General features: G+C 35.9%; 99 protein-coding genes and 4 tRNA genes (2 of these 103 running past the window's edge). 51 read left to right on the forward strand and 52 right to left on the reverse strand.

The genetic code is table 11. The features are described 5' to 3' along the window. The 13 genes from AC57AW_RS02320 to AC57AW_RS02380 all read left to right on the forward strand — a co-directional run. On the forward strand, positions 1 to 1,340 hold the 3' portion of the coding sequence (locus AC57AW_RS02320) for a GLPGLI family protein (protein ID WP_496350692.1). The gene continues 328 nt to the left of window position 1, outside the view; the window shows 1,340 of its 1,668 coding nt (coding positions 329–1,668); the start codon falls outside the window, past its left edge; the stop codon is at positions 1,338 to 1,340. Between the two features lie 318 nt (positions 1,341 to 1,658). Continuing rightward, on the forward strand, positions 1,659 to 3,326 hold the full coding sequence (gene asnB / locus AC57AW_RS02325) for an asparagine synthase B (protein WP_496350693.1): 1,668 nt from the start codon (positions 1,659 to 1,661) through the stop codon (positions 3,324 to 3,326). A gap of 341 nt (positions 3,327 to 3,667) precedes the next feature. Next, entirely contained in the window at positions 3,668 to 4,480 is an 813-nt protein-coding gene (locus AC57AW_RS02330) for a hypothetical protein (RefSeq protein ID WP_318848994.1), read from the forward strand. A gap of 141 nt (positions 4,481 to 4,621) precedes the next feature. Continuing rightward, on the forward strand, positions 4,622 to 6,025 hold the full coding sequence (locus tag AC57AW_RS02335; protein ID WP_496350694.1) for an MFS transporter: 1,404 nt from the start codon (positions 4,622 to 4,624) through the stop codon (positions 6,023 to 6,025). Between the two features lie 133 nt (positions 6,026 to 6,158). Then, entirely contained in the window at positions 6,159 to 7,034 is an 876-nt protein-coding gene (locus AC57AW_RS02340) for a pirin family protein (protein ID WP_496350695.1), read from the forward strand. A gap of 155 nt (positions 7,035 to 7,189) precedes the next feature. Then, the gene (locus AC57AW_RS02345; protein WP_149388378.1) at positions 7,190 to 7,501 is read left to right on the forward strand and encodes a GNAT family N-acetyltransferase; all 312 of its coding nucleotides are present in this window, start codon (positions 7,190 to 7,192) and stop codon (positions 7,499 to 7,501) included. 58 nt (positions 7,502 to 7,559) lie between these two features. Further along, positions 7,560 to 8,459 (forward strand): pirin family protein, encoded by a 900-nt coding sequence (locus tag AC57AW_RS02350; RefSeq protein ID WP_496350696.1) that lies wholly within the window; start codon positions 7,560 to 7,562, stop codon positions 8,457 to 8,459. Positions 8,460 to 8,473: 14 nt separating this feature from the next. After that, entirely contained in the window at positions 8,474 to 9,013 is a 540-nt protein-coding gene (locus AC57AW_RS02355; protein WP_496350697.1) for an NADPH-dependent FMN reductase, read from the forward strand. Beyond that, the gene (locus tag AC57AW_RS02360; protein ID WP_496350698.1) at positions 9,006 to 9,584 is read left to right on the forward strand and encodes a TMEM175 family protein; all 579 of its coding nucleotides are present in this window, start codon (positions 9,006 to 9,008) and stop codon (positions 9,582 to 9,584) included. The genes AC57AW_RS02355 and AC57AW_RS02360 overlap by 8 nt, the downstream gene beginning before the upstream one ends. Position 9,585: 1 nt before the next feature. Further along, entirely contained in the window at positions 9,586 to 9,804 is a 219-nt protein-coding gene (locus AC57AW_RS02365) for a (4Fe-4S)-binding protein (protein WP_047373661.1), read from the forward strand. Further along, the gene (locus tag AC57AW_RS02370; protein WP_306844012.1) at positions 9,804 to 10,199 is read left to right on the forward strand and encodes an OsmC family protein; all 396 of its coding nucleotides are present in this window, start codon (positions 9,804 to 9,806) and stop codon (positions 10,197 to 10,199) included. Before AC57AW_RS02365 ends, AC57AW_RS02370 begins: the two co-directional genes overlap by 1 nt. A 1-nt stretch (position 10,200) precedes the next feature. Continuing rightward, on the forward strand, positions 10,201 to 10,488 hold the full coding sequence (locus tag AC57AW_RS02375) for a GNAT family N-acetyltransferase (RefSeq protein ID WP_318848988.1): 288 nt from the start codon (positions 10,201 to 10,203) through the stop codon (positions 10,486 to 10,488). 185 nt (positions 10,489 to 10,673) lie between these two features. Beyond that, positions 10,674 to 12,233, forward strand: coding sequence for a sodium:solute symporter (locus AC57AW_RS02380; RefSeq protein WP_318848987.1), 1,560 nt, complete (start codon positions 10,674 to 10,676; stop codon positions 12,231 to 12,233). 69 nt (positions 12,234 to 12,302) lie between these two features. Here AC57AW_RS02380 and AC57AW_RS02385 read toward each other — a convergent pair whose 3' ends face one another. Next, positions 12,303 to 14,540: a reprolysin-like metallopeptidase gene (locus AC57AW_RS02385; RefSeq protein ID WP_496350699.1), complete on the reverse strand. Its 2,238-nt coding sequence runs from the start codon at positions 14,538 to 14,540 to the stop codon at positions 12,303 to 12,305. 327 nt (positions 14,541 to 14,867) lie between these two features. Here AC57AW_RS02385 and AC57AW_RS02390 point away from each other — a divergent pair, with 327 nt between their 5' ends. From AC57AW_RS02390 to AC57AW_RS02400, 3 genes are all read left to right on the forward strand, one after another. Continuing rightward, a complete protein-coding gene (locus tag AC57AW_RS02390) occupies positions 14,868 to 15,386 on the forward strand; it encodes a hypothetical protein (RefSeq protein WP_496350700.1) in 519 nt (172 codons plus the stop codon). Positions 15,387 to 15,493: 107 nt separating this feature from the next. Continuing rightward, positions 15,494 to 16,348, forward strand: coding sequence for a transketolase (locus tag AC57AW_RS02395; protein ID WP_496350865.1), 855 nt, complete (start codon positions 15,494 to 15,496; stop codon positions 16,346 to 16,348). Positions 16,349 to 16,448: 100 nt separating this feature from the next. Then, entirely contained in the window at positions 16,449 to 17,393 is a 945-nt protein-coding gene (locus AC57AW_RS02400; protein ID WP_034697001.1) for a transketolase family protein, read from the forward strand. Between the two features lie 198 nt (positions 17,394 to 17,591). On the opposite strand, the gene AC57AW_RS02405 is transcribed toward AC57AW_RS02400, so the two are convergent. The 3 genes from AC57AW_RS02405 to AC57AW_RS02415 all read right to left on the reverse strand — a co-directional run bounded on the left by AC57AW_RS02405 (position 17,592) and on the right by AC57AW_RS02415 (position 19,242). Next, positions 17,592 to 18,110, reverse strand: coding sequence for a hypothetical protein (locus tag AC57AW_RS02405; protein ID WP_496350701.1), 519 nt, complete (start codon positions 18,108 to 18,110; stop codon positions 17,592 to 17,594). Next, on the reverse strand, positions 18,088 to 18,567 hold the full coding sequence (locus tag AC57AW_RS02410; RefSeq protein ID WP_318848982.1) for a hypothetical protein: 480 nt from the start codon (positions 18,565 to 18,567) through the stop codon (positions 18,088 to 18,090). The genes AC57AW_RS02405 and AC57AW_RS02410 overlap by 23 nt, the downstream gene beginning before the upstream one ends. Before the next feature lie 141 nt (positions 18,568 to 18,708). Then, positions 18,709 to 19,242: a DUF4303 domain-containing protein gene (locus AC57AW_RS02415; RefSeq protein ID WP_496350702.1), complete on the reverse strand. Its 534-nt coding sequence runs from the start codon at positions 19,240 to 19,242 to the stop codon at positions 18,709 to 18,711. 668 nt (positions 19,243 to 19,910) lie between these two features. Between AC57AW_RS02415 and AC57AW_RS02420 the strand changes: the two genes are divergently transcribed. The 6 genes from AC57AW_RS02420 (at position 19,911) to gwsS (ending at position 24,184) form a co-directional block, all read left to right on the forward strand. Beyond that, positions 19,911 to 20,093 (forward strand): grasp-with-spasm system A modified peptide, encoded by a 183-nt coding sequence (locus AC57AW_RS02420; protein ID WP_318848980.1) that lies wholly within the window; start codon positions 19,911 to 19,913, stop codon positions 20,091 to 20,093. Positions 20,094 to 20,188: 95 nt separating this feature from the next. After that, complete coding sequence (locus AC57AW_RS02425) at positions 20,189 to 21,061, forward strand: hypothetical protein (RefSeq protein WP_496350703.1); 873 nt, start codon at positions 20,189 to 20,191, stop codon at positions 21,059 to 21,061. A gap of 1 nt (position 21,062) precedes the next feature. Continuing rightward, positions 21,063 to 21,968, forward strand: coding sequence for a grasp-with-spasm system ATP-grasp peptide maturase (gene gwsG, locus AC57AW_RS02430; protein ID WP_496350704.1), 906 nt, complete (start codon positions 21,063 to 21,065; stop codon positions 21,966 to 21,968). After that, on the forward strand, positions 21,965 to 22,144 hold the full coding sequence (locus tag AC57AW_RS02435) for a hypothetical protein (protein ID WP_496350705.1): 180 nt from the start codon (positions 21,965 to 21,967) through the stop codon (positions 22,142 to 22,144). Before gwsG ends, AC57AW_RS02435 begins: the two co-directional genes overlap by 4 nt. Further along, positions 22,141 to 23,067: a hypothetical protein gene (locus AC57AW_RS02440; protein ID WP_496350706.1), complete on the forward strand. Its 927-nt coding sequence runs from the start codon at positions 22,141 to 22,143 to the stop codon at positions 23,065 to 23,067. The genes AC57AW_RS02435 and AC57AW_RS02440 overlap by 4 nt, the downstream gene beginning before the upstream one ends. A gap of 46 nt (positions 23,068 to 23,113) precedes the next feature. Continuing rightward, a complete protein-coding gene (gene gwsS, locus AC57AW_RS02445) occupies positions 23,114 to 24,184 on the forward strand; it encodes a grasp-with-spasm system SPASM domain peptide maturase (RefSeq protein ID WP_496350707.1) in 1,071 nt (356 codons plus the stop codon). An 85-nt stretch (positions 24,185 to 24,269) separates the two neighbouring features. Here gwsS and AC57AW_RS02450 read toward each other — a convergent pair whose 3' ends face one another. From AC57AW_RS02450 to AC57AW_RS02460, 3 genes are all read right to left on the reverse strand, one after another. Further along, on the reverse strand, positions 24,270 to 24,647 hold the full coding sequence (locus AC57AW_RS02450; protein WP_318848975.1) for a hypothetical protein: 378 nt from the start codon (positions 24,645 to 24,647) through the stop codon (positions 24,270 to 24,272). A gap of 69 nt (positions 24,648 to 24,716) precedes the next feature. Beyond that, positions 24,717 to 25,187, reverse strand: a complete 471-nt coding sequence (locus AC57AW_RS02455; protein WP_318848974.1) for an Lrp/AsnC family transcriptional regulator — start codon at positions 25,185 to 25,187, stop codon at positions 24,717 to 24,719. 134 nt (positions 25,188 to 25,321) lie between these two features. Next, the gene (locus AC57AW_RS02460; protein ID WP_496350708.1) at positions 25,322 to 30,112 is read right to left on the reverse strand and encodes a translocation/assembly module TamB domain-containing protein; all 4,791 of its coding nucleotides are present in this window, start codon (positions 30,110 to 30,112) and stop codon (positions 25,322 to 25,324) included. 4 nt (positions 30,113 to 30,116) lie between these two features. Here AC57AW_RS02460 and tsaD point away from each other — a divergent pair, with 4 nt between their 5' ends. Genes tsaD through AC57AW_RS02475 form a run of 3 tightly spaced genes read left to right on the forward strand, consistent with a single transcriptional unit; the run spans position 30,117 to position 32,217 of the window. After that, on the forward strand, positions 30,117 to 31,133 hold the full coding sequence (gene tsaD / locus AC57AW_RS02465) for a tRNA (adenosine(37)-N6)-threonylcarbamoyltransferase complex transferase subunit TsaD (protein WP_318848972.1): 1,017 nt from the start codon (positions 30,117 to 30,119) through the stop codon (positions 31,131 to 31,133). Further along, the gene (locus AC57AW_RS02470; RefSeq protein WP_496350709.1) at positions 31,130 to 31,525 is read left to right on the forward strand and encodes a hypothetical protein; all 396 of its coding nucleotides are present in this window, start codon (positions 31,130 to 31,132) and stop codon (positions 31,523 to 31,525) included. The genes tsaD and AC57AW_RS02470 overlap by 4 nt, the downstream gene beginning before the upstream one ends. Beyond that, the gene (locus AC57AW_RS02475) at positions 31,522 to 32,217 is read left to right on the forward strand and encodes an RsmE family RNA methyltransferase (RefSeq protein ID WP_496350710.1); all 696 of its coding nucleotides are present in this window, start codon (positions 31,522 to 31,524) and stop codon (positions 32,215 to 32,217) included. Before AC57AW_RS02470 ends, AC57AW_RS02475 begins: the two co-directional genes overlap by 4 nt. A gap of 87 nt (positions 32,218 to 32,304) precedes the next feature. On the opposite strand, the gene AC57AW_RS02480 is transcribed toward AC57AW_RS02475, so the two are convergent. Continuing rightward, entirely contained in the window at positions 32,305 to 32,985 is a 681-nt protein-coding gene (locus AC57AW_RS02480) for a TrmH family RNA methyltransferase (protein WP_496350711.1), read from the reverse strand. A gap of 162 nt (positions 32,986 to 33,147) precedes the next feature. Between AC57AW_RS02480 and AC57AW_RS02485 the strand changes: the two genes are divergently transcribed. The 4 genes from AC57AW_RS02485 to AC57AW_RS02500 all read left to right on the forward strand — a co-directional run bounded on the left by AC57AW_RS02485 (position 33,148) and on the right by AC57AW_RS02500 (position 35,836). Then, the gene (locus AC57AW_RS02485; protein ID WP_496350712.1) at positions 33,148 to 34,164 is read left to right on the forward strand and encodes an asparaginase; all 1,017 of its coding nucleotides are present in this window, start codon (positions 33,148 to 33,150) and stop codon (positions 34,162 to 34,164) included. 55 nt (positions 34,165 to 34,219) lie between these two features. Further along, a tRNA-Ser gene (locus AC57AW_RS02490) sits at positions 34,220 to 34,306 on the forward strand. A 190-nt stretch (positions 34,307 to 34,496) separates the two neighbouring features. Continuing rightward, positions 34,497 to 34,913 carry a hypothetical protein gene (locus AC57AW_RS02495; RefSeq protein WP_496350713.1) on the forward strand — a complete coding sequence of 139 codons (417 nt, stop codon included), beginning with the start codon at positions 34,497 to 34,499 and terminating at the stop codon, positions 34,911 to 34,913. 188 nt (positions 34,914 to 35,101) lie between these two features. Next, on the forward strand, positions 35,102 to 35,836 hold the full coding sequence (locus AC57AW_RS02500) for a hypothetical protein (protein ID WP_496350714.1): 735 nt from the start codon (positions 35,102 to 35,104) through the stop codon (positions 35,834 to 35,836). Between the two features lie 69 nt (positions 35,837 to 35,905). Here AC57AW_RS02500 and AC57AW_RS02505 read toward each other — a convergent pair whose 3' ends face one another. After that, a complete protein-coding gene (locus AC57AW_RS02505; RefSeq protein ID WP_496350715.1) occupies positions 35,906 to 38,377 on the reverse strand; it encodes a TonB-dependent receptor domain-containing protein in 2,472 nt (823 codons plus the stop codon). A gap of 332 nt (positions 38,378 to 38,709) precedes the next feature. Between AC57AW_RS02505 and AC57AW_RS02510 the strand changes: the two genes are divergently transcribed. Next, positions 38,710 to 39,627, forward strand: coding sequence for a hypothetical protein (locus tag AC57AW_RS02510; protein WP_496350716.1), 918 nt, complete (start codon positions 38,710 to 38,712; stop codon positions 39,625 to 39,627). A 118-nt stretch (positions 39,628 to 39,745) separates the two neighbouring features. On the opposite strand, the gene AC57AW_RS02515 is transcribed toward AC57AW_RS02510, so the two are convergent. Together AC57AW_RS02515 and AC57AW_RS02520 are read right to left on the reverse strand one after the other, a co-directional pair. Next, positions 39,746 to 40,441, reverse strand: a complete 696-nt coding sequence (locus AC57AW_RS02515; protein ID WP_496350717.1) for a hypothetical protein — start codon at positions 40,439 to 40,441, stop codon at positions 39,746 to 39,748. A 320-nt stretch (positions 40,442 to 40,761) separates the two neighbouring features. Next, positions 40,762 to 42,294, reverse strand: a complete 1,533-nt coding sequence (locus AC57AW_RS02520; RefSeq protein ID WP_496350718.1) for a M20/M25/M40 family metallo-hydrolase — start codon at positions 42,292 to 42,294, stop codon at positions 40,762 to 40,764. Positions 42,295 to 42,488: 194 nt separating this feature from the next. Here AC57AW_RS02520 and AC57AW_RS02525 point away from each other — a divergent pair, with 194 nt between their 5' ends. After that, a complete protein-coding gene (locus tag AC57AW_RS02525; RefSeq protein ID WP_496350719.1) occupies positions 42,489 to 43,076 on the forward strand; it encodes an FMN-dependent NADH-azoreductase in 588 nt (195 codons plus the stop codon). A gap of 306 nt (positions 43,077 to 43,382) precedes the next feature. On the opposite strand, the gene map is transcribed toward AC57AW_RS02525, so the two are convergent. The 9 genes from map to AC57AW_RS02570 form a co-directional block, all read right to left on the reverse strand. Further along, the gene (map, locus tag AC57AW_RS02530) at positions 43,383 to 44,147 is read right to left on the reverse strand and encodes a type I methionyl aminopeptidase (protein ID WP_496350720.1); all 765 of its coding nucleotides are present in this window, start codon (positions 44,145 to 44,147) and stop codon (positions 43,383 to 43,385) included. Positions 44,148 to 44,652: 505 nt separating this feature from the next. Beyond that, a complete protein-coding gene (locus AC57AW_RS02535) occupies positions 44,653 to 45,333 on the reverse strand; it encodes a hypothetical protein (protein ID WP_496350721.1) in 681 nt (226 codons plus the stop codon). An 8-nt stretch (positions 45,334 to 45,341) separates the two neighbouring features. Next, a complete protein-coding gene (locus tag AC57AW_RS02540; RefSeq protein WP_496350722.1) occupies positions 45,342 to 48,920 on the reverse strand; it encodes a DUF6443 domain-containing protein in 3,579 nt (1,192 codons plus the stop codon). 5 nt (positions 48,921 to 48,925) lie between these two features. Beyond that, a complete protein-coding gene (locus tag AC57AW_RS02545; protein WP_496350723.1) occupies positions 48,926 to 52,024 on the reverse strand; it encodes an RHS repeat domain-containing protein in 3,099 nt (1,032 codons plus the stop codon). After that, complete coding sequence (locus AC57AW_RS02550; RefSeq protein ID WP_496350724.1) at positions 52,024 to 53,652, reverse strand: T9SS type A sorting domain-containing protein; 1,629 nt, start codon at positions 53,650 to 53,652, stop codon at positions 52,024 to 52,026. Before AC57AW_RS02550 ends, AC57AW_RS02545 begins: the two co-directional genes overlap by 1 nt. Positions 53,653 to 53,917: 265 nt before the next feature. Continuing rightward, entirely contained in the window at positions 53,918 to 55,375 is a 1,458-nt protein-coding gene (locus tag AC57AW_RS02555) for a TolC family protein (protein ID WP_496350725.1), read from the reverse strand. After that, complete coding sequence (locus AC57AW_RS02560; RefSeq protein ID WP_496350726.1) at positions 55,347 to 58,538, reverse strand: efflux RND transporter permease subunit; 3,192 nt, start codon at positions 58,536 to 58,538, stop codon at positions 55,347 to 55,349. The genes AC57AW_RS02555 and AC57AW_RS02560 overlap by 29 nt, the downstream gene beginning before the upstream one ends. A 21-nt stretch (positions 58,539 to 58,559) precedes the next feature. After that, on the reverse strand, positions 58,560 to 59,642 hold the full coding sequence (locus tag AC57AW_RS02565) for an efflux RND transporter periplasmic adaptor subunit (RefSeq protein WP_413228614.1): 1,083 nt from the start codon (positions 59,640 to 59,642) through the stop codon (positions 58,560 to 58,562). A gap of 147 nt (positions 59,643 to 59,789) precedes the next feature. After that, positions 59,790 to 60,176, reverse strand: coding sequence for a hypothetical protein (locus AC57AW_RS02570; protein WP_496350727.1), 387 nt, complete (start codon positions 60,174 to 60,176; stop codon positions 59,790 to 59,792). A gap of 637 nt (positions 60,177 to 60,813) precedes the next feature. Between AC57AW_RS02570 and AC57AW_RS02575 the strand changes: the two genes are divergently transcribed. Continuing rightward, positions 60,814 to 61,206, forward strand: coding sequence for a multicopper oxidase domain-containing protein (locus tag AC57AW_RS02575; RefSeq protein ID WP_047424214.1), 393 nt, complete (start codon positions 60,814 to 60,816; stop codon positions 61,204 to 61,206). Positions 61,207 to 61,242: 36 nt separating this feature from the next. Next, entirely contained in the window at positions 61,243 to 61,677 is a 435-nt protein-coding gene (locus tag AC57AW_RS02580; RefSeq protein WP_223601153.1) for an META domain-containing protein, read from the forward strand. 67 nt (positions 61,678 to 61,744) lie between these two features. On the opposite strand, the gene AC57AW_RS02585 is transcribed toward AC57AW_RS02580, so the two are convergent. The 9 genes from AC57AW_RS02585 to AC57AW_RS02625 all read right to left on the reverse strand — a co-directional run bounded on the left by AC57AW_RS02585 (position 61,745) and on the right by AC57AW_RS02625 (position 72,430). After that, positions 61,745 to 62,005: a SemiSWEET transporter gene (locus AC57AW_RS02585; RefSeq protein WP_496350728.1), complete on the reverse strand. Its 261-nt coding sequence runs from the start codon at positions 62,003 to 62,005 to the stop codon at positions 61,745 to 61,747. A 36-nt stretch (positions 62,006 to 62,041) separates the two neighbouring features. Then, entirely contained in the window at positions 62,042 to 63,076 is a 1,035-nt protein-coding gene (locus tag AC57AW_RS02590; protein ID WP_496350729.1) for an NAD(P)/FAD-dependent oxidoreductase, read from the reverse strand. A gap of 140 nt (positions 63,077 to 63,216) precedes the next feature. Continuing rightward, on the reverse strand, positions 63,217 to 64,155 hold the full coding sequence (gene porN / locus AC57AW_RS02595) for a type IX secretion system ring subunit PorN/GldN (RefSeq protein ID WP_318848707.1): 939 nt from the start codon (positions 64,153 to 64,155) through the stop codon (positions 63,217 to 63,219). Between the two features lie 22 nt (positions 64,156 to 64,177). Then, on the reverse strand, positions 64,178 to 65,767 hold the full coding sequence (gene porM / locus AC57AW_RS02600) for a type IX secretion system motor protein PorM/GldM (RefSeq protein ID WP_318848706.1): 1,590 nt from the start codon (positions 65,765 to 65,767) through the stop codon (positions 64,178 to 64,180). A 52-nt stretch (positions 65,768 to 65,819) separates the two neighbouring features. Continuing rightward, positions 65,820 to 66,518 carry a type IX secretion system motor protein PorL/GldL gene (porL, locus tag AC57AW_RS02605; RefSeq protein WP_047377858.1) on the reverse strand — a complete coding sequence of 233 codons (699 nt, stop codon included), beginning with the start codon at positions 66,516 to 66,518 and terminating at the stop codon, positions 65,820 to 65,822. A gap of 53 nt (positions 66,519 to 66,571) precedes the next feature. Further along, positions 66,572 to 67,996, reverse strand: a complete 1,425-nt coding sequence (gene porK, locus AC57AW_RS02610) for a T9SS ring complex lipoprotein PorK/GldK (protein ID WP_318848705.1) — start codon at positions 67,994 to 67,996, stop codon at positions 66,572 to 66,574. Between the two features lie 108 nt (positions 67,997 to 68,104). Then, the gene (glmS, locus tag AC57AW_RS02615) at positions 68,105 to 69,958 is read right to left on the reverse strand and encodes a glutamine--fructose-6-phosphate transaminase (isomerizing) (protein WP_318848704.1); all 1,854 of its coding nucleotides are present in this window, start codon (positions 69,956 to 69,958) and stop codon (positions 68,105 to 68,107) included. 38 nt (positions 69,959 to 69,996) lie between these two features. Further along, a complete protein-coding gene (locus AC57AW_RS02620; RefSeq protein WP_496350730.1) occupies positions 69,997 to 71,646 on the reverse strand; it encodes a DUF4270 family protein in 1,650 nt (549 codons plus the stop codon). A gap of 13 nt (positions 71,647 to 71,659) precedes the next feature. Next, on the reverse strand, positions 71,660 to 72,430 hold the full coding sequence (locus AC57AW_RS02625; protein ID WP_496350731.1) for a glycogen/starch synthase: 771 nt from the start codon (positions 72,428 to 72,430) through the stop codon (positions 71,660 to 71,662). Positions 72,431 to 72,601: 171 nt separating this feature from the next. On the opposite strand from AC57AW_RS02625, the gene panC reads away from it, so the two are divergent. After that, positions 72,602 to 73,450, forward strand: coding sequence for a pantoate--beta-alanine ligase (gene panC, locus AC57AW_RS02630; protein WP_496350732.1), 849 nt, complete (start codon positions 72,602 to 72,604; stop codon positions 73,448 to 73,450). A gap of 317 nt (positions 73,451 to 73,767) precedes the next feature. Here panC and AC57AW_RS02635 read toward each other — a convergent pair. The 3 genes from AC57AW_RS02635 to AC57AW_RS02645 all read right to left on the reverse strand — a co-directional run bounded on the left by AC57AW_RS02635 (position 73,768) and on the right by AC57AW_RS02645 (position 74,086). Further along, a tRNA-Lys gene (locus AC57AW_RS02635) sits at positions 73,768 to 73,840 on the reverse strand. 55 nt (positions 73,841 to 73,895) lie between these two features. Beyond that, a tRNA-Leu gene (locus AC57AW_RS02640) sits at positions 73,896 to 73,978 on the reverse strand. A gap of 35 nt (positions 73,979 to 74,013) precedes the next feature. After that, positions 74,014 to 74,086: transfer RNA gene (locus AC57AW_RS02645), tRNA-Lys, on the reverse strand. Between the two features lie 115 nt (positions 74,087 to 74,201). Between AC57AW_RS02645 and AC57AW_RS02650 the strand changes: the two genes are divergently transcribed. Further along, positions 74,202 to 74,717: a shikimate kinase gene (locus AC57AW_RS02650; RefSeq protein WP_318848700.1), complete on the forward strand. Its 516-nt coding sequence runs from the start codon at positions 74,202 to 74,204 to the stop codon at positions 74,715 to 74,717. Positions 74,718 to 74,729: 12 nt separating this feature from the next. Here AC57AW_RS02650 and AC57AW_RS02655 read toward each other — a convergent pair whose 3' ends face one another. Beyond that, on the reverse strand, positions 74,730 to 75,167 hold the full coding sequence (locus tag AC57AW_RS02655; RefSeq protein WP_496350733.1) for an RNA-binding S4 domain-containing protein: 438 nt from the start codon (positions 75,165 to 75,167) through the stop codon (positions 74,730 to 74,732). A gap of 55 nt (positions 75,168 to 75,222) precedes the next feature. Here AC57AW_RS02655 and AC57AW_RS02660 point away from each other — a divergent pair, with 55 nt between their 5' ends. Beyond that, entirely contained in the window at positions 75,223 to 75,993 is a 771-nt protein-coding gene (locus AC57AW_RS02660; RefSeq protein ID WP_496350734.1) for a hypothetical protein, read from the forward strand. Positions 75,994 to 76,078: 85 nt separating this feature from the next. On the opposite strand, the gene AC57AW_RS02665 is transcribed toward AC57AW_RS02660, so the two are convergent. The 5 genes from AC57AW_RS02665 to AC57AW_RS02685 form a co-directional block, all read right to left on the reverse strand. Further along, positions 76,079 to 77,596 carry an FMN-binding glutamate synthase family protein gene (locus AC57AW_RS02665; protein ID WP_318848697.1) on the reverse strand — a complete coding sequence of 506 codons (1,518 nt, stop codon included), beginning with the start codon at positions 77,594 to 77,596 and terminating at the stop codon, positions 76,079 to 76,081. Positions 77,597 to 77,649: 53 nt separating this feature from the next. Further along, entirely contained in the window at positions 77,650 to 78,996 is a 1,347-nt protein-coding gene (mtaB, locus tag AC57AW_RS02670) for a tRNA (N(6)-L-threonylcarbamoyladenosine(37)-C(2))-methylthiotransferase MtaB (RefSeq protein ID WP_318848696.1), read from the reverse strand. Between the two features lie 66 nt (positions 78,997 to 79,062). Next, complete coding sequence (locus AC57AW_RS02675; protein WP_496350735.1) at positions 79,063 to 79,653, reverse strand: DUF1572 family protein; 591 nt, start codon at positions 79,651 to 79,653, stop codon at positions 79,063 to 79,065. Between the two features lie 88 nt (positions 79,654 to 79,741). After that, entirely contained in the window at positions 79,742 to 81,844 is a 2,103-nt protein-coding gene (locus AC57AW_RS02680) for an FIDD domain-containing protein (protein ID WP_496350736.1), read from the reverse strand. A 205-nt stretch (positions 81,845 to 82,049) separates the two neighbouring features. Then, positions 82,050 to 82,847, reverse strand: coding sequence for a hypothetical protein (locus AC57AW_RS02685; RefSeq protein WP_318848693.1), 798 nt, complete (start codon positions 82,845 to 82,847; stop codon positions 82,050 to 82,052). 203 nt (positions 82,848 to 83,050) lie between these two features. Here AC57AW_RS02685 and glgP point away from each other — a divergent pair, with 203 nt between their 5' ends. Then, positions 83,051 to 84,715, forward strand: a complete 1,665-nt coding sequence (gene glgP / locus AC57AW_RS02690; RefSeq protein ID WP_496350737.1) for an alpha-glucan family phosphorylase — start codon at positions 83,051 to 83,053, stop codon at positions 84,713 to 84,715. 73 nt (positions 84,716 to 84,788) lie between these two features. Here the strand turns inward: glgP and AC57AW_RS02695 are convergent, their stop codons facing one another. Then, positions 84,789 to 84,977, reverse strand: coding sequence for a DUF6496 domain-containing protein (locus AC57AW_RS02695; protein WP_047382380.1), 189 nt, complete (start codon positions 84,975 to 84,977; stop codon positions 84,789 to 84,791). A gap of 10 nt (positions 84,978 to 84,987) precedes the next feature. Next, positions 84,988 to 85,461 carry a hypothetical protein gene (locus AC57AW_RS02700; protein ID WP_496350738.1) on the reverse strand — a complete coding sequence of 158 codons (474 nt, stop codon included), beginning with the start codon at positions 85,459 to 85,461 and terminating at the stop codon, positions 84,988 to 84,990. A gap of 123 nt (positions 85,462 to 85,584) precedes the next feature. Here AC57AW_RS02700 and AC57AW_RS02705 point away from each other — a divergent pair, with 123 nt between their 5' ends. Then, entirely contained in the window at positions 85,585 to 85,806 is a 222-nt protein-coding gene (locus AC57AW_RS02705; RefSeq protein ID WP_496350739.1) for a bacteriocin-like protein, read from the forward strand. 94 nt (positions 85,807 to 85,900) lie between these two features. Continuing rightward, positions 85,901 to 88,030 (forward strand): S9 family peptidase, encoded by a 2,130-nt coding sequence (locus tag AC57AW_RS02710; protein ID WP_496350740.1) that lies wholly within the window; start codon positions 85,901 to 85,903, stop codon positions 88,028 to 88,030. Between the two features lie 54 nt (positions 88,031 to 88,084). Here the strand turns inward: AC57AW_RS02710 and AC57AW_RS02715 are convergent, their stop codons facing one another. Genes AC57AW_RS02715 through AC57AW_RS02725 form a run of 3 tightly spaced genes read right to left on the reverse strand, consistent with a single transcriptional unit; the run spans position 88,085 to position 90,676 of the window. After that, entirely contained in the window at positions 88,085 to 88,909 is an 825-nt protein-coding gene (locus tag AC57AW_RS02715; protein WP_496350741.1) for a GLPGLI family protein, read from the reverse strand. Between the two features lie 9 nt (positions 88,910 to 88,918). After that, a complete protein-coding gene (locus AC57AW_RS02720; protein WP_496350742.1) occupies positions 88,919 to 90,427 on the reverse strand; it encodes a thioredoxin domain-containing protein in 1,509 nt (502 codons plus the stop codon). Positions 90,428 to 90,481: 54 nt separating this feature from the next. Next, on the reverse strand, positions 90,482 to 90,676 hold the full coding sequence (locus tag AC57AW_RS02725; protein ID WP_047382371.1) for a hypothetical protein: 195 nt from the start codon (positions 90,674 to 90,676) through the stop codon (positions 90,482 to 90,484). A 150-nt stretch (positions 90,677 to 90,826) separates the two neighbouring features. Between AC57AW_RS02725 and AC57AW_RS02730 the strand changes: the two genes are divergently transcribed. The 7 genes from AC57AW_RS02730 to recG all read left to right on the forward strand — a co-directional run bounded on the left by AC57AW_RS02730 (position 90,827) and on the right by recG (position 100,436). Beyond that, positions 90,827 to 91,201: a helix-turn-helix domain-containing protein gene (locus AC57AW_RS02730; RefSeq protein ID WP_496350743.1), complete on the forward strand. Its 375-nt coding sequence runs from the start codon at positions 90,827 to 90,829 to the stop codon at positions 91,199 to 91,201. 167 nt (positions 91,202 to 91,368) lie between these two features. Continuing rightward, entirely contained in the window at positions 91,369 to 93,024 is a 1,656-nt protein-coding gene (locus tag AC57AW_RS02735; protein ID WP_496350744.1) for a peptide MFS transporter, read from the forward strand. Between the two features lie 132 nt (positions 93,025 to 93,156). Then, complete coding sequence (locus AC57AW_RS02740) at positions 93,157 to 94,911, forward strand: peptide MFS transporter (RefSeq protein ID WP_318848687.1); 1,755 nt, start codon at positions 93,157 to 93,159, stop codon at positions 94,909 to 94,911. Positions 94,912 to 95,187: 276 nt separating this feature from the next. After that, the gene (locus tag AC57AW_RS02745; RefSeq protein ID WP_318848686.1) at positions 95,188 to 96,699 is read left to right on the forward strand and encodes a peptide MFS transporter; all 1,512 of its coding nucleotides are present in this window, start codon (positions 95,188 to 95,190) and stop codon (positions 96,697 to 96,699) included. Positions 96,700 to 96,740: 41 nt separating this feature from the next. After that, positions 96,741 to 97,274, forward strand: a complete 534-nt coding sequence (locus AC57AW_RS02750) for a thioredoxin family protein (protein ID WP_318848685.1) — start codon at positions 96,741 to 96,743, stop codon at positions 97,272 to 97,274. A gap of 342 nt (positions 97,275 to 97,616) precedes the next feature. Then, complete coding sequence (locus AC57AW_RS02755; protein ID WP_496350745.1) at positions 97,617 to 98,240, forward strand: hypothetical protein; 624 nt, start codon at positions 97,617 to 97,619, stop codon at positions 98,238 to 98,240. Positions 98,241 to 98,348: 108 nt separating this feature from the next. Then, positions 98,349 to 100,436: an ATP-dependent DNA helicase RecG gene (gene recG, locus AC57AW_RS02760; RefSeq protein WP_496350866.1), complete on the forward strand. Its 2,088-nt coding sequence runs from the start codon at positions 98,349 to 98,351 to the stop codon at positions 100,434 to 100,436. 614 nt (positions 100,437 to 101,050) lie between these two features. On the opposite strand, the gene AC57AW_RS02765 is transcribed toward recG, so the two are convergent. The 4 genes from AC57AW_RS02765 to dapA form a co-directional block, all read right to left on the reverse strand. Beyond that, entirely contained in the window at positions 101,051 to 101,497 is a 447-nt protein-coding gene (locus AC57AW_RS02765) for a response regulator (protein WP_496350746.1), read from the reverse strand. Beyond that, positions 101,490 to 102,071, reverse strand: a complete 582-nt coding sequence (locus tag AC57AW_RS02770; protein WP_047424159.1) for a helix-turn-helix domain-containing protein — start codon at positions 102,069 to 102,071, stop codon at positions 101,490 to 101,492. Before AC57AW_RS02770 ends, AC57AW_RS02765 begins: the two co-directional genes overlap by 8 nt. A 295-nt stretch (positions 102,072 to 102,366) precedes the next feature. After that, complete coding sequence (locus AC57AW_RS02775; protein WP_496350747.1) at positions 102,367 to 102,870, reverse strand: GNAT family N-acetyltransferase; 504 nt, start codon at positions 102,868 to 102,870, stop codon at positions 102,367 to 102,369. Between the two features lie 114 nt (positions 102,871 to 102,984). After that, positions 102,985 to 103,857: a 4-hydroxy-tetrahydrodipicolinate synthase gene (gene dapA / locus AC57AW_RS02780; protein ID WP_496350748.1), complete on the reverse strand. Its 873-nt coding sequence runs from the start codon at positions 103,855 to 103,857 to the stop codon at positions 102,985 to 102,987. Positions 103,858 to 103,964: 107 nt separating this feature from the next. Between dapA and AC57AW_RS02785 the strand changes: the two genes are divergently transcribed. The 4 genes from AC57AW_RS02785 to recO are packed head-to-tail and all read left to right on the forward strand — an operon-like array spanning position 103,965 to position 108,626. Then, positions 103,965 to 104,723, forward strand: coding sequence for a 5'-nucleotidase C-terminal domain-containing protein (locus tag AC57AW_RS02785; RefSeq protein WP_496350749.1), 759 nt, complete (start codon positions 103,965 to 103,967; stop codon positions 104,721 to 104,723). After that, positions 104,723 to 105,673, forward strand: coding sequence for a bifunctional metallophosphatase/5'-nucleotidase (locus tag AC57AW_RS02790; protein WP_496350750.1), 951 nt, complete (start codon positions 104,723 to 104,725; stop codon positions 105,671 to 105,673). The genes AC57AW_RS02785 and AC57AW_RS02790 overlap by 1 nt, the downstream gene beginning before the upstream one ends. Before the next feature lies 1 nt (position 105,674). After that, positions 105,675 to 107,936 (forward strand): type IX secretion system anionic LPS delivery protein PorZ, encoded by a 2,262-nt coding sequence (gene porZ, locus AC57AW_RS02795; protein ID WP_496350751.1) that lies wholly within the window; start codon positions 105,675 to 105,677, stop codon positions 107,934 to 107,936. Between the two features lie 3 nt (positions 107,937 to 107,939). Continuing rightward, the gene (gene recO / locus AC57AW_RS02800; RefSeq protein ID WP_496350752.1) at positions 107,940 to 108,626 is read left to right on the forward strand and encodes a DNA repair protein RecO; all 687 of its coding nucleotides are present in this window, start codon (positions 107,940 to 107,942) and stop codon (positions 108,624 to 108,626) included. Positions 108,627 to 108,653: 27 nt separating this feature from the next. Here recO and AC57AW_RS02805 read toward each other — a convergent pair whose 3' ends face one another. From AC57AW_RS02805 to AC57AW_RS02820, 4 genes are all read right to left on the reverse strand, one after another. After that, positions 108,654 to 111,323: an MGH1-like glycoside hydrolase domain-containing protein gene (locus AC57AW_RS02805; protein ID WP_496350753.1), complete on the reverse strand. Its 2,670-nt coding sequence runs from the start codon at positions 111,321 to 111,323 to the stop codon at positions 108,654 to 108,656. 104 nt (positions 111,324 to 111,427) lie between these two features. Beyond that, positions 111,428 to 112,237 carry a glucose 1-dehydrogenase gene (locus AC57AW_RS02810; RefSeq protein WP_496350754.1) on the reverse strand — a complete coding sequence of 270 codons (810 nt, stop codon included), beginning with the start codon at positions 112,235 to 112,237 and terminating at the stop codon, positions 111,428 to 111,430. A gap of 73 nt (positions 112,238 to 112,310) precedes the next feature. Further along, entirely contained in the window at positions 112,311 to 112,784 is a 474-nt protein-coding gene (locus tag AC57AW_RS02815; RefSeq protein ID WP_496350755.1) for a GNAT family N-acetyltransferase, read from the reverse strand. 4 nt (positions 112,785 to 112,788) lie between these two features. After that, complete coding sequence (locus tag AC57AW_RS02820; RefSeq protein WP_496350756.1) at positions 112,789 to 113,406, reverse strand: DUF1684 domain-containing protein; 618 nt, start codon at positions 113,404 to 113,406, stop codon at positions 112,789 to 112,791. A gap of 131 nt (positions 113,407 to 113,537) precedes the next feature. Here AC57AW_RS02820 and AC57AW_RS02825 point away from each other — a divergent pair, with 131 nt between their 5' ends. Next, positions 113,538 to 115,118 carry a GMC family oxidoreductase N-terminal domain-containing protein gene (locus tag AC57AW_RS02825; protein ID WP_496350757.1) on the forward strand — a complete coding sequence of 527 codons (1,581 nt, stop codon included), beginning with the start codon at positions 113,538 to 113,540 and terminating at the stop codon, positions 115,116 to 115,118. 2 nt (positions 115,119 to 115,120) lie between these two features. Here the strand turns inward: AC57AW_RS02825 and AC57AW_RS02830 are convergent, their stop codons facing one another. Next, a protein-coding gene (locus AC57AW_RS02830) for an AadS family aminoglycoside 6-adenylyltransferase (RefSeq protein WP_496350758.1) crosses the window boundary here: on the reverse strand, positions 115,121 to 115,343 show its 3' end. The gene runs 644 nt beyond the window's last position; 223 of the gene's 867 nt are visible here — the last part of the coding sequence; the start codon falls outside the window, past its right edge; it ends in the stop codon at positions 115,121 to 115,123.

The raw sequence follows: 115,343 nt of genomic DNA on the forward strand, positions 1-115,343 counted from the left end.
CTAAAAAGATTTTAGGATACAACTGTAAAAAAGCAGTTACCAAAGTCAATTCAAACACCATTGAAGTCTGGTATACGAATGATTTGAAACTGAAAGGCGGACCTTCTGTTTTAGGACAGAATTTAGGGCTGGTTCTGGAAGTTGAAAGAAATAAAAACTCCTTAATTACGGCAAGCTCGATCAAAAAAATCAAGAACCCAGGGATTGAAAGTATTGTAAAAGGAAACATCCAGACAACAGATCAATTAGGATATAAAGATTTACTTTGGAAAAGCAGATTTACCACGCTGAATGTTTTTGAAAACGAAACCATCAATTTTTCTGATGCTTCCAAATCAGATGATCAGATAAAAAGATATGCCAACGGTACCATCATTCTTAAAAAGATAAAATTCCCTGCTATTACAGAAGGGGAAAATATTTTTGTAGAACTGAAACAACAGTCGAACGGCGATGCCTATGACAGAACCGGAACCGTATTTTTCATTCCGCAGGATAAAGAAAAGTCTTTTTTTGATGGATTGGAAAAGGGAGCAAAAACACTTCCTGTCTACGAAAACGGAAACGGAAAGCAATATTATGGGATAACAACTACCGACAACTATAGTCCTGCTATGGAAATGATGAGATTCTTTACCGCTTTTGGAATCCAGAAGTTCAATCATATTCAGCTTAAAGGAAAAAACTGGCAGACCATCAGCCCTTACCGACAGGATATTACAGAATTGAAACCTGCATTATCTGGAAAAGAGCTTTGGGTAGGTACATTTATTGGCAACTATGATAAAGGAGGCCATAAAGTAAGCCTGGATATTACCATTCATAAAAGTGATCAGAATATTTATAAAAATAATACCGCGATACCATTATTCAATACTTTAAATATTATGGAAATGGCTGGACAGGACTACTCCACGATGTTCAATCAGGATAAAGGACTCCTTGTTAATTTCACTTTAAATAAAGATTTAAAAAACGCTCAGCTAAGGTATACCACCACCGGACACGGAGGCTGGGAAAACGGCGATGAATTTGTCCCTAAAGCCAATTCTATTTTTGTTGATGAAAATCCTGTATTTTCATTCGTTCCGTGGAGAACAGACTGTGGTTCGTACCGTTTGTACAATCCCGCATCAGGAAACTTCCAGGACGGCCTTTCATCATCAGACCTCAGCAGATCAAACTGGTGCCCGGGAACGGTTACCAATCCCAACTTCATTCCTCTGGGAGATTTGAAAGCAGGAAAGCATACAATTCAGGTGAAAATTCCTCAGGGAGCTTCCGAAGGCACAAGTTTCAGTGCATGGAATGTTTCGGGAACTTTACTCGGAGTACAATAAAAACAAAACCTTCTTGCATGAGAATTGCAAGAAGGTAAAAACACAAATGATGAAAAAAAATTATTTCGAGCCACAAAGTAAGGGTTAAAATTCATATAATTAATTACCATAGATTAATAAATATGTCATTTTTATTTTGTATAAGGATGTACAAATTTAGCCTGGCGAAAAAAATCAATCAAAAACATATAAAACTCAATAAATAGTTAATATTTTTAACTTTAAAATTCTAATTAATTAAAAATATTCCGTTTCAAATATTTTTTATTGCTATTTATAAACATCACCTTTACTTTTGTTTCATAAATAATAGAAATTATGTGTGGAATTGTATGTTTATTTGATGCCAAGCAAAAAACTGAAGGATTAAGATCCCAGGTTTTGGAAATGTCAAAAAAAATCCGTCACAGAGGACCGGATTGGAGCGGAGTTTTTCAGGATGAAAAAGTAATTTTCTCTCATGAAAGACTTGCCATAGTAGATCCTACTTCTGGAAAACAACCTTTATTTACAAAAGACGGAAAAGTAGTATTAGCTGTGAACGGTGAAATCTACAACCATAGAGAATTAAAAGAAGAATTTCCTGATTATGAGTTTCAGACTCAGTCTGACTGTGAGGTTATTCTGGCTCTTTACAAAAAATATGGGAAAAATTTTGTTGAAAAACTGAACGGAATTTTTGCCTTCGCATTATATGACACTGAAAATGAGGTCTATCTTATTGCCCGTGATCACATGGGAATCTGCCCTCTTTATCAAGGATGGGACAAAAACGGAAACTATTATGTAGCTTCTGAATTAAAAGCTCTTGAAGGTGTATGTAAAAAAATTGAAACATTTTTACCGGGACATTTCGTTTACAGTCCTGACGGCACTGAGCTTCAGCAGTGGTATTCAAGAGACTGGGACAGCTTTGATCATGTGAAAGAAAACGAAACAGATATCGCAAAATTAAGAAAAGGTCTTGAGGATGCTGTTCACAGACAACTGATGAGTGATGTTCCTTATGGAGTACTTCTTTCGGGAGGTTTAGATTCTTCAGTTATTTCAGCGATCACTGCAAAATTTGCCCGCCAGAGAATCGAAAGCGGAGATACACAGGAAGCCTGGTATCCAAGACTTCATAGTTTTGCTGTAGGACTTGTGGGTTCTCCCGATCTGGCTGCTGCACAAACTGCTGCAAAACATATTGGATCTGTTCACCATGAAGTCAACTTTACCGTTCAGGAAGGGCTGGATGCTATACGTGACGTAATTTACCATCTGGAAACCTATGATGTAACAACAATCAGGGCATCCACCCCAATGTATCTACTGGCAAGAGTAATCAAGTCTATGGGGATAAAAATGGTACTTTCAGGAGAGGGTTCTGATGAATTATTCGGTGGTTATTTGTATTTCCATAAAGCTCCCAACGCAAGAGAATTCCATGATGAAACAGTAAGAAAACTGGGTAAACTTCACCTGTACGACTGTTTAAGAGCCAATAAAGCATTGATGAGCTGGGGAATCGAGGGAAGAGTTCCTTTCCTTGACAAAGAATTCATGGATATTGCTATGACTCTTAACCCGAAAGATAAAATGATCAATACCGCTGAAGGAAAAATCGAAAAATGGGTACTGAGAAAAGCCTTTGAAGACCTTCTTCCTGATTCTATTGTCTGGAGACAGAAAGAACAGTTCTCAGATGGTGTAGGTTATTCATGGATAGATACTTTAAAAGAGGTTGCTGAAAAAGAAGTAACGGATGAAATGATGGTTAACGCAAGATTCCGATTCCCGTTAAACACTCCTCAGAACAAAGAAGAATACCGATACAGAACTATTTTTGAAGAACATTTTCCAAGTGAAACGGCAGCCGCTACTGTTCCATCTGTTCCATCTGTAGCATGCTCCACTCCTATCGCTTTAGAATGGGATGAAGCATTCAAAAAAATGAACGATCCAAGCGGAAGAGCGGTGAAGGTACATGAAACTTCGTATTAGAGAAGTAAATTGGTGAATCGTCAATGGTTAATCCGCTGCGGTTTTGAATTTATTACTTGGTTCGGGTTGTGAGATTCGAAGTTACGAACAATCAATATAGAAGCATTTTCTAATTGATGGTGAATTATTCATCATTTATTTTGCAAAGCAAAAATTCACCATTAATATTTCATTTCATCGCTTAAACACCTAACTTCCTCAGTTATAATTTATCAATCCTGTAGCAATACAGGATTTTCTTTTGAATTAACAATAACAATATGGCATAATTTAACTGACAATCCAAAATAATATCTAATAAATAATTATATTTGGAAAACGAAAATATCAATTATAAAAAAATGAGAAGAAACCTAACTGTTTTATTTGCCTTATTAGCCATAAGTTTTGCTTTTGGACAAGGAAAATATGGCAAATATCTGAATTCAAAGAAGCTTGCTTTGGCTTATAAGAGTGTGAAAGATCAAGATAAAGATGATTACTACCAACAATTCTACTGGCTTGTAAAAGCAGAGCAGCTAAAAACGTATCCTCACCTTAAAGATATAAAACCTGTTGTTTTATATGAATTTGTAAAATATGTAAACCCTCAGAATCCAACAAAAAAGCTGGACGACAGAGGTAAAGAATTGAGAGCAACAGCAGAATTATCATTAAATCAATATTTTAAAAATAAAAAATTTGAAAACAATTCTGTTTTAATGTATAACCTTGAAACGTATGTAGATCCTTCAAAAGGGCAATACTATACAAAGGTTGATCCTGAGAAAATCAAGGAGCTTGTACCGAAAGAATTGTTTGCTTTCAACTCTTTCAACAGAAATATGGGAGAAGAGAAAACGTATTACCTTTGGATTGATAAGAAAAAAGACGATTTGAATATTGTAGATATCATCCCTAGCGAAAAAGAAGACAAAGCTTTCTACGCAAGACTGAAACAATATCTTCCAAGCTATAAGTTTTCAAAATATGTTCCTACTGTAAAAAAAGGTAACAAATCTGATAAGACAGATATCGAATATTATTACATCATGCCATTTGAGCAGAATACCGATAACATCGAATACAAAACAAAGGATTTCAAAACTTTCACTTTAAGCCAGTATAGAAAAGCTGGTGACGAATGGAAAGGAGTAGAAAAACCTAGAAAATAAATCAAAAAGTCCTGTGAAATCTCGCAGGACTTTTTTAATTTTATATGGATTTCTTTATCTAAAGATCAACCCGCTTAAAGCAGGCAGGTTTTTCAAACAAAATAAGTCTGGACGTTTTTTTAACAGCCCAGCCTATACGAAATGACAGAAGCAAGTACACCACAGACATCCATAAAAAAAATACTTCCCTTAATTCTGGCCACTGCTATTTTTATGCAGATGCTGGATTCAACCATCCTGAACACTTCCCTGCCTTCCATTGCAAAAGATCTGCATGAGTCTCCGCTTAATATGCAGAACGCCATTATCAGTTATGTTCTGACATTGGCTGTTTTCATGCCCGCCAGCGGATTTCTGGCAGACCGGTTCGGGACAAAAAAAATATTCATCTTCTCGTTGATATTGTTCAGCTTAGGTTCTTTGTTTTGTTCCTTATCTCAAAATCTTACCCATTTGGTTATTTCAAGGGTTATCCAGGGAGTTGGAGGAAGTTTAATGACTCCTGTCGGAAAATTAGCACTGATCAAAACGTTTGATAAGAGTGAACTGTTGAAAGCGATGAACTTTGCTATCATTCCAGCACTTATTGGTCCTGTATTAGGTCCATTGGTTGGTGGTTATATGGTAGATTATCTTTCATGGCATTGGATATTTCTTATCAATATCCCGATTGGTGTTTTAGGAATTCTTTTAGGATTAAAATTCATGCCCAATTATAAGTCTGATGATGTAGATTTTGATTTAAAAGGCTTTTTAATTTTTGCCGCGGCATCCCTCCTGCTTTCCGTTTCACTGGAACTTTTTGGGGATATGCAGAATATAACCCCTGTTTTACTTGTATTTATCATGGGCTTCCTGTTCCTATACTATTATTACAAACACGCAAAAAGAGGAGGAAACCCTATATTTCCGCTAAATCTTTTTCAGGTAAGAACTTTCCGGGTAGGTATTGTGGGAAACCTGGCCACCAGATTAGGAATCAGCTCTGTTCCGCTATTGCTTCCTCTGATGATTCAGATTGCGTATAAACAGTCTGCAGTAACTTCAGGCTGGATCATTGCTCCCATGGCTTTAACGGCTATCTTCGGGAAATCATCTGTAATTAAAATTCTGGATAAATATGGCTATCGTCAGACTTTGATGATCAATACATTCATCATTGGAACACTGATATGTCTGCTCGCCATACCTGATATACACACTTCTTTGTATTGGTTTATTCCTATTATTGCGGTGTTAGGGTTCTTCAATTCTATACAATTCACCTCTATGAATACTATTTCTATTGCTGACCTTCGGAATTTCCAGACCAGCAGCGGAAACTCTTTAATTTCGGTGAATCAACAGCTGGCCATCGGTTTCGGAATTGCATTCGGATTGATTGTTTTAAAACTGTTTGAAAATACAGATCTTATTAATGGTGAAATCCATAATGCCTTTCGACTCACATTTCTCACGGTAGGAATATTGACTATTTTATCAGGATTTGTTTTCAGAAGACTGCACATTTCGGATGGAAAGAATATGAAGTCGAAGGAAGAGTAAAGAATAGACTTAAAAGGTTGGATCTACAATTCACTCTTTACATTTTGCCATTCTACCCTTCCTACGAACTTAACACAGATCAATGCTTTTCGCACATAACTATGGTAATTTTGTTTACATAATCAACAATGTGATGGCAACTAAAAAAATAGAAATCGTAGTATCTCCAAGACCTGCACACTTTGTAGGCGATGGATTCAGGGTTCACAATTTTATTCCGGGAGTACCTGGATTAGAAATGAAAAGAATGGATCCGTTTATTATGCTTGATTACAATTCAAAATTTCATTTCAATGGTTCTGACAGACCAAGAGGTGTGGGTGTTCACCCACACAGAGGTTTTGAAACAGTAACAATAGCGTATAGCGGAAGAGTAGAACACCATGACAGTGCTGGCGGCGGCGGCGTTATCGGAGAAGGTGATGTTCAATGGATGACCGCGGCAAAAGGAGTTCTTCATAAAGAGTACCATGAAACAGCATGGGCAAAAGAAGGAGGAATTTTTCAGATGGTTCAGCTTTGGGTGAATCTTCCGGCAAAAGATAAAATGAGCTGCCCGAAATATCAGGCTATTGAAAACTCTTCAATGGAAAGAGTAGATTTAGGTGAAAATGGTTTAGTGGAAGTCATTGCCGGTGAATATGACGGTCATAAAGGTCCTGCAAGTACTTTTACTCCGGTTCATATGATGAATGCCAAACTTAAAGCAGGTGGAAAAGCAGATTTTAATTTCCCGGCTCATTTCAATACTGCAGCTTTGGTTATTGAAGGAAGCATTATAATCAATGGTGAAGAAACAGTGAAAGCTGATCATTTTGCATTATTTAAAAATGAAGGTGAAACTTTCACAATTGAAGCAAAAGAAGATGCTGTTGTTTTGATCATCAGTGGTGAACCTATCAGTGAACCTATCTTTCCTCACGGTCCTTTTGTAATGAATTCCAGAGAGGAAATCATGCAGGCTTTTGAGGATTTCAATACCGGAAAATTCGGATATCTTGAAGATTAAAAGAATTAAGTTTATCTTAATCTTAGATTATTCCTTTTTTATTAACTTTATATAATGGCAAACCTTATAGGTTTTGAAAACCTATAAGGTTTAGTTATTGTAACCAATAAGCTTTGCTCTATTACAGGAGCAGGCCCCCTTAATTCAAAAAAAATATGAAACCAGAATTTGAAAATATACCTCTTGTAAAAGCGGAAAAAAGATTTGAAATAGAATTTAACGGACATTACGCATTCATCGATTATCGTGAGACCACACATCAGATTGCTTTGGTACACACTGAAGCAGATCCTGAACTGGCAGGAACAGGTGCTGCAGCTGCCGTAGTAGAGAAAACGCTGAATTATATTGAAGAAAGCGGAAAAAAACTTCTTCCTTTCTGTCCTTACGTCTTCGCTTTTATTAAGAAACATCCTGAATGGAAACGTATCGTGGATGAGAAATTTGAAGGATATGACAAACTTTAAGTTTCCTGTAAAGCCACTCAATTTATTTAATTAACATTTAAAAAAGTATCACATCATCATGTCAAATATTGGACTTATCATTGAAGAAAAAGCAGCAGATATCGGAAATTTTCTGGTAGGAAGGCTTCTTCCTTTCCGTGAAAAAAGAGCTGTTGGGCCTTTCGTTTTTATCGATCATATGGGACCTTCAGAATTAAAGGATTATCAAAATCTTGATGTTCCACCTCATCCGCATATCGGTTTATCTACGTTAACCTATCTGCTGGAAGGATCTATCTTCCACAGAGACAGTATTGGAAGCGCTCTTGAGATAAAGCCGGGTGCTGTGAACTGGATGACTGCCGGAAAAGGAGTTGTACATTCTGAAAGAACCCCTGAATATTTAAGACACACTGATAAAAGACTCCACGGATTCCAGATCTGGGTAGGACTTCCGAAGCATCTTGAACAGTCTGAGCCAACTTTTCATCATATTGAAGCTGATGAGATTCCGGTTTGGGAAGAAGATGGTATTCAGTATAAACTAATTGCAGGAGAAGCATTTGACAGAACATCTCCCGTTCCTGTACACAGCAAGTTATTTTTTATCGAAATAAAAACAAAAGATGCCAAGAAAATAAGCATCGGAAAAGATCTTTACGGAGAAGCAGCGATGTATGTTCTGGACGGAACGGTTACCACTGATGGAAATACTTATGGTTCAAAACAGCTGATGATCGCTAAAGACACCCAGCTTTGTGAGTTTGATATGAGCGAAAACGGAACGGTTTATCTTTTCGGTGGTGAGCCATTCGATGAAGAACGGTTTATATTCTGGAATTTTGTCAACTCTGATAAAGAATTACTTGACCAGGCGAAAGTAAACTGGAATGATCAGAATCATGAGGCATTTCCTTTGGTTCCAGGCGACGAGAATGAATATGTTCCGCTTCCTAAGGCTATTTTAAACAGAAAATAATTTCAGTTCAGACCATGAAAATATTAGCATTTGCAGGAAGTACATCTTCCACTTCTATCAACAGGGAACTGGTAAAGTTTGTTCTGAAAGATTTTCAGGATGAGGAAATCAATTTGATTGACCTCAACGATTTCACCATGCCCGTTTTCTCTGTGGATCTTGAAAAGAAAGGATTTCCGGATGAAGCCCATGGTTTTTTAAAAGCTATTGAAGAATGTGATGTGATCATCTGCTCTCTTGCGGAGCACAACCGTTCTTACAGTTCAGCCTTTAAAAATGTTTTTGACTGGTCTTCAAGGATTAATGTAAAAGTATTTCAGAACAAACCGATGCTTCTCATGAGTACTTCTCCTGGAGGTTATGGCGGAGGAAATGTGATGAATACGGCAAAGACATTTTTCCCTCAGTTTGCAGCAGATATCAAGGATACTTTTTCATTGCCTAAGTTTTATGAAAACTTTGACATGGAAAGCGGAATCATCAATCCGGATATGCTGAATGATCTGAAGAATAAAATACAAAACTTTAAAAATCAGGTTAAAGCGAATGACTAAAGGGAGACTGGAGGCATTCAGTGATGGTGTCCTTGCTATTATTATCACCATTATGGTGCTTGAACTTAAAGTACCTGAGGGAAATAGCTGGGCCAGCCTCACTTCTCTTCTTCCCAAGTTTTTGGCTTATATTTTCAGTTTTATTTATATAGGAATCTACTGGAACAACCATCATCATTTGTTTCAGACGGTAAAAAAAGTAAATGGAAGCATTCTTTGGGCCAATCTTCACCTTTTGTTCTGGCTTTCTCTGATGCCTGTTGCTACGGAATGGATCGGAACTACCGGTTTTGCTAAAAATCCTGTTGCAGTGTATGGTATCGGGCTCATTATGGCGGCAATTGCCTATACTATTCTGGAGCATGTCATTATCCAGTGCGAGGGAGAAGACTCCAAGCTGAAAGAGGCTATCCATTCGAAATATAAAGAATATATCTCTATTATTTTTTATGTTCTTGGCATCGCTACTTCATTTTTTTATCCTTATATTGCCATAGGTTTTTATTATCTAGTGGCTCTTATATGGCTGATTCCAGACAGAAGAATCGAAAAATCATTAAAAGAAAATTGATATGGAAACACACGAATATCCCAACGGTAATATCACCGTTATCTGGCAGCCTCAAAAGTGTATCCACTCGGCTGTATGTGTAAAATTACTTCCAAAAGTCTACAACCCTAAAGAAAGACCTTGGATAAAAGCAGAAAATGCAAGCCCGGAAGAACTTAGAACACAGATAGATCAATGCCCTTCAGGAGCATTAAGTTATAAATTCAATACAGAAAAATAATGGCGGTAACGGTAAAAGCAAGTTTAGGAAAAACAAAATATTATACAGAAGTAACGGCTGGCGAAAATCAGATCATCACTGATGAACCGATTGATAAAGGCGGACAGAACAAAGGTTTTAATCCCATGGAAATTCTGGCGACGTCACTGGCAAGCTGTACAGCTGCTACATTGAGGATGTATATTGAAAGAAAAGAATGGGATGTAGAAAACATCAATGTGGAAGTAGAGCTTGAAAATTTCCCATTAACAAAAAGAGCTGTTTTCAAAAGAGACATCAGCTTTGAAGGTATTCTGGATGATGAGCAGCTGAAAAGACTGCACACCATTGCTGATGCATGCCCTGTTCATAAAATATTAACCAACGATATAGAAATACTAACTAAATTCTCATAACATGATCGAAGTAAAACAAAACAACGACGATAAACACGGAAGTTTTGAAGCTTTCATAGATGGAAGTCGCGCAGGAATGATGACGTATACCTGGGCGGGAGAAGAAAGATTTATTATAGACCACACTGAGGTGGAAGAAGCTTACAACGGAAAAGGTGTAGGCAAAGAAATGCTTCTGGCTGCAGTGGATTTTGCCAGAAAAAACGAGAAGAAGATCATTCCCCTCTGCCCTTTTGCTAAGGCAAGTTTCCAGAAAAGTGAGGAACTTCAGGATGTTTTAGTGAACTAGCCACTGTTTTCCACCCTTACAATACAAACCTTTCAGAGAGATTCTCTGGAAGGTTTTTTATTTATGTAAAATACAGACTGTAAAGCAAAATACTCATCACAATTTGTTTTGAAATCAACAGTATTTCAAATTCATGATTCACGACTGATCTTTTTTATATATTTGCTAAAATTTAAAAATCAAGCATGAATCCAGGAACTATCCTTTTGCTATTTGTTTTCATCTATTTTATTGGCCTTTTGGTGATTTCCTATTTCACCAGCCGGAATTCTGATAACCAGTCATTTTTTATCGGTAACAAAAAGAGTAAATGGTGGCTCGTTGCATTCGGGATGATAGGAACCAGCTTAAGCGGAGTTACTTTTATTTCTGTTCCGGGAACTGTAGGAAAAATGACAGGCTCCGAATATATTTACGGAGGTTTTGAATATTACATGATGGTAATCGGGTTTTTCATCGGATATTTTATCGTTGCAGCCATACTGCTTCCACTTTATTATAAGATGAATCTGACGTCTATTTATACGTATCTGGGGAAAAGATTCAATGTGGAAGCTCATAAAATAGGCTCTATCTTCTTTATTATTTCAAGAGCTATTGGTGCCACAGCAAGATTATATTTGGTAGTCAACGTTTTACAAATATTCTTACTTCAAGGGTTGGGAGTTCCATTTTGGGTAACTTCTCTTGTCCTTTTGCTGATGGTACTTCTGTACACTTTTGAAGGCGGTGTAAAGACGATTGTTATTACAGATACGCTGCAGACTTCTTTTATGATTATCAGCCTTGTAGCATGTATCGTTTATATTTTATCAAACCTTAATTTATCATTTGGAGAAGCATATACTATTCTGGAGCAGAAAAACTATACTCATTTCATCAATTTTGATCCTAATTCCAAGACCTTTTTCCTGAAAACTATTCTGGGCGGAATTTTTATTACCATTGCGATGACAGGGCTGGATCAGGAAATGATGCAGAAAAATATCTCTGTAGATAATCTTAAGAACTCCAAGAAAAACATGCTGACGTTTGCAGGAACACTTCTTATCGTGAACCTTGCCTTCTTATTCCTGGGAGGATTACTTTATCTTTTTGCATTACAGCACGGAGCTGAATATGGAACTCTGAAATCTGAAACTGTGACGAATATTTTCGGATTTAAAGATACTGCAGGAAATATTAAAAATGTAATGGGAGACGACCTTTTCCCGGCTTTATCGCTTCAGGGTTATTTCCCAATGACCATTTCCGTTATTTTCATCATCGGATTGATCTCTGCGTTATTCCCTTCTGCTGATGGTGCTTTAACAGCTGTAACAAGTTCGTATTGTGTAGATTTATTAAATCTTAATGAAGATAAAACCAAAACAGAAAAAGAGAAGAAACGTCTTCGTATGAAAGTACATTTGATTTTTACGGTAGTTTTCTTTATCCTGATCATGGTTTTCAAAGCAATGAATGACAAATCTATTGTTTATCTGATCATGGAAATTGCAGGATATACTTACGGACCGCTTTTAGGCCTTTTTGCTTTTGGAATTTTCACGAAGTTTCAGATTTCCAGAAAATACTCCATTCTTGCGGTAACTATTTTGGCACCTGTACTTACCTATCTGATCAATATGGCTGTTACCACGTATACTGATTACAAAATTGGTGTGGAACTGATTGTTCTTAACGGTCTTCTGACCTTTATTGGCCTGTGGCTGGTAAAAAATAAACAACATTTAAGAGTCGTTTAATCTTTATAAAAAAATAAAAAGGCTGTCCTCAATTGAAGACAGCCTTTTTTATTTTGGTGAATGGATTCTTTATTCTTTAATCCATTTAACTGTTTTCTCTAAGTTCTTAGATTTAACTTTAACCAGATAATCACCTTTAACCAATTGAGACAAGTCAAAAGTACCCACTTTATCATGATTCAATTTATTATTAGCCTGAGTGAATACTAATTTCCCGCTTACATCATATACTGTCATATCATACACTTCATTTGAATTGGTAAATTTAATATTCAGAAGTCCTTTACTTGGATTAGGATACACTACGAATACATCTTTATTTGAAGCTGTTTCGCTCACTCCCAATGTCTGTGTGATCGTAAAGTTAATAGGGTTTATATTGTAAAATACATTCGTCTCTGCTGCCACCATAATTCTAGCCTGCGTAGTTGTTATATTAGGAATGGTAACGGTCTCGGAGCCATCATTTGCAGTAGAGCCTAAGATAAGTGTAGGATATGTAAGACCTCCATCTGTAGAAAGGAAAATATTTACAGTAGCACAATTTACAGGGAAGGCAGTTGTGTTCGCTACATCCCACGTTATGGTCTGAGTAGAATTACCTGCCCAGTTGACAGCTGTAGTAGGTGCAGTTACATTGAACGGCCCTGAATTTCCATCAACAGTAATAATAGCATCATCATTAGTAACTCCTGCACACCCTGCGTTATTATCTCTTACAGTCAGTCTGAACTCCATGGTTCTTGCATAGGATGGTTTAAACTCTCCTTTGGATACTGTACCGCTGATCACATCTGAAAGTTTCGGAAAATATCTGTAAGGTACGGTTACAGGTACATATGATCTGAATATAGCTGCATTTAATGTTGGTGCATTCCAGTCACTTGCCGGGCCTACATCATTCTGTTCCCAGCTGTAAGTAAGTGGATTGTTGTCTATATCTGAAGCAGATCCTTCTAATCTAAACGGTGTACTCTTAGGTATGGTAAAATCACCTCCGGCATTTACAGAAGGAGGAAAATTGTTAGAAGAACTTGTTACCTGACATGATGTAGACTGAACTTTCGCTGTAATAGACTGGAATGATTTGGTATGGAAAGTAGGAATACTGTTCGGAGCTAAATTATTTGTACTTCCACAAATTCCTGCGTAGGCCATAATGGTAACTCCACTTCCGGGTTCTACAGCATTGGCTGCACTACGGTTACCTCCTCCACAACTTCCTGTAGTTGCATTGAAAGTATGTGGACCTCCAAACTGGTGTCCTACTTCATGAGCTACATAATCAATATCGTAAGGATCACCAACAGGGTTTGGAGAACCAGTGATCCCTCTCCCTTTATTGGTTGCATTACAGATTACTCCTAATCCTGCCAATCCACCACCACCTGTACTGAAAGTATGACCGATGTCATAATTAGCATTTCCTATCAGTAAATCAATCTGAGTCTGGCTTTCATTAATTAATGTACCTGCAGCATTATTTCCGTTAAAAGGATCTGTAGCAGCATTGGTAAAAACAACATTGGCTTCATTATCCACCAATACCAATCTTGAAGCAACTTCCTGCTCATACACTCCGTTTACTCTGTTCACAGAAGTTACAATGGCTGAAAGTGTCTGTGCAACAGTAGGTGTTGCAGAACCTGTTGCAGCTACCGCATATTCCCCTGTACAAGCAACAGCCAATCTAAAAACCCTAATTTGAGTTCCTACGCTTGGAGCTGTTGTTTTTTGAGCGTTTTTTTTTCCTAATGAAGTTTCATCCTCATCTTTTACTCCACAAGATCTTGGATTTTTATCAATCAGATCACTTTTCTTATAAATGATATAATTGTTGACATCCAATTTTGCATAAGGGTCAATATAAGTATCACCTGCTACCACAGATTTTATCTGCGCATGGAATCCAAGTTCGGTAAAATCAAGTTTTATAGTAGCATACTTATCATCAATTCCCTGTCCTGTAAAAGTAACAATCTGTGGAAACTGACTTGCCAATCCAAGAGCCATCACCGAAGATTTCCAAATCCTGAATTTCGCTTTCGTACCGTCCGGCATTGGCAGAACAATAATTGGTGCATTATTTTTACGATCGCTGTCTTTCAATTCCGGAACGGAATTAAAATAACTTTTCATTCCAGCCACATCCAATGTATAGGTCAGTGACTTTTCCGGTTGTACGGTTCTGTTTTTAGGATCTGCTTTAATGGACCTCTCATTGATTACTGTAAAAAAGTCCTGCGCTTTCCCTGAGGAAATGGATATGACAAATATCCCCAAATAAAATAATTGTTTAATTTTCATATATAATGGTATGTAATTTTTATTAATTCAAATAACAAGATCAAAAACCGAAAAATAATCAGTTAAATGTTCATAATTCAAATAATATTGAATTATAAAATTAGTTAAATTTATTCAAATAGTATATATTAAAATTCAAAAAAAAATGACATTTAGTAGCAAAAAAGCAACAATCAAGCTACCACAAAGCATTCAACACAATACGTAAATTTTCTTTATTACAATAACTAATTTTATAGACTTTTGTATTTTAATTATCTTTGATCCGAATGATATAAATACATTCAAAAATTCAACAAAATAAAAAGAAACAGAAATCAAAAAACTATGAAAAAAATTATCTCAATCCTCGTATTTTCATTAACATTTGTATGTATGAGTGCCCAGGAAAATTTTGAAGTATCAACATTAAGAATCGGCCCGTTTAAAGTCTTTATGCCCAAAGTTGAAGCTGAAAAAATTGCAGGAACAAAACTTACCAACTCTAATGGGGAGAAAAAAAACCTGGTAAAGTATAATGGAGAGACCATCCAGATTGATCTTTTCGACAATTATATTAATGAAGCCAATCCGAGTGTTCCTTCTATTACTTACATGACAACAACGAGTAAAAAATTTAAGACCAAAAGTGGAATTGGGGTTGGAAGCACCAGAGATGACCTTATCAATGCTTATAGAAATTATTCCAACTTCAGTGTACGTCCGGATTGGGATGACAATAGCAAACCTATCAAAGATTCCGGTTATTTTAATATTGAAGACAGTCAGGCAGGAACGTTGTTAAGCTTTAAATTTGTTAATAATATTGTTACAGAAATTTCCGTTTACCTCAATGAAGGCTGCTAAAAGCGGGAAAATATTCAAATAAATTAAAATCCGGATCTAAAAATCCGGATTTTTGCATTTCCATAAGCCGGTAAAAAATTGTAAATTCGCGTGCAAATAAATCAGATATAATGAGTAAAAGTATTGAAGAGCTAAAATCTCTTACTACGCAGATCAGAAGAGACATTTTAAGAATGGTTCACGCTGTAAATTCAGGACACCCGGGCGGAAGTTTAGGTTGTACAGAATACTTCACAGCCCTTTATGGAAAAGTGATGAACTATAAACTTCCTTTCACAATGGAAGGCAAAAATGAAGATCATTTTTATCTATCAAACGGACACATTTCTCCGGTATTCTACTCTACATTGGCAAGATTCGGTTTCTTCCCCGTTGAAGAGCTGAGCACTTTCAGAAAATTAGATTCAAGATTACAGGGGCATCCAACAACCCATGAAGGTCTTCCGGGAATCAGAGTGGCTTCAGGATCTTTAGGACAAGGTCTTTCTGTAGCTTTAGGTGTAGCTCAGGCTAAGAAATTAGATGGAGACAGCTCTTTGGTATATACTCTACATGGAGACGGAGAATTGCAGGAAGGTCAGAATTGGGAAGCTTTTATGTATGCTTCTGCTAAGAAGGTGGATAACATCATTTCTACCATTGACTATAACGGACAACAAATTGACGGAAGTACAGACAATGTACTTTCATTAGGAAATCTTCATGCAAAACTGGAAGCTTTTGGATGGACTGTTTTGGAAGAGAAAAATGGGAACGACCTTGAAGCAGTAATTGCTATTCTTGAGAAAGCAAAAACAGAAACTGGAAAAGGAAAGCCGGTTGTTATTCTTCTTCATACAGAAATGGGTTACGGAGTTGATTATATGATGGGCTCTCATGCTTGGCACGGTAAAGCTCCTAATGATGAGCAGTTGGAAACAGCATTCAAGCAATTGTACCTAGAAGCTCCGGCTGATTATTAATTATAAATGATAAATTATTATTGATAAATGATGCCTCTAGAACTTTATACTATTATTAATCTGTCATCACTATTTATCAATTATCAAAAACTTTAGTAAAATGAAATATACATATACAGAAAAAAAGGATACTCGTTCAGGATTCGGAGCAGGATTAGCTGAATTAGCTGATAAAAATCCTAATGTTGTAGCACTTTGCGCAGACCTTATCGGTTCTTTGAAAATGGAGAAATTCATTGAAAAGGCTCCGGAAAGATTTTTCCAGATAGGGATTGCAGAAGCTAACATGATGGGAATTGCTGCAGGTCTTAGCATTACAGGAAAAATTCCTTTCACAGGAACTTTCGCTAACTTTTCTACTTCAAGAGTATATGACCAGATTCGTCAGTCTATCGCTTATTCTAACAAAAATGTGAAAATCTGTGCATCTCACGCAGGTCTTACTTTAGGAGAAGATGGAGCTACTCACCAGGTTCTTGAAGATATCGGTATGATGAAGATGCTTCCTGGAATGACGGTAATCAATACTTGTGACTACAACCAGACTAAAGCTGCTACTTTAGCGATTGCAGATTTTGAAGGTCCTGTATATTTAAGATTCGGAAGACCGGTAGTTCCTGTTTTCATTCCGGAAGATATGCCTTTCGAAATCGGAAAAGGAATTATGCTTCAGGAAGGTACTGATGTAACGATTGTTGCAACAGGACACCTGGTATGGGAATCTCTTGTAGCAGCTGATGAGCTTGAGAAAGAAGGTATTTCTTGTGAGGTTATCAACATTCACACTATTAAGCCTCTTGATGAAGAGATCATTTTAAAATCTGTTGAAAAAACAGGTAAGATTGTAACGGCTGAGGAGCACAACTACCTTGGTGGTTTAGGAGAATCTGTTGCAGGTATGCTTGCAAGAAAAAGACCTACAAGACAGGAATTTGTAGCGGTAAATGATACTTTCGGAGAGTCTGCAACCCCTGCAGAACTAATGAAGAAGTATAAAATTGATGCTGCTGCAGTGAAAGAAGCTGTAAAGAGAATTTTAGCTTAAGATAAGCTATTTTTATATAGACAAAATCCGGCGGTTTCTTCGAAACCGCCGGATTTTTTTATTGGTTGATTTGTGAAAATTTGATTATAAATGTATATAACCACTCCGTCAAAAATTCTTTGAATTTTCGCCACCCCTCCAATGGAAGGGAATGGTTATACTTCCACTTTTCATTGTATTAGTTTTTATCCTTCATTGTTATTGTTCCGGCTGATTCAGCGGAATTCCCACGGCAATCAGAACAGGGCATAATATTTCTCTGATATAATGATCCTCTCTTCTGTCTGAAGCTTTTGAACCGGAGAAATAATTGCTGATTCTGTAGTTTTTCACAAACTGATTTCTTTTTTTCCCAATTGAATAATAATGAGTTCCGCTTTCTTTATTAACAAAATAGGTCATTTCATCAAAATTCATGAGCTTTTTAGACAAAAAAAGTCTTCTATAGATACACTTCTCTGATTTATCAAAAATATATTTTACAGGAACTCTGAAAAAAAGATCAAAGAGAAAGTACAGCATATAAATTACCCATATCCCTAATGCAATATTAAACTGGTCCCGCGACATCTTATCCTTAAAGTAGTAAATAACTGCAGGAAGAACAGTCACACCCAATCCCAGCCACCATACCAAAGTACGCAGGAAATTATAGTTGGGCATAAAGCTTATTGCACTTCCGTTTTCCTGAAACTTATAACGGTCTAGGATGTCCATTCTCAGGATTATTAATGTTCATAATATCTTCTGTTTCATTCACCATCTTCTGTATTCCCTTTTGTGTAAGAGCCTGGCCTATTGTAAGCTTCTTTTCTTTACCATCAACTTCAAAATACACAGACAGGATCACATTGGTAGTGATAAACCCCATATACTTTGTTGCCAGCACATGGAAGTTTCTGAAATTCTCTAATGGATAGGTTCTGGCCGGGACAAAAATGGTATGCTTCCCTGTAATCGTCATACGATCCATATCAATAATGAATTTCTTGGTGAAAAAATTAACCAGAATAAGTGCTACCACTGCAATAAGAACATAGCTAAGAGTTCTGACACTATTAAAAAGTAATCCTGCTACGATCAGAAAGAAAATACAAAGTACCATTACAAATACTGGCTGGTTTTTAAAAATATATTGATTTCCTTCTTGTTTATAAAATTTGTAATTGTTCATAATTAATATAATTGTTGTTTAAATTTTGGTTTCTTTCTGATATTATAGAGGTAGTGATTGATAAGAGGCTTCTGAGACAATTATTTTATCGGTCTTCATATGTATTATATATTTAAAGTGTTTTTTTAATTCGACATTCTTTTAATTGCCCCAGGTAGCCATCCAATTCAGATATTCACTCTTATATTTGTTATCATTAAGTCTTACAATAAGATCTTTTAATTCTTCGCTCTCAAACTCATAATCTGAGACCGTGAAAATCAGGAAAATATCTTTGCCTGTGATCTTTGTGAAAAAGTTTTCATTCTTAAGCTTTTCCAGCACTTCAATGCAGGTGGAATATAACTTAGTCTGAAAACCGTCAAACCATTGATCATCGTCATCATGTTTATCCAATTCTGTTCTCAGCTGCGTAGAGATTTCATTGAATTCTTCATCGGCTCCTTTCATTTCATAGGTCCATTCTGCTGGTTCATATTTATAATAAAGAGCATCATCCTCATCTGCAGCTTTCAGTACTTTCATGGTATTGGTTGCAGGGCATACCGTCATTGCTCCTTCATCACTGTATAGTGCAAAGCTGTAAATCTCTTCTGATCCATGCTTTTCATACACTTCTAAAAAAGCTTTCCTGGCAGCATCTTCTATCTGCTGTTTCAAAATTTCAAAATCCATACTTCTTTTCTTTTTTAAAATGGGCGGTAAAATTACCTTTATCCTATCAAATCAGTACATTATATTCTTTATAAGTAGAGCCAAATTCATGATTATAGCTATTCTATTTTTAGAATTTTATGATAATCCAAAGCTTCACAAATACGAATGAACATAAAATCAGAACTTTTTTGTAAAAATTTAAATAGCTTTCTGATCATTTTTCATTCAAAAACCGCTGATTTTCCCCGAATAACATCATTAAAAACATGCAAATACCTTTCAAATAAGCTACTTAACCTTTTATTTTCAGCATCAATCTCACCTATTCCTCCATATTGTACAAAAGAATATATTACTTGATAATAGCCTTTTTTCTTTTGAGATTTTCATCACGGGAATAAACTTTTCTTTATTCTTTTTCAAATTTCAAATATTTCACCAACCCTTCCGATTTATCCCACATTTCATGTGTATTTGTGTACATAAAAAAAACAAGTCACATACACATTATATCCCTTTGAAGTGATGTGATAATTTTTAGTTTTGAAAGCATCAACGTTGACGAAATACATTCTGCATGTTTACATTGTATGTGTACAGTACATGAAAATATGCGAATTATTCATCCCAATGTCAGGGTTTATATGACACAAATGATTTACACAACACAACAAAAAATGATCAACATGAAAAAGTTAATTGGTATGAAGAGTAATTACTCTTCTTTAGAAAACAAAAAAATGAAAAACCTACAGTCTATCAAAGGTGGAGATACTGCAATCAACTATGTTTCTACAAATAAGGGAGAAGTATATGACAAAGAAACCTGGGTAGATCATAAACTTTCATCAACTTTAGAAGTAGGATAAATTTGTCCTTATCTATCATACATTGTAAGGGAGGAATTATTTCCTCCTTTTACAAATAAGCACACTGTATTGAATCAATAAAAACGGATTATAAAATGAGACAAAATTTGATTTTGAAATATATAGGACCATTGTTCATTATTCCTTTTATATTCATTTCCTGTAAAAGTAAAAGCAATAATTATATTTTGTATTACAATAAAGTAAATGAAATTGACAGCATCTATAGAATCGCCAATCATCCAGAAAAAGCAATACAACAATACCGGAAATTATTCCGGAAATATAATCCGAGAAATCAAGATCATATTGAAGAATATGAGACGTATATTAAACTGGCTGATGAACATCAAAAAGATTTCGGAGGAAAGAGAAGTCTTTACAAGCTTATCCCCCTGATTGCTCCTTATGAAGGCTCTCATGAAAAGTATTTTGCATTGTTTCAAAAATATGGGATAGATAGTACTGAAGTAAAACAAAGAATTACAGACTGGAAAAAAGGTTTGAATAGACGATTGGTAGATTCTTTTAGTATTGCTTTTACCCGTGATCAGGCTGAAGGGCGAAAAGATCCTCAGCTCATGGAAAAGAATGACAGAATAAATACAGAGCTGATAAAATGGACTTTTGAAAACTATGGTTATCCTTCAATACAAAAAATAGGACTTATTGGAAATGATGATATATTTATGCCAATGCACCCCTTGTTCAGCCATATGATAGAATCAAAAGAGTATAATTATTTCAAAATGAAAATGCTGGAGTATGTAAAATCCGGAGATTGCATTCCAAGAGATTACGCAAATATGGTAGACAGGCATGATCTCCAAATCGATAAAAAAGAGATGATATATGGTTCTTATCCAAGCTATAAATCTATCATTGATACTGTAAAAGTAAACCGAAACAGGAAAACCATAGGACTACCTCCTTTAAGATATGTATCTAAAATCAAAAACAAATTGTGAAATGATCCTCATTATTTCCAACAACAATGAAAGGACGACCATGATAATCATCAAATGGCTCCTTGCCGCGAAAAAGAAATTTATACGCATCCATGAGGATGAAGTTTTTGAAATTAAAACTGAAAACAAAAAAATCTTTTTAGAAAGTAGCAGAAATTCCTTTTTTTTGGATGAAATTACCAGCGTATGGTACAGAAGAGGCAGATTAAAGATTAAACGTCTGAGATATGACAATGGTGCTGTGAATGCCCATATGAATGAAGTACAGCACTGGCTTGAAGATTATGTAAGAACCAAACTGGAGTCCAAGAAACATATCAATAAAGAAAGTAACAGTGATATTAACAAGTTATTGGTACTGGAAGAAGCTACAAAAGCAGGGTTAGACGTTCCGGAATATTTTTTGGCTGACAATACTGATCAGGTTTCTTTGAATACAACCATTATAAAAACGATTGGAGGAAACCCAATATTGGATGATATTGATATGGATTTAAATGGTATCATGTATACCTCAACGGTACATAAGAGAGAAAAGATGAAGTTCTTTACCACATTCTTTCAGGATAAGATTGATAAAGAATTTGAAATAAGAACATTTTATCTCAATGGAAAGTGCTATTCGATGGCTATTTTTTCTCAAAATGATGAGCAAACCAAGACAGATTTCAGAAAGTATAATTTAGAAAAACCTAATAGAAACATCCCTTACAAACTTAGGATTGACATTGAGAAAAAAATTCATCTTCTAATGAAGACATTAGATCTTAATTGCGGATCACTGGATTTTATCAAAGGAAAGGATGGAAAATTCTATTTTTTAGAAGTCAATACTATCGGACAATTCCTTGGATTGTCTCATACCTGCAACTATTCGTTGGACAAAGAAATAGCTGACTACTTATGAAAATTAAAGTTAAAGAAAAAAATAAGCTTCCGCTTACTTTCCAATATATTGAAAAATTCAATGATCAGAAGCTCAAAAAAAACAATGATATTATTTATGTTTTAGACTGTGAAAAATATCAGACTAACTTCTATATCAGAGAAAAACCAATGAAATCACTGAACCGCCTATTATGAGGTATTTTAATATAAAAACACAAAATAAAGACATTAATTTAACGTATATAACTTCTTTGATTCTTTGCTTATTTCTTTCCGCCTGCAAAAATCGAAATTATATTGATTATTATAATAAAGTATATGCCATTGATAGTACACTTAGAATAAATAAAGATACTCTTGCTACCATCAAACAATATAAAAAATTATTTAAAAAATACCCACCATCACAAAATGACAGAATAGAAGAATACGAAAATTATATTAAATATTCTGATCGATACAGTAAAAATTTCGGAGGGCATAAAGGCTTAGATAAACTGATAACACAGGTAGCACCTTATTGGAAATATAAAAGAGAAGATTCCGCTTTTTTTAAGCTTTATAAAAAATATGGAATTGATAGTATAGCAGTAGAACAAAAGATTGATCAATGGAAAAAAGGGTTAAATAAAACATTAATTGATTCTTTCAGTGTTGCATTTCAAAGAGATCAATACAATGAACGAACTGGATCAATAGTAGAAATTAATGATAGAAAAAATACCAATCTTCTCTTATGGACATTTAAAAATTATGGTTTCCCATCCAAGCAAAAAATTGGCCTAACAGGCAACGATAACAGATTTATGCCTATGGGTGTACTGCTCAATCATATAGCAGGATCTCAGAATTATGAGTATTTTAAGGTGAAGTTATTGGAATATGTAAAGTCTGGTGAATGTACCCCTAGAGAATACATAGACATGGTAGATAAACATCAATATATTAATCATCTTGAAACTATTTATGGGATATTCATCCATTATTCCACACCTGATTTTAGTGCATCAGACTCAGCACGGATAAACAAAAACCGAAGAGCAATTGGATTTCCAAGCCTAAAACAATCTTCAAATATCACCAAAGATTTTCAAAAGAAAATGAAAAATAAAAATTGATACTGATCATTTGCCAAAATATTGAAAAAATATCTTTACCTAACTTATGAAATACTTTAATCTATTCTCAACGATCCTCATCACCAAAGGAGCCAGCAGAATTCTTATTTCGGATCTGCAGAGAAATGTATCTGAACTCTATCCTTTAGAATTGCATGAGATTATTGAAGATCTGAAAAGCCACTCTATTGAGGATATATTGAAGGATTACGATAAAGAATCCAAAGTAATTGTTCAGGAATACATCAATCTCCTGCTGGAAAAAGAATATGGATTTATCACAGAGAATGATTGGGATAGAAATTTCCCTTCTCTTTCTTACGAGCATCACGAGCCCAGTATTATTACCAATGTCTTTATAGAAATGGAAGATATAAAGCTGCTGAAAAAAATAAAACCGTCTATAGAAAACCTGGGAATTAAACATTTGGTTATTTACAGTTTAAAACCATTAACAATAAATGAATTCATAGAAATTGATGATACTTTTAAAACTTCAGTGCTGTCAGGAATAGAAATCTTTTCTCCGTATCATCAGGATACCAATCTATATTTTATACAGGCTCTTCAAAAAAATACAGTCAGAATATACAGTCTCATTTTCTACAATTGTTCGAAACCTCCTTTCAAAGCTAAAGATGAATATAGATTCTCGCTCCATTTTCTTAAAGATGACCTGAAACTCTCTGCCTGTGGAAAAGTGGAACTGAAATATTTCAATACCAATATTTCTAAAGTCATAGAAGCTATGAACCACAACTCCTGCCTGTATAAAAAGATAGGCATTGACAGAAACGGTACTATTAAAAACTGTCCGCTGATGACTGAAAGCTTTGGAAACCTCCATAAAAACAGCCTCGAAGAAGCAATAGCCCAGCCTGATTTCAAAAAATATTGGAATCTGACAAAAGACAAGATAGAAATCTGCAAAGACTGTGAGTTCCGATATGTTTGCACAGACTGCAGGGCGTATACCGAAAATGCAGAAAAAACCAAAGATGGTGTCATTGTATCAAAACCTCTAAAATGCGGCTATAATCCCTATACAGGAACATGGGAAGATTGGACAAAAAATCCTTTAAAGCAAAAAATTTTTCATTCGTTAGCAATCAGTTAGTATTTCTCATCCCCTTATATTCAAAAACGGCTTTTAAATTCTATTTAAAAGCCGTTTGTTATTTTATTGCAAAGTGATTATGTTCTTATTTGAAAAACTTCCATTTCGGGATAATGGCAAGCATTCCGAATCCTGTAAACAGGAAAAGGTTGGTAACATCTGTATACAAGAATGTAGACAGGTAATAATTGTGCATAAAGAAGTGCATTACCAATAAAGCCGGGAACATGATGATTCCTATTTTTCTGTAGAAGAACATCAGTACCAGCCCAAGCATCATCAATACATCAATTGAAAAAATAACATAGAAATACCACCTTGGGATCTCCAGATATTCATGCTGCAGATACTCATCCACATCTATTCCAAGCCCCATTATGGTAAACAACATTAAGGCGGCAAATGCCAGTACAAATCCCCATCCTTTCTTCGGATCTTCGTCAAAATAACTGTATTCTTCCATACCTACAAAAATAAAGAACTTATGAGAAATTTCATAAGTTCTTTTATAATTATTCGTTTAAAATTTGACTTATATAGAGATAGCGTTGATCAATCTATTTTTGTCACTTAGGAATTCTTCCATAGAAATCATACTTTCAGTTCTCATTACGTCCTGAATGTCATCGATCTGATAGATAATTCTTTTAGCATCTTCCGTATTCTTAGCTCTTACTTTACAGAAAATATTATATTTTCCTGAAATAACGCTAGCTTCAATTACGTTCGGTAACACTGACAATTCTTTCAATACTTCCTGAGTACGGTTTGATTTTGTCAAAAGGATACCTATGAAAGCTGTAAAATGATAATCAAGCTTACCATAATCGATATTAAGAGATGATCCCAAAATAATACCTGCATCTTCCATCTTTTTCACTCTTACGTGAATTGTTCCAGCAGAAACATCCATCTGCTTTGCAATTTCTGTAAAAGGCATTCTTGTGTTTTCTACTAAGAAATCAAGAATTTTCTTGTCTATTTCGTCCAGTTGATAGTTCATATTAGTTAAATTACAATTTCTTTAAAAAATCTATGTATTTTTTGCAAATTTACGAAAAATAATTTAACTAAAAAATATATATCAAACATTAACAATAATTAACACAGATGATAAAAATCATTAAAATATTCTAATTATTTGGCATTCGATTTTATAGAATCTGTTTTTATTTCACCTTTTGCATCTGAAGTTTTTTTGTCTTTTTTCTTCTTTTTAAACAAAGAATTGAAGCTTTTACTCCACACAACCCCTCCTCCATAGGCTTGATTTGCAGAACCGTTTGTACTCACCATCCCGATGTTCGTAGGCTTAGAATAAGCACGTATAACCAGCGTACCGTCGTTCTTTTTAGATAAATCATACTCTACAGACCCTTCTGTAGACAAATAGTTGTTTTGGGCACCATCTGTTTTCGATAACGGAATACCCAACCCAGTTTTTATATTAACTCTTGGGGAAAGTGCTACACTCAATCCTGCATTGGCTCTGTCTCCAAAGTTTGAATTCTGGTCACCTTTTACATAATTCAGGTCAATCTGGAATTCGTTACTCATGGTATTAAGAACAGATCCCAACTGTTTAAGAAGCATATTATACCCTTGCGATTCTGCAACGTTTCCTACATTCACTTCTACTCCACCACTGTTGGACACATTAAAGGTGCTCAGCAAAAGAACAGAACCGAATTGGAGTACTTTCTCTCCCTCCTGGCTCATCTTGGCAGCAAGCGTTTCTCTTACCTGACTGGACACATCCATAGCGGTAACATTAAGGTCAATATTAGGATCTACCAACGACTGGGTAATATGGGCCTGCAGCAAAATACTGATAGGCTGAAGTTTCCCCATACTCAGATATTCTCCGGCATTGGAAACCATCCTTATATAGTTGGCATTAATATCTAATGCAGGCTTCATGGCATCACCATCCCATCTGATACTACTGTTCCGTTCAATCTGGAATGTTTTATTAAGAATTGCCTTAGATACAAACGTTCCGTTATCTACTTTATAGGTACCGCTCATGGCAATATTCCCCTGCCTGTTCATATGGAACCTCAACGGATCGGCAGAACCTTTTACGGTAATATTTCCTACATCATCACCCACCAGTACATTTACAGTAGTTCCTTTATCTACAGCCAGATTGAAATCAATATTCATATTGGCTCCTGTTTTCTTCTTTTCTTCCAGTGTAATCAGACCATCTTTTCCTTCTTTCAGGAACCTCAGCATTTTAAATTCTTCCACATTGGATGTAGAACTTGAATTAAAGGTAAAGGTACTTCCATTAAGCGCCTTCATATTAGGAGTTGTAATACTTAATCCTGAAACAGGTCCATCCACGTAAAGATCTCCCTGTCCGTAAACTCTTCCCCAGAACAGGTCAAAATCTTTTTGGGTAGTATTAAGCATCAACAGATTGTCCGCTCTCATTACGAGGGAAACCCCCATGGAAGAAAGAGTCTCAAACTGGATCGCCCCGGAAACATTCCCTTTAGAATTGGTTCTTCCATCATGTACCTCTATATTGTTGAGGATAGCAAGCCCTTTGGTCAGCTGAATCACCGTGTCATCAAATGAATAATCTACTCCAGTAAACAAAAGCTTTAATCCGAAATCTTTTAAAGCAATATCACCGTTATAGTCCAGGTTGCTGAGCTTTCCATTGATTTTAAGGTCTCCGGTTGCTTTCCCTCTGAGGTTTGCGAAAACAGTCTGTACAAACTGCTGTGTAAATGACAGGTCAAAATCACGCATTTCTGCTGTAAGATCAATGATTGGAGAAGAAGTATTATTGTTGACTGTTCCTGTCAGATTAAGGCTGTTATTTCCAAGTACTCCTGCAGAGTGAACTTTCACATCTATATCATAAACGTTCAGTGAGAAACCATTGGTAGCGGAAATAGAGATATCCCCCATATCGTTACCATTCATCTTAATATCATCAATGGTAAGATCTACCAGTGGCTGAAGCGTACTTTTATCCATCTTGATCTTGACACTTCCGTTGGCAAGACCTTTGATATCCATTGTATTTCCTCCGGACTGCATTTCCAGAAGTTTTTCTACAGAAAAGTCATTGATATCAGCATCTACATAAAAATCTTTTGCTGATTTAAATTGCGCTTCTTTAATAAACAGAGCACTTTTATCAGAATAAACCCTCAGGTTTCTGATATCAAAATCCCCGGTATTTCTTCTATAAGTAATAGAGTGATTCAGTTCCGGACTTGTATCTATAGCCCAAGTCACTTCATTGAATTTTACTTCGGTTGGCTCAAATCTGAATACATAATCACCGGCCGCATCGGTAGACTGATCTACATTAATAGCGTATTCTTTAAGCTTTTCATTAATTTCATCATCAGGACTTCCATGCTTAAATACGGTAGCTAAATGAAGCGTATTTCCATTCTCATTATTCCCTTTAAGCTCAAAATCTTTGATTACATTTTTATTATAAACTACCCTGTTGATCTTAGCATACAATTGCTGGTTAAGATCTGCCGTGTTAATTCTTACTTTAACACTGTCCACCATCGCACTGTCTCTGTTGATATTTTTCCGGTCATTCACTTTATAATCAGGATTGGAAGCCGCCAGCGCTTGATCAGCATCTGTAATTTCTTCCTCCTTTGTCATCATATATTTCAAAGAAGCGGCATCCAGATTCAGAATCAGATTGTTTGAATTTCCATCATACTCTCCATCTACAACAGCTCCCTGCGGTAATTTAAGTTCCGGTAAAAAGTAGTTGACTAATCCCTGCTGAATATCAAACTTCAGTGCAAAATTCTGTCCGCGGTATAATTTTCTCGGTGGTGGTCCCACCAGTATTTTTCCCACTCCGTTTTCTACCATTCCTGCAAGATCTGCCAGGTTGTACCTTCCTGATATTTTACCAGTAGCAGCTCCCGGAGCATCTACATCTATCACTCGGCCTCCTGCTTCTACAAAGGTTTTTAATTTGGCATTTGGAATATTATATTTCTGAGTTGCTGTAGCAAAGTGCAGATTATTGGCATCAACATCTAAAGTAAGGTCATTAATGGAAGACATAGCCATCTTACCTTCAACCTGACCGCTTACCACCTGGCTGCCAGGTTTATTGGTAAAATAGTTCATGTTCAGGTAGGTAACATCCGCATTAACATTCATAGATACTCTTGAAGTACTGAAGTCTATTAATCCTTTGATTGTAGCTTTTGCCTGCTCATCATTAACGGTAATAAGTCCGTTGTATTTTTTATGATCCAATAATCCATCCAGATACAGATTATTGATCGTTTTATCCATAATTTCAATGCTAGCAATCTGAGATTTGGTTGTCAGACGCATCGTATTGACATCAAAGCTTTGTCCGTTAAGATCGAATTTACCAGAGATCAAACCTACTGTTTTATTCTTTGTAATAACAGATGTATTAAGATCTTTCACATCAAGATAACCGGAATATTTAGGCATTGCGGTACTGTAACCAGACAAGGTCAGTTTGGAAATTTTAGCCTGTCCTATTCCTGTCATTAAGTTTCCGCTATCTACATAGATCTGATCCGGATTTACTCTTGCTGTCCCGTTGTACTTTAATTTCCCGAAATCATCAGCAAAGTTTTTCATCTTTTTGGAGATAAAGGAAGGCATCATTGCTTTTAAATCCTTGTAAGTAAAATCTGTGGAAAGGTCTTTTGTTTCAATAGCAAAATGTCCTTTCAGCAGGTTATCCACCTTCATTGTTTTGGTTGCAATATTGACATCAGGATTTCTGATCAGGAAATTCTCCAGATGGAACTTATTTAAAGGCCCTGTCATTGTCCCGGAAAGATTGAACGGCTTGATATTATCCCAGTTGGTCACAAAATACCTGATATCATAACCACTGATCTGGCTTCCCTGCTGAATGTTCATATCCCATCGTACCCTGTCAGCAAAATCTGACCATGATCCGTCATGAAGATTAAATTTAATATCTCCCTGAAGTAAAGTATGATCTGTATTCAGTGTAAGATCTTTTAATGATAAAAACTGTTTCGTTAAAGACAGTTCTGTTGAAAAAGTATCCACAATATGGGATTTCCCCCATCTTGTGGTCACAAATGACATATTATTGATCAATGCCGAGACATTCGGTCCGTTGACTTTTACATTCGGTGCTTTTAAATTGAATTTTGTCGCTGTAAGCCATTTACCTTGTTCTCCGGGAGAATTTTCATTGACAATAGAAACTTTAGAATCAATAATTTGTACTCTTGAATTCAATTGAAAAGGAGGTTTCTTGGGATCTCTTTTCTTTCCGTCATCAAAGAGTTCTGTAAATCTGACAAAATTGGATATACTGTCTCCTTTATAGGTGATTACTCTTACTTCGGCATTAACCAGGGTTAGGGAATTGAAGCTTAGAGAATTGCTTTTACCTGAAATGGCATTCACAGCCAGAGATATCCAGTCCGAATCTGCACGGAATTCACGGGCTTTAATAAAATCAAACCCTTTATAGTCTTTTACTTTTAAACCTTTTATCGTTACATCCCCAAAGTAGTTAACATCTACACTTTCTGTAGAAAACCCTGATTTGAAGTCTTTATTTACGATTTGAAGAGCCTGATCTGCTGCCCATTGCTTCGTCACTGGAAGATTGATAACAACCAATATACCTCCTACCAGAAACAAACCCAGCCAAAAGAGAATCAAGAGAAGTTTTGCCCACCAGGTATAGCTGGTAACATCTTTCATCGCCTGTTTCCCAAACTCTTCAGCCGTTTCCACAGGATGATGTATGGCATCTGAAGCCAGCTCAGATGCTTCTTTTACTGTCTCCCGAACTTTTTCTTCTACATTTTCGACAGTCTTCTGTACCTGATCACCTAGGTTTTCAGCTACCGATTTTTTATTCTCATTCTCGTTATTATTCTCTAACTTTGCCATTATTATGAGCGACTCTATAATTTTAGGTATTGAATCGTCCTGCGACGACACCTCAGCAGCTATCATCAAGGGAAATTCTATTCTTTCAAACATTGCCGCGAACCAGGCCATCCACAAAGAATATGGTGGTGTTGTCCCTGAATTGGCTTCACGGGCCCATCAGCAAAATATTATTCCCGTTGTTGAAAAATCTTTTTCCAAAGCAAATATACAACAAAATGCAATCTCAGCTATAGGATTTACACGAGGACCCGGACTTTTAGGATCTCTTCTTGTAGGAACATCATTTGCCAAGTCTTTGGCTATGAGTCTCAACGTTCCTTTAATTGAAGTAAATCACCTTCAAGCCCATATTCTGGCCCATTTCATCGAAGATGCAAATCCTGTGCCGCCTACCTTTCCATTCTTATGCCTTACAGTAAGTGGCGGACATACGATGATTGTATTGGTAAAAGACTATTTTGATATGGAAATCATCGGAAAAACCATCGATGATGCCGCAGGAGAAGCATTTGACAAAATCGGAAAGATTTTTGACCTCGACTACCCAGCCGGACCAATTATCGACAGACTTGCCAAGGAAGGGAATCCTGATGCTTTTAAATTCAACAAACCGAAGCTGGAGAATTATGATTATTCCTTCAGCGGTATTAAAACTTCAGTATTGTATTTCATTCAGAAAGAAGTTAGAAAAAATCCGGAATTCATTAAGGAAAATCTCAATGATCTATGTGCATCTGTACAGAAGTCTATCATTGAAATCCTGATGAACAAACTTGAAAAAGCAGCCCAAGATCTTAACGTCAATAAAGTTGCTATTGCAGGCGGTGTGTCGGCCAATTCTGCGCTCAGAAAAGCAATGGAAGATAACAAAGAAAAGCTGGGCTGGAGTATTTTCATTCCTAAGTTTGAGTATACAACAGACAATGCTGCGATGATCGCCATGGTAGCGAAACTGAAGTTTGAAAGAGGTGAATTTACAGATTTGAGAACTTCTGCAACAGCAAAATACGATTTATGAAAATACTCTTAGAAGAAAAAATACTGGGAACGCATTCTAAAAAGAACTCAAAATATTATTGGGTATTAGAAACGGTTACAGGAAAAAATAAAGATGCGGAAAACGCTTTAGATTACTTTCCATCAAGTTCTGAGACAGGATATATTCAGGATATAAAAGAGGAAATTATAAAAAAAATAAATTCTGAGCATCTTTTCAGTTTTCCATATACTCCAAAGGAAGGAGATTATTTATCGATCAAAAATAATTTGAGAAAGCAGGAATATTTAAATCTGATTTTTATTAACAACATCTGGATTGAAGAAATATACATGTGTTCTTACCGTGATTGTGATACAGATATTTACACGACTATAAAAACAGGAGTTGCATTCTTAACTCAGGATATATGAAACTATTTTACGGAGAAATAACAGATGATCAGGTCATCATCAATGACGAAGAACAGCAGCATATTGTGAAAGTACTTCGTATGAGAGATGGTGAAGAGATTCATGTGACGGATGGAAAAGGAAAATTGGCTTCCGGAAAACTGTTTATAGAAGGTAAAAAAGCAAGTATTATAGTTTCTGAGATCAAAGAAAATCTCCCGGAATTTATCCCCAAACTTCATATTGCGATTGCTCCTACCAAGAATATTGACAGGATTGAGTTCTTTGTGGAGAAGGCGGTGGAAATGGGTATTTCGGAGATCAGTATTATTGTAACCGAGAAAACGGAGCGTAAAAATATTAATATTGATAAAATCCGAAAACAGGCTGTTGCTGCATCAAAGCAGAGTCTGAGATTTCATTTTCCGGTCATCAATGATGCGATAAAACTCACAGACTTTCTGAAAAATATTGAACCAGAACATACGTTTGTAGCACACTGTCATGAGAATTTGGAAAGAATTGAGCTTAAAAATATTCCTCAGCTGAAACAGCTTACCTTTTTAATAGGTCCTGAAGGTGATTTTTCTGAAAAGGAAATTGCATTTCTGGCAGAAAATAGAATAAAAGCTGTCTCTCTTGGAAATCAAAGACTGAGAACGGAAACTGCAGGAGTTTTTGTAGCAGCATGGAATTATTATAATATGATATAGACACACAACTGAGAAACTATAATTTTCAGCTATTCATAAAAAAAGAGGAGGTTCGTAAACCTTCTCTTTTTTTTATTCCTGTATCAATTATTTCCAATCAATATTGTTTTCTTTCAGATATTTATCAAAGATCTGCTGTCCGCTTCTGATTGAATTTACCGTCCAGAGGATTTTCATTCTTAAAAGCTTTTCTTCGTCTAGTTTGTAATCAATATCAGATTTGATCAGCTTTTGTTTCAATTCATACATACAGATTGAAGCGGCTACGGAAACATTAAAACTTCTTGTAAAACCATACATCGGAATTGCCAGTGTTTCATCTGCAAAGTCTAAGATCTCCTGAGAAACCCCTTCCATCTCCGTTCCAAAAACTAAAGCAATGGGTTCCGTGATTTCATACTCAGGCAGCATTTTAGCATTATTTTCCAATGAAACCACCACAATTTTATATCCTCTGTCTTTAATACTCTGGAAGGATTCCATATTTCGGGGAAGTTTCTCTACTTCAACCCAGGTATCTGCGCCTTTTGTCACCCGAAGGTTGGGCTCAAAACTGTATTCTTCCTGCAAAGCGACTACTTTATGAAAGCCGCAAGCCTCCACAGAGCGTACAATTGCCGCTGCATTTCTAAACTGATAGACATCTTCTACAACCGGAAGTACAAAGTCTGAACTTTCCTTCGAAAAATGTTCAATTTTAGCCAGTCTTTCTTCGGTTAAAAACTGTTTTAAATATTCATAAGTCTGTGCTAAATCACTCATCTGCATTTAATTATTTTTTCCAATAGCCCAATGTAACACCTACAATTACCATCTTATTTTTGTAAAATTTTGATCTAAGCGTTCCATTCATTTTCAAATCTTTGCAAATTAACGTAATTTTGACCTATGAACCCTAATCGGGCTCCAATTCTTAATTAAAAATAGTACATGAAGCGAAAAGTCCTGCTCATCTATACCGGTGGAACCATCGGAATGGAAAAAGATTATGAAACCGGAAGTCTCCGTGCCTTTGATTTTGGTAATATATTTGAAAAGATGCCTGAAATGAAGCTCATGGAATGTGAAGTCTTTGTTCATCCTTTCGCCAAACCACTGGACTCATCAGATATGGGACCTGAGGAATGGAAGATCATCGCCAATTATATTCTTAAAAATTATAATGACTACGACGGATTCCTGATTCTTCACGGGACAGATACTATGTCTTATACGGCATCAGCATTAAGCTTCATGTTAAAAGGATTAAGAAAGCCCGTGATCATGACCGGTTCTCAGCTTCCGATTGGTGATCTGAGGACAGATGCTAAGGAAAATCTTCTGACCAGCCTTTATTATGCCAGCCTTTATGAGAATGATGAAGCAGTCATTCAGGAGGTTGCCATCTATTTTGAATATAAATTATTAAGAGGAAACAGAACCTTGAAATATTCTGCCGAGTACTTTGATGCTTATGCAAGTCCCAATTACCCTATTCTGGGACAGTCCGGAGTTCATTTGAATATTCTTAAAGATAACCTTTTCCGTTGTGACCCTGAAGTAGAATTCCATGTAGATGAACATATTTCTGAAGATGTTTTATTCTGGAGAATTTTTCCGGGAATGCACTTAAGTCATTTCAGAGAAATCCCTAAAATGAAGGTTCTTATTCTCCAGGTTTTTGGTTCCGGAACCATTTTCAGCAGTGCAAAAACTCAGGATACGCTTCAGGAAATCAGAAATAACGGAACTGAAATTGTGGTGGTAAGCCAGTGTATCTCAGGAGGTATCTCGTTTGGAAAGTATGAAAACAGTAATATTTTTTCCAGAATAGGAGCGATCAGCGGAAGAGATATGACGGCAGAAACTGCTATTACTAAAGCAATGCACCTTATTGATAACCCAAGCTACCCGGGAAGCTTCGCCGATAATTTCACCAGAAGCCTTTGTGGAGAAATTACGGATTAAATTGCAAGAATAATTTGGATATTAAAGAAATTACACTATTTTTGCAATCTCAAAAAGAGAGGTGTCCGAGTGGTTGAAGGAGCTACCCTGGAAAGGTAGTATACGGGTAACTGTATCGAGGGTTCGAATCCCTTCCTCTCTGCAAAGAAAATTAAAGCCTGTGCTAATGAAGCACAGGCTTATTTTTTGGTTAAAATTCTTTACTCATATTCAATTCTTTACTTCATAAGTATTTATACTCAAAAACATAATTGGTAATTTATACTATACAACATCTGCCTTGTTCTTCGTTACTTTGAACTACAATCTAATCAACTAAAATCCAGATCAATATGACATCAACAAGTGTAAATGTAAATTCTTCAGGTCAACTCGTACTTGGAAACGGAGCACAGTTTTGGGTATACCTTTCACCTCAAAACGACACTGCCAGAATGATATCCACATGGCGTGTAACATTCTCACAGGGAAATTGGAGCGATACCATTTCCAGTGAAAATCCAACCAAACAAATTCAGACTCCCAATCTTTCAGGGATCTTTGAGATTAAAGTAGAATTACTAAGCGGATCTACCGGTACATGGCGCCAGATTCCGCCTCAAAACGGAAGCCATAATGAAATAGGCTGTAATTCTAACTGTGCATCAATGGTAGGTATTGTTGCAGACAGCACCAATCCTCCTATCGGCGCTATTAATGCCCACTTTTGGACAACATGGGATGCCATGTGTAAGACAGGGCAAAACTAAAATATAAATAAACCAGTCCATAAAACCAGATTGCCACAGTATTTTGCATACTGTGGCAATTTACTATTCTCCGGACAGAAGCGTATCAAAACATTTTTTAATGCTGGATGATGAGAAAACTATTGAATTTAGAAATTTGTTTGTTCCCTTTTTCACTACATTCGCTTATTCAAACAGGACTTTTCAACATGTATAAATTCAGGACAGTATTCTCATTGCTATTATTTTCAACGTTCTTTCTATTCCCGCAATTGGCGAAAGCCAGTGCCTACTGGATGGAAATTCACGGATCGGGAAAATTAAAACACCCTGTAAAAGTTCAGGTTTTTTATGGTTTTATTGATGATCTTAGTGATCGCCACCGAACCACTGGACCGGAATTTAATGAAATCAAAAACTTCCGCTTTTTTATACTTAATACCAAGGGAGAAAAATCAACACTTGAATTGCAAATGAAAGAAGATCACTGGGAAGGAACTTTCACACCTGACAGCGAGGGAACTTACCGGATTTTAGGCATGAATGACCAACTTCCTGTTCTTCTTCGTTCTAAGAATCCTGACGAAAATGTACGCCCCATTGATTTTATATGTAGTGCTTATCATGTAGGGAAACCTTCGGAAATGGTATCGCCTGCTCAGTTCATGGATATTCTTCTTCAGGAAAAAAATGGCATTTATACTATTTCTCCGTACAGAAATAGGAAACCTGTTGAAAAAGGAACGGCCATCAGGATATTTAACCCCGAAAACTGGGAGAAAAACATTTCTGTTGATGAAAATCATCAGGCAGTATTTAAACCCACTCTTTCAGGGCTGTATGTAATCCGACAGGACTGGAATGATACTACTCCGGGAACTTTTCAGGGGAATTCTTATGGAAAAATTCGTTACCGGAATAATTACTGCCTTTGGATCAACTGATCTTATCTTAATCATAAAAAATAAAAATCCCGAACCTAAGTCCTGGATTTTTCCAATTATAATAATTATTTAAAACTTTAAGGAAACACTTCCAAGAAAACGTGCCGGAGCCTGCGGTGTCAAACGTACAGACCATGCTTTTTCATTGGTTATATTATCGAATTTCAATCCTACTCTATATTTTGGCTGATCATAGAAAATCCCAAGATCAAACATTTTATAAGATGGAATGATCACTTTAGCTGTTTGTGTATTGGTTTGATAAGAAGATGAACCCATATTTCCTCCTCCACCTATTCCAAGGCCTTTTAATTTTCCTTCAGAGATCCGGTAGCTGATCCAGAAGTTATACATATTAGCAGGACCTGACAATGCAGGTCTTAACCCGTCAACAGAAGGATTAGCATTGGTATATTTACTGTCATTATAAGCATATCCTGCCACAATATTGAACCCATCAAACGGATTGGCAGTAATTTCGGCTTCTATTCCTTTGCTTAGCTGCGTTCCGTCCTGTATTGAATAGTTGACATCATCAGGGTTGGTTCGCAAAATATTATCTACACGAATGTTATAATAGCTTAAGGTTCCTACCAGTCTGTGATTGAAAATATCCGCCTTCACTCCAAATTCCAATTGATTGGCATATTCCGGTCTGAATGTATTTCCATTGATATCAACACCGCTTACATTATTGAAACCATTCATATAATTTCCAAACAAGGAAACTTTATTTTTCAGTATTTCGTAAACGATTCCCATCTTAGGTGAAAAAGCGGTCTGTCCATAGGGACCTGACTGGGTTCCACTATTGCTTAAACCTCCTTTAATTTCCCCTGTGGTGATATCATAGACTCCTTTAAACTGAAACCTGTCTACTCTCAAACTAGCCATCACCATAAGCTGGTCTGTGATATTGAATACATTCGATACATACGCAGCATAGGTATTATCGCTATTGTTTTCTTTTCTGAAAGCAGAAGTTGCTGTAAGCGCATCAATGATATTCTGATTCACTCTGAAATCCGCTGAAGGGTGAACAAAATTGAATACTTTGGTATTGGTATGGTAACGGTCGAAGTGATTGGAATTGTTATAATAATCCAATCCTACAACCATTCTGTTTCTGAAACGTCCGATATGAAAATCTCCGATGAAGTTCTGCTGGATGTTCGTGGCAATAAATGAAGTTGTTCCTACCATTACCTGAGCACTTGCTGTAGAGTCTGTCTTTCCGTTAATCGCAGAAATATATCCTTTGATTGTTGATCTTGCACGCGATAAGATGGTCTGGGAAGTCCAGTTTTCTGAAACTTTATAGTTCAGCTGGGCAAAGATATTCATCATCTGCGTTTCATACGCCAGATCATCTCCTAAGAATTTTTTATAATACGGAAACTTCATATCTGCAATAGACTGAGTTTTGTTACTTCCTGTATAAGGATTAAAACGGACAACGGATGTTCCTTTTGCCTGATTAAATTCTACATCAAGAAGAAGCGACATACGATCATTGATCTGGTAAGAGAAACTAGGTGCAATCGCTAAAGAATTGGTAAACCCAAGATCCTGAAAACTCTTTTCAAAAGTTCCAGCGGCATTAAGACGAAAAAGAGCAGTTCTATCTTTGTTAACAGGAGTATTCACATCTACTGTCAATCGGTTATAGCTCCAGCTTCCTCCCACATAGCCAACTTCACCGCCAAATTTATTATAAGGTTTTTTCGTCACTCTGTTGTAGACTCCACCGTAGCTGCTGGCTACACTTTTCCCGAATAATGTAGCTGACGGTCCCTTGATAGCCTCTATACGTTCAAGGTTTACGGGATCAATCACTGAAAATGCGGCTCCTGCCACTCCATTTCTTGCATTAGGTTCTGTTTCGAATCCTCTTGAGCGGAATGTCACCCTTCCCTGGTTGGCAATCATAGGCACTCCTGCTCCCGGTACATTTTTAGAAATACTTCCCAGATCTACAGCAACCTGTTCCTGAAAAAGTTCTTTTGTAACGGTATTGTATACTTGTGGATTTTCTAAGTTTTTTAAGGGTAATCTTGCTACAAATCCGCTTTCTTTCTTGGAAAACCTGTTGGTATTTTTCATGATAACCACCTCCTGTATCGCCTGAATATTTTCTTTGGTAAGCTGATAATCCAGCTTTGTATCTTCTCCTGTTTTAACCTCAACTGGAAGACGGATTTCTTTACTTCCCAGAATTTGTAATTTTAGGGTATAAGAACCCGCATTAAGGTTTTCAAAATGATAATTCCCTTCATCATCTGTCAGGGTTTGTCGATCTGTTTCAAGTAATGAGACTGATATTGCTCTCAGCGGCTGTCCGTCTACCATACTCACTTTCCCGGTTATTCCTCCATGCAAGTCCTGTGCATACAGCGTTGCAAAGCTCAGAAACGAGAAGAAAAGGATGAGCAGCTGCTTAGACCATTGTATGTTGTGATGGGTAGGTATATCATTTTGGGGAGTAGTTCCAGAATGATTCATATGCCCTGATGAGAGCATACATTCATTTGATTGTATCATTTTTCCAGCCTTATTTAAAATAATTATAAATAAAAGTGCAAAATAAAGGATTAACAAATTCTCTCACAAAATTAATTTAAACTATTCTAAATAAATTTTAAGTGATATTATTTCGTTCTGAAAATTGAAGTATTAAAACAATAGCATACAGCCTATTACAAGGAAGTTGGATTTATCTCAATTCATGAGTTATCCACTTTTCCACAAGTTATTCACATTTTATCCACAATCATTATTTTGATTCAGAAAATTCATTCCTAAATCTATCCCAAATCAAGCTTTTATTTTGTCTTGTTTTTAAACAGTAATAAAAGTTTTTGAATAAACATTTTATGAGTAAAGCCTATAATTTTGAGATCTTGAAGTATTCTCTCTGCGTATCAATGGTATTTTTACCCACCTCATGGTTTCGCAGTCATTTAAAACTAACAATAAAGCAGTTATCCATGATGCTGAGCGTAAAGAAACTTTTTGCAGGATTATTTTTAATGGGCTGTGCAGGCTCAACCTTAAAAGCACAGATCAGTCCACCCGGATTGGGAGATGCCAATAATGCATTCTGGTCTGCCTTTGGAGTCAAACGACAGCTGGATTCTTTGGGAAAGAAGCAAGCGTTAAGTTATGTTGCTATCGGAAGAAAAAGCAGTCCGGATAATCATAATTTATTTTCAAAACAAGCTATCATTGTCTTAAATCACGAAGTGTATCATTCTTTTGCACCACACCAGCAGTATAGTTATGCATTAAGCTACCGCCGGCAGCCACAGTACGAAAGCACCGCTCCTTATGATAAAGAAAATACGGAACAGGAGTTCAGAGTTTACGGAAGATATGCCTATACTTTTGACCTTGGAAAGAAATGGAAACTAAAAAATACGGTGCGCCAGGAGTTCAGGAAGTTTTTTGATGCAGACTTTCATCAAGTAGAGGAAGATTTTCAATTCAGAACGCGTATCAAGAGCCAATTAACTTATAATTTATCTCCTAAAAACAATCAGAAACTTGCACTGAGCGCAGAAGCACTGTTTTCCATCAGCCATCTCAATGAACCTGATCCGCAATGGGGTTCTTTCGGGTATCGTGAAATGCGAATTGCAGCTTATTATATGTTTACAATCCCCAACTCTCCTTTTACCGTAGATATAGGATATATGGATGATCTGATCAGAGACAGCAGAAGTATTCATCATGGAGGAGTCCATTACCTGGCGGCAGACCTGATCTGGAATATTCCATACAGAAAGAAATAGTAAAAAGAATAATTCTATACCATCACATACAAAATCCCAGTCATCACTGACCGGGATTTTTGTTTGAAACATAAGTTTCTCTGCAATATAATTAAGTATGAATGTTTGGTGTAAAATTTTAGTTGCACAATGTCAGAAACTGGCGGCTCAATTGGACATTGAATTTGGCTTCAGCTCTTGAACGGGCATAAATAGTTTGTTTAAAAGCGTGTACCGTCTTTAATTTCTGATCTATGAATTCGGCAATCTGGACAACAGAAAAAAGAAAGTCTCTGTATACCGCCATACTCACCGTCTGACCATAATATGGCAGGTAAGCTTTCAAAAAAGGAATGGCCTTCTGATGACGGTTGTAGCTAATACAATATCCTACTCCTTCCATAGAGGTAATAACAGCATAATGATTAATATAATCCTGAATATTTTTGGTACCATCCAAAGCATTGGCATTTTTAGAACAAAACTTATTGATCTTATCCAGAATATGCTGGGCATACTCCATCATGGAAATATTTTTAAATTCAAAAACCTGGTTCATTCCATTGGATGGAGAAGTTCCGTTTTCACAATCGATACAGAATGAGATCCCGATTTTTTCATGATAAGGAAAAAAGCAGTCTTTCACTTCAATGGAAGCATCCGGCTTTAGCATATCATCTGTAAAATTATAATAGACATATGGACTGTAAAGTTCAGCAAGAGCTTTCAGATAGTCTGTTTCGCTGGTATTATGATATTCTTCAAACCATTTTTCAAGGTTATCGTAATAATTACTTTCAAAGTCGTTAAAGTTTAAGTAAAATGGCAATTCCATAGCTCTGTAATTTTGATATGACAAAGCTATATCCGTAATGCGACAAAACTTGACGTAATATATTTTTCGTAAATTATTTTTTGGTCAGGAGTCAATTTTGTTTCGCAAAGTCAATAGTGAATATGATTTTAACGCTAAGGATCGCAAGGCTTATTAATAGATAAAGCTTATTGGTTCACAAAGGCATTTCATTAAGCTAAGATTCCAATCTATTGCTGAGTGAAACGCCTTTGCGATCGAAAAAATAATAAGATAGTATAGAAAACTTCGCGAACTCTGCGTTTAATAGTATGCATTATCCCTAGATCCCGTACCCCGAACTACTTATCATAATTCTTCATCACATACTCAAAGTAGTGAATCATTTTCTGGTAGTTTTCGATACTGAGATATTCATTGGTGCTGTGAATACTTTGCTGTTCTGCACTGTTGATCTTAATCGGCATGAATCTGTAAACATTTTTACTTACAATCTCATATTTTCCAGCATCAGTTCCTGCCATCGTAAGGTATGGAGTGACAATAGCTCCGGGATGTATTTCCTTGACTCCGGCTTCTATCATTTTAAAGGCTTTTGTATTGGTCGGAGAAATTGCAGAAGCTTCTCTTGTATTGTCAATTTCTTCTACCTCAACATCGAAACCTTCAGTTGCTTTAGCAATATGATCGCGTACATCCTTTACTGAATTTCCAGGAAGTAATCTGAAATTAACAACAAATTCTACTTCAGGAGAAAGCACATTGGTACCATCACTCCCTTTCATCATCGTCAGGGCAGTCGTTGTTCTTACCAATGCGTTGGTTGTATTATTTTTAGTAAGTTGTGAAATTAATACCGGTTTTAAAAGCCATTGATTAGCCAGTGCCATTCTTGTTGTAAAAGGCATTTCACCTCCTATATTATTAAAAAACTCTTTGATTAACGGGGTGATCACAGGTTTCATTTGGTTGTCTTCCAAACGCTGCATAATCACAGCTGCTTTTCCGATAGCACTTTCCATTGGAGGCATAGAAGAATGTCCACCCAATCCTTTTACTTTAATTTTTGCCGAAAGAAATCCTTTCTCAGCACAACCTACTACAGCAACATCAGTATCTATCCCTGCCACATTTCCTTTTCGCATAATCAATCCGCCTTCGTCATAAACGGCATCAAACTTCAATCCTTTTTTCTTAAAATAATCTGCAATCTGAATCGCTCCTTTTTGTCCGCCTACTTCTTCATCAAAACCAAAAGCAAGATAAATATCGCGTTGTGGAATGTGTTTGTTTTTAATCATAGAATTCATAGATTCCATTAAGGAAAATAGCATTCCTTTCATGTCTATTGCTCCTCTTCCATAGATCCTTCCATTCGCTACAGCTCCGGAAAAGGGAGCAAAATCCCAGTCTTCTGCTACTTTTGCAACAGGTTCTGCCGGTTTATCATCTGGACGGAATATATTTTCTTCATTATTTTTTATATCGGCATCTCCCGGAGGAACAACATCCATATGGGAAAGAAATAAGATGGGCTCCAAAGCAGGATTGCTTCCTTTAAGCCTGAACACCAATCCGTACTGATTCACCTCAACGTTTTCCGTATTCTGATATACTAATGGATACGAGGTTTTCAGGTAAGTTTTGAACTGATCAAACGGTGCATAATCGAATTCACCCAAACTTCCTGTAGAAACGGTGTGAACCTTTATTCCTCCCGACAACCTCATCACTGCAGAATCATTTTTAATGGGTTTCCATCCTTCGCCTGCTCCTGTATTATTTTTTTTAAACGGATAGGTATACGTTTTAATCAAGACAACAGCAGCCAGAATGACAATGATTCCCAGAAGGATTAAAAGAACTTTTTTCATAGCAGATAAGTTTTGCGAAGTGGTTTAATCCTATAAATATAGCAAAGTATTTATGGTTTAACAATTTAAAACTGGCTTTTTCAGTCTCAAAAACTATTGAATACTGTTTTGTCAAATTTTAAACTGATAAAAAGTACAATACACCTGTCCCCATTATGAAAATCAGATCGTCATAAGAACAAAAAAATAAAAGTATGAAGAATATTCTGCACATTATTTCCAGCGCAAGAGGAGAACTGTCTTATAGTAATAAATTGAGTTCTTTCATCTTAGAAAGACTTTTACAACAAGGTAATATCAACAACATTACAGTACGGGATCTGGTTAAAGACACTCCACCTCATGCAGATGAAGTGTCTATTCATGAGTTTTATAAGCATCCGGGATTATATGATGAACAAAGTAAACAGCTTCTTTCATATGCCAATACGATTGTGGATGAAGTGCACCAAGCAGATATTATTGTGATTGGAACTCCTGTGTTTAACCTGGGAATTTCCACTCCTTTAAAAGCATGGCTGGATCAGCTGATCCGGGCGGGAGTGACTTATATTTTTGATGAACAGTGGAATCGTGTTGGCCAGTTTAAGGGTAAAAAAGTATATCTCGCGGTTGCTTCCGGTGGCAGAAGTGCTGAGGGTGCTCCGGATTATATTTCTGCTTATATTAAAGACGTTTTTAGAAGTTATACGGGAATTACCGATGTGGAAACGTATCGTATTGAAGGGACTATGGAGAGTGGTTTTACAGCGGATTATGAAGGTATTCTGAAAGGTTTTTGATTCTAGCCACAAATGTCTTAAAAGAAGATTTTTTTAAACGCAAAGTTTTTTATTGTTAATACTGAATATAAGGGAGCGAAGAAGGAATCAACAAGTTGATTGGATGAAGCTTTGTGATTCCAGTAATGCTATTATTTTGTTTTTAACGCAAAGGCGCAAAGTTTTTTTATCCTGATGTATATTTTAAGGCGCAAGAAAATCAAAGATTTTCAGCAAGGACTTGATGATAAAATCTTGCGCCTAAAAATATTTTTTATCGAAATTGGTGTCTTTGTAATTTACAAATCACAAAAGAATAATCTGTGCTTAATTCAATATTTCGTTCATGTGGGTTAGAATGATAGGTTTTCCATCAGTGATTACAATGGTGTGTTCGTGTTGAGCCATATAACCGCCTTTATTTCCTACCATTGTCCATCCGTCTTTTAATTCTACAGCAAGATTGGAATCGGTGGAAATGAATGTTTCAATAGCCACCACAGAGTTTTTCTTGAATCTTCTGGAATCAAAACGGTTTTTGTAGTTCAGTAATTCATCGGGCTGTTCATGTAAACTTCTGCCTACTCCATGTCCGGCAAGATTTTTAATAACTTTAAGCCCTCTTTTCTTCGCCTCCGTTTCCATTAAATGCCCTATGTCCGCGATTTTCACTCCACCTTTTATATTGTCAATGGCTTTCTTTAAAATATCTTTGGAAGCTTCCACGAGTTTCTGATGCCCATGAATATCTTTTCCGATGACAAAAGAGCTACCGTTATCGGCCCAATATCCGTCCAGTTCGGCAGACACATCAATATTGATAAGATCACCTTCCTTCAAAATCCTCTGATCTGTCGGAATACCATGGCAGAATTCATTATCCACGCTGATGCAAGTCCAGCCTGGAAATCCATACGTCAGATAAGGCGCTGACTTTGCCCCAAAACCTTCCAGTATTTTGGCTCCGTATTCATCAAGATCTTTTGTGGTCATGCCTGGTTCAGCATACTCCATCATCTTTTTCAAAGTATAGGCAACTGCTTCACTTACTTTTTGCATACCGATCATCTGATCTTCGTTGGTGATTGACATAGTTTTGTTTTGATTGTTATTGAGAACTACAAAGTTAGGAAATTAAAATATTCTGATATGATTTGTTTTAATTCCTAAAATTCGTGCATTATCAGGTACTTTAATATCCTTCCACCCCCCTTCACCAACCTCCTCTACCCCCTTAAGTAAGGGGTATACCCAGTTATACAAGGGGCTAAAGGGTATTCATTAACGGTCTCCAGCCACTTTGATAAGTGGGTAAGGGGACTTATAGAACGGTATGGAGGCCGTCGCAGTCTGTTCCGAAAGGGCTCCAACCACTTTATAAAGGACCTGAAGGTACTTTCTAGGTGGTTGGAGGTTATTTATAAAGTGATTCACAGTATTTTGATAAGGATGTACAAAGGCCTTTATAAAACAAAACCACTGCAAAAGCAGTGGTTTTTTATTTTATCTACACAAAGTCATGGGCTTTGTGTAGCGGGTTTTATATTTGTGGACACGAGCGAGACGCTCGTGCCAGCGGGGGAATATTAGATAAGTATCATAAATAAGAAAAATCCCTAAGAACATCATTAAATTTTTTTCTTAATTGTTTAACTTCTATGACATTTTTTTTGAACTCACTTAGTTTACTAAAAGTACTAACCAGACTGAATAGCCCCTTTTTCTGTACTGGATAAAAATCTGTAAATCCAACAAGCTTCAAATCATCTATTTTTAGTTCTTCTATAGAAAATTTTACTATCTTTTTTTTAAATTTTAAAGTGTTAAAGAACAATAAATCATCATAATTTTTAACATTTTTTATTTGTGAATAGATTATTAATGTAGAATTAAACTTTTCTCCATCAGAGTCATTATTAAAATAAACAAGCCCAATATTATATTTTTTAGCTTTCTGATTATTACATATAATTTCATTAATCTTATTCTTACTTAATGTAATTGCTTTAGCTTGTTTAATTTCTTTATAATTATAATAAGAAGTTCTTCCCAGATACTTCCCTTTTCCATCTTTTTCAGAAATATAAAGGTCTGCTATCCCCAAGAAAATGTAATTTAAATATTCTTTATTAATGATTTTATCTACTAAAGCATTAACATCTTTCTTAAAATCTTTATAGTTACTTAATTTAAGCACATATGAAGATTGAACTGCTACATATTTGTTGCTTTCTTCTTTATAGAACATTAATGTAACACCAATATACTTGTTTTTCATTTTAAATTTTATCGTTGTTTCCAATTTGGATTTTGTCTCTTTTTCTCTCCTAAATCACCAGGTCTTCTTTTTTGATGTTTTGTTTTTTTTGCACCCGTTAATTTACCGTTTCCAGTTTGTTTATGCTGAACTTCTTGTTGTCTTGCAGAAGCTTTTCCTTTTTTTGTTTTAGCAAAATTATCCATCCATTTTTCTTGTGGAATTGACGCATCAAAAGGTTTCATAATACCACTATCATCTACGGGAACACCATTAATATCTGTTTCCTGTTCTAAATCTGGGAATATTTCAAATGTTTTAGGAGGTGTTTCTTCATTGATTTCTCCATATATGTTTCTATTTTTAATGGCATCTGTAGCTCTATCTGCAATATCCCAAGCTGCATAACTAACTAATGCATAATATGCTGCTTCAAGTAAATATGCTGCGATAGGTATTGCTGGCGCAAAAGCTTGATTCGTAAATGAAAGTCCAGCTATATTTGTCTTTAGTGGCTTCGATCCAGTAACCACAACTTCTTCAATTTGGGTTACTTTTGAAACGGCGTTCGTTTGACTGTCATAAAAATATTCATTCTTTTGATCATTAATGAATTGCTTAAATTCAGATTTATTTGGGCAAGTGGGACATGTTGCTAATTCTCCCGTCATACCTGTAGGATCATTAAACCTAATTGGGTTATTCCAAACATAACTATAAGCTTCATGAGTGTATTGGCTTCTTGGATCAATTACCCCCCATCTACCAATATCCGCCATATACATTCTCGCATTATAATCATACATCCCAGTCTCCTGAAGTTCCTTGCCGTTGTACTTATAATTCTTATAACTTCCCGGTCCATAGAATGCGTTTCCAGTCTTCAGATGATTCATCCCAAATGGATAATAATCATTAGCATCTGTGATTTCAAGAGCGCCTGCGCTGTTTCTAGCGAAACTTATCCTTGCATTTCCAAGATGATCCTCATACTGGTAAATATACTGATCTTTTCCGTAATCATAAAATCCTTCTGCTGTAGGAAAAAACATAAGCTGAGGAGTCTTAACTGTAGTTATTCCTAAAGGAGTATTTAATTGCTGGCTATCTGTGGTGACAATCCCACTTCCTATACTGTAAGCCTGTTGTTCATGAGCATATTTCAACTTTTCTGAGATCATACGAAGTCCTTCAATACCACCTCCACCGTTGTTATCAGATTCACTACGATAGTATTGAAATCCATCGAGATAATCTGTGATTTGCGTTACAGTATAACAGTTGATAATTCCACATTCAAACATAGGAAGCTTTTTCTGAACCTTAATACCATCCGCCCTGTACAGATAATTATGCATCCCCGAAAGTCCCATATTCCCATATTCTATTTTATTGGGAAGGTTCAGATAGTTGTAGGTGATTTTGGTGATGTTTTTATCTAGCATCTGCCACATGTTTCCATTAAGGTCATATTGGATAGTACCACCTCCGCCTTCGTATCCTGATGGATTATTTTTGTGGTCTTTAATGACAGATACCTGATTGGTCAGATTATTTCCGTAAATATATTCCAATTCATCAATGACAGTAGCAGTTGTATTACTTCCTTCTAAAGCAGCAGTACGGTAAAGGCTTTTTATATTCCCATTCAGGTCATACACTAAGGATTCTGTATGTTCTTTGCTGTAAGGGTTCACAGGATTTTGATAATACCCTGCTGTAAGTCTGTTCAACGCATCATAGGCATAACCGTATCTCTTAGGTTGTATAGGAGGATTGGCTCCTATAGATTCTACGGCTCTCCAGTCTACTTCTGCTATATTACCATTGTATTTCGCCTTTACATTTTTCCCGGAAAATAATGCCGGATCAGGATTCTCTATTCCATTCATCTGATTGTATTTGATTTCGTAGGAAAATAGCTTTCCTCCTAAATCAGAAACTATCATCTGGCCTTTATTAATATGAGTCAGCCAGCCTCTGATATTATAATTATAATCAATACTTTGAAGATTATTGCCTACTTTTTTATTCGTAAGCTGTGAGATCTCGTTATAGCTGTTTTGTGTCAGGATTTGTTCCGGTTTATCATCTACCTGATGCTTATGAACCAGTAATCTGTTCTGATTATCATAGTCAAAACGTTCTGTGATGGTAACTCCAGGCTCATTCGCTAATCTCTTATGAAGAGTAATCGTTTTCTTTGGTATTCCGGTAAAATCCAACTCGGATTCTGTTCTGGTATAACCTCCTAAATGATTGATGGAATGAGTTCCAATAACCCTCCCCTTTTGATCGTAATAAGTATAGTTCTTTGTCCAGTTATCTTCTTCAATATTTTTTACAAAACTCATCACAGGTAAGCCTTTGGTACTTCTACCGTCAGGGGTAGGGGCTTCCGTTAAGACGGTCATATCAGGTGTATTCGCTGGTAGTACAGGATTAAAACTATATGCAGGATAGGTATCATAATAATTAACGCTTAAGATCTGAGTAACACTGGTAGGAGTTGAAAGCTTAGTATAATATACCGGCATGCCATTTAAGGTCAGCCCCGCTGTAGCAGTCCTGGTTTCATATAAATTCGCATTGGCATTAACACTGTTTTGCATTGATGCCCTGCTGGCAGTATTATTTGTGATCCCAGTGTAAACAGTTCTTCCAAACTGGTCATATTTGGTAAAAAGCCATTGCCCTTTTCCTTTAAGCACTGTATCCTGGGTCAGGATAAGCTGATCCGCTTTATTATACACCATGTATTCCGTGCCTTTACCAGGAAGCTTCTTTTCTACTAAACGGTTTCTTCCATCATATTTATACTGATAACATAAATCATTAAGGACAGTATTGGGATCTGCCTGTACAGAAGCTATAGGAGGAATTACATAAGCCAGTTGGTTATAATTATTGTAAACATAATATGTATCTGCATTTTCTGTAGCACTTATTACTTTTCTTACTAATACAACCTGACCCTGTCCGTTTTTAAACTCAATGGTTGGGTTACCGTCTTCATCGGTAACCGTATTTTTATATAACTGACCCGTTCCGTAGAAACCTGATAAGGTTAGTTGAGATTCAAAAGTGGTATAGCTAAAAGTGGCTGTATATTTTTTAACTTCGCCATCTGCATTGGCAGCATATTCAAATTTTACCGGCTTTGTACTCCATGCTGTACCCACCTGGGTCTGCTGCTGAATCCTGTCTAATGGTGAGTTTTCCAGAATTTTTTCTGAATAGATTTTCTCTGAACCATAGAGGGCTGGCTGAGTGGCATTGCTTAATGGGGAAGTATAAATTACACCATTCTGCGTACCCTGTTGTGGAACAGGAAGATAGTCTTTCACCTGTCTCCCGAACTGGTCGTATTCTATATGGGTAACAACATCACTTCCCAATGGGGAAGATTTTATACCTACAATCTGTTTAGGCCTTCCCAGCCCATCAAAATACTGAACGGTTTCTGAAGATTTTGTGGGTGAAGTGCCATTATAGTCCAGATAAGTTTTAGTCTGAATATAATTTTCAGTATTAGGAAGTGAGGAAAGCTGGCCATATGTTAAGTTGGATAACAGCAATACTACTATTGGAATTATAATTTTTTTCATCAGTTTTAGTTTTTGTAATTGTATTTTATTTCCTTCAAAACTTTTCCGTCTACATTAATCACTTTTTCAAGCCTGCCTGCAACATCATAGATATAGTTTTCTCTGATTCCTGATGGTGGAGTGATACTTCGTACACCAATTAACGAATCATAGGTATAAGTGGTTATCTGATAGTTTGGCAAACTATTTCTGAATGCATTCAATACAGATAAAAGTGAAGTTTCATCATTATTAGCTGCTGCAGAAGCATCAGTATTGGAAGCTGCCACAATCGAATCAATTAAGGACTGTTGAATATCTGTTAATTTCGAACCTTCTATTTTAGCAATAGGCTGAGTTAGATTATACCCCCAGATAATTACTGTCGAAACTCCATTTTTATTGGTGAATTGTTGCAAATTTCCTTTAGAGTCATATTTATCGTAAGTAACTTCTGTAATTGCTGAAGTAGGGGTTTGAAGATCATAAGATAATACAGAAGTAGGTAAAACCAATCCTGATGTTTTTGTATTGGCTTCAGATTGATTTAATGGATAAATCGTTTCTGATCTTGACAGTGTTTTAGTAGTTGTTCCTATAGTTTGCGTGGTAATTGTTTCCAATGGAATACCTACCATATTTTTGTCAATCATCAACTGGTTACTTTTTTCATGAGCGTAATTATAAGTAGACTCATATGTGGCCAAGTCAGAAGATATTTCTTTAGATTTGGTCAGCATATTATGACTAGGATTGTCATAATAATAATTGACTTCAGTTTTTAAAAAAGTATTATTAAAATACTTTTTGGTTACATTAGAAGTTATAAAGTTACTGTAATAATAATTCCTTAAAGGGTTCAGCCATGCCGTTGATATATTCATTGAAACATGATACTTATCTAGCCTCGACGGGTCTTCATTATATAAATAGGTCTGTTCTTCCAGAAGTTTTCCTGATTCATCTTTAATAAGTCTTTTAGAGAGTTTATCTCTTTCAATACTTCTGTTTGCAGGCATGAATAAAAGATTCTTAACAGCTGGCATTGGGCTGTAATTACCTGCTGTAAGCAGTACTGAACTATCAAAATAAACATCCGGCCTATCTATATAACTTGTAAAATAATCTGTAGTACTACCATTACCTGAGAGTTTTTCAATGACTTTTGAATAAGTGATAACGGCTCCTTCCGTTAAACTTCTTGAGTAACCTGAAGCAGTCTGAATATATTTTGCACCATCAACGGTATAAGGCATACAATGAAGAAAACCGCCTCCTCCGGAACAGAGTGAACCGTCATACTGGTAATTATATGTAAAAAAATATCTTGGCCACTCCGTAAGGATACCTGAGGGCTGATCAATATCATTGGTGTATATAAATTCCCTGATATTTTGATTCGCATTAAGATCGTAGTCATAAATTTTCTTCAATCTTGTCCCCCCAGCGACACCGTTTACTGAATAAAGCTTAGGTAGAAAACTATTATCTGATCTTCTTTCTAATCTAAAGCTATAGGTATGTGGTTCGTAATCAAAGACAGAACTTCCCTTAGTAGGATATTTGACACTTTGCAGGGCATACATCTTTGAATAGGAAAAATTAGGCTCCCTTACATCTGAAGTATACTGATAATCTCCATTACTTGAATAATTAACCGCAGGAAAGATAACAGGTATACCAGCATCGTTAGACGTTTTTCCATTATAATACCCCCAGTAATCAACAGCAAAAGTGATAGGACTTGGTGTATAAGCAGCACTACTGTTATCATACGAAAATTCATAGGGCTCTTTTCCTGTTTCTTTTACAGTTTTAAGGAATATTCTTGGAAATTGGGTGTTGTATACTTCATATCCGAAATCTATTGTATTGATCAGATTAGTTTGATTATATAACTGTATTTTATCCAGTTTCTTTTGAAGTACTTTTCCAAACTGGCTACCAGTAATGGCTACATTTTTATAAAGATTATCCTGATTAGAGTAAGAGAACATGATTTTATAATCCTTATACTCAATATTTGAGAGGTAAGCTTTCTTTACTAAGTTATAAACTTGCTTAAAATTGCTATCACCTATAGTATGAAGATCTAAAAACTTTTTCAAATCACTATATTGTGCCAGATTGCCATGCCAAAACATATTGTCATTCATAATACAAAAACTACTATGAATATTATAGGGAGCAATATTATCTTCCTGGTAATTATATTTTAAAACATCCCCATTCTGATATTCTGTTTTATATTGGTACCAGCTGCTGATTACAGGAGTTTGGGCATTACTCCCTGTTGCATTTCCTCCTAAAAAAACATTATATTCTAAATTTTTACTTTGTTTTCCGAAATAGTATTTATTTCCTACCTCATCCGTTATAATGATTTCGGATTCATTTAACGGACTACAGACACTGGTATAGGGTTGAGAGTTCATTCCTGAAAGGTCTACTTTCAGTTTATGAGATTCATTGGTTACTACTTCTACTTTTCCATCAGGAGCTATAAAAAAACTCCCTGAAATACCATTAAAATTAAATGAATATTTATCTGATGTTGTTTCATACCGAGTGGGGTTAGCATTGGGATAGCCATTTAACCTTACCTCAAAGAACTCATCAGATTGGTTGTCTATTGCTACAAATAATTTACTGGGATTAAGTGTTAATAAATCATTATCTGTAGGAAGTGCAGAAGTATTGGAGCCGAACTGTCTTATTCCCACTAAGTATCCATGCTCATAATTACCATTATAGCCGTTAAGTGTTTCAGGTGAACCTATTTGGTCATCGGCTGCACCTACTACGCTTCTTGTAATAACTCCTCCCGACATCAAATTCCAGTTAAAGCCTACAATACCTGATTTTTTATCAGGGATAAAACCCGAAGCATTATAACTTAATCCTAACCCTATCTTATCTCCGTTTTGAGTAGGAATAGATAATAAAGGAATGGTTAAATCAAGTTCTCCAATGTTCTTTTTAATAGGGATATTACCATATCGTATAAAATCTGTGGCCTGAGGACTTTTCGTATTTTTATTAAATGGATTGGTAAGGTCTTTGGCAGATTGAGCATTGCCTAAAATACCAGACAATGTAATTGCTAATAATATGATCTTCTTCATTATTTCTTGATTAATTTGGCATTCGCCGTTTTATTGTTATCTGTTTTTATAGTCACCAGATAAGCTCCCTGCACCAAAGCCTGAGTATTAATCTTAGTCACTCTGTTCTTTGTTTTTATACTTTGAAGCTGCTTTCCACTCATATCATACAACAGAATATCAGCATCTTTAAAATCAAAGCCAATTTCTATATAAGCATAATCAGAAACAGGGTTTGGATAGATTTTGATGTCGTATTTTTCTATTAACTGATCAACCTGCTTGTCTCCCAGCTTTACGATCTTCCAGTTTTCTTTACCCAACTCTTCTGCACTGGTTCCGGCTAGAACAATTGAACCATCTCTGTTCAGTTTTAAATCTGAAAGTCTCTCTTCCTTCTTTCTGGATTCTCCTTTTACGTGTTTTCTCCACTGTTCATTGCCATTCTGATCAAGATAGAGCATCCAGAAGGTTTCATCATCAGTTTGTATTCTTCCTTCAGCCTGAGTATAACCACCTAATAGAATTCCTTTGGAAGATTTGTCATCTGCGGAATGAATTACACTCATTCCCATTAGGATATCTCTGTTTTTGAAATTGTAGGATTTCTGCCACTGCTCGTCTCCTCTTTCATTTAAAGAAATCAGCCACAGGTCTGTTCCTTCTTCAATTCCAACCGTTTTGTTTCCTGATCTTTCTGATCTGGATTCTCCACCAATGATGAATCCATTTGAAGTTAATGCAAGAGTTCTGATATGATCATCTCCTTTTCCTCCAAAGTTCTTTTCCCATTCTACTTTTCCATTTTTGTCTAACTTGACAATCCAGTAGTCGCCTTCACCAAAATTGTCGCTTTGCTTTGAGGTTGCAGAGAGCAGGTTTTGGGTTACAGGTCTGTCAGACGGAAGGTTAGTATTGATCGTTGATTGCTGATGAGTTGTTTTAACAGCTCCGCTTCTGGAATAAATTCCCAGTAAGGCTCCACCATCTTTCGTTGGAATCATCTTCTCCACTTCGTCTAAACCTTTTCCGCCTAAAATTAATTGGGAGAGTTCTTTTCCATCTTTATCCAATTTCGTGATCCAGACATCTTTTGAACCATATCCTTTTGAAGAATTCTGTACGTTACCAGCGACAAAGAATCCTAGATCTATCGTTTGAATAACCGCTCTTGCTTCTTCGTCTGAAGAACTTCCCAAGGTTTTCTGCCATAATTCATCACCAAATTCATTGATTCTGATCAGCCAGATATCTGAGCCTCCTTTGGAATCCTCTTTTTTATCCAATCCTTTTCCGGAATAAGAGGTTCCGGCTAATAAAAATCCTCCATCCTGCGTGGTGACAGTAGCTGATAAGTAATCATGATTTTGTCCTGAGAAGTATTTCTCCCAGACTTCATTTCCCTGCTGATTTAGTTTTACAAGATGGAAATCATAACCGTTGTTTTGCTTTTGGCTATTGGCAGCTTGCGACTGGCTTTTAGATTGTATAGAGCTTCCTGTAATCAGATATTGCTGATCGATTGTTGTAGTGACCTGGCTAAGAAAATCCTGGGTAGAGGATTTGATATCTTTCTGCCATACCACTTCTTGGGCAGAAATGCCCAAGACTGTGCATAAAGTACATGCACCGATAGAGAATTTTTTCATTCCAATGTTGTTTTCTGAGTTAGTAATTAGTTTATTGAAAACTGTGCGAATTTAACACTTTTTAAGACATAAAAATCACAAAGTTGCGATTTAACATAAATCTTACTATTTATTATTAAATTATTATGATAAATATCTTTATGTGTCTTATCCTGATGCAAAATTATCTCTGGACAACGACAAAACTTGTCGCATTACAAACAAAAAAGGGCCAACTCAAAAAGAATTGACCCAAAACATTAACTGTTTATAGAATTATGATGTTTTATTTCCAGCCGCCACCTAAACTTTTATAGATATCGACTACTGTACTGAGCTGTTTTTGTTTTGCCTCTATAAGCTCCATTTTAGCATCCAGTGCATCTCGTTGGTTCAAAAGAACTTCAAGATAGTCTGCTCTGGAGTTACGAAACAATTGATTGGCAATATCAATAGACTGATCCAGGGCTTTGGTTTCCTGTGATTTCAATTGATAATACTGATCTATATTTTTAACCTTCGACATGAGATTGGCAACATCCAGATAAGCATTTAGAATAGTTTTATCATATTCGTACAATGCCTGAACCTGTTTTGCATCTGCTGTCTGAAAATTCGCTTTTATGGCACTTTTGTTAATAAGCGGTCCTGCTAATTCACCTGCCAGATTATAAGCAATGGATTCAGGCAATTTAACAAGATATGAAGGTTTGAAAGCCTCCAGTCCTAATGTTGCAGAAATTTCCAAAGAAGGATAAAACTCTTTTCTTGCCGCTTCTACATCCAACTTTGAAGCTTTTAATTCCAGTTCTGCCTGCTTGATATCAGGACGGTTTGCCAGTAGCTGTGATGGAATTCCGGTATACACTGTCGGAGGAATCGTAGACATAAAGTTTTCCTTAGTTCTCACAATCGGCTGTGGATATCTTCCTAACAGCGCATTGATTCCGTTTTCCTTCTCAGTAATTTGCTGACGGATTGTATATTCTGCAGCCTTAGATTTCGCCAATTCTGCTTCAAATTTCTTTACAGCCAGCTCCGTTGCAGCCGCAGCTTCTTTCTGAATTTTAGAAATTTCCAACGCTCTTTGCTGAAGCTTGATATACTGCTGTATAATGTCTAATTGATTATCAAGTGCCAGCAATTCATAATAATTATCCGCTACTTCTTCAATAAGATTAGACAGTACAAAATTTTTACCTTCTACTGTAGAAAGATAATGGGCTACCGCAGATTCTTTTTCGGTTCTGAGCTTTTTCCAGATATCAATTTCCCAGCTTGCATTTAACCCTGCTTCAAAATTTCCAAGTGGATCCGGCATTTCTTTTCCGGGTTCTATTTCTGTAGTGGCATCACCCGCCCCTTCACTGGTATAACGCCCAGCTTTTTTCAGTCCAGCTCCTATTCCTGCTGAAACTGTAGGAGTCAATCTTCCTTTTTTAGCTAAAACACCACTTTTAGCAATTTCAATCTCCTGAAGAGTGATTAATAGTTCCTGATTATTTTTTAAAGCTGTTTCAATCAGGGTTACTAGGTTTGGATCTGTAAAAAACTGTCTCCATGGGGTTGTTCCGCTATTATTGTTAGCATCCTGCTGTTCTTCCTGATTAAAGTTCTGAGGAATATTTTCTTTTACCTCGTCTTTTATGACCGTCGCCATGGGTGCCTTACAACTTGCAAGTACAAGAGATAAGGCAATGGCTGTGATTATATTTTTAGTCTTCGAATTTTCCATCATGTTCATAAGGTTCAGTTTGTTCTGTTAAAGGATTCTCTTCTTCATATTTTGCCAGTCTGGACTTGTCTGCAATGGTTCCGAAGATGTAATATAATCCTGGGATAATCATCAATCCGAAAATAGTTCCAATCAACATCCCGCCTGCTGCTGCAGTACCAATTGTCCTGTTACCAATCGCTCCCGGTCCTGTTGCAACTACAAGAGGAATCAGTCCAGCAACGAATGCAAAAGATGTCATTAGAATCGGACGGAAACGAATGGCCGCTCCTTCAATAGCTGCTTTTGCTACAGGAATTCCTTCTTCTGCTTTCTTCTGTACCGCAAACTCGACAATTAACACCGCATTTTTACCTAAAAGTCCGATAAGCATGACCATGGCCACCTGTGCATAAATGTTATTCTCCAATCCTAAAAGTTTTAAGCATAAAAACGCTCCGAAAATACCTACCGGAAGGGATAAAATCACCGGAAGCGGAAGAATGAAACTTTCATATTGTGCTGAAAGGATCAGATAAACGAATCCTAAACATACCAGGAAGATAAATACCGCTTCATTTCCACGGCTTACTTCATCTTTTGAAATACCCGCCCAGTCTATACCAAAACCTCTTGGAAGTGTTTTATCTGCAACTTCCTGAATAGCCTTAATCGCCTGTCCACTACTATATCCAGGTGCTGGAGTTCCACTCACCTCTGCAGAGTTATACATATTATGTCTTGTAATCTCAGACAGTCCATATACTTTTTCCAATCTCATAAAGTCTGAGTAAGGAACCATCTGATCTTTATCATTTTTAACATACAGCTTCAACAGATCCGTTGGTAAGGCACGGTATTGAGGACCCGCCTGAACAATTACCTTATACGGTCTATCAAAACGGATGAAACTCGTCTCGTAGTTGGACCCAATCAATGTTGATAAGTTATCCATTGCTTTTTCAATGGTTACTCCTTTTTGTTCTGCAAGATCATTATCAATCTTAAGCATATATTGTGGGAAACTCGCAGAATAGAACGTAAATGCCGATCCAAGTTCCGGCCGCTTCTTGAGCTCCTTTACAAAGTCATTACTCACCTGCTCCATTTTATGATAATCTCCACTTCCTGCTTTATCCAGCAAACGAAGTTCAAAACCTCCTGCTGCTCCATATCCGGGAACGGAAGGCGGCTGGAAGAATTCTATATTGGCACCCGGAATATTTTTGGCTTTTTCTTCCAGTTTTTCTATAATCTCCGTGGCAGATTCTTTACGTTCTTCCCAGCTTTTAAGGTTGATCAGACAGGTTCCAGAGTTGGATCCGGTACCTTCTGTCAAAATCTCATATCCTGCCAGGGATGAAACAGACTGCACGCCGTCAATATCTTCAGATTCCCTCAAAAGTTCTTTAGCAATCTGGTTCGTTCTTTCTAATGTAGATCCCGGAGGAGTCTGAATAATAGCATAGATCATTCCCTGATCTTCTGCCGGAATAAATCCTGTAGGCAAAGAGTTACTCAAGAAGAATGTACAGGCACAGAATGCTAACAGTAACGGCAATGTTATTGTTTTCTTCGTCACTGTTTTATTCAGCATCTTCTCATATTTCCCAGCTCCTTTTGTAAAGATATTATTGAATTTATCTAGGAAAATGGTAATCGGAGTTTTCTTTTTAGCCTTTCCGTGGTTATTTTTTAGGATCAACGCACACAATGCCGGTGTTAAAGTAAGTGCTACAACCCCAGACAAGATAATGGATGAAGCCATTGTAATAGAAAACTGACGGTAAAATACCCCCACCGGACCGGACATAAATGCAATCGGAATAAATACGGATGCCATTACCAATGTAATTGCGATAATTGCTCCACTGATCTCATGCATCGCCTCTTCTGTCGCTTTCAATGGAGAGAGATGTTTTTCTTCCATCTTGGCGTGAACGGCTTCAATTACAACAATCGCGTCATCTACTACAACCCCGATCGCCATTACCAAGGCAAATAAGGAAATCATATTCAGGGTAATCCCAAAGGCTGACATCACTGCAAATGTTCCTACCAATGAAACCGGAACAGCTAAAGCAGGAATCAAGGTTGAGCGCCAGTCACCAAGGAATAAGAATACTACAATAGCAACTAAAATAAAGGCTTCAAACAAAGTATGGATTACTTTTTCCATGGATGCATCCAGGAATCTGGAAACGTCATAACTGATGTCATAATGCATTCCTTTAGGGAAGTTATTTTTTTCAAGATCCCTCATCAATGCTTTTACGTTTTTGATAACGTCACTTGCATTGGATCCGTAGGATTGTTTTACCGTAATTGCTGCAGAAGGTTTTCCATTCAATGTGGAATAAATATCATACATGGAACTTCCAAATTCTATATCTGCAACATCTTTCAGTCTTACAGATTCTCCATCCGGTTTTGCTTTTAAGATAATGTTTCCATAATCTTTTTCGTTATTGAAACGACCCGAATATTTTAATATATATTCAAATGACTGAGAGCGTTTACCGGAACTTTCTCCCGTTTTACCCGGAGAAGCTTCCAAACTCTGCTCATTCAGAGATTCCATTACTTCATCAGCTGAAATATTATAAGCTGTTAGCCTATCAGGTTTAAGCCAGATACGCATTGCATATTCGCGGGTTCCCAGGATATCGGCAAAACCAACACCGCTTACCCTTCTCAATTCAGACATTACGTTGATATCTGCATAGTTGAAAAGGAATTTCTGGTCAGCTTTAGGATCATCACTGTACAAGTTAATATACATCAACATGTTAGGTTCTTCACGCGTGATCTTCACCCCTTCACGTACTACGAGAGGCGGCAATTTGTTCACTACTGAGGATACACGGTTCTGAACGTTTACTGCAGCTACATTGGGATCTGTCCCCAGATCAAATACAATCTGAATGGAAGCCTCTCCATCATTTCCGGCATCCGAGGTCATATATTTCATACCAGGAACACCATTTAACCCTCTTTCTAAAGGGATAACTACGGATTTAATCAACAATTCGTTGTTAGCTCCGGGGTATTCTGCGGTAATATTTACTTTAGGCGGAGAAATGGAAGGGAACTGAGTCACAGGAAGTTTTACCAGTGACAAAATCCCTAAAAATACAATAATCAATGAGATTACTATAGACAGAACTGGTCTGCGAATGAATTTCTTAAACATACTACTTCATTTTAGAGGCCACTACTCTGCTTTTAATTTCAACGATTGAAGAACTTTCTTAGGATCCTGGAATTTGGTTTTCACCTTTTGATCATCCTTCACTTTCTGAACTCCTTCCAAAAGAATCTGATCTCCTTTTGATAGTCCTGAACCTATGATATAAAGATCAGGAAGTTCATAAGCTACTTTAATGTTTCGGGATTTTGCCACTCCGTTTTTGTCAATGACAAATACATATTTCTGATCCTGAATTTCATAGGTCGCTTTCTGTGGGATAATCAAACCGTTATGAACAGGCATTGTCATCTGTATTTTTCCGGTTTCTCCATTTCTTAAAAGCTTATCAGGATTAGGAAATTTCGCACGGAAAGCAATGTTTCCTGTCTCATGATCAAATTCGCCTTCAATAGTTTGAATTTCACCTTTCTGCGAATAGGTTTCTCCGTTTGCTGTGATCAGAGATACCTGATTACTGCCTCTGTCTGCTATATGTGTCTGATAACTTAAATACTCAGGTTCAGAAACATTGAAATATGTATAGATACTTGTATTGTCTGACAATGAAGTCAACAAATCACCTTCATCTATAAGACTTCCAAGTTTCAAAGGAATTCTGTTGATAATACCGGAGAATGGTGCTTTGATATCCGTAAATGAAAGATGGATCTGAGCCAGTTTCATTTCGGCATTGGCAGCATCCAGCTTGGCTTTTGCCATTGCTTTTTCATTTTTAGAAACAATATTGTTTCCTGCTAATGTACTTGCATTTTTCAGTTCAATAGAAGCCTGTTCTACCTCTGCTTTTGCTTTTAATAATTCTGCCTGGTAAAGTTTAGGCATGATTCGGAACAATGTCTGCCCTGCCTGCACATACTGTCCTTCATCCACAAAGATTTTTTCCAGGAAACCTTTTTCCTGAGCTCTTACTTCAATGTTTTTTACGGATTGAATCTGGGCTACGTATTCTTTATTGATTACAGTATCCATTACCACTGGCGATGTCACCGGATATACGGCAACTTCTTCTTTTTCTTCTTTTTTCTTATTACAACCAACTGCCAACAAAAGGGCACTCAGTGCAATTCCCGAAGCAACTCTCTTTATCATAATTCTAGAGTTTATATAAATCGTTAATGTTTTGATAGAAATAAAAAAGGTAATATAAGGGGGACGATGTGATGATTACCAACATACACAACGCAAAGTATTTCTACCCGAAATCAGGCAGAAAAGGAATAGATTGAGAAAATTTTAAATTCTAATAGAACGGATAAGAATAAATCTTTTGGCGGTAAGACCAAACACAAAGCCATGAATATCCGGTCTAAACCGTTTATAGCTTTTTAATCCAAAAATATAGACCAGGCTGAAAACTCCTGCAAAAACAACAATAGCCTGCCATACGTCAGAAAACTGGAAATCATTCTCAGCAAGTTCTAAAGTGGAATTGTCTACGGTATCGGCCATTTGCTGAACAGAAAGTTTTTCAAAAGTCTGATTCAGACGGTTGGCTCTTTTCGGCATATGATGAGAAACATGACCGGAATAGTCATTTCGAAGCATTTTAACGTTGAGTCTGCTTTCTACTACAAAGAGCAGAAAAAGACCGGTTAAAAAGTATACTATAAAGTTTCTCATTTTGAAGTGGCAAATGTACACCCAGATTATGATATTATCATCATGGATTAACAAAATTTAACTATCCTTTAAATTACCTGAATTTAAAAATATGATAAATATTAAATATTTTCTTTATTCAAGGGCAATTCTAGCAATTCTGACATCTCATCTGTGCAAGTTTCAATTTTCAAAAATCAAGCCATTTTTTTTGAATTAAGGAAATTTTAATTTTTAAGTTGTTCCTTTTTTGAACATTTTAATGGCCTGGAACTCTATTTTTGAAATTTTTCGTGATCAAACCTAAACTTTGTCATGATTTCCGATTATTAACATTAACTTATTGTTACTCTCTTCTTTTTGAATTATTTTTGCCGAAAATTTACACAACAAATGAAAAATGAAAAAAAATTACACTATATTATTGAAAACAAGTCCGTTAAAATTCCTGAATTAACAACGATTATCCACAATTTTCTACAATAACTATTGCTTTCTGTTTTGTGAATAATGTTTCAAAAAACAGTGAGTTAAAATTGGATAAATTTAAAATTACTGTTACTTTATGTAAAATTAACATATATTTATTAAAAATATTTGTAAATTTATATAGTATTAATATCACAATTCATGAAACACTTTAAAATCACTTATCACTATGAAAAATTTATTAACACCAATCCTTCTCGGATTGACCATTCTTTCCCTAACAGCGTGTAAACATCCCGGAAAAGAAGCTGAAACCATTACCGCTGCTGCACCCGAAAATACAGACGAGATTTTCAAAGATGTGTATGTTGACAGCTATGGAGAAAAGATAGAAGTAACGATCAACAACACTAAAAATACCGCAACAATCCATTTAAACGGTAAAACTTTTGACCTTAAAAAAAGTGATGCTTTACCTGAGTATACAGCCTCCAATGAAGAGTATCAATATTCTGATATTAAAGGAAATATAACGTTCCTTAAAAAGAATGTAGATATGGTTCTCTTCCATCTTAAACAGGCGAAAAAAGAGTCTGGCCCGGCAAAGATGGCATCGTATTAGCATAAGGAATAGCATTCATCTAAAAAAATAAGCATTATGAAAAGTTTATATTATTATTTATCGGCCCTTGTTATTGCAACATTTCTAGTGGTTTCATGTAAAACACAAAACGCACAAAAAGCGACCACGGATATCACAGGAAAAACTTGGAAACTTACAGAGCTTAACGGGAAACCGATTGATCTTAAAAACCCTAAAAATAATCCTCATTTCAAACTTAATATGGATGGAATGAGATACGAAGGTCATGCCGGATGTAATGGATTTGGAGGAACTTTCGAGATTAAACCTGAAATTATGAGAATAAAATTCAATCAGGGAATGTCTACGATGATGGCTTGTGAAGATCTGGATATTGAAAACCAGTTTACAAAAGCAGTCCTTGCAGCAGATAACTATTCTGTAAATGGAAATACACTTACTTTAAACAAGGCAAGAATGGCTCCTTTAGCTAAATTTGTTCTTCAGTAATTGTATCTTTTATCATAAAAAATATAAAGACACCTTGTTGATAAGGTGTCTTTTTCATTTATATAATCTACTCTTTTTTGTTGTATAATATATAGCAGATCAGAAGGCTTATATTCACCACAACAGCAAATGAATTTGATAAAATAATAGGCAGCTCATCTTTTGCAAAACCATACCATACCCATAGCGACAGTCCTGAGATAAGGACTAACAGCATAAGCAGGGAAATATCTTCTACATTCTTCTCCCGGATCACCTTTACAAGCTGCGGAATTATCGAAACGGAAGTAAGAAAACCGGCAATGACACCTAATACATTTATGTCCATAAGCTTTGCAGTTTTAAATATCTACACTAAGATATGCTATTGAAATCTGTTTGATGAAACTTCTTCATGTAATGGAATCCCCTCTTCAATAAAACGAAACAAATCCCTTGAAAAATAGCATCCATTCAGAATACCACGGGCACCCATTCCGTTAAAAACATATAAATTATTCAATGTTTCATGCCTTCCGATGATTGGTCTTCTGTCTTTTACAGTAGGACGGAAGCCAAAATGTACTTCTTCAACTTCAAAGTCATAAGAATAAAACTCAGAAAGGCCATTGACCAATTGAGTAACTGCTGAATCATCAATGTGATGATGAAGCTGATCTCTGTCGTAGGTTCCACCATAAAAATAAAGTCCGTTTCCTGTTGGAAATAAGAAATGCTTCTTTTTAATGGTTATGTTTTCCGGAATCGGTTGAGACAGTTTCACTTTTATATGATGACCTTTATTAGGTACCACTGCTATTTCTGAAAAGTATGGATTATCTTTCACTCCCATTCCTTCGCAGAAAATAATATTTTTGAAAGAAATATCTTTATAAACGGATTCAGAAGGGTTCAATTGGGTATAATCGAATCTCTCTTTTACCAACTGAGCATTTTTTTCAAAATAACTGAATAAACCACTGAAAAATCCATTAACATTGAGTCTGGCAGACTGATTCACCTTTCCAGTCTTAAATTCGTTTTTTACCTCATTTAAACGATCAAAATTTTTATCAAGAAAAGCCGATAATTCTTCATTTCCTGATTTTTTTAACCAAAGGTTCTGTTCATTCTCATCATGAAAAATTCTATGAATGGGCGCATTGATCAGATAATTTTCTCCGGTATAAGATTCTATTTCTTTCAGACTGTCTTTAAGAAAGTCTATTTGCTCCTGTGCTTTCCAGAATGTGGTAAACTTTTTAAGAACAACAGGATTGATAATTCCTGCTGAAATCTGTGAAGCACTTTTCCTTCCTTCAGAAAAGATCACAAAGGACTTGTTATTTTTAATTAGCTGGTGAGCCAGGAAGAGCCCTGCATAGCCGTCTCCTACAATAATATAATCTACATTTTTCATATGAGAAATTTCATTTGTTTAAAGGTCATATGTAATCGCCTATTTCATTGATTATTGATCGGCAATAAACAAAGGACGATTTCATAATAAAAAAAACCTGAGTAAAAATACTCAGGTTTTCTATAAATATCAAGTGAAATCTAGTAATTCCACATATCATTTTCCATGTCAAGAATCTGTGACTTGATTCTATCACTTTCTTCAAGCTGTTCATCAGCGTTTTTAGGAATATAGTCCTTAATAGTACCATCTCCTAAGCCGCTTGAAGACTTGTAGATAATAGAAGAGAATCTTCTTGCATTGATAACATCATCAAAAGATAAGTCAGCAGAAGAATTTTTTCTATTGAAAACATAATTGTTTGCTAAAATATCACGAGCACTTGGATAATAGATCCAGAATAGGTCGATCAATTCATCAGCACCAGCTAAAGGCTGACCGTCAGGACCAATTCTTCCAACAGATGTAGGATCTGGTCCCATAGCTGCGATACCTAGAGGTCTGTATTTCATTTGACCATCTCTCTTATCGATAAACCACATACCCATCACCTTAAGAACTTTTACTTTATCAGTTGTAGTTCTGATGATATCTGTTAATCTTTTTTTCTCGTCCTCTGTAAGTGTTCTTCCAGAGTTAAGAATATCAATAGCTTCTTCGTCAAGTCTTATACTTTCCAATCTTTTCTGAATTGCTTCAGGTGAAAGTCTTGTCACAAAGTTTTCGTCATCATAAACTTCCTTAATGTCACCTTTAAGAGCTCCATCAAGTAATAATTGATACAAAGATCTTGTAGAGCTTGAAAGAAGACCATCCGGATTGTCATAATAGAATGGCTGGTTGATCTTATCATTCATATCAATGATTTCCCAAACAAACATACTTTTGTAAATATCTTTGTCATCAACGAAACCATATTCAAGAGGCTTTACTTTATTGCTGATAACAGTATCCCCTGCTTTTCTCATTGATTCAGATCTCATTTGTCTGAATTCTTCGGGAGAAGCAGCATTCAGAATAGTTTGGGAAAACGCGAATCCCGAAACTAAAACTAAAAGGGTGCTAATATATTTTTTCATAATATGATTTTACAAATTAACCTTATTGTACATTAATAATTACAGGTGAAATTTCCTTAAGTCTTTGGTTACCCAATCCTGTAGCCGTAGCCTGAATATCATAAATCTGAACTACATCACCAGGTCTAAGGTTTCTAAGCATACCTTCTGCTCCTGATAGTGAACTACCTTGAATCAGAGTACCTGCTTTTCCTGGAAGCTTGATAATGAAGCTATTTACAGTAAACGAAACAGGGAAGTCAAAGTCAGGTAAAGTAGCTGCTACAATCTGGTTAGGTATAGAACCTGCCGGCATAAAGTTTACAGCCTTACCTCTGATCTGACCCTGAGGTCTAGGAATATTCTTAATTCTGTATTCAAATACCTGAGAAACTGTTTTACCATATGGATCTGTTCCTGATAATGTTAACTTCACTACATTTCCTGTAGTAGGAGTTACATCCCATTTACCTGGTCCTTTACCTTTTACAGTAGCTCCTGCAGCAGATAATGAAAGTTTAGAATTGTCAGCACCTAAGATTGATCCTGAAACAGGATTCTCAAGTCCTCTATACATTACATTCATTTTATCAGCAGAAAGCAATAATCCTTTTTCAAGTTTTACTTCTCTAGGTCCTGCGATTACATTATAAGTATGTGTCCAAGGGAAACTTTGTGGTTTACCTGTAGCATCTGTCAATGTAATTGTACCTCCTAATTTATGTTCACCAATTCCAGAACCTGAAATTTGCGTAATCCCTTTACCATTTTCAACTCTGCTTACACCAGAGATGCTGATTTTATTACTGTTAGAATAAGTTCCTAACATTACTTTTACTTCAGCCTGTTTTCCTGCCTGGATATCAACCGGACCAGAAACAATAGGTTCATAGCTTGAGAATTTAATATTCGCATCTACTTTTTCCTGAAGTAATAGTGCCAATGCATCAGACTGAACGTTTCTGGCATCATTTTGGATAATCTCCAAGTTAGATATTGCAGCAATTAGCGGCTGATGATAAAATTTATTCTGGAACCAAGTCTTTTCATTTGGAGATGTTCCTTTAGGATACTCCGCAATAAGAGACTTGTTAGCTCTTGCCACTAAATCCTGTAACTGGCCATTGCTTCCAAAAGTAGTATTGATGTAGTTTCTTACATCATCAATTTTAGCTTTCAGATCTAATGCATTCTTTGATGGAGTATTTTCATCTCCTTCTTTGAAGAAATATTCAGTAGTTGCTTCGTTGTTGTTAAGTGCAGCAAAGTTTTCACTTACATCAATATCTTTTCCGTCTTTATCTTTATCATGAAACTCAGATTGTTTTTTCAACAGATCTTTGATATCCTGAGAAGATTTCACCAACGCATCAATTTTGGTTTTCAATACTTTGTACTGAGCCCAAGGCTGTGCGTAAGTATCCGGAACTTGCTGAGCCTTAGCCTCTAGTGTTCTTTCAAATATCTTCTCGTTCTTTTTTTCTGTTAAAGTTCTGGTTTCATTCAATGCTCTGGTAGAGTCATAGTATGATCTGATGATTTCTGCATCAATATTTAGGGCCATCATCGCGATGAACACCAAATACATCAGGTTGATCATCTTCTGACGAGGGGTCTGTTTTCCTTGTGCCATTCTCTTTTCTTTGTTTTTTAATTAAGTAGTTAAATTTAGAAATGGTTAGGAATTAAGACTTCATAGCAGTTAACATACCACCATAAACTCTATTTAAATTATTAAGATTAGAAGTTAAACCTTGTAGCTCCTGATTGAATTTTTCAGATTGTTCTGCAGATTTCTGCATATCTGCTACATATTTGTTAGCAAATTCTGATTGTTTTTTACCGCTTTCCAATTGCATTGCATAAAGAGCGTTCATGCTTTCCATATGCTGAGCAGCTTTATTTAATTGGTCATTATATTTATGAGTAGAAGCAGATACGTCAACCGTTTGATTGATCTGATCAACAGAGTTTGAAAATTTATCAATTCCTGTTCTTAATCTTTCAAATAATTGAACATCTAATCTAGCGTCCTCAAGCATTTTATCCAATTTGGTAGAAAGAGAGTTTTCTAATTCAGCAAATTGAGCTGCAGCATTGTTATTTCTAGAAGATACATTAGAGTGTAATGGATTTGGGTTAGCATGCTTATCTAATAATTCAGGATAAACATTTTCCCAAGCATAAGACTCTTCAGATTTTGGAGGGTCAAATGCAAAAATAATAAAGATAATTGCCTCAGTAATAAGTCCCACCGTAAGAGCGATGTTACCGTTAATTGGCCCCAAGGTAATGTGAGTAATTTTAAGCCAAGCTCCAAGAATTACAATTGCAGCACCGAATGAATAAAAGAAATTCATCCAAGCATCTTTAGTCTTAAACATATTGAGTTAGTTTTTTTAATGTTAAATAAAATTGTTATTGAAAAATTGTCTGATTAATTTCTGTTAATTTTTCTTGGCTTAACAGCTGCTTCAGGAATATCCTGTACAGTTCTGAATCCGATATAGCTTCTTGCGGAATCTTTTCTTTCCCAATCTCTAGCACCTGTCATTAGTGCATATCCTATATCTTTCCAAGATCCACCTCTTACAGATTTCTTCGTATCCTTTTTATCTTTAGTAGAAGGATTTAATGTAGAAGTGAATCCAGCTGAAGAGTTGTTAAACGAAGATAATGTCCATTCAGAAACGTTTCCAGCCATATCAAATAACCCAAACCCATTTTTCTTAAATTTCTTAACTGGAGCTGTATATGTATAAGTACCTTTTTTCTCATCTTCCATGTAGTTACCTCTCTTCGGTTTGAAGTTAGCAAGGTAACAACCTCTGTCATCCATTAAATATGGGCCTCCCCAAGGATAAGTAGCATTCTGCATTCCTCCTCTGGCAGCATATTCCCATTCTGTCTCTGTTGGAAGACGGAATTCTAATGGTCTTTGTTTTTTTCTTTTTAAACTTTCGTTGTAATCAGATTTCAATTTAGATCTGAAGTTACAATAAGCCCTTGCCTGATCCCAGGTTACCCCTACTACAGGATAGTCTTTGTAAGCCTTGTGCCAGAAATACTGTTCAAACAATGGCTCATTGTAAGCAAAGTGGAAATCTTTTACCCAAACTGTAGTATCAGGATAGATCGCGATACTTTCACTTTTCAGGTAATTAGCTCCTCTTTCGTTATCTGCAACAGCAGCGTCCATATCTCCCCAACGGTAAGTATACTTAAGCTTGCTTACATCTAAAATTCTTTCGTTTCCTATTCTTGAAGAAGAAGGTAGATACAGAGATTCTAGAACTTCTGCGTATTCTACATCCGGATATTTTGTTGTGCTCCAGTGTAAAGGAATTTTCCAATCTAACCTTTTGCTGGCATCATAACTTCCGTCTTCTCGGCCACCCTGGCCTTCCATATATTCTTGATAAGGTGTTAAATTTTCTTCTTTTTTAGCAAGATATGCGTAATCTCCTATTGCTGCTCCTTTACGTCCGCCTTCATCACCACCTTCTCCGGCAGCTTCAGCAAGTAAAGTTCTCGCAATAGAGTCTCTTACATAGTTGATAAATACTCTGTACTCCGAGTTGGTAGTTTCTGCTTCATCCATGAAGAAAGAAGAAACAGTAACGGTCTTCAATGCTGCTTTTTCAGGTGTATTTGTTGGATCCTGGTCTGCTAAACCAGCAACAAATGAACCTGCAGGAATTGCGACCATTCCGTATGGTCTTTCCGCAACAAATGATTTAGTTTTTTCTCTTGGTATCAATTCTCCTTTTGTTCCTGGCTTCCCTACAGAAGAGCTGCCACCACCTGAACAAGATACCGATGCTACCGACGCAGACAATAATAAAAGAAATATCCTTTTCATGTTAATTTTTATAATTAAGCCGTAAATATATAATTTTTTTAAGAAACTTTTAAGATTTTTTTTGAAATAACGGAAGAAATCTAAATTTATTTTATTTACAACAACTTTTTATTCCACGGTAACAGATTTTGCAAGGTTTCTCGGTTGATCTACGTTTGCCCCTCTATATACTGCAATATAATAAGCAAGCAGTTGCAGAGGTACGGAAGCAACAATAGGTGAGAAACATTCTGAAGTTTCAGGGATTTCAATAACATAATCTGCCATTTCACTCACCTGACGGTCTCCTTTATTAACTACAGCGATAACTTTTCCTTTTCTCGCTTTAATTTCCTGAACATTACTTACAATTTTATCATAGTGGCCTTTTTTAGGTGCTATAATTACAATTGGCATATTTTCATCGATCAGGGCAATTGGACCGTGCTTCATTTCTGCAGCCGGGTATCCTTCTGCATGGATGTAAGAAATTTCTTTTAATTTTAATGCTCCCTCAAGGGCAGCCGGATAATTGTATCCTCTACCTAAATAAAGGAAGTTTGTAGCTTTCACAAAATCTTTTGCAATATCTTGAGTCAGCTCATGGGTCGTATTCAACACTTCTTCAATTTTCTTAGGCAGAGCATCAAGTTCAGCAATTAAGCTCATAAATTCAGCGTTTCCTAAGTTTCCGTTGTGTTTTCCTAATTTAAATGCAATTAAAGTAAGAATAGTAAGCTGCGCTGTAAATGCTTTTGTAGAAGCAACCCCAATTTCAGGACCCGCATGTGTATATGAACCTGCATCTGTAATTCTTGCAATTGAAGAATCTACCACATTACATATACCATATATAAATGCACCTTTTTCTTTGGCTAATTTTAAAGCAGCCATCGTATCAGCTGTTTCTCCAGACTGAGAAATTGCAATCACTACATCTTTATCAGTAATAATTGGGTTTCTGTATCTGAATTCTGATGCATATTCTACTTCAACAGGAATTCTTGCATATTCTTCTATAAGATATTCTCCAATAAGACCTGCATGCCATGAAGTACCACAAGCAATAATGATAATTCTGTTGGCATTTTTGAATTTCTCTACATGATCCCAGATCCCAGCCATTTTGATCACTCCTTCATCTAAAAGAAGTCTACCTCTCATAGTATCATGTACAGATTTAGGCTGTTCAAAGATTTCTTTAAGCATGAAATGCTCATATCCACCTTTTTCGATCTGCTCCAGACTCATTTTAAGCTCCTGAATTTCTGGCTCAATTTTAGAATTTTCATTGATGGTTCTGATATCTACTCCATTTTCAAGAGAGATTGTTGCCATATGTCCTTCTTCAAGGTAAATAGCTTCTTTCGTAAATTCTACAAAAGGAGAAGCATCAGATGCAATAAAATATTCTTTATCTCCGATTCCTATTGCCAGAGGAGAACCTAATCTTCCCACTACCAATACTCCTGGATAATCTTCATGAAGTACAGTGATTGCATATGCTCCATATACTTCATTTAATGCATATCTTACTGCTGTTGGAAAATCCGTTTCAGGATTAATATCCATAAAATATTGGAAAAGGTTTACCAATACTTCCGTATCAGTTTCTGATTTGAAAGTAAATCCTTTTTCAGTAAGCATTGTTTTAATGGTATCATAATTTTCTATAATACCATTATGTACAACTGCTATTTTTCCGTTGTTTGACAAGTGCGGATGGGAGTTTCTGTCGCTTGGAACTCCATGGGTTGCCCAACGGGTGTGTCCCATTCCAATCTTATATTTCCCTTTTAATTCTTTCGAAATATTCACTAAATCCTCAACCTTGCCTTTTGTTTTTTCTACTTCAAGCTTATTGTTCGAACCTTCTAAAACAATTCCGGCACTGTCATACCCCCTATATTCTAATCTTCTAAGACCATTGATTACAATTTCGTAAGCGTCTTGAAAACCTGTATATCCTACTATTCCGCACATATTATATTTTGTCTAGTGTATTTTGTATTTATTGTATTCTATTTTTTCGTACCATAAGTCACCAACAGCTGGATTCTTTTTGGATTGGTATTCATTTTATCTATACCTGTAAGAATAATTCTATTCATATCAAACGCTCTTGTTGTATTACGAACTCCTAAAAGGGTTCCTGTAGCATTCGTAGCAAATGTTCCAGCAGTAACCAATAACGGTTTATTAACTATCGGCTGATCTACACCACCAACTGTTTCTTTTTTATCTTCTACCAGATCTTTAACTGTTTTTGTTACTACAATATCATAGTAATCTTTATCCTTATTATAATTATATAAACCAAGTCCTGTTGACAAGTCTGAGGTATAAGCTAATTTTGAGAAATCAATAGTACCATTACTATTTAATGTATTGGTTAGAATTGAAAATTTACGATCTTCTGTTGAGTTGGTATTCTTCCAGCTTAAAGGATCTACGTATACTCTTATCTTAGCACTTAAAATACCTGCTTTCTTCTCAGCATAGATCTGCTTAAGTTTCGCAATTGTCTCATCCTGAATTTTCATTACTACAGAAGGACCACCCATTCCCTGAATATAAAGTTTTTCATCCCCTATAGTAGAATTGCTTGCTGCTACTGCATTGGCAGCAGGAGTTCCGGCTGTGTTATATTCATACAGTCCGATATGAGCACTAGCACCTCCTAAGTTGAAAAGAAGATTTGTTTGTGGTCTTGTAGTTGTTCCATTCTCCGTTTTATCATATTTATAATACATGATAAGCTGCAGGTCATTAGGAGAAAACTGATAAAGATATTTATCCGTTTCATCCACAGAAATTTTTATTCCTTTGAAATATCTGATAAAGTTAGAAGCATCCTGAAGTTCAGGTTTTCCTTTTTTATCAAGGATATGAGTTTGGAAAAAGTCTGTATTGCTTAGTTTTAATCTGAATCCAAGATTACCTGTAAATACAACTGAATTATCAGATTTTTTGGTAATAGATAAAGAACTTATGTTACCGTTAAATACTCCTGATCCTAACAATTCGCCAGTACTTACATTCTTATTGGAACGTTTGAAAGTATCATCATTTGAATCTAAGAACGTAGTAACTTCGTGTACATTGATTTTCATTGATTTTGAAACTCCCCCTCCTATTTTACCGTATTTACGAACAGGGTAAGTTTTCTTCTCAATTGAAACAGCCGTTGCCACTCCATCTACTAGGAAATCACTTTTTTCAGATGTATTTACCTTTAATGAATCTCCTTCAAAGAAATAGGTATTGGAAACGGTATTTGCTGGTGGTCTCACCACAAGAACAACGGAGTCTACTTTTGGATTAGCACCATTAAAGTCATAATTATCTACCGGCATTCTTAGCTGAGTAACGTAAGATGCTCTCTGCATACCAAACTGGTTTTCAGTAAAAGCACCAAGAACACCAACAGTAGAAACTGCCCCAGTTTCACTCAATCCACTGATCAATCTGGCAGCATCACTTCTGATCGAATCGTGGTTGTCGTAATTATATGCGATAACGGGATATGAAATTTCATTACCTTGTGCTGCATCATCATTGAACAACTGTTCACCAAGAGAATCTGGATCCGGTTCACAGTTATAAAGGATTGTACTTCCGAAAATCGCCAATAAAAGTATAGCGAAGGTCCTTTTAAGATTATGAGTCATTAAAAATGTGTTTTTAATAAAGTTGATTTATAGAATCTATGTCAAGATATTCCGACTTCTCGGCAGCTGTTTCGTTGAAAGCCTTATCAAGGTCTTCATCCAGAAACTCGTCACCTTTCACAACAGCATTTACATAGTTCATACTTTCGATAACAAAACTTTTAATTGTTGGGTTATCTAACGCTTTTAATCCTGAAATATTATCAAACTGTAGTTTTTCGTTGATCTTTTTATCCAGGTCAGCATCTTTCTCATTGTACAGAGAAAGTACGATTTTGGCGTCTTTGAAATAAGTATCTGATTCGTAGTAAGTTTTAAGATAAATTGGAACAAAAGAAGCCATCCATCCATTCAAATGAATAACGTCCGGCACCCAGTTTAGCTTCTTAATGGTTTCAATAACTCCTCTGGCAAAGAAAATAGCTCTTTCGTCATTGTCTTCGAAAGGGTTTCCTTCATCGTCGAAATAATATTGTTTTCTTTTGAAGTATTCTTCGTTGTCAATAAAGTAAACCTGAAGTCTTTCCCCCGGAAGAGACGCTACTTTAATGATCAGAGGCTGGTCCAGGTCATTGATAATAATATTCATCCCTGAAAGACGGATCACCTCATGAAGCTGGAATTTCCTCTCACTTATTTGTCCAAATCTTGGCATAAAAACTCTTACATCATTGCCTTCTTGGTGCATCTTAAGTGCCATTTTGTTTACCACTGCAGCCATATTTGTATCTTCCTGATATGGATACATCTCTGTAGTAATGTACAGTATTTTTTGATTCGGCATAAACTTTCTATCTAATTTTTGTAAAAATGCTTTAATGTGCAAAATTACAAAAAAACATCCAACATTATTTTAATTAACATTTTTTTACGAAAATTCCCTTTTCCAAATTATTAAAAGTGCATATTATTATGCGATATTTTTAGTATTTTTGAAATAGCATTAAAATAAACTATGGAAGTTATAAAAAACAGGAAAGTCCTTCAGGATTTCATTGAAAGACAGAAAGAAATGGGGAAAAGAATTGGCTTTGCACCTACGATGGGCGCCTTGCACAAGGGACATCTTTCTCTGTATGAAGAGGCAAGAAAAGAAAATGACCTTGTTATTTCTTCAATTTTTGTAAATCCAACCCAGTTCAACAATCCTGAAGATCTTGAAAAATACCCAAGAGATGTTAATAGAGATGTTCTTATTCTTCAAACTTCAGGTCTTGTAGATGCTGTTTATATCCCTGAGGTAGCAGATATCTACCCTGAGAAAACTGAAAGCCAGCGTTATGATTTTGATGGATTGGAAAATGAGATGGAAGGAAAATCAAGACCGGGACATTTTGACGGCGTAGGAACTGTTGTAGAAGAGCTTTTCAGACAGATACAGCCTGATAATGCTTATTTTGGTGAAAAGGACTTCCAGCAGCTTGCAATTATTAAAAAGATGGTGGATAAAAAACACCTTCCCGTTAAGATATCTGGAGTTCCTATCTACAGAGCAGAAAACGGATTAGCGTTGAGTTCAAGAAACCAGAGACTTCATGAAGACCGAAAAGAAGCTTCTAAAGTCATTTATGAAACTTTAAAAAAAGTAAACGACTGGTTCAGAACAGTTACAATACCTGAAATAAAAGAAAGGGTAACAGATATTTTTGACAATCAGCAGGGAATGAAGCTGGAATATTTCCTGATTGCCGACGAAAATACATTACAGGAAACCGATTTTTTCTATAAAGACAGAAATTTCAGAGCCTTTATCGTTGTAGTGGTAGACGGAGTAAGATTAATTGACAATATGCATTTAGATTAATACTATAAGAACGCATATATTTTTATAAGATATAAACTCTGATGGTAACGTCAGAGTTTTTTTTGACTTATTATAATAACACTCAATCAGTCCAATCATTGCAGGATAGAAGAATTACGGACCCATCTCAAATACTGGAGGAATAATTCAATGTAGATGATTTTTGACATTTAGTTCTGAAGGATAGGACAGCTATTAAACGTATGCTTGATCAGAATCGATTGAATACAAAAAATCAAAGGCCTCCTGAAGGAAGCCTTTGAAACACCAAATCACAAAATATTAATATGAAAAAAATTTACTTTTCAGTAAACTTGTGACCCGGCTGGGATTCGAACCCAGGACCCATACATTAAAAGTGTATTGCTCTACCAGCTGAGCTACCGAGTCGGCCACAATTAAAATGAAATAAATTTCAATATTAATTATAAATTTTTCTTTGCAGTGCCTGCGACTGGACTCGAACCAGCACATCCTTAGGAAACCACCCCCTCAAGATGGCGTGTCTACCAATTTCACCACGCAGGCAATAAAATTACAAATTCAGTAATTTTTATTGCTTGTGACCCGGCTGGGATTCGAACCCAGGACCCATACATTAAAAGTGTATTGCTCTACCAGCTGAGCTACCGAGTCGGTCACTTACTCATCAAGTTTTCATTTAAGTAATGTCCCTTGTTTTAAGTGGTGCAAAGATATGACTTTTTTCTTTATCTCAAAACTTTTTCGCAAATTTGTTTAAAAAAAATTCATGGTAATTTCATTGATCGGATACATGGGAAGTGGCAAATCTCACATTTCCAAAATATTAAGCGAAAAAATCGATTTTAAATTGATTGATCTCGATAAAGAGATTTCCAGAAGAAATAAATTAACCATCCCGGAAATTTTTGAAAAGAAGGGTGAAATTTACTTTAGAAAGCTGGAAAGAGAGGCCCTGGAAGAGATATTGGCTTCAGAAGAAAACTTAGTTTTAAGCCTTGGTGGAGGAACTCCTGTTTATTACAATAATATGGAAATCATCAATCATAGTTCTAAAAGTGTTTTTTTAAGAAGTTCTGTGGGAACATTGGTTGAAAGACTGTCAAAACAGAAAGAAAAAAGGCCGTTGATTGCCAATATATCTGATGAAGACCTCCCGGAATTCATCGCTAAACATTTATTTGAAAGAAATCAGTTTTACAGTAAAGCACAATTTACTGTAGGTACAGATTCCAGAGAACCGGAAGACATTGTCAACGAAATAATAGAAAAGCTCTATCTCTAGAGCTTTTTTATTTTAATCTTCATCTTCTTTTTCACCACCTGTTTCCCCAAAGAAATCATCCCAGTCTGTAAAGTCTGAAGCGATATCATTTCCTACATAGTCATCCATATCTCTTCTGTCTTTTTTGGTAGGTCTTCCCTCTCCTTTGTTTCTGTAATAATCCTGTGATGCTTTACGAAGTATCAGTAATTCGTATTGCTCTTTATCAGTAACATCCTGGATATGAAGTGAGACCAGTTTGGCTCCTATTCTACTTTTAGGAATCTGAATCACTTTTATTTTATAATCAATCTGATTCTTACGGATTTTAATAACATCTCCTTCTTTTACCTCTTTAGATGACTTTACGGCAGACGTTCCTATAGAAACTCTATTCTTTTTAATCTCCTCTGCTGCAACACTTCTCGTCTTATAAAAACGAATGCTCCATAAAAATTTATCTATTCTCATAATTTTTTATACTTTTGCCGTTATATTATTTGTAAAGTAATTAAAGTTTTTTGAAATGAAAAAAATATTTTTATATATCCTTGCGGGATCTTTGTGCTTTTCTGCTTGTAAAAAAGATGACACAATAGATAGTTATGTAGAGCCAGAAGATATAACAACACAAAACACCTATGACGATCAAGCCATTAAGAAGTTCATGGATGAGAACTATCTCGATGCACAGGGAAATATAAAGGCATTCAGTTCTACGGATACTGCGGATGATAATGAAAAAAAATTATCTGAGTTGAGTCCTGTAACACTTCCTTCGGGAACTATCTATATCATGAGAAACGGAGCTCAACCTTCGCCAACTGATGCAAAAGATATTGGCAGCACTGATATTCTTAAAGTAATGATGAAAGCGACTACTTATCTGGCAATCAATACGGATGGAAAATCTTTATTTACTGCTGCTACAGACTTTATGAATACAATCAACGGAACTGGAATTCCTGCAGTTGATCCTAAATTCTATTATATTTCTGATGTAAAAGACAAGGAGGATCCATTGATCAAAAATGCGACCACTGATGCAGCAAAAAAGCCAAGCTATTATATGATTGAAGGTTTCAGTGAAGCTTTGCAGAAATTTAAAGCATTTAACGACTTCCCTAGCGAATCACCATATAACTTACAGGGAGTAATTATTGTTCCTTCAAGAGCTGCTTTTGCAAGAGATCCTTATTTCCCATACAATTACCCAGGTTATAGCCAGGTGATTTCGTTGAGAAACAAAACTTTCGTTTTCAACTTCCAGGTGTATAGCAGAGCTACAAGACCATAAGTCATAGCGTAAAGTTTAAATAAAATAATAAATAAACCCCACAATGCTCATTGTGGGGTTTATTTATATCATACGGTTATCAAAATTAATATTTTGCCTTCTGCTTCACATTCCCTAAGATATCCGGGAAATAAAGGTCTGCAAGGTGGTCAAATTCATCTCCTCTCATAAACATAGTAGCATCTACTTCTTCATAAGAACTTCTTCCTGCTGCTGCAATCAATTCATTGCAGGTATGAAGTGTATTTTTATGGAAATGATATACTCTTTCTGCCTTATCAGTCACTTCAAGTCCTTTGATAAGCATTTTATCCTGCGTAGCGACTCCTGTAGGACAGTTGTTTGTATTACATCTTAACGCCTGGATACATCCTAAAGAGAACATAAATCCTCTGGCATTATTACACATATCGGCTCCCATTGCAACAGCTCTCAGGATATCAAGACTGGTAAGAACTTTACCACTGGCAATTACTCTTAGTTTATTTCTTAAATTATAATTATTAAGCGTTCTGTTCACGAATATCAAAGCCGGCTCTAATGGCATCCCTACTCCATCTGAGAATTCAGGTGGTGCCGCTCCTGTTCCTCCTTCAGCTCCGTCTATGGTAATAAAGTCCGGATAAATCTTCAGCACATTCATTTGCACACAAACATCCTCGAATTCTTTGGTATCACCTATACAAAGTTTAAAGCCAACAGGCTTTCCTCCTGAAAGTTCTCTCAGCTGCTGTACAAACCTCAGCAATCCGGCAGCATCTGAAAATGATGTATGTGATGGTGGTGAAATAACGGTCATCCCTGGTGTTACGTGACGGATCGCTGCAATTTCCGGAGTGTTTTTTACACCTGGAAGTACTCCTCCATGTCCCGGTTTTGCTCCCTGTGATAGTTTAATCTCAACCATTTTCACATTAGGAAGTGTAGCATATTTTTCAAAAAGCTCTGGATTGAACTTTCCTTCTTCATCACGGCATCCGAAGTATCCTGTTCCGATCTGCCAGCATAAATCACCTCCTTCCATATGGTGGGGTGAAATTCCTCCTTCTCCTGTATTATGGTAAAAATTTCCTTTTTTAGCCCCTCTGTTCAGGGAAATCTGAGCTCTGTCGCTCAATGCCCCAAAACTCATGGCAGAGATATTAAATAAAGAAGCATGGTAAGGTTGGGTGCATTGTTCTCCTCCTACCCATACTCTCGGAAGTTCTTCTGATGGTGATTTTGCATAAATAGAATGCTTGATCCCTTCATATTTTCTGTGATTTACTTCCAGCTGTGTACCAAAAGCAACGGTATCGCTTAAATTTTTTGCACGTCTGTATACTGCAGAACGCTGATTTCTTGGAAATGGTTTCCCGTCTGTCTCCCTCTCAATAAAGTATTGCTGCATTTCGGGTGAAATACTCTCGAAAAAATACCTGAAGTATCCCAATACAGGAAAGTTCCTCAAAATAGCATGTTTCGATTGATAAGCATTGTACACACCTAATGCATAGATTGCGGATAACAGTGTTGGTATCCAGTAATGCGTTCTGATCAGCAGTGCTATAATCCATGTAGCAACTACTAATACAATTCCCCAAGATAAAAACTTATCTCTCATGAATGTAGTATTTAAAGTTTAAAAATAAATTTAGTGGAAATTTTGCAAAGAGCCTATGCTTTTGCTAAAAAATTTTGGTAGGAAGATTGCACTGAAACCGTGCCATCTGACAGGATTTTTTCTAAATTTAGAAATTCGATTTTGTTTACTGATGCAGGATCAAAGTCTTTTTGAACTCTCACATAATTTTCTGTGAAGCCAAACATTTTCCCGTCTTTATTTTCGTGCTCCCAAAGAACAGGAAGCGATTTACCAAGTTGGGTCTGATAGAATGCCATTTTCTTCTTTTCAGAAAGAATTCTAAGCATTTTATTACGTTTTTTTCTTTCAGCTACTGGAACAACGCCTTCCATTGCAGCGGCTTCCGTATTTTCTCTTTCAGAATAAGTAAATACGTGAAGGTAAGTAATAGGAAGTTCATTAAGGAAATTATAAGTCTCCATAAATATTTCCTCGGTTTCTCCCGGGAATCCTACAATAACATCTACACCAATAGCCGCATCAGGCATTACCTCGCGGATCTTGTTTACTCTGTCATTATACAGTTTTGTAAGATAACGACGTTTCATCTTTTTCAAGAGTTCATCGCTTCCGGACTGTAATGGGATATGAAAATGCGGAACAAAGCTTTTACTTTTAGAAACCAGCTCAATACTTTCATCTTTCAACAGATTGGGTTCAATAGAAGATATACGGATTCTTTCAATCCCTTCTACTTTATCCAGTTCTGAAATAAGGTCAAGGAAAGTATGTTCGTGTCTTTTATTTCCGAATTCTCCTTTACCATAATCACCGATATTCACCCCTGTAAGAACAATTTCTTTGATGTCTTTTGCAGCAATTTCTGTAGCATTTCTGAGAACATTCTCAATAGTATCGGAACGTGAAATTCCTCTTGCTAACGGAATCGTACAGTATGTACATTTATAATCACAACCATCCTGAACTTTCAGGAAAGCTCTGGTTCTGTCACCAATAGAGTAACTTCCAATAAAGAAGTCTGTTTCTTCAATTTCACATGAGTGAACTACTCCTTCACTTTCAGATTTCTCTAAATCGTCAAGGTAACTTAGAATATTGAATTTTTCTTTTGCCCCTAAAACAAGGTCAACTCCTTCAATTTGTGAAATTTCTTCAGGTTTCAGCTGTGCATAGCATCCAACAATAACAACCAGTCCTTCCGGATTGGCTTTCATTGCTCTTTTTACGTGCAGTTTACACTCACGGTCAGCATTTTCTGTCACAGAACACGTATTGATAACATACACATTCGCTTTATCATCAAAACTTACCTTATCATAACCTGCATCTGTTAATTGACGGGCAATAGTAGATGTTTCTGCAAAATTTAATTTGCAGCCAAGTGTATGAAACGCGGCAGTTCTATGAAAAGTAGACATTTGTTACTCCTGAATTTTATGGGTGCAAAGATAGTAATTTTAATAAGAATCCAAGATTGATTCAGTCTATTGTTTAAATTCATCCCTTACTTCAGGGCTGTTTTGAAAGCAGACCGGTGATGAATTGGCGTCCGGTTCATCGCTTAAAAACTTAGTTTTCATTTCTGTATTAAACTCCTGAGAACGGTTTCTGGCAATAGACAGTGTATTCCAGTCTTCATTTTTTATCATTTTCGCGATATAAACAATCTGACCGATATGGTAAGGATAGTGAGCCAGCTGGCGGAGAACAGCATCAATGACTGGGTGTGCTTCCCCCCTGATATAAGTTGTTGAATAGAGATTATCATCATTTATCTTTTCAAGAGCATCAAAAAAACATTCCCAGCCTTTTTCCCAAAAATCCAGTACCTGCTCCTTAGTTGTAAATGTATTAACAAACTCTCCGTCACGGTTACGCCATGATTTCTCTCCATCTTCAGTAAGAAAATTGGTCCATCTTGAAAGCATATTTCCTGCAAGATGCTTCACAATGACAGCAATAGAATTACTTTCATCATTATACTGCCAGAACATCTGCTCATCGGTAAGCTGTCCAAATGTTTTATCTCCCAGGGATTTATAATATTCAAAACGTTTTACGAGCAAGTCTTTCATTTTTTCTATTTTGATAACCAATTTAAAACCTTTCAAAAATAAAAATCACTTCAAACGAAGTGATTTTATCTATGTATTATATTTATTCTTATTCTCTGTTTTTCACCAATACCCAGCCTGTAAATTTGATTGCTGTACTATTTTTATCATTTTCATTCCATGTGATAGAATACCAGTAAGTTCCGGTAGGCACTCTTCTTCCGCCCTGTGTACCATCCCATTTATAACCATTTGATTTGTCAGCCTGGAAGATTTTGTTTCCGTAACGGTCAAAAATATTCATGATCAGGTTTTGTTTGATGCCTAATGCTGAATAATCAATCACATCATTCACTCCATCTGCATTCGGGGTAATCACGTTAACCAAATTAGGTACAACCACTCCTATTTCTATCGGATCACAATCATAAGCATCTTTCACGTATACTTTATGATCTCCTCTCGAAAGATTATTAAAAACATTGGAGTCCTGCCAAATGATATTGTCTATTGAATATTTATATGCCGGATTTCCTCCTGTTACAGATATTGTAATTGTATTATTCGAAATATCAATTCCGGAAACAACCGGCTGTTCGGAAGGAAGTACTTTTACCGTTTGTATAGCAATACATTCTCCTGTTTTAAGCTTTACCCAATACACTCCAATTCCTGCTTTGATTGTTTGGGTAGTGGCACCTGTACTCCATTCGTAGCTTTTGAATCCTGGCCCCGCATCCAGCGTGGTCTGATCTTCTGCACAAATGGTTACATCTTTAAGGGTAGCAGAATATACCGGCGCAATAACGACTAAAGTAATTCTGGCTACGGTATAACATCCCTGAGCATTGGAAACTCTTACATATACAAATCCATTAGGAGCAATATAATTATTAGCATTCAGAATTTCGTTAGTCTGATTAACGGCATCTGTCATTGAAGGGTAATATTTTTTTGTAGGATTTGTCTGACCTGTTACCGAAGCATTTACAAGATTAAAAGAAGCTGTGGATGGATTGCCCTCAATGAAGCATGATCTCAGTGTCACTTCATTCACTACGACTACCGGATAAAATTTCAAGGTGATCTGTGCAACCGCAGTACAGCCAAATTCTGAGATTACTTTTACATAAACCATCCCTTCTGCAGATACAAATGCCATAGGAGTTGTAATCTCATTGATACCGGCATTAAGATCCGACATCGTATGATAGTATTTTTTAGTGACATTCGGATTTCCAATAACATCTGCAGTGGTTAAATCAAATAAAGCTGTACCAGCATTATTATTGTTACACTCGGTTAATGTAACATTTTTAACGGTAATAGAACCGTCTTTGAATTTAAATACCCCCACCTGTTTACATTTATTAAGCGGATTGGTGGCATTGGTGGGATCGGTATAATTGATACTGTAATAGTAAACTGTAGTTGTATTTACTGTTTTTGGAGCCGTAATAGGGTTATTCCCTGTTAAAGCATCATTCTGACTCAGATGATAACTTACATTGAAGTTTTGATTTCCGTTAAGAATTCCTGCAGACAATGTAGAGAAATCAAACAGAGCTGTACTTGAGCATATTACCACTTCTCTTGGATCAGCAGGATTAGCCGCCGGAATCCCGGGAGGAGTAAATGGCTGCGTCTGGATATTCGGGTCTGTAAACGGTGAAGCCAGTGTGGCAGTTCCACCCCATGTCAAAGAAAACGGAGCTGTTGTAGAACTGGTACTGCTTACCCAGTTGTCAATAAACAAATAATACGTTTGTCCTGGTAAAACATCCATATATCTGCAATATGGTGTAAGAGAACCCCCTGCAGCACTCAGAAGAGTACTTGTCATATTTAATCCTGTAGCAGGACCGGGACCAATAACCGTTGCAGCATTACAGCGTATGGGTGATCCCAAGCTTCCACAGGTCACATTAGGACCAAAAATAGCCCAGTCATAATCGGCATCCGGATTATTCGGAACCAGATCAAAAGTAAGGGTACCTCCAGTAGCAATTGTAATTTTATACCAGATAGAATTGTGCTCACCGGTAAAATCTATACAACTTCCTGAGTTTACCAATTCTTTTATATCACCATATCCGGTGGGACTATAAGTGATATTTGAGTTTCCGCAGACTGACAATGCTGTAGCACAATCTGCCTGAGAATAATAAGTATGAGAGATGCATAGAAGTATGAAAAGTAGAAGTTTTCTCATAGATTACATGTTTTTATGGTTCATTAGTTACACATCGTATTGATATTCAACGCACACCAAATATACCCATATTTTAATTACAAACAACAAAATCTAAATAATTTTAAACTATTTCAAATTAAAATACCAAATGATTTAAAATAGTTCATATAATCACAGATTAAAGCACGAAATAATTAAACACACGAATCAAAAGACAAAACTTTTATTTTATACTGGTAATATTCCCACACAAATTTTCAAGGTGAAATATTTTATGGAAAGGACTTTTCACTTCTGTCAAATGTTCTTTATCCTGAATAAAGGTATATCTTGAAGCAATAGAATTCATATCTGAAACAATCACGAGCCAGCATTCATCCACTGAAGTGTCATAGTAAGGAAATTTTTCATTTTTCTTTTCAATGAGTTCCAGAATCTTTTCGGAGCAGAGTTCATCAAAAAGGTTCATACTGTATTCGTGGGTGATAAAAACATTTCTGCGGTGAAAAGATTTTCTTACACTTTTTACACACCCCACAGCTTTATTTTTTTTGATGCTTTTATAAATACTGATAATATTTTCCTGCTGTGCTTCCAGATGATCAAATTTAGTTTCCGGGTGGAATTCTAAAAAATAAACACCACGATATTTCGTAGTGTCTTCCTGTTCTAATAATATTTCTGCCTGACGGAACATTTTATTCAATGTACTTTCCACTTTCTTCATTTCCAGATGATTGATCACTTCAGTCAGTTCTATTCCAATTTTTTTGTCGTTTAACTTTGCGATAAAGTCTGGACTTTCGCAGGTAAGGTTTTCAAATTTCACTTCGGGGAAGTGATGCATAAAAGAATTGAGAAGCAGAATCTCGGATTTCTTTCTGTATTTTTCACGGTCATGAAGCGGAGATTCGTCTATGGTACGGTGATACTTCTCTATGGGCTTTTTTTTCAAATGCCTGTTCAGATAATATAAACTCAGATTCTTTATCAGATCTTCCTCAGAAAACGTCTTTTTCATGTGTGGTATTTTTATTTAATTAAGAACACATGCAGCCATGGGCTTTCATCGTTAAAAGTTTTTGATAATCAAAAATTTACACACTTAAAGGTAAGTAAAAAAACAATTCAACACTTAGTTTTCACATTAATTTATCTGTTAATTAATGTAAAGTTTATTTTCATAATTAATACCTTTGCCTTTTCTAACACAAACGCACATTTATGGATTTTAGGAATTTCAAAATACCCTACAATATCAATCCTCAATATTCCAAAAAAACCGCCTATTTCTCGATGGAATTTGCCCTTGAGCAGGTACTTAAAATATATTCGGGAGGACTTGGCTTTCTGGCAGGATCGCATATGAGAAGCGCCTATAATCTTAAGCAGGATCTTATAGGAATCGGTATTCTATGGAAGTTTGGTTATTATGACCAGGCAAGAAACCATGATCAGACTTTACAGCCTGTATGGACGAGAAAAATGTACAGTTTTCTTGAAGACACCGGAATAAAATTTCAAATCGAAATTCACAGTGCTCCGGTTTGGGTAAAAGTATGGTACCTTGATCCTGAAACGTTCAATACGGCACCCATGTTCTTCCTGTCCACAGATGTTCCGGAAAATGATCATGTTTCCAAAACAATCTGCCACAAACTATATGATGCCAATGAATCTACCAAGCTTGCCCAATATATTTTATTAGGCAAAGGAGGCGCTAAATTATTGGACGAACTGAATATTGAAAGAGATGTTTATCATCTTAACGAAGCTCACGGACTTCCCGCAGCTTTCTATTTGTTGAAAAAATACAACGGAGACCTCAATAAAGTTAAGGAAAAACTGGTTTTCACAACGCATACCCCTGAAGAAGCTGGAAATGAAAAACATAGTTTCAGGTTATGTTATGATATGTCCTATTTCTCCGGCTACAGCATGGAAGAAGTGAAAAAGATTGAAGGTTCTGATGACGACCGTTTTAACCATTCTCTTTGTGCATTAAAGATGGCCAGAATCGCCAACGGAGTTTCTCAGCTTCATGGTGTGGTTTCCAGAGCAATGTGGAATAAATATTCTGACATCTGTGAAATTACGTCTATCACCAACGCTCAGGAATTTAAATATTGGTCTGATAAACCTTTATACAATGCCAAAGATGAAAATGATGCCACCGTTTTTGACTACCGTAAAAAGTATTTGAAGAAAAAGCTTTTCAGTATTGTTGCAGATCAAACGGGAAATTTATTTAACCCTAACATTTTTACCATTGTATGGGCCAGAAGGTTTGCAGGCTACAAAAGAGCAGATCTTCTTTTACACGACAAAGAAAGATTCTACAGGCTTCTGAATAACCCTAAATATCCGGTACAGATCATTTGGGCAGGAAAACCTTATCCAATGGACTATTCTGCCATTTCTACATTCAATACTCTGGTTGAAGAAAGCAAAAATCATAAAAGTATAGCTGTTCTTACAGGATATGAACTTTCTTTAAGTAAATCCTTAAAGCAAGGTTCGGATTTATGGCTTAACAACCCAAGGGTTCCAAGGGAAGCCTCAGGAACTTCCGGTATGACCGCTGCCATGAACGGTTCAGTGAATTTATCCACTGATGACGGATGGATCCCGGAATTTGCAAAACATAGAGAAAACTCTTTCGTTGTTCCAAAAGCAGATTATATGAATATGAGCATCTATGAACAGGATAATTATGATTTGAATACATTATATGAAATCCTTGAAAACGAAATTCTTCCAACCTATTATGATCATCCTGATCAATGGAGAAAAATCCAGCACAATGCAATGAATGATGTGAAAGATCATTTCAACAGTGACAGGATGGCGGATGAATATTATAGAGTGCTTTATAATGAAACAAAATAGAGAAAATGCAAATCTGCAATTTCACCTCTCATACATCAATGCCCGGAAAATTTCCGGGCATTGATGTATAGATTTATTTACTTTTTTTCTTTGCAGGCACTTTCAGTCCTTTTTCTTTTGCTTCGGAAATACCGATGGCTACGGCTTGCTTTCTGCTTGTCACTTTCTTACCGGAAGAAGATTTCAATTTTCCTTCCTTAAATTCGTGCATCACTTTTCCTACTTTGTCCTGAGCTTTTTCTGAATATTTAGTTTTGCTCATGATTTGATTTTTAAGATTTTGGCAGGGATATCCCTAATTCATAAACGCAGGCATGCTTCAAATACTTTGAACGCTCTCTTGATGTTACCGATTCAAAATGATCATTTTTGAGCACAATAATCGGGTCCTCCGCATTTTCAATTTCAAAATTGGCGAAATATCTTTCATCGGGTGGAGATTGCTGTTGTCTCGCTTTAATTTTTTGCAATTCATCCGCATATTTTCTGAATCCGGGATCTGAGGAGTGGATAAACTTGTATTCATCGCCTGCATACACATGGTAATGAAGTTTTTTCTCTATCAAACCTGCTTCATCAGTAATTTCAGGATTATCATTCCCGTCTCTAAATACTACTTCTACCAATGTTCCTCCTTTTTTATGTGCGCATTCTTCTGCGTCGTTAAAACTGGAAAAACCTGTATAAACAATCTGGTCGTTTAATACATAACGGTTCAGTTTCTGGTTGTATGCATTCGTTTCCATAATTATCATTTGATTTGATTTACAGTTATTATATATTCAATTTTTTTGCCAAATTGCGTTTTTTTTAAATTTCATTACTGAATATTTTTTATTACTTTAGAGTCGAACTAAAAATATTTAACCATGAAAAATTTCAAAAAAATTTCAAGACTACAATTAAAAGAAGTACACGGAGGTGTTTTACCAGGAATGAAAAGATGCGTAGACGAAGTTACCTGCCAACTCAGAATCTGGTGGATTGGAGGCGGACTAGATTCTACCTGTGCTCATGCATACCCTTTCTGCGCTCCTGAAGGATATTATCCGCCGGAAACAGAGAATCCGGGTACAATGCACGAAGCTTAATTATAACACAGAATCAGGACATCAAGTCCTGATTTTTATTTTATAATGGTTATATAAGTAAGAATTATTAAATTTGGAATCATTAAAATTAGAAATGAAAAAACTCTTATTAACTCTTACTGTTGCTGCCGTATTCCAAAATGTATCAGCACAGGATATTACTTTAGATAAAATATATTCAGGATATTACCGTGGAAAAGGGATTGCAGGAATCACTTCCATGAAAAACGGTGAAAACTATCTTGTGATTGAACCCTCTGGAATTGCAAAATATTCTTATAAAACTTCACAGAAAGAAGGAAATCTTGTGGACGGAAAGTTTGAAAGCTATATTTTTTCTGATGATGAATCTAAAATCCTTTTACAGACAGGAAGCCAGCCTATTTACAGACATTCTTTCCTTGGAAAATTTGAGGTAAAAGACTTAAAATCCGGAAAAGTAATCAGTCTGAATGAGGGTAAAACGGTTCAGGAGCCAACATTTTCACCTGATGCTACAAAAGTGGCATTTATTTCGGACAATAATTTATTCTATCAGGACCTGACTTCAGGAAAGATCACACAGATCACTACTGACGGCAAAAAAAATTCAATCCTGAATGGTTTGGCAGATTGGGTTTATGAAGAGGAATTCGGACACGCAAGACAGTATGAATGGACTAAAAACTCCGATGCAATTGTATTTGTAAAATCTGACGAAGGGCAAGTACCGGAAATCTATATTCCCATCTACGGAAAAAGCTTGTACCCAGCTGAGATGCGTTATAAATATCCAAAAGCTGGAGAAAAAAACTCTATAGTTTCTGCACAGCTATATCGTCTTGACAATGGAAAAACGATGCAGCTTAACTTAGGTTCTTTCAAAAATTATTATATCCCGAATGTATTCCAGACTGCAAAACCAGATGAAATTGTTCTAATTACTTCTGAGAGAATTCAGAATGCCTCAGATATTTTAAAGGTAAATACTAAAACCGGAGCTGTTCAGAAGCTATTTACTGAAACTGATGATAAATGGATCGATACAGACAGCCCTACTCTTGAATTCCTTGAAGATGATTCTTTCCTTTGGGCTTCTGAAAGAGATGGAAACCGCCACCTTTATTGGTATGATAAAGATGGTAAGCTTAAAAAGCAGATCACAAAAGGGAACTGGGAAGTAACTGATTATTATGGATTCAATCCAAAATCGAAAGAAATTTATGTTCAGACTACCGAGAAAGGGAGTGTTAATAAGGTAGTTTCCAAAGTAAATATTGAAAACGGAAAATCTCAACTGATCTCCAATGCAGAAGGGAACAACTCTGCTAATTTCAGCAAGAATTATAATTATTTCATTGAAACCTCTTCTACAGCCGCAAAACCTTACACTTACGTTTTAAAAGACGGAAACGGGAAAGCAGTAAAAGAACTTCAGAACAACAATGATCAGTTACAGAAATTAAAAACGGATAATTTTGTTGAAAAAGAATTCATTACTATTCCAAATGCGGTAGGCGATCAGATGAATGCGTGGATCATGAAGCCTAAAAACTTTGATCCGAATAAAAAGTATCCTTTATTTATGTTCCAATATTCCGGACCTGGATCTCAGCAGGTTGCCAATTCATGGGATAACGGAAATGCAATGTGGTTTAATCATCTTGTACAAAAAGGATATATTGTAGCTTGTGTAGATGGCCGTGGAACCGGTTACAAGGGAGCGAAATACAAGAAAGTAACGTATATGAATTTAGGGAAATATGAGATTGAAGATCAGATTACTGCAGCGAAGTGGTTTGGAAACCAATCTTATGTTGATAAAAGCAGAATCGGAATGTTCGGATGGAGCTTCGGTGGTTACATGACCAGTCTGGCAATGACTAAAGGAGCAGATGTTTTCAAAATGGGAATTGCTGTAGCACCGGTAACCAACTGGAGATATTACGACTCTGTATACACGGAAAGATTTATGAGAACACCTCAGGAAAATCCTGATGGATATGATAAAAACTCTCCTACAGAATATGCGAACCTGTTGAAAGGTAAATTCTTATTAATCCACGGAACTGCCGATGACAACGTTCACTTCCAGAACTCTATGGAATTCTCTGAAGCTTTGATTCAAAACAAAAAACAGTTTGATTTTATGGCTTATCCAGATAAAAACCACGGAATTTATGGTGGACAGACAAGACCTCAGTTGTATCAAAAAATGACTGATTTTATCTTGAATAATTTATAAACAATACATTATATCTAATAAAAACCCCTTTCAAACTTTTGAAAGGGGTTTTTATTAAGGATATTTTACAGCTTTATCTAATTCTATAGGATTATTAAAGGCTTTTAATTTTTTTCTTTCATTTGCTTCAGCAGGTTTCAGTTCTTCTCTGCTAAGAACGGTTCCGTCATCAAGTTGCAGCTTCTTTCCTTCTGGTAAAGTCAGTCTTCCATTCAATATATATTTAAAAGGACTATCATATAATTCTAATTTCAATTTATCCAGCTTATCCTGATTAACAGGAATTGCTCTGGAAATAGAATTTTCTAATGAAACCTTTTTATATGAATCCTGAATTTTTTCACTTTTAATAACTTTGAAGTGATAATCTTTTTTAGCATCATACAATTCCATAATAAGTCCAGGTAAACCATTAAATTTATAAGGTCCATAAGGAATGGGGATATCCTTAGAAAACCATGCTACCCAACTTCTTCCTCCAAATTGTGTTGTTGCCTTTTGAAGGTGAAGTTCATCAGCAATCTTGATACTATCTGTAATTTTCCAGTTCTGTTCCGCCTTTTCATCAATTTTATAAAAATTCACATCTCCTATATATTCATAGTTTTGGTATTCATTACTATTATTTTTTTTAATCAGAAATGAAGTCTGTTTATACCCTTTAAATCCATATTGATTTTTAGTCGCAAATATTGAATCATTGATATAATATATTCTATTATAATAGGTCAAATCATCTTTAGAAATATCCAGATTAAAATTTTCTTTGATAAGATTGTTTGAAGTGGAATCTTTCTTATATACAACATCATACACAAATCTGTTGCTTTGTGAAAAACAGATAAATGTTCCCAATAATAAAAATAATAGCTTTTTCATAGTTTAATTCTAGTCAATCATTTCAGATAAGAAATATTCCAAATCTGCCCTGTCATATTCTATAGGGTATTGATATCCATTGATAAAAATATCTGGTGTAAAATTAATATCATTGATGTTTCTCCATTTTTTCTGGTTATTTAAAATAGAAATGACATTATCCTGATTGGTAAACAAATGAGAATACTTCTTATTCCATTTGCTTACACCATTTTTATCTGCTCTTATATTATACCACTCTTCCAAAGCTACAAAAAATGTGGTTTTATCCTCCGAATTTTCATAAATGCTCGCCATATTTATATATGTAGAACCTAATTCTTCTGAAAAATTTTCCAGATCTGCATCCAGCACAAGGCGAATATTAATTTTATTACTGTAATTATTTATGATTCTCATAAATGTTGGGTAGAATTCTTTGCAATATTTACAAGAAGGATTGGTTACTAAAGTCAACGTTAAATTTGAATCTGAAGTTCCAAAATTAAATGAACTTAAAAAATCATCATTAAGAGTTTTCTTTTGAATTGAAAGGTTATTTCTAAAAAAAGTATAGTTCTTTTTAAATCTTGAATTTTTTACAATCTCTTCTTTCAGTTTATTATCCCAGTTAATTTTTTCTTTTAAATAAAGAAGAAACAAAGCAGACGCCGAAACAAATAGCACATACAAAACAATAGAAAACGGATTGATCTTTACTATTGGATTGGGCAAAAAGAGCAAAATAGCCAGCTGGGCATAAACGCAAAGTATGATACCAATACAAACCGGACACAGCTTTTTAATAACAATCACCTGATAGTATAATGAAACAAATGAGATGGGTATAAACAAATAGAATATATACTTGTATATAAAATAATAAAAACTCAGATCTTTATATATAGCTAAAACTATAAAACTAATAATTTGACAGAAAAAGAATAATAAAGAGATCTCTGATATATCCAAAAACTTCCATTTCTTATAATTAAATACATAATCACAGTCAGTTTTTAACATCTTATTCTGACATACTCCTAAAGGTATAATGGTTCCTTTCCCATGAGTTTTTTTATAGGCTTCATAAGAAAGGAAGATTCCTAAAAATGAAAGTGATAAAAATGCGATTCCCGCATAAAAGAAAGAAAAGTCTAATAATAAAACAGACAATACTAGAGCTCCCAATAAAAGACTACTCCATAAGAAAAGATTATTTTTTTTCTTTTCATTGTAAAAACTCTCTGATTTATCAACTAATAAGACAACATTGGACGCTGAGATATTATAATTCTTTTTGTCTTCTAATTTAAAGCCTTCATCATTGATGGATATAAAATTTTTAGGCAACAATTCAACGTCTTCTACATCTATTTCAAACACTGAGCAATCAATATTAAAAAAATGAAGCGTATCGGAAAAAGACAGAATATTAGGAAATTCCGGATGCCCATTTAATTGGTATTCAAACTCAGTCTTATCAATATGGATATCGACAAGATTTAAATAGCTTGTTAATATATTAATATTTTTCTTCATAAATACTTAAAAATAATCAGCAATGAAATTTCATTGCTGATTACGATTTTAATTTTAGTTACAACATCCTCCTCCGCATCTTGCACTACCATCTCCAGCACAACCAGCTTGTACACATCCGCACTCTACTTCTCCACCACCGATTCCGATAATAGTTCCTCCTCCGTTTCCTATTTTCCCTCCTTTAAGTGATCTTAACTCATTTCTGGATAGACTTGCTTTCTTCATTTTCAAAGAATTGTTTTTCATAATGTTTTAATTAAATATTCTGTGTCATTATTGACTTTTCAAAACTATAAATTAAAATCTCCAGTAAGAGAAATAGATCAGGTATTTTTTTGGCAAATTTCTTGCAGAACATGTACATGTTTTGCATATTTGCAATAGACATTAAGAACCATGAAGCAAGAAAAACTAAGAAACCTACGAAAACTCAAAGGCATCTCTCAAGAGAAGATGGCAAAAATTTTATCTACTGATCCTTCAAATTATTCCCGAAAAGAGCGGGGTGAGGTAAGGATACATGAAGATGAATGGAAGAAAATAGCTGAATCACTCAGTGTTTCTATTTCTGATATTAAAGAAGAAGAAGAAATGGTGTTCAGTAATAAAAATTCCACATTCAAAGACACTACTCAATATCAGTACATCCAAAATTTCAATTATTCAATCATTGAGAACTTACAGGATTATATTGATTTTCTAAAACAAAAGATTCGTGAATTAAATGAAGAAAACCAAATACTAAAATCTCAAAATGATTTTAGCTCATAGAGGCTTCTATATAATTTAATTATATCATCATTCATGAATAATCCACTTCCCTTTCAATTTTATTGAAAGGGATTTTTTATTTATTTCATTAATCATTTAGGCAAGTATTATTTATTTTATCAATTAAAATTAAAAACTTATTTTTGGGAAATTTGAAAATTGAATATATGAAGACTAAACATCCTAAAGGGCTGCCCTTTCTCTTTTTTACAGAAATGTGGGAGCGTTTCGGGTATTACCTGATTCTTGGAATCTTTGTTCTGTATGTTATTGAGCCTACGGGTATGAAAGGCGGACTTGGACTTCCAGATAAAACTGCTGATGATATTTTCGGAACTTATATTGCTTTAACTTATCTGACTCCCTTCATTGGTGGATTCCTTGCAGACAGAGTTTTAGGATATATTAAATCTATCTATCTGGGAGGTTTTTTAATGGCTGCCGGATATATAGGAATGGGTGTTTTTAAGGATTTACCTTTGTTTTATTCCTCACTTGCATTAATTATTATTGGAAATGGTTTCTTTAAACCTACGATCTCCACATTATTAGGAAACCTTTATTCTGAAGAGCCTTATAAAGCTAATAAAGACTCAGGGTATAATATTTTCTACATGGGAATCAATATCGGAGCATTTATCTGTAACATTATTGCGGCTTTCATGCGTAACAAGTTCGGTTGGGGTGAGGCTTTCATCACTGCCGGAGTCGGTATGTTGATTGGTATGGTTATTTTTACGATCGGAAGAAAGCACTACATTCATGCTGCACAGATGAAACCTGTACAGGAAGGAGATACAAAACTTTCCGAAATCATGCTTAAAGTATTTGTTCCTGCCATTATTGCTGGAGGAATAGGTTGGTTTATTCCTAACAATATTTTTGGAAGTGATAGTACAGATGCCTTTATTTTTGCTTGTGTACCTGTAATTTACTTTTACGCTTCTCTTTACTTCAAAGCGAAACCTGATGAAAAAGCTTCCATCGGAGCATTACTTTCAGTATTTCTGATCAGTATGTTCTTCTGGGCGGTATTCAAACAGAATGGTACAGCTTTAACGAGGTGGGCGAACTATTATACAGACAGAAGTGTTCCCGCTTCTCTTGAAAAACCATTGGAAGATATCTATATGGTGGAAGGTAAAAGCTATGAGAACAAAGAAACTCCGGTGTATGACAATCAGTTCAGATCCCAAAAGGATGACAAAGGAGAGACTAAGAAAGAAATGGGGAAAGATGTTTATTTTAAAAACATCTCCACTGAACAACGAGCCGTTCTCGAGAAGAATCCTGAGAATAAAGTATTTCTGTACAATACGGAATTATTCCAGTCTATCAATCCGTTTTGGGTTATCGCGCTGACTCCTGTGATCGTTGGATTCTGGGCCTTGTTGAGAAGAAAAGGAAAAGAACCTTTAACGCCTACCAAGATTGTTTTAGGATTATTTATATCAGGGCTTTCCTGCCTGGTGATGGTTTTAGCAGTGATGGCCGGAGATAATGGTGCTGTAAAAGTGTCTCCCCTATGGCTTGTTGCCAGCTATGGAGTAATTACCATCGGGGAATTATGTTTGTCTCCAATGGGACTTTCATTTGTCTCCAAGCTCTCCCCTGCAAGGATCACTGCATTGATGATGGGAGGTTTCTTCCTGGCCAACTCTGTGGGAAATAAGCTTTCAGGAATCCTGGCAAGTACGTGGTATAATTACGAAAACAAGACGAATTACTTCCTTGTCAACTTCGGTTTGTTAATATTTGCTACACTTTTAGGTCTTTCTATGTTAAAAAGACTGAACAAAATCATGAAAGAAAAAGGGCATTAATCCTTGATATTATAACGATTAGCAAGCTGCGGAATAGTTCCGCAGCTTTTTTATTTAAAAATAAAATTAAAACCTTGCCAAAAACCCAAAATAAACTATATTTGTCAGTCTTAACAAAAATTAACAATAGAAATGGATAATATTGAAGCATTGAGTCCGAAACCGGATGAATTTGTAGAGAATAAGAATTCCAGGCATCCTAAAGGATTATGGGTTCTTTTCGGAACAGAAATGTGGGAGCGTTTCAACTTTTATGGGATGAGAGCACTTTTGACGCTCTTCATGGTAAATTCCTTATTAATAAAAGAAGCTGATGCTGCAATCATCTATGGTGGATTTCTAGCGTTATGTTATTTAACACCTCTTTTGGGAGGATTTATTGCTGATAAGTATATCGGAAATAGATTCGCGATCATCATTGGAGGATCATTAATGGCTATTGGCCAATTCTTATTATTCATTAGTGCATCAACTTTTTCAGCAGACATTGGAAGTGCTAAAATGATTATGTGGCTGGCATTGTTCGTTATCATTTTTGGTAATGGATTCTTCAAACCGAATATTTCCTCAATGGTAGGAAGTCTTTATCCAAAACAGGAAAAATCTAAACTGGATTCTGCTTTCACCATCTTCTATATGGGGATCAACATCGGAGCATTCTTAGGTCAGTTTATCTGTCCATACGTAGGAGATGTAAAAGATGCTGCGACTGGCGTAAGAGACATTTTCGCTTTCAAATGGGGATTCTTAGCCGCTTCAATCGCAATGATAATTGGAACAATAACATTCTTTATCCTTAAAAATAAGTATGTAGTAACTCCGGAAGGAAGACCTATCGGAGGATTACCAAAAAACAATACCAGTGCTGACTTTGAAGAAGGAGAAACGCAAACAGCTAAATTCTCTGGTCAGGCTTTAGGAATCACTGGGGGGATATTTATTATTTTATTCTTTGCTTTCAGATATCTTCTAGTAGGAGAATTTGGATTTAAAGCGGTAGAAATGGGTCAGCTGATCAAAGGGATTATTTATCCTTTCATCTATGCAGCGGGTATTTCTCTTGCCTTCCTGATTATGTCTTCTGCTGAAAACAAGATTGAGAGACAAAGAATCTGGGTAATTTATATCGTTTCTTTCTTCATTATCTTTTTCTGGGCAGCTTTCGAACAGGCAGGATCTTCGTTAACATTTATCGCAGATAACCAGACGGATAGAAACATTTTCGGATGGAATATGCCACCTTCAATGGTTCAGATCTTCAACGGAATTTTCGTAGTTCTTTTGGCCGTTCCTTTCAGCTTATGTTGGGATAAACTAAGAGCAAAAGGAAAAGAGCCGGTATCTCCATTCAAACAAGCAATGGGATTGGCATTAATTGCTCTTTCTTATTTCATCATTGCACACAATGTAAAAGATTTAGGAAGTTCAGGTTTATTAGCAATCAAATGGCTAATGCTATTGTACTTCATCCAAACTTGTGGTGAGCTTTGTCTTTCTCCAATCGGTTTATCACTAGTAGGTAAACTGGCTCCAAAAAGATTTGCTTCATTACTATACGGTGTATTCTTCATTTCTAACGCTGCCGGTTATGCATTAGCTGGTTCATTAGGAGCACTTATCCCTGCAACAGGTGATAAATTCAAAAAAGCGGAAGAAATAGGAGTTAATCTTCAGGATGTATTAGATAAAAAAGTAACCTTAACTGCAGATCAGGTAGCTGCTTTTGATAAAGCTCAGTTACCATTACACAACCCTACATTTGTAGGATTTGAGATCCATAACCTATTCGAATTCTTTATGGTATTCGTAGTACTTTGTGGTATCGCTTCTGTGATTTTAGGTTTAATTTCACCTATCTTAAAGAAAATGATGCACGGTGTAAACTAACTGCATTAACAAAATATGAATAAAACCTCTGCTAAGTCAGAGGTTTTTTTTATTTTCGTACGATGGAAATATTTGATGACTGCATCAAAATTTGAGCTCAGCTTATGTCATATTTTTTCCGCTCAAATGATTAAAAAACAATGTATTTGCCAGCAAATACCTGCTGTACCTCCCAAAAGAAGAAGAATTAAAACAAATTATTGACCAGGACAGAATCCGTTTTGAACTGGATCAGGAAAATAAAAACCCTTAATTAAAACTTAATCATATATCATTATGAGCTTAACTTTAGATGAAATACAAAATTTCAAAGGAAAATACCCTAGGCAAATCTGGAGTCTGTTTTTCTCTGAAATGTGGGAACGTTTCTGTTTCTACGGAATGCGCGGAATGTTGGTTTTCTTTATGATCTCCCAGCTTAATTTCCACGAAAAAGAAGCCAATCTTCAGTATGGTGCCACACAGGCCTTTGTATATGCCTTTACCTTTATAGGCGGCCTTTTTGCAGATAAAATTTTAGGATTCAGAAAATCCCTGTTTTGGGGTGGTCTTCTGATGATTGTAGGAAGTTTAATTCTTGCTACAGATCCGCATAAATTCTTTTTTCTGGGAATAGCATTCACCGTAGTGGGCACAGGTTTCTTTAAACCTAATATTTCATCTATGGTGGGACAGCTTTATAAACCTAATGATTCAAGGGCTGATGCAGGCTTTTCGCTTTTCTATGCAGGAATTAATCTTGGAGCATTATTAGGAGGTTATTTGTGTATTGCTATTGGTAAAGGAGAATTCCTAAGTAACATCATTGCAGAAGAAATGAGATGGCATATTGCTTTCGGACTGGCTGCAATAGTAATGGTAATAAGCTTAATTAACTTCGTATTTACTCAAAAAACACTAGGTACCATAGGCCTACAGCCAGGACATCCTTTAGCTGAAACAAAAACAGCTCCTATTCCAAAATGGAAAGAATACGGAGTATATGTTCTGTCATTGGTTTTCGTACCAATTATTATGACAATGGTTGCTAAGACAGAATATACAGATTATTTCATGTGGACCATCGGACCATTGACATTGATCTATTTATTCTATGAAATGTCTAAAGTAACAGCTTCAGAACGTAAAAAACTTTGGGCTGCATTGGTTTTCATTATATTTTCAATTGTATTCTGGGGAATCTATGAGCAAAGTGGAGGTTCTTTAAGTATTTTTGCCGCTAAGAATCTAAACAAAGACCTTTTCGGATTAGACCCGAATGGAGTGAATAACTCAGGAGGTGCTTTCTTTATTATTTTCCTTGCTCCCCTTATTGGACTTCTTTGGATCTGGTTGAACAAAAGAAAATTTGAACCTAATACCATTATCAAATTCGGATTAGGATTCATTTTCTTAGGATTAGGATATTATGTCTTATTTGCTACCCGATTATTTGCAGACCTACAGGGAATCACTTCATTGAATTTCTTCACATTGGCACTATTAATCATTACCCTCGGAGAACTATGTCTCTCTCCTATCGGATTATCCATCATGACGAAGCTGTCTACTAAAAATCTTCAAGGAATGATGATGGGAATGTGGTTCCTGGCTTCCGCTTATGGACAGTATGTTGCAGGGATTATCGGAGCCAGCCTTGCTACTTCAAAAGAAGGGTCTACCAACTATGATGCTTTGATCACTTATACTGATGGATATAAACAATTGGGATTATACGCGGTAATTGCCGGAGTGGTATTAATTTTGATATCTCCGTACGTGAAAAAATTAATGCAGGAAGTAAAATAAAAAATAAGTTATTATGCTTATTTTTACCTAAATATCACAATATGAAGAAAATTTTAAGCATAGTTCTCTTACTTTTATTAAATTTCAGTTTTGCTCAGGTAAAGTGGATGACCATTGAGGAAGCTTTAAAAGCCCAAAAGGAAAATCCTAAAAAAATACTTATTGATTTTTATGCAGACTGGTGTGGCCCATGCAAAATCATGGACAAAAAAACTTACGGACATCCTGTGATTGCTCAGAATCTGAACGAAAATTATTATCCTGTAAAGTTTAATGCAGAAGAAAAAAAGAGTATTGATATCTTTGGAAGAACATTTTCTAATCCCAATACTGAGCAGAGAAAAGGAAAAAATTCACTGCATGAGTTTACACAGTATATGAATGTAGGCGCTGTTCCAAGTACCGTATTTCTTGATGAGCATGGCGATCCTATCACCATTCTTCAGGGAGAATTATCTGCTAAAGAACTGGAACCCTATCTGGAACTGATCTCAAAAGATTTATTCAAAAAGATTAAAACCAGAGAACAATGGGAAGATTACCAGAAAAAATTTAAATCTAAAATCAAAGATTAGACTTTAAACCTCAGAAGTTTTTAATAATAGGGCTTTCAGAACAATCTGAAAGCCTTTTTTTATACTTACGATCTAAATAAGAGAAACCTGGAATAAAATTGTTATTAATATCCTGCTACAAGCTCTATTGAAATTGTTATTTTCATGGTTGTAACAGTGCATTTTCTGTTTTTGCTTCCAATCTTATCAATTTAACTTTATTAACCGAATTCAGATTAAATACAGTGTTTCCACCCTGTAAATTCAATAAAAATCCTCTACATATTATTTTGGTAAATGATAACCTTTGTCAGAGAGTTAAGGAATACTCTAAAATATATTTAACCTAAAAACAAAGACATCATGAAAAACCTAAACATTCTGAAATTGATCCTATTGATTTTTATGTATCAATTTTCAACCGCACAAAAAGTAGAAAACGTTTCTTCAGCTAGTATTTCAAGGGCTATGAAGCCGTCAAAAATTAAGAAATCAGATACTCCTATTGCCCAATATATGGATGGGAATATGACATTTTCAATAGCAAAAGAAGCGCTTCAAAAAGCCGTACAGGCTGCAGTATCGGGCTTTAATCGGGATATTACAGTAGAAGACATTAAAATTGTAAAGTCCAATATCGGGACCTATTATCTGGGAATTGTATCCAGCAACAGGTCTGAGGAAAAAGCAACTTTATTTCTCCCATTAGGAAATACCGGAAATTCTCCCAACTACTTCTTTGTTCCCGGGCCCGGCCATGTTGTTACCTGTATCAATATTATAGGCTGTCCCAATAACTGTTCTATTGTAAAATTTGGCAGCCAGAATCAATTTACAGGCTGTAACTGTGGCGGCTTTAATCCCGGCGAATTGCCTGCAAATGGAAATACATCTACTGTAGGATGTAATTTCAAGATTAACAAATATATTTCAGAAAAGGAATTATGCCTGGCTATAAAAATAAAAATCGCTGCTTTTCAGGAATAATAAGCCAGTGAAAAAAGCCTTCATTTCAATAAAAAACCTCTTAATTTTTTTTGAGAGGTTTTTATTTATACTAAGTTTTAACGATATTCGCGGTTGTAAAATTATCATCTGGAACTTAACACATCCATAGAATACGTCAAAGGAATTGGTCCTGAAAGAGCCAAACTCATCAAAAGTGTGTTGGGTTTATCTACCGTAGAAGATATGCTGAACTTCTACCCTATCCGATATCTGGATAAAAGCAAAATTCATACAGTTTCTCAACTTCAGGAAGAAAGCAGCCAGGAAATACAATTAAGGGGAAGAATCACTCATGTACAGGAAATCCAGACCGGAAAAACTAAAAGATTATCTGCAAAATTCAATGATGCAACTGGCAGTATGGATCTGGTATGGTTCCAGTATTCAAAATGGCTGAAAGAACAGCTTCCTATTAACAAAGAGGTTTATATTTTTGGAAAGATTAATGTCTTCAATCGTCAGTTTTCTATGCCGCATCCGGAAATTGAAGCTGAAGAAAATAAAGAAGGAGATACAAGGCTTAAACCTATTTACCCTAGTTCAGAAAAACTAACTAAAAGAGGATTAGGTCAAAGGTTTTTTCAAAATGCACTGAGAAATATCTGCAAAGAGATTCCGAATCTTATTGAAGAGAATTTTCCGGAATACATGATGAAAACCTTTAAGTTTATGTCAAGACAGCACACTTTTCTGAATATTCACTTCCCAAAAGACAAAGAGCATTTTGATAAGGCTGATTACAGATTAAAATTTGAAGAATCATTTTTCTTTCAATTAGGATATGGGCTAAAAAAGCTTCATCATAAAACACAGTCTCATGGTAATCCTTTCCCTATTATTGGGGATCACTTCAATGATTTTTATGAAAACCATCTTCCTTTTGAGCTTACCAATGCACAGAAAAGAGTATTAAAGGAAATCCGTATCGATATGAAAAGGCCGATACAGATGAACAGGCTTTTACAGGGAGATGTAGGATCTGGAAAAACAATGGTGGCTCTTCTTACCATGCTTATTGCTATGGACAATGGTTTTCAGAGTTGTTTGATGGCACCCACGGAAATTCTGGCTCAGCAGCACTATAACGGGATTAAAGAACTGTTGGATAAAACCGGAATCAATATCCGTATTCTGACTGGTTCCAGCAAAGCAGCAGAAAGAAGAATTATACATGAAGAATTGGAAAATGGTACACTTTCAATTTTGGTAGGAACCCACGCTGTTTTAGAAGATAAAGTTAAATTTAAAAATATCGGATTAGCCATTATTGATGAGCAGCATAGATTTGGCGTTGCTCAGCGGGCTAAACTTTGGGCTAAGAATAAAATTCCGCCTCATATTCTGGTGATGACCGCTACTCCCATTCCAAGGACTCTGGCAATGAGTTTTTATTCTGATCTGGATGTTTCTGTGATTGATGAAATGCCTGTAGGAAGAAAGCCTATCATTACCGCTCACAGACGAGAAAAAGACAGACTTTATGTTTATAATTTCTGTAAAGATGAAATTAAGAAAGGCCGGCAGATCTATTTTGTATATCCACTCATTGAAGAATCTGAAACCTTAGATTACAAAAATCTGGTGGAAGGGTTGGAACATGTCATGGAGTATTTCTCAGAGTACAATGTAACCATGCTGCATGGAAAGATGAAACCGGATGAAAAAGACGCTGCAATGGCTTATTTTGCTTCGGGAAAAGCTGAAATCATGGTGGCAACTACGGTAATAGAAGTAGGAGTAAATGTACCTAATGCTTCCGTTATGGTCATTGAAAGTTCAGAAAGATTCGGGCTTTCACAGCTGCATCAGTTGAGAGGACGAGTGGGAAGAGGAGCAGAACAGAGTTATTGTATCCTGATGACTTCGGATAAATTATCAAAGGAAAGCAGAACGCGTATCAAGACCATGACTGAAACCAATGACGGTTTCAAAATTTCTGAAGTGGATATGCAGCTTCGCGGCCCCGGAGATATTCTGGGTACTCAACAAAGTGGTGTGGTAGATTTTAAGAGATTAGACCTTATTAATGATTCGGCAATCATTAAAACTACAAAAAACACGGTAGAAAAAATTCTGGAAGCTGATCCTATGCTGTCCAGACCTGATAATCTGATCATCAAAAACTATTATATCAGATACTACAAAGGAAAAAACAAGTGGAGTAAAATTTCATAAAAAAAACCGCAGAAAATACTTCCTGCGGCCCCCTTATAAAACTGTTATTTAGAAGAAATTACTTTTTGGTCTGTCCAAAAAACTTATTTTAATAGCTAAGGCTTAATATTTTGTGATGTGGTGTGAAAATATCTATATAACAATATATTATTTGATAAGTCAAAGCCTTAACTATTAAAATAAATTATGAAAAACAAAATGAATTATTTTTTTCCAACTTGCTTATTATAAAAACTAACTGAGTTTCGGTGGAGATGAGGGAATGAAACGAATAAAAATACCTCCAACTACTTTTGAGTTTTCATGATTGTACCGTTTTGTTTAAAGATCTTCTGTGCTTTAAAATTGGAAAATTAGTATAATTCATTTTGTAAACTAACATCGTGATTTATATAATTTTTGTTTTTAGAAACAATTACTTCTCATTCATCTGTATCTTCTACTATATAATGAAATTTGTGTCTCAGATTACTTTTACAAATGTCAGTATATTAATTCAAATCCTTTTTATATGATTTTAAGTATTAGTTATAAAATTTTCACTTATTTGTGAATAGTATGCATCAAATACGATTAATATTTTCTTAATATTAAATTCATAAAACCTTTATTCATCACACTTTCAGAATAAAATTATCTTTATTCAATCCTGAAGTATGATATTGCCAATTGATTGTAATAACTTCTGTAAGTACCTTTTTCAGACTCTCAAAAGATTCAGGTTTTTTCATGAAAACATTGGCTCCTTTCACAAAAATATCTTCAATTTCATTCTCCGGAATCGGTTCAGAAAAAATAGCAGTTACCATGTTATTGAATTTTGAATTTCTTTCGATTTCTTCCAGACATTCCATGCTGTCTTTTCCAGGAATGGTATATTGTATGAAAACAATTTCCGGAACTACGGCATCATCATTATTCAGATAGGCCATCATATCTTTTCCGTTGCAGAAGCATTGAACTTTTATAGAGATTTTCAGCTCTTTCAAAATATTTTTAAAAAAAATCAAGGTGTTTTCATCGTTATCTGCTACTATTACGTTCAGAAATTCTTTATTCATACTGCATTTTAGGGTTTATTACCGTGCTTTGGGCTCTTCTTCGTTTTCCAATAATCTTTTGAAACTGGGAGGGAGTGATTCCTGTTGTATTTTTAAACTGCGTGCTCAAATGTGCCACACTGGAATAATTCAGCTTATGGGCTATTTCGGTAAGACTTTGTTTGTTTCTTATGATCAGGGCTTTTGCATGCTCTATCTTTTGCAGAATAATAAAATTCTCAATAGATGTATAGGCAACTTCTGAAAATAGGTTGGAAAGATATCCATAGCTGTGGTTCAACTTCTCAGAAATATATATGGATGCTTTTACCGGGATGATCTCATCAGAAAATACCAATTCTACGATAGCATCTTTTATTTTCTGTACCAGCGCAGTTTTTTGGCTTTCTATGATTTCAATACCATAATCTTCAAGATTTTGCTTAAAAAGACTGTGCTGTTCCTTTGTGAGAGGCTCATAAAATTCCACTTCACCGAAGTTCAGTAACCTGTACTTCAGTCCGTGTTCTTTAAGTTTTTCGTCCAATACCTTTTTGCAAAGGGCATTGAAATCAAATTTAACATACATTTTCATCCTAGTATATATAAGCCTGTTTGGTTTAGTAAATATAATAATTTATTTCATTTAAAAGTGAAATAGGTGTATTTTTTTTATTTTTGCCATATAGACGCAAAAACTCCTGTATTTAAGAATACAGGAATTTAAACACTAAGGATGAAAAAAATATACTGATAAAAAGCTGTGTCAGCTCAAAACCAAGCATATGAATGTATTGTTATAAGTGATTTGGTTCTGAAGCAAAGATCATTCAAAAAAAGAAGTCACTTGTTATAGAATTACAGGATAAAGTTACAAAATTTTAAGTCAATCATAAGTGAATTAGAAATTCCATTAGATAATCATCCATCACAAATCCGTTCCCGATATCAAAAACTCCTTCTCCATACACTTTGTATCCTTGGGATTCGTAGAAGTTTCGTGCAGAATTATTTTTATTCACATTCAGAATAATTCTTTCATTTCCGTTCTCAGAAACTTTCTCATTCAGAAACTGAAGTGCTTTTTTACCAAATCCTTTTCCCTTACTTTCCGGAACCAGATAAATACGGTGCAGCTTTGTTGTTTTCTCTTCATAATTATGTTCGTACCCGATAAAACCTTCGTAAGAATCACTATTTTCATCCTGAATGAGATAATAGTGGTAATGAGGACTTTGAAGATGATTCAGAATTTCTGTTTCAGAATACATTTCGGAAAGCATAAATTCCATCTGTTCTTTCGAAAGAATGTCTGCATAGGCGTTTTCCCATGATCTTCGTGCCAGATCCTGAATTAAAGGAATATCCACAGCTGCTGCCTGTCTTAATTTCATGATTTATTGTATTATTATGATTAAAAAAAGTGAAAAGCCTAGACTTTTCACCCTTTATGTTTTTCAATAATGAACTGGAGAATTTTAAAACAATCTTAAAATTCAATTCAATTATTAAATATTTGCCATTTCAGCTTTAATTTTTGCGTGAAGACCTTCTGAAGCAGCCACTAAAGGAAGTCTTAAAAAGTTTTTAATAATTCCTTTTTCAGCCAGTATTACTTTAATACCGCAAGGGTTTCCTTCTGCAAAAATCAAACGGGTAATATCTACCATCTTATTGTGAATGGCATAAGCTTCTTTCACTTTTCCTTCAAAACCTAGCTGCACCATGGTAGAAAATTCTTTAGGATATGCTTGCCCGATTACGGAAATCACACCATCTCCTCCTGCTAATGTCACCGGTAATGTATATTCATCATCTCCGGAAACCAATGAAAAGCCTTCAGGTTTCTTTCTCAGAATATCAAAATACTGTAAAATATTTGGTGACGCTTCCTTAATCAGAAATAAATTAGGGAATTCTTTTGCAAGACGAAGTGTAGTATCTGCTTCTACGTTCTGCCCGGTTCTTGAAGGAACATTATAAATGATAATATTTTTCCCTGTGGAAGCTAACATTTTATAATGCTGATAAAGACCTTCCTGGTTAGGCTTATTGTAGTAAGGAGATACTGAAAGTACTGCTTCAAATGCAGAAAGATCTGCTTCTTCAATCTGTTTCTTGACGTCAAGAGTATCGTTGCCGCCAATTCCCAAAACCAAAGGAAGACGTTTATTATTCACCTTAATGATATGCTCAATTACCTGTTTCTTTTCCTCTGCAGAAAGCGTTGCGGCTTCTGCCGTAGTACCCAATACTACCAAATAATTGGTTCCGTTTTCGATATTGTATTCAACAAGTTTTGTTAAACTGTCGAAGTCAACGGATAAATCTTCATTAAAGGGCGTTACCAATGCAACACCTACTCCTTTTAAAATGCTCATCTGTTAGAATTATTTTTGTCAAATTTAATAATTTACAGTAAGAATTTGTAATAAATAATAATGTTTTATTATACATATAGTTATATTTGCATATACTAAAAGATATTATGAAAAATAAATTCTTGTTAATAGGAATTGCCCTGGTAACCCTTACAGCATGCAAAACAGCTTCTACGCTGCAACTTGCGGATGTAAAGACCCAGAAAAATATTTCTATTAATAATGAGCTAAAAAATGAGGAGGAGTTTATAAAATTTATTGAGCCTTATAAGCAAAAACTGGATAAAGAAATGAACCAGAAGATCTCTCACACCAATGTGGATCTTACCAAGCAGGGCGACAACAGCAATCTGGGCAATCTTTTAGCTGACTATACGTTTGAAGGAGGTAATGAATGGATAAAAACTCATCTTAAGCAAAATGTAGACGCTGCATTGATCAATATCGGAGGAATCCGTACCACTATCGGAAAGGGTGATATTTTACTCAAAAATGTATTTGAAGTAATGCCTTTTGAAAATGAAGTGGTTATTGTGAAAATGAAAGGAACAGATTTACAGGGACTTTTTGAGTATTATGCAAAAACGCAGGTCAACAACCCTGTTTCTCACTTATATATTGAGACTCATAACGGACAGGTAATCAAATCCCTGATCAACGGAAAAACAGTAGATCCCGCTAAAGACTATTATATTGCCACTTCAGACTATCTTGCACTGGGAGGAGACAATATGAAGTTCTTTGCCAAAGGAGAATCTATCTCAACAGGAATTAAAATGAGAGATCTGTTTATTGATTATTTTAAGAAAGCTCCTGAAGTTGTAGTAAATTCAGATGTTCGTTTAAATTTTATCGGGAAGAAGTAATGGATAGAAAAAGTTTTTTAAAAGCAATAGGAGGCGGATCTTTGGCAATGGCTTTAGCTCCCAATATGATGATGGCGGAAGAGTTGAAAATTCTTGACTTAAAATCTGCAAATAAACTGACTATTCTCCATACCAATGACCAGCATAGCAGAATAGAACCTTTTGATGCAAGTTATACAAGAAACCCTAACCAGGGAGGTTTTGCAAGAAGGGCGAGTTTAATTCAGCAGATCAGAAATCAGGAAAGCAATGTACTGCTTCTTGATTCAGGAGATATTTTCCAGGGAACTCCTTATTTCAATTTCTTCGGAGGAGAACTGGAGTTTAAATTAATGTCCATGATGAAATATGATGCCTCTACCATGGGAAATCATGATTTTGATAATGGTCTCGATGGATTTTTAAAAGTACTTCCCAATGCGAAGTTTCCTTTTATCTGTTCCAATTATGATTTTAAAAATACGATTCTTGACGGGAAAACTTCCCAGTATAAGATCTTCAACAAGAATGGGATCAAAGTAGGAATTTTCGGGGTGGGAATTCAGCTGGACGGCCTTGTAGGTAAAAAACAGTATGGAGAAACCGTTTATTCCGATCCTATTGAGGTAGCACAGCATTATTCAAATTATCTGAAAAAAGATCAGAAATGTGATCTGGTGATTTGTCTTTCACACATCGGTTATGATTACAAAGATGAACCGAATAAAATAAGTGATAAAATTTTAGCGGCCAGTACAGAGAATATTGATATTATCTTAGGAGGCCATACTCATACATTCTTACCGGAACCTCAATCTTATACCAACAGACAGGGCAAAAATGTACTTGTCAATCAGGTAGGATGGGCAGGTCTTCTTTTGGGTAGAATAGATTTTTATTTTGATACAAACAAAAACGTACAGCATATTTCCTGGAACAATCAGGCAATAGACAGCAGCATAACCGCATAATATGAAAAAACTCTCTATAATTTCTCTTGGTATCTTAGCATCTCTGCAGTTTACAAAAGCACAGGTCATTTCATCAAAAAAATGGGCAGATCTATTTTCCTACAACAAAGTCTTAGCTATGAAAGAAGACAATGGGAAAATCATTGCAGCTACAGAAAACGGAATATTCTATTATACAATATCAACAGGAGAAATTACGAAGTTGTCCAAAGCCAATGGTCTGCATAATATTGGAATAACAGCCTTTGATTATAACCCACAGACTAAGATAGGACTCATAGGGTATGAAAACGGTTCCATGGATGTTATCACTCCACAGGAAATCAAATATATTGTTGATATTCCTATTGCTACCGGCTATAATGGGGATAAAAAAATCAATCATATTTCCATAACAGGAAATCAGGCTGTCATTTCTGTAGGCTATGGACTTTCTATATTTAATCTGAACAACAAAGAGTTCGGAGATTCTACATTTTTCCTTACTGGCGGAGTTTATGAAGCGAGTAATGAAGCAACTATATTCGGGAATAAAGTATATTCTGTAACCAATACAGGACTGAAGAGCCATCAGATGAATACAACCTTTCCGGTATATTCCACATGGACCACGGAAGCTCCCGGAGCATTCAAACATATAGATTCAGAATCTGAACTGGTATATTCATCAGCTACAGCCGCCTATTTTTACAATAACGGTACTCCAACGCAGCTTCCTACAACTTTCGAAAATATCCGTGATCTCGTTATCACATCAAATAATATTATTGTTACTGACAATCGGGTATATACCTACGGAACAAACGGAGTATCACAAAATGCGGTAAGTCTTGGAGAAGAATGTAACACTGCAATAACGGCTGGTGGAAAAGTCTTTGGAGGAACTGTATTATCAGGGATAAAGGATGAAAGCAATAATACCTTTAAACCATCGGGCCCTTACTTCAATTTTGCTTATAATATCAATCTTTTCGAGAATAATCAGCTTTTGATTTCTTCTGGTGCCAGAGCAAATAACTACAACCACCCGTCTATTCCTACACAAAAACCAAGTCCAGGTTTTTATTATTTCAATGGTACAGAATGGATCTATCCTTCATTCTTTCTTAAAAATCCACCATCTAATGTTAATGTACTGGATGCTATAATAAGTCCTTACAACAATAATGAGGTGCTCTTCACCAATTATACAATGTTTGATAATGGAGTTTACAGAATGAAATATAACGCCACAAGCAAAGATTTTGAGCTGGTAAAATATTATAACCTTGGCGCACAGCCCTATTACAGACGTCCTGTAGGTTTTGCTACAGATACTCAGAACAATCTTTTTGTTTCTTTTGGATTTAATGATGGAAACCCTTCTATGGGAATCTATGATAAAGCAGCTGATGATTTTATCATCAAAAAAATCGTTCTTGCCAGTGATGGTATACAAAAGACTGTTTTTTACGAAAATATGTTATGGACTCCACTGCCGAGATCTAATAACTTTTGGGTATATGACTATAAAAATGCAGCCAATCTTTCCGATGACACAGATTATATCCTGGGTACTTCCAATGGATTTAATAGTTCAGGGGGAATCTTATCTGTAGCGTTTGATAAGTCTGGAGATGCATGGATTGGTACAGACGGAGGTTTAAGAATAATGCCTAATGCTGCATCTGAAATAAAAAAACCACAGCCTGAAGTAGAACCTATAGTAATAGAGCAAAACGGACTGGGTGAAGAGCTTTTCAGAGAATCAGCTATTCTTCAGATCGCAGTAGACGAAGGAAATTACAAGTGGGTATCCATTGATGGTGGTGGTGTCTACTACCTTTCTGCTGACGGCCAGAGAACGATAAAACATTTTACTAAAGAAAATTCACCTCTTCCTACAAACAGTGTTACAGATATAAAAGTTGATAAGAAAACCGGAAAAGTATATTTTGTAACCTATAATGGTATTGTAACATACCAGGGAGATGTTGCTGATGTAACTTCCAATTTTGGTGACGTTATGGTATATCCTAACCCTGTAGTTTATTCTAATTTTAAAGGAAAAGTTACCATTAAAGGTCTTGCCGAAAAAACAAACATAAGAATTGTAGATGCAGCAGGAAACGTTGTACATTCTGCAGTAGCAAGAGGGGGTTATTATGAATGGGATCTTAATAATCAGAAAGGAGTAAGAGTAGCATCAGGAATTTATTTTGTACTGATGACCAATGAAGACGGATCTGATAAAGCTACAGCCAAAATAGGAGTAGTCAATTAATTAATGAATTCACAAAACGGTTTTTTACTTTCGTTTATAAAATACGGAGAAAATGATGCTGTACTGCATTGTTTTACAGAAGAAGAGGGTTTTCAAAGCTATTTTCTAAAAGGAATTTATTCTAAAAAGAACAAGAAGAAAGCCCTGCTGCAACCACTGAACCAGTTAAATTTCTCCATAAATCCGCTCCGTGGCAATGGTATACCTACTGTTTCAAAGTTTGAACTGGTAAAAAACAATGACATCTATACAGATATAAGAGTCAACACCGTTATTTTCTTTGTTTCAGATTTCCTGAGTCATATCCTTAAATATGAGGATAAAAATATTCCTATCTATACCAGTATTGATCATTTTATCAATGAACTGACAAACAGAAATTATCAGGCACATCTGCTCTTTTTACTGGCTGTTTTAAAAATTCAGGGGGTTGCTCCGTTATTGAGTGATGGTAAGTTTTTAGATCCGGAAACCGGAACTTTTTCCTTAGGAATCTGCCATCAGCAATTCAATGAAGAAATTTCTGCATTATGGAAAGAAGCACTCTGTGCCGAAAATCTGTATGCTATAAAAATCCGTTCCTCATTAAGAAAAGATTTCCTGGACAGTCTTCTGGTCTACTATCATTATCATATCACAGACTTTAAAACGCCTGCTTCATTGGAAATTATCCAGCAGATATTTGAATAGATATATTCATAACTGTTAGGATTTTTTTTAAGTCTCTTTGGTTTTTTCGACATCTTCAGGCATTTCAGTTTCAGATTCTGCTATTTCTTTTTTGGAGAATCTTGGCTGCAGGATCTTGGCAATTAACCCAGTCCAGCCTGTCTGATGGGAAGCTCCTACTCCACGTCCATTGTCCCCATGAAAATATTCATAGAACAGAATATAATCTTTAAAATCCGGATCGGTCTGAAATCTTTCATACTGCCCGTGAACAGGTCTTTTCCCATTTTCATCCTTTAAAAAAATCTTTGCAAGCCTTTTGTTTAAAGCATCCGCTATCTGATCAAGGTTTAAATGGTTTCCACTTCCCGTAGGATATTCCACCAAAAAGTCTGGGCTGTAATAGAAGAAAAAACGCTGAAGACTATCGATAATCAAAAAATTGATTGGAAACCACACCGGCCCGCGCCAGTTGCTGTTCCCTCCGAACAGCCCGCTGTCACTTTCTGCAGGAGTATATTTTACACTATAATCCGTTTCATTCAGAGTTAATGTATAAGGATTATTTTCATATTCTTTTGATAATGCTCTTACCCCGTAATCACTTAAAAATTCATCCGGATTCAGCATTCTGTTGAGTAATCTTTTCAAACGGTGTCCGCGAAGCAAAGACAAAAGGTGCTTGGAATCCTGGCCTTTGACTTCCCATCTTGAAACCAGAGAAGCCAGTTCTGGCTTATTATCCAATACCCATTTCATTCTTTTCTTAAAATTGGGCAGATTTTCAATCATTTCGTCATCTATAACCTCAACGGCAAACATCGGGATCAGCCCTACAATGGTTCTTAATCTTAAATACATATGCGTGCCATCATTAGAAGCTATGGCGTCATAGAAAAACTCATCCTGTTCATCCCACAAACTGAATTCTTCATCTCCCATATTATCCAGTGAATTGGCAATTGCCAGGAAATGTTCAAAAAACTTCATCGCCATTTCTTCGTACACATTATTATAAAGTGCCAGTTCAAGGGCAATCCGCATCATATTCAGGGCAAACATCGCCATCCAGCTCGTTCCATCTGACTGTTCCAGCTGTTCTCCGTTTGGTAAAACAGAATTCCGGTCGAAAACACCAATATTATCAAGTCCTAAGAAACCACCCTCAAAAATATTGTTGCCGTTGGTATCTTTTTTATTGACCCACCACGTAAAGTTCATCAATAGTTTCTGAAAAGCACTTTCCAAAAATTCCAGGTCAGGCTTGCCTTTTAAATATTCATCAATTTTAAATACTCTGAAAACCGCCCAGGCATGTACCGGAGGATTCACATCACTAAAATTCCATTCATAGGCGGGAAGCTGCCCGTTAGGATGCATATACCATTCAAACAGGAAAAGTTTCAGCTGATGTTTTGCAAAATCAGGATCTATCAGGGAAAAACTGATGGTGTGAAACGCCAGATCCCAGGTGGCATACCAAGGATATTCCCATTTGTCCGGCATGGAAATAATATGTTCATTATTAAGGTGCTTCCAGTCGTAGTTTCTTATTTTTTCCCGCGACTTTGGAGGAGGCATTTCAGCCGGATCACCTTTCAGCCATTTTTCAACATTATAATGGTAAAACATTTTATTCCACAACATTCCTGCAAAAGCCTGCCTTTGCACCAGTTTTTCATCTTCAGAAGTAATTCCTTTCTGGATTTCAGCATAAAACTCGTCTGCTTCTTTCTGTCTTTGATTAAAAAGGGTGTCAAAATCACCGAATGGCTCTCTCAGATCTTTATCTGATAGTCTGAATTCAAATATTTTGGATTCCCCGGCTTTGAAATCTTCATCAATGAAAAAAGAAGCTTTGGTTCCAAAATTCTTTGGATTCACTGACTGAGAATTTCCGGTCATCACAAAATTATTGATTCCGTCTTTGCTGTACTTTGATTCATTTGGAGACTGATAGAGTCTTTCATTATTGGTTTCATTGTTACAAAACAGGGTTTTCAACGATTGTTTTGCATACACATTTTTAATCTCAATATCCTGATGATTCACTTTAATGCGGTCTGCATCTTCAGCATACAGTTGTGGTTTATAGTCGTCATATCCCCAATTCCACGTATTCCTGAACCAAATCGTCGGCAAAATTACAAGAGAGGCTTCTTTAGCAGATTTGTTGACAATAGTGAGTCTGACCAGAATATCATTTTGGCTTTCTTTTGCATATTCGATAAAGAGGTCAAAGTATTCATTGTTATCAAAAATTCCGGTATCGATCAATTCATATTCCGTTTCATCCTTACCTCTTGAAGCATTTGTTTTTACAAGATCTTCATAGGGAAAAGTATTTTGGGGATACTTATACAGCATTTTCATGTAGGAATGGGTAGGTGTAGAATCCAGGTAGTAAAAATATTCCTTTACATCTTCACCGTGGTTTCCCTGGCCATTAGTCAGTCCAAAAAACCGTTCTTTCACCATTTTATCCTTTTTATTCCAGAATCCGACAGAGAATACCAGTTTCTGAAGGTCATCACAAATTCCACATATCCCTTCCTCTCCCCAACGGTAGGTTTTAGCTTCTGCAGTATCATGGCTGGTATAATTCCAGGCATCTCCGTTTTCACTGTAGTCTTCACGAACAAGCCCCCATTCCCGGTTACTTACATACGGTCCCCATTTTTTCCATGAAATATCTGAAATTCTCTGTTTTTCTGACATAAGCGATAATTATAAGTAATGAATAATAAGCAATGAGTAATACTTGCCTCGGTGAAAGCTATGAGAACAACCTCAAAAACTATAAGCTTTAAACCTTGAACCTCTTAACCTCCCGTAGAAAAACTCTCAAACGTAGTCATTCCACCATCTACGAAGATGCTGGTTCCTGTGATATAATCAGCAAGATCACTGGCAAGAAAAGCGGCTAAATTCCCAATATCCTCCGGCTGTCCGATCCTGTTATAAGGAATAAGGGTAAGAAGAGAATTGAGTGCTTCAGGAGTATTCCATGCATTTTGATTAATAGGAGTCTGAATCGCTCCCGGACAAATAGAATTGACCCTGATTTTGGCTGCACCATATTCCTGAGCAAGGGTTTGCATCAACATTCTGATGGCTCCTTTGCTTGATGCATAATTGGCATGTCCGGCCCATGGGATAATTTCATGTACAGAACTGATATGAATAATCTTACCACAGGCAACAGAACGTGAAGGATCTATTCCACGCCTTAAAAATTCTTTAATAGCTTCTCTGGCACATAGAAACTGTCCCGTCAGATTGACACCAATGACTGCATTCCATTGGTCCATGGTCATTTCGGTAAATTTCGCATCCTTTTGAATCCCTGCATTATTCACCAGAATATCTACAGTTTGAAATTCGGAAACAACATCCTGAAACATTTTGATTACCTGATCTTCTTTAGAGACATCACATGCGTAGGTCATCCCATTTCCTCCGGCATCCGTAATTTCTTTCAAAACAGCTTTGGCTTCTTCTGCAGATCTTTCTGAAGAATGATTGACAATGACTGTAGCTCCTGCTGCTGCCAATGATTTTGCAATTCCTGAACCTATTCCGCTGGATGCTCCTGTAACCACAGCTACCTGATTTCGAAGTGATATTTCCATGTTTTGTAATTTGATGTTACTCAAAGTTATGGAAAGATATCAGCAGATAAAAAATTATGATTTTAAAATTTTATTAAAGTTTTTTGTACATCAGATATTGAGGGCCACTTCTTCCAATTCTGGTTTTGCCGTCAAAAATATATCCTGACTGAAGATAAATATGGTAAGCGGAATCATTTTGCTGGTTGACGGCCAGTACGATTTCTTTACAATCCCCGAAATGGTCCTTTACAAAATTCCCAACCTCCAACATAGCAATTTTTCCTATTCCTCTCCCCTGCATTTGAGGATTTACGGACAAAGAACGCAGTAACACTGAAGTTTCATCATCGGTAAGTTCAAATTTATCTTTCCCAAAATCAAGTACAAAAAAACCAACAACCTGATCATTTTCAAATATTGTCACTGGAAATGCGTCATCATCATCTCGTTCACTGATACTTTGCAAAGCCTGTTGAGCTGTCGCAGTAAAGCGCATCTGATTTTCATCCAAAGCATAACTGACTCCGGAAAGATCTTCTGGTTTAAAAAATTCTAAATGTATCATACTTTTAGTGATGGTAAATATCTTCATACATTACTCCTGCACGGATTTCCACCGGAAGTTTATTCTCCTCAGGAACAACAGGACAGTTGTAATCGTAGGCGTTATAGGCACAGAAAGGATGATATGATTGGTTAAAATCAAGCACAATAGTATTTCCCTTAGGAATCTTCAGATCCATATACTTCCCTCCTCCATAGGTTTCTTTTTCATTGGTAGCATCACGAAACGGAAGGAAAAGATAGTCTTTGTATTTATCCTGTTTAATCAAGGCCAGGCTTTGGTATAGAGTTACTGTATAGGGTTTATCATCCAGCATAAATGTGGCTTTTCCATACTCCTGATACGTTTTTGTTTTCCCTGAAGAAGTGGGAAGTTCAAAGGGTTGTGTATCTTTTGATTTAACAAATTTCGCGGTTACTCTATATTTAGTATCGAAAGGAAAGAAAGGGTGCCCTTTAAAGTTTTTAAAGTTATCTCCCCTTAATGGAGTCTCTTTTGGATTAAAATATTCTGCATTAAGTTCTTTCTGAAATTTCTGTACCTCTTTCTCTTCCTTTGAAACTGTTTTCTGAGAAAAAGCCCATAATGGAAGGAGTAAAAAAAGTACTATATATTTTTTCATGAGTATAAAATTATAAGTAAAACTATGAATTTTAGAAACAACAAAAGTTAAAATTCTAATAAAAAAATATAATCTGTTTTAAATACAATAAGTACCGGCTGATCTAGCATACTTTTTGAAAAGCAAAGGTCATGGACAGAAAAAATTTCATCAGGACCAGTGCATTGGCGATATCAGGTTTCTATTTTCTTCAATCCGAATTATTCCGGGCTGCAGAAAGAAAAAACAGCCAGATAACAGAAAATACTGATGTCCCTATTGTGATCATTGGCAGCGGATATGGAGGAGCTGTATCAGCATTACGTCTTTGTGAAGCCGGGAAAAAAGTAGTCTTGCTTGAAATGGGTCTTAATTGGGAAAAAGCAGGAATTCCGTTTTCCAATCTTTTGAAACCTGGGAAAAGTTCTGCATGGCTGAAAAAGAAAAGCATTGCACCTTTCATGAATATTTTTTCTTTGACTCCTTTTACCGGAATATTAGACCGTCTGGATTTTGAACATATCAATATCTGGGTAGGAAGAGGCGTTGGTGGAGGTTCTCTTGTGAACGGAGGTATGGCCGTAACTCCAAAAGAAAGCTATTTCAAAGAAGTTTTTCCGAATCTTGATACTGAAAAGTTTTATAATCATTACTTTCCTCTGGTACGGGAAGAACTCAAGGTAAATGTGATTGACGAACAGTTTCTGAAAGACTGCCCCTATTATAAATTCACACGGGTAGGTGAAGAAGAGGCCCATAAAGCTGGTTTTAAAACCATGCGAGTTCCGAATGTGTATGATTTTAAGTATATGGAAAAAGAGTTCCGGAATGAGGTCCCCCGTTCTGCTCTTAATACCGAGGTGATCTATGGCAACAATTATGGGAAAAACAGTTTGGATAAAACCTATCTCAGAAAAGCACTGGAAACGGGAAATTTAGAAATTCTTGATCTTCATCGTGTCCAAACAATAAAACTTAATGATGATAAAAGCTATACATTAAATGTCCAGCAGATTGATACATCAGGAATTCTGGTTGCTGATAAAGTTTTCACCTGTAAAAAACTGATTCTTTCTGCAGGAACAATGGGAACTTTACAACTCCTTTTACAATCTCATGCCGAAAACAATTTCCCTGTTCATGAAAAGATCGGAAAAAAATGGGGAAACAATGGGAATTTTATGACCGGAAGAAACTGGGTAAAACCTTTGTCTGGTGGTACAGGAGCCAAACAATCTACTATTCCGGTAGGTGGGATTGACAACTGGGATGATCCTGAACACCCGTTTTTTACAGAGATTGCCCCTTTACCAATGGGAATGGATGTCGCCACCGCTTTATATCTGCTGATCAACAGAGTTGATAAAAAGGGAGAAGTTCTATACAATAAAGCCAGCCAATCCCTTACTTTAAACTGGGACGAAAACAATACCGCCAAAATGAAAGAAAATGCCCAATATTTTATCCGGAAAATGAATAAAGCCAATGGTGGTACGAGAAGCCACCTGCTTTTCAATAATGGTTTCGGGGCTGATATCTGTTATCATCCGCTTGGAGGATGTGTTTTGGGTGAAGCTACCAATGAATATGGAAAACTAAAAGATCATGAAAACCTGTATGTTCTGGATGGATCATTGATTCCCGGAAGCATTGGGGTCAATCCGTTTGTTACTATTACTGCGATTGCAGAATACTGTATTGAAAACCTCATCCAACAAAATGAATTTGCTTAAAATCAATGCATTGATTGTAGTTCAGTAAGATAGTTGCGGATATTATCTTCTAGTTTCACCGGATAGATAAAATGAAATTTTTCTGCCAGATAAGTTCCCAGTTCATGTACCAGATCGGCACAAGCAAACAGAGCTTTCCAGTTTTCTTCAATATCATTTCCGGAGAAAGTAGCCTCCACTTTATTCCATAAATCGGAGGATAAATATTGTTTGAAAAGTCTTCCG

The organism is Chryseobacterium sp. BGA-UO-ETr-SB22 (assembly GCF_059567885.1).

Bases quoted from the DNA above. Each gene is read 5' to 3' on its own strand.
- AC57AW_RS02420 (WP_318848980.1), top strand. From the start codon at position 19,911: ATGAAAAAGTTAATTGGTATGAAGAGTAATTACTCTTCTTTAGAAAAC.
- porK (WP_318848705.1), bottom strand. From the start codon at position 67,996: ATGAAAAGGATATTTCTTTTATTATTGTCTGCGTCGGTAGCATCGGTA.
- AC57AW_RS02415 (WP_496350702.1), bottom strand. From the start codon at position 19,242: ATGGATTTTGAAATTTTGAAACAGCAGATAGAAGATGCTGCCAGGAAA.
- AC57AW_RS02355 (WP_496350697.1), top strand. From the start codon at position 8,474: ATGAAAATATTAGCATTTGCAGGAAGTACATCTTCCACTTCTATCAAC.
- map (WP_496350720.1), bottom strand. From the start codon at position 44,147: ATGTCAATCACCAACGAAGATCAGATGATCGGTATGCAAAAAGTAAGT.
- AC57AW_RS02765 (WP_496350746.1), bottom strand. From the start codon at position 101,497: ATGAATAAAGAATTTCTGAACGTAATAGTAGCAGATAACGATGAAAAC.
- AC57AW_RS02660 (WP_496350734.1), top strand. From the start codon at position 75,223: ATGAAAAAAATATTTTTATATATCCTTGCGGGATCTTTGTGCTTTTCT.
- AC57AW_RS02345 (WP_149388378.1), top strand. From the start codon at position 7,190: ATGAAACCAGAATTTGAAAATATACCTCTTGTAAAAGCGGAAAAAAGA.
- AC57AW_RS02710 (WP_496350740.1), top strand. From the start codon at position 85,901: ATGAAAAAACTCTTATTAACTCTTACTGTTGCTGCCGTATTCCAAAAT.
- AC57AW_RS02450 (WP_318848975.1), bottom strand. From the start codon at position 24,647: ATGGAAGAATACAGTTATTTTGACGAAGATCCGAAGAAAGGATGGGGA.
- asnB (WP_496350693.1), top strand. From the start codon at position 1,659: ATGTGTGGAATTGTATGTTTATTTGATGCCAAGCAAAAAACTGAAGGA.
- AC57AW_RS02555 (WP_496350725.1), bottom strand. From the start codon at position 55,375: ATGAACATGATGGAAAATTCGAAGACTAAAAATATAATCACAGCCATT.
- AC57AW_RS02725 (WP_047382371.1), bottom strand. From the start codon at position 90,676: ATGAAAAACAATTCTTTGAAAATGAAGAAAGCAAGTCTATCCAGAAAT.
- AC57AW_RS02575 (WP_047424214.1), top strand. From the start codon at position 60,814: ATGAAAAATTTATTAACACCAATCCTTCTCGGATTGACCATTCTTTCC.
- AC57AW_RS02360 (WP_496350698.1), top strand. From the start codon at position 9,006: ATGACTAAAGGGAGACTGGAGGCATTCAGTGATGGTGTCCTTGCTATT.
- AC57AW_RS02680 (WP_496350736.1), bottom strand. From the start codon at position 81,844: ATGAGAAAACTTCTACTTTTCATACTTCTATGCATCTCTCATACTTAT.
- AC57AW_RS02385 (WP_496350699.1), bottom strand. From the start codon at position 14,540: ATGAAAATTAAACAATTATTTTATTTGGGGATATTTGTCATATCCATT.
- AC57AW_RS02770 (WP_047424159.1), bottom strand. From the start codon at position 102,071: ATGAAAATGTATGTTAAATTTGATTTCAATGCCCTTTGCAAAAAGGTA.
- AC57AW_RS02470 (WP_496350709.1), top strand. From the start codon at position 31,130: ATGAAAATACTCTTAGAAGAAAAAATACTGGGAACGCATTCTAAAAAG.
- glgP (WP_496350737.1), top strand. From the start codon at position 83,051: ATGGATTTTAGGAATTTCAAAATACCCTACAATATCAATCCTCAATAT.
- AC57AW_RS02570 (WP_496350727.1), bottom strand. From the start codon at position 60,176: ATGAGAAACTTTATAGTATACTTTTTAACCGGTCTTTTTCTGCTCTTT.
- porN (WP_318848707.1), bottom strand. From the start codon at position 64,155: ATGAAAAAATATATTAGCACCCTTTTAGTTTTAGTTTCGGGATTCGCG.
- AC57AW_RS02750 (WP_318848685.1), top strand. From the start codon at position 96,741: ATGAAGAAAATTTTAAGCATAGTTCTCTTACTTTTATTAAATTTCAGT.
- AC57AW_RS02810 (WP_496350754.1), bottom strand. From the start codon at position 112,237: ATGGAAATATCACTTCGAAATCAGGTAGCTGTGGTTACAGGAGCATCC.
- porM (WP_318848706.1), bottom strand. From the start codon at position 65,767: ATGGCACAAGGAAAACAGACCCCTCGTCAGAAGATGATCAACCTGATG.
- AC57AW_RS02500 (WP_496350714.1), top strand. From the start codon at position 35,102: ATGTATAAATTCAGGACAGTATTCTCATTGCTATTATTTTCAACGTTC.
- AC57AW_RS02405 (WP_496350701.1), bottom strand. From the start codon at position 18,110: ATGGACATCCTAGACCGTTATAAGTTTCAGGAAAACGGAAGTGCAATA.
- AC57AW_RS02545 (WP_496350723.1), bottom strand. From the start codon at position 52,024: ATGAAGAAGATCATATTATTAGCAATTACATTGTCTGGTATTTTAGGC.
- AC57AW_RS02330 (WP_318848994.1), top strand. From the start codon at position 3,668: ATGAGAAGAAACCTAACTGTTTTATTTGCCTTATTAGCCATAAGTTTT.
- AC57AW_RS02550 (WP_496350724.1), bottom strand. From the start codon at position 53,652: ATGAAAAAATTCTCTATCGGTGCATGTACTTTATGCACAGTCTTGGGC.
- AC57AW_RS02505 (WP_496350715.1), bottom strand. From the start codon at position 38,377: ATGATACAATCAAATGAATGTATGCTCTCATCAGGGCATATGAATCAT.
- AC57AW_RS02480 (WP_496350711.1), bottom strand. From the start codon at position 32,985: ATGCAGATGAGTGATTTAGCACAGACTTATGAATATTTAAAACAGTTT.
- AC57AW_RS02590 (WP_496350729.1), bottom strand. From the start codon at position 63,076: ATGAAAAATGTAGATTATATTATTGTAGGAGACGGCTATGCAGGGCTC.
- AC57AW_RS02435 (WP_496350705.1), top strand. From the start codon at position 21,965: ATGAAAATTAAAGTTAAAGAAAAAAATAAGCTTCCGCTTACTTTCCAA.
- panC (WP_496350732.1), top strand. From the start codon at position 72,602: ATGGAAGTTATAAAAAACAGGAAAGTCCTTCAGGATTTCATTGAAAGA.
- AC57AW_RS02755 (WP_496350745.1), top strand. From the start codon at position 97,617: ATGAAAAACCTAAACATTCTGAAATTGATCCTATTGATTTTTATGTAT.
- porZ (WP_496350751.1), top strand. From the start codon at position 105,675: ATGAAAAAACTCTCTATAATTTCTCTTGGTATCTTAGCATCTCTGCAG.
- AC57AW_RS02705 (WP_496350739.1), top strand. From the start codon at position 85,585: ATGAAAAATTTCAAAAAAATTTCAAGACTACAATTAAAAGAAGTACAC.
- AC57AW_RS02805 (WP_496350753.1), bottom strand. From the start codon at position 111,323: ATGTCAGAAAAACAGAGAATTTCAGATATTTCATGGAAAAAATGGGGA.
- AC57AW_RS02515 (WP_496350717.1), bottom strand. From the start codon at position 40,441: ATGGAATTGCCATTTTACTTAAACTTTAACGACTTTGAAAGTAATTAT.
- AC57AW_RS02740 (WP_318848687.1), top strand. From the start codon at position 93,157: ATGGATAATATTGAAGCATTGAGTCCGAAACCGGATGAATTTGTAGAG.
- dapA (WP_496350748.1), bottom strand. From the start codon at position 103,857: ATGAGCATTTTAAAAGGAGTAGGTGTTGCATTGGTAACGCCCTTTAAT.
- AC57AW_RS02475 (WP_496350710.1), top strand. From the start codon at position 31,522: ATGAAACTATTTTACGGAGAAATAACAGATGATCAGGTCATCATCAAT.
- AC57AW_RS02440 (WP_496350706.1), top strand. From the start codon at position 22,141: ATGAGGTATTTTAATATAAAAACACAAAATAAAGACATTAATTTAACG.
- AC57AW_RS02460 (WP_496350708.1), bottom strand. From the start codon at position 30,112: ATGGCAAAGTTAGAGAATAATAACGAGAATGAGAATAAAAAATCGGTA.
- AC57AW_RS02820 (WP_496350756.1), bottom strand. From the start codon at position 113,406: ATGAAAAAATATATAGTACTTTTTTTACTCCTTCCATTATGGGCTTTT.
- AC57AW_RS02485 (WP_496350712.1), top strand. From the start codon at position 33,148: ATGAAGCGAAAAGTCCTGCTCATCTATACCGGTGGAACCATCGGAATG.
- AC57AW_RS02735 (WP_496350744.1), top strand. From the start codon at position 91,369: ATGAAGACTAAACATCCTAAAGGGCTGCCCTTTCTCTTTTTTACAGAA.
- AC57AW_RS02785 (WP_496350749.1), top strand. From the start codon at position 103,965: ATGAAAAATAAATTCTTGTTAATAGGAATTGCCCTGGTAACCCTTACA.
- AC57AW_RS02650 (WP_318848700.1), top strand. From the start codon at position 74,202: ATGGTAATTTCATTGATCGGATACATGGGAAGTGGCAAATCTCACATT.
- AC57AW_RS02675 (WP_496350735.1), bottom strand. From the start codon at position 79,653: ATGAAAGACTTGCTCGTAAAACGTTTTGAATATTATAAATCCCTGGGA.
- AC57AW_RS02815 (WP_496350755.1), bottom strand. From the start codon at position 112,784: ATGATACATTTAGAATTTTTTAAACCAGAAGATCTTTCCGGAGTCAGT.
- AC57AW_RS02350 (WP_496350696.1), top strand. From the start codon at position 7,560: ATGTCAAATATTGGACTTATCATTGAAGAAAAAGCAGCAGATATCGGA.
- AC57AW_RS02775 (WP_496350747.1), bottom strand. From the start codon at position 102,870: ATGAAATTAAGACAGGCAGCAGCTGTGGATATTCCTTTAATTCAGGAT.
- AC57AW_RS02655 (WP_496350733.1), bottom strand. From the start codon at position 75,167: ATGAGAATAGATAAATTTTTATGGAGCATTCGTTTTTATAAGACGAGA.
- AC57AW_RS02455 (WP_318848974.1), bottom strand. From the start codon at position 25,187: ATGAACTATCAACTGGACGAAATAGACAAGAAAATTCTTGATTTCTTA.
- AC57AW_RS02510 (WP_496350716.1), top strand. From the start codon at position 38,710: ATGAGTAAAGCCTATAATTTTGAGATCTTGAAGTATTCTCTCTGCGTA.
- AC57AW_RS02495 (WP_496350713.1), top strand. From the start codon at position 34,497: ATGACATCAACAAGTGTAAATGTAAATTCTTCAGGTCAACTCGTACTT.
- AC57AW_RS02730 (WP_496350743.1), top strand. From the start codon at position 90,827: ATGAAGCAAGAAAAACTAAGAAACCTACGAAAACTCAAAGGCATCTCT.
- AC57AW_RS02580 (WP_223601153.1), top strand. From the start codon at position 61,243: ATGAAAAGTTTATATTATTATTTATCGGCCCTTGTTATTGCAACATTT.
- AC57AW_RS02370 (WP_306844012.1), top strand. From the start codon at position 9,804: ATGGCGGTAACGGTAAAAGCAAGTTTAGGAAAAACAAAATATTATACA.
- AC57AW_RS02335 (WP_496350694.1), top strand. From the start codon at position 4,622: ATGACAGAAGCAAGTACACCACAGACATCCATAAAAAAAATACTTCCC.
- porL (WP_047377858.1), bottom strand. From the start codon at position 66,518: ATGTTTAAGACTAAAGATGCTTGGATGAATTTCTTTTATTCATTCGGT.
- AC57AW_RS02400 (WP_034697001.1), top strand. From the start codon at position 16,449: ATGAAATATACATATACAGAAAAAAAGGATACTCGTTCAGGATTCGGA.
- gwsS (WP_496350707.1), top strand. From the start codon at position 23,114: ATGAAATACTTTAATCTATTCTCAACGATCCTCATCACCAAAGGAGCC.
- AC57AW_RS02390 (WP_496350700.1), top strand. From the start codon at position 14,868: ATGAAAAAAATTATCTCAATCCTCGTATTTTCATTAACATTTGTATGT.
- AC57AW_RS02410 (WP_318848982.1), bottom strand. From the start codon at position 18,567: ATGAACAATTACAAATTTTATAAACAAGAAGGAAATCAATATATTTTT.
- AC57AW_RS02695 (WP_047382380.1), bottom strand. From the start codon at position 84,977: ATGAGCAAAACTAAATATTCAGAAAAAGCTCAGGACAAAGTAGGAAAA.
- AC57AW_RS02340 (WP_496350695.1), top strand. From the start codon at position 6,159: ATGGCAACTAAAAAAATAGAAATCGTAGTATCTCCAAGACCTGCACAC.
- AC57AW_RS02620 (WP_496350730.1), bottom strand. From the start codon at position 71,646: ATGACTCATAATCTTAAAAGGACCTTCGCTATACTTTTATTGGCGATT.
- AC57AW_RS02375 (WP_318848988.1), top strand. From the start codon at position 10,201: ATGATCGAAGTAAAACAAAACAACGACGATAAACACGGAAGTTTTGAA.
- recO (WP_496350752.1), top strand. From the start codon at position 107,940: ATGAATTCACAAAACGGTTTTTTACTTTCGTTTATAAAATACGGAGAA.
- AC57AW_RS02535 (WP_496350721.1), bottom strand. From the start codon at position 45,333: ATGAAAAACAAGTATATTGGTGTTACATTAATGTTCTATAAAGAAGAA.
- gwsG (WP_496350704.1), top strand. From the start codon at position 21,063: ATGATCCTCATTATTTCCAACAACAATGAAAGGACGACCATGATAATC.
- AC57AW_RS02520 (WP_496350718.1), bottom strand. From the start codon at position 42,294: ATGAAAAAAGTTCTTTTAATCCTTCTGGGAATCATTGTCATTCTGGCT.
- AC57AW_RS02745 (WP_318848686.1), top strand. From the start codon at position 95,188: ATGAGCTTAACTTTAGATGAAATACAAAATTTCAAAGGAAAATACCCT.
- AC57AW_RS02585 (WP_496350728.1), bottom strand. From the start codon at position 62,005: ATGGACATAAATGTATTAGGTGTCATTGCCGGTTTTCTTACTTCCGTT.
- AC57AW_RS02525 (WP_496350719.1), top strand. From the start codon at position 42,489: ATGAAGAATATTCTGCACATTATTTCCAGCGCAAGAGGAGAACTGTCT.
- AC57AW_RS02365 (WP_047373661.1), top strand. From the start codon at position 9,586: ATGGAAACACACGAATATCCCAACGGTAATATCACCGTTATCTGGCAG.
- AC57AW_RS02665 (WP_318848697.1), bottom strand. From the start codon at position 77,596: ATGAGAGATAAGTTTTTATCTTGGGGAATTGTATTAGTAGTTGCTACA.
- AC57AW_RS02685 (WP_318848693.1), bottom strand. From the start codon at position 82,847: ATGAAAAAGACGTTTTCTGAGGAAGATCTGATAAAGAATCTGAGTTTA.
- AC57AW_RS02700 (WP_496350738.1), bottom strand. From the start codon at position 85,461: ATGGAAACGAATGCATACAACCAGAAACTGAACCGTTATGTATTAAAC.
- AC57AW_RS02720 (WP_496350742.1), bottom strand. From the start codon at position 90,427: ATGAAGAAAAATATTAATATATTAACAAGCTATTTAAATCTTGTCGAT.
- mtaB (WP_318848696.1), bottom strand. From the start codon at position 78,996: ATGTCTACTTTTCATAGAACTGCCGCGTTTCATACACTTGGCTGCAAA.
- glmS (WP_318848704.1), bottom strand. From the start codon at position 69,958: ATGTGCGGAATAGTAGGATATACAGGTTTTCAAGACGCTTACGAAATT.
- AC57AW_RS02790 (WP_496350750.1), top strand. From the start codon at position 104,723: ATGGATAGAAAAAGTTTTTTAAAAGCAATAGGAGGCGGATCTTTGGCA.
- AC57AW_RS02540 (WP_496350722.1), bottom strand. From the start codon at position 48,920: ATGAAAAAAATTATAATTCCAATAGTAGTATTGCTGTTATCCAACTTA.
- AC57AW_RS02715 (WP_496350741.1), bottom strand. From the start codon at position 88,909: ATGAAAAAGCTATTATTTTTATTATTGGGAACATTTATCTGTTTTTCA.
- AC57AW_RS02625 (WP_496350731.1), bottom strand. From the start codon at position 72,430: ATGCCGAATCAAAAAATACTGTACATTACTACAGAGATGTATCCATAT.
- AC57AW_RS02380 (WP_318848987.1), top strand. From the start codon at position 10,674: ATGAATCCAGGAACTATCCTTTTGCTATTTGTTTTCATCTATTTTATT.
- AC57AW_RS02825 (WP_496350757.1), top strand. From the start codon at position 113,538: ATGGACAGAAAAAATTTCATCAGGACCAGTGCATTGGCGATATCAGGT.
- AC57AW_RS02425 (WP_496350703.1), top strand. From the start codon at position 20,189: ATGAGACAAAATTTGATTTTGAAATATATAGGACCATTGTTCATTATT.
- AC57AW_RS02560 (WP_496350726.1), bottom strand. From the start codon at position 58,538: ATGTTTAAGAAATTCATTCGCAGACCAGTTCTGTCTATAGTAATCTCA.
- tsaD (WP_318848972.1), top strand. From the start codon at position 30,117: ATGAGCGACTCTATAATTTTAGGTATTGAATCGTCCTGCGACGACACC.